At 68.2% G+C, this 100,035-nt stretch carries 94 protein-coding genes (1 of these 94 running past the window's edge); 29 read left to right on the plus strand and 65 right to left on the minus strand.

Annotation, left to right across the window (positions count from 1 at the left end; all coding sequences use genetic code 11):
* Positions 1 to 92 carry the end of an Rv1486c family protein gene (locus tag NYP18_RS07530; protein WP_259427556.1) on the plus strand. Its footprint begins 646 nt before the window's first position, so the window shows 92 of its 738 coding nt (coding positions 647-738); its start codon lies off the left edge, out of view; the stop codon is at positions 90 to 92.
* Here NYP18_RS07530 and NYP18_RS07535 read toward each other — a convergent pair.
* The 3 genes from NYP18_RS07535 to NYP18_RS07545 all read right to left on the minus strand — a co-directional run bounded on the left by NYP18_RS07535 (position 59) and on the right by NYP18_RS07545 (position 4,081).
* Positions 59 to 1,135, minus strand: coding sequence for a ferrochelatase (locus tag NYP18_RS07535; protein ID WP_259427557.1), 1,077 nt, complete (start codon positions 1,133 to 1,135; stop codon positions 59 to 61). The two genes, NYP18_RS07530 and NYP18_RS07535, sit on opposite strands and share 34 nt — an antisense overlap.
* A 47-nt stretch (positions 1,136 to 1,182) precedes the next feature.
* Positions 1,183 to 3,111 carry a DIP1281 family NlpC/P60 protein gene (locus tag NYP18_RS07540; protein ID WP_259427558.1) on the minus strand — a complete coding sequence of 643 codons (1,929 nt, stop codon included), beginning with the start codon at positions 3,109 to 3,111 and terminating at the stop codon, positions 1,183 to 1,185.
* A gap of 442 nt (positions 3,112 to 3,553) precedes the next feature.
* Positions 3,554 to 4,081, minus strand: coding sequence for an Rv1476 family membrane protein (locus NYP18_RS07545; RefSeq protein ID WP_259427559.1), 528 nt, complete (start codon positions 4,079 to 4,081; stop codon positions 3,554 to 3,556).
* A gap of 293 nt (positions 4,082 to 4,374) precedes the next feature.
* Here NYP18_RS07545 and acnA point away from each other — a divergent pair, with 293 nt between their 5' ends.
* The 3 genes from acnA (at position 4,375) to NYP18_RS07560 (ending at position 8,618) form a co-directional block, all read left to right on the plus strand.
* Complete coding sequence (gene acnA, locus NYP18_RS07550; RefSeq protein WP_259427560.1) at positions 4,375 to 7,155, plus strand: aconitate hydratase AcnA; 2,781 nt, start codon at positions 4,375 to 4,377, stop codon at positions 7,153 to 7,155.
* Positions 7,156 to 7,277: 122 nt separating this feature from the next.
* Entirely contained in the window at positions 7,278 to 7,844 is a 567-nt protein-coding gene (locus tag NYP18_RS07555) for a TetR/AcrR family transcriptional regulator (RefSeq protein WP_259427561.1), read from the plus strand.
* A gap of 33 nt (positions 7,845 to 7,877) precedes the next feature.
* On the plus strand, positions 7,878 to 8,618 hold the full coding sequence (locus tag NYP18_RS07560; protein ID WP_259427562.1) for a glutamine amidotransferase: 741 nt from the start codon (positions 7,878 to 7,880) through the stop codon (positions 8,616 to 8,618).
* 21 nt (positions 8,619 to 8,639) lie between these two features.
* On the opposite strand, the gene NYP18_RS07565 is transcribed toward NYP18_RS07560, so the two are convergent.
* Positions 8,640 to 9,233, minus strand: a complete 594-nt coding sequence (locus tag NYP18_RS07565) for a DUF3267 domain-containing protein (RefSeq protein ID WP_259427563.1) — start codon at positions 9,231 to 9,233, stop codon at positions 8,640 to 8,642.
* A 210-nt stretch (positions 9,234 to 9,443) separates the two neighbouring features.
* Between NYP18_RS07565 and NYP18_RS07570 the strand changes: the two genes are divergently transcribed.
* Positions 9,444 to 10,355, plus strand: a complete 912-nt coding sequence (locus NYP18_RS07570) for a VOC family protein (RefSeq protein ID WP_259427564.1) — start codon at positions 9,444 to 9,446, stop codon at positions 10,353 to 10,355.
* On the opposite strand, the gene NYP18_RS07575 is transcribed toward NYP18_RS07570, so the two are convergent.
* Genes NYP18_RS07575 through NYP18_RS07585 form a run of 3 tightly spaced genes read right to left on the minus strand, consistent with a single transcriptional unit; the run spans position 10,352 to position 11,823 of the window.
* Entirely contained in the window at positions 10,352 to 11,062 is a 711-nt protein-coding gene (locus tag NYP18_RS07575) for an NAD(P)H-binding protein (protein WP_259427565.1), read from the minus strand. The genes NYP18_RS07570 and NYP18_RS07575 overlap by 4 nt on opposite strands.
* Positions 11,063 to 11,071: 9 nt before the next feature.
* On the minus strand, positions 11,072 to 11,587 hold the full coding sequence (locus NYP18_RS07580) for a DUF1990 domain-containing protein (RefSeq protein WP_259427566.1): 516 nt from the start codon (positions 11,585 to 11,587) through the stop codon (positions 11,072 to 11,074).
* The gene (locus tag NYP18_RS07585) at positions 11,584 to 11,823 is read right to left on the minus strand and encodes a hypothetical protein (RefSeq protein WP_259427567.1); all 240 of its coding nucleotides are present in this window, start codon (positions 11,821 to 11,823) and stop codon (positions 11,584 to 11,586) included. Before NYP18_RS07585 ends, NYP18_RS07580 begins: the two co-directional genes overlap by 4 nt.
* 54 nt (positions 11,824 to 11,877) lie before the next feature.
* Between NYP18_RS07585 and NYP18_RS07590 the strand changes: the two genes are divergently transcribed.
* The 4 genes from NYP18_RS07590 to NYP18_RS07605 are packed head-to-tail and all read left to right on the plus strand — an operon-like array spanning position 11,878 to position 16,968.
* Positions 11,878 to 12,147 (plus strand): ACT domain-containing protein, encoded by a 270-nt coding sequence (locus tag NYP18_RS07590; protein WP_259427568.1) that lies wholly within the window; start codon positions 11,878 to 11,880, stop codon positions 12,145 to 12,147.
* 16 nt (positions 12,148 to 12,163) lie between these two features.
* Positions 12,164 to 13,531 carry a PFL family protein gene (locus NYP18_RS07595; protein ID WP_259427569.1) on the plus strand — a complete coding sequence of 456 codons (1,368 nt, stop codon included), beginning with the start codon at positions 12,164 to 12,166 and terminating at the stop codon, positions 13,529 to 13,531.
* 34 nt (positions 13,532 to 13,565) lie between these two features.
* Positions 13,566 to 16,217, plus strand: a complete 2,652-nt coding sequence (locus tag NYP18_RS07600) for a cation-transporting P-type ATPase (protein ID WP_259427570.1) — start codon at positions 13,566 to 13,568, stop codon at positions 16,215 to 16,217.
* Positions 16,218 to 16,227: 10 nt separating this feature from the next.
* Entirely contained in the window at positions 16,228 to 16,968 is a 741-nt protein-coding gene (locus NYP18_RS07605) for a glutamine amidotransferase (protein WP_259427571.1), read from the plus strand.
* Here NYP18_RS07605 and NYP18_RS07610 read toward each other — a convergent pair.
* Positions 16,965 to 18,596: an ABC-F family ATP-binding cassette domain-containing protein gene (locus NYP18_RS07610; RefSeq protein ID WP_259427572.1), complete on the minus strand. Its 1,632-nt coding sequence runs from the start codon at positions 18,594 to 18,596 to the stop codon at positions 16,965 to 16,967. The two genes, NYP18_RS07605 and NYP18_RS07610, sit on opposite strands and share 4 nt — an antisense overlap.
* Before the next feature lie 77 nt (positions 18,597 to 18,673).
* Here NYP18_RS07610 and NYP18_RS07615 point away from each other — a divergent pair, with 77 nt between their 5' ends.
* Complete coding sequence (locus tag NYP18_RS07615) at positions 18,674 to 19,249, plus strand: hypothetical protein (protein WP_259427573.1); 576 nt, start codon at positions 18,674 to 18,676, stop codon at positions 19,247 to 19,249.
* Here the strand turns inward: NYP18_RS07615 and NYP18_RS07620 are convergent.
* Genes NYP18_RS07620 through NYP18_RS07650 form a run of 7 tightly spaced genes read right to left on the minus strand, consistent with a single transcriptional unit; the run spans position 19,246 to position 25,451 of the window.
* Positions 19,246 to 19,644, minus strand: a complete 399-nt coding sequence (locus NYP18_RS07620) for a metal-sulfur cluster assembly factor (RefSeq protein ID WP_259427575.1) — start codon at positions 19,642 to 19,644, stop codon at positions 19,246 to 19,248. The genes NYP18_RS07615 and NYP18_RS07620 overlap by 4 nt on opposite strands.
* Positions 19,641 to 20,096: a Fe-S cluster assembly sulfur transfer protein SufU gene (sufU, locus tag NYP18_RS07625; RefSeq protein ID WP_259427576.1), complete on the minus strand. Its 456-nt coding sequence runs from the start codon at positions 20,094 to 20,096 to the stop codon at positions 19,641 to 19,643. The genes NYP18_RS07620 and sufU overlap by 4 nt, the downstream gene beginning before the upstream one ends.
* Entirely contained in the window at positions 20,096 to 21,361 is a 1,266-nt protein-coding gene (locus tag NYP18_RS07630; RefSeq protein ID WP_259427577.1) for a cysteine desulfurase, read from the minus strand. The genes sufU and NYP18_RS07630 overlap by 1 nt, the downstream gene beginning before the upstream one ends.
* The gene (sufC, locus tag NYP18_RS07635; RefSeq protein ID WP_259427578.1) at positions 21,361 to 22,116 is read right to left on the minus strand and encodes a Fe-S cluster assembly ATPase SufC; all 756 of its coding nucleotides are present in this window, start codon (positions 22,114 to 22,116) and stop codon (positions 21,361 to 21,363) included. Before sufC ends, NYP18_RS07630 begins: the two co-directional genes overlap by 1 nt.
* Before the next feature lie 45 nt (positions 22,117 to 22,161).
* Positions 22,162 to 23,355 (minus strand): Fe-S cluster assembly protein SufD, encoded by a 1,194-nt coding sequence (sufD, locus tag NYP18_RS07640; protein WP_259427579.1) that lies wholly within the window; start codon positions 23,353 to 23,355, stop codon positions 22,162 to 22,164.
* A 3-nt stretch (positions 23,356 to 23,358) separates the two neighbouring features.
* Positions 23,359 to 24,813 carry a Fe-S cluster assembly protein SufB gene (gene sufB / locus NYP18_RS07645; RefSeq protein ID WP_259427580.1) on the minus strand — a complete coding sequence of 485 codons (1,455 nt, stop codon included), beginning with the start codon at positions 24,811 to 24,813 and terminating at the stop codon, positions 23,359 to 23,361.
* Positions 24,810 to 25,451: a helix-turn-helix transcriptional regulator gene (locus NYP18_RS07650; protein WP_439648071.1), complete on the minus strand. Its 642-nt coding sequence runs from the start codon at positions 25,449 to 25,451 to the stop codon at positions 24,810 to 24,812. The genes sufB and NYP18_RS07650 overlap by 4 nt, the downstream gene beginning before the upstream one ends.
* A gap of 269 nt (positions 25,452 to 25,720) precedes the next feature.
* Here NYP18_RS07650 and mptB point away from each other — a divergent pair, with 269 nt between their 5' ends.
* The 5 genes from mptB to NYP18_RS07675 all read left to right on the plus strand — a co-directional run bounded on the left by mptB (position 25,721) and on the right by NYP18_RS07675 (position 31,202).
* A complete protein-coding gene (mptB, locus tag NYP18_RS07655) occupies positions 25,721 to 27,412 on the plus strand; it encodes a polyprenol phosphomannose-dependent alpha 1,6 mannosyltransferase MptB (RefSeq protein ID WP_259427582.1) in 1,692 nt (563 codons plus the stop codon).
* Positions 27,413 to 27,418: 6 nt separating this feature from the next.
* Positions 27,419 to 28,390, plus strand: coding sequence for an ABC transporter ATP-binding protein (locus NYP18_RS07660; RefSeq protein ID WP_259427583.1), 972 nt, complete (start codon positions 27,419 to 27,421; stop codon positions 28,388 to 28,390).
* Between the two features lies 1 nt (position 28,391).
* The gene (locus NYP18_RS07665; protein WP_259427584.1) at positions 28,392 to 29,177 is read left to right on the plus strand and encodes an ABC transporter permease; all 786 of its coding nucleotides are present in this window, start codon (positions 28,392 to 28,394) and stop codon (positions 29,175 to 29,177) included.
* A gap of 61 nt (positions 29,178 to 29,238) precedes the next feature.
* On the plus strand, positions 29,239 to 30,222 hold the full coding sequence (locus NYP18_RS07670) for a COX15/CtaA family protein (protein WP_439648068.1): 984 nt from the start codon (positions 29,239 to 29,241) through the stop codon (positions 30,220 to 30,222).
* A gap of 14 nt (positions 30,223 to 30,236) precedes the next feature.
* Positions 30,237 to 31,202, plus strand: coding sequence for a quinone oxidoreductase family protein (locus NYP18_RS07675; RefSeq protein ID WP_259427586.1), 966 nt, complete (start codon positions 30,237 to 30,239; stop codon positions 31,200 to 31,202).
* 29 nt (positions 31,203 to 31,231) lie between these two features.
* On the opposite strand, the gene NYP18_RS07680 is transcribed toward NYP18_RS07675, so the two are convergent.
* Complete coding sequence (locus NYP18_RS07680; RefSeq protein ID WP_126120719.1) at positions 31,232 to 32,164, minus strand: heme o synthase; 933 nt, start codon at positions 32,162 to 32,164, stop codon at positions 31,232 to 31,234.
* Positions 32,165 to 32,482: 318 nt separating this feature from the next.
* Here NYP18_RS07680 and tkt point away from each other — a divergent pair, with 318 nt between their 5' ends.
* The 6 genes from tkt to NYP18_RS07710 are packed head-to-tail and all read left to right on the plus strand — an operon-like array spanning position 32,483 to position 39,913.
* Positions 32,483 to 34,582, plus strand: coding sequence for a transketolase (gene tkt, locus NYP18_RS07685; RefSeq protein WP_259427587.1), 2,100 nt, complete (start codon positions 32,483 to 32,485; stop codon positions 34,580 to 34,582).
* A 34-nt stretch (positions 34,583 to 34,616) separates the two neighbouring features.
* Complete coding sequence (tal, locus tag NYP18_RS07690; protein WP_259427588.1) at positions 34,617 to 35,696, plus strand: transaldolase; 1,080 nt, start codon at positions 34,617 to 34,619, stop codon at positions 35,694 to 35,696.
* A 40-nt stretch (positions 35,697 to 35,736) separates the two neighbouring features.
* Positions 35,737 to 37,281, plus strand: coding sequence for a glucose-6-phosphate dehydrogenase (zwf, locus tag NYP18_RS07695; RefSeq protein WP_259427589.1), 1,545 nt, complete (start codon positions 35,737 to 35,739; stop codon positions 37,279 to 37,281).
* Between the two features lie 21 nt (positions 37,282 to 37,302).
* On the plus strand, positions 37,303 to 38,229 hold the full coding sequence (locus tag NYP18_RS07700) for a glucose-6-phosphate dehydrogenase assembly protein OpcA (RefSeq protein ID WP_259427590.1): 927 nt from the start codon (positions 37,303 to 37,305) through the stop codon (positions 38,227 to 38,229).
* A gap of 17 nt (positions 38,230 to 38,246) precedes the next feature.
* On the plus strand, positions 38,247 to 38,987 hold the full coding sequence (gene pgl / locus NYP18_RS07705; RefSeq protein ID WP_259427591.1) for a 6-phosphogluconolactonase: 741 nt from the start codon (positions 38,247 to 38,249) through the stop codon (positions 38,985 to 38,987).
* On the plus strand, positions 38,987 to 39,913 hold the full coding sequence (locus NYP18_RS07710) for an alpha/beta fold hydrolase (protein ID WP_259427592.1): 927 nt from the start codon (positions 38,987 to 38,989) through the stop codon (positions 39,911 to 39,913). The genes pgl and NYP18_RS07710 overlap by 1 nt, the downstream gene beginning before the upstream one ends.
* Here NYP18_RS07710 and secG read toward each other — a convergent pair.
* The 16 genes from secG to NYP18_RS07790 form a co-directional block, all read right to left on the minus strand.
* A complete protein-coding gene (gene secG, locus NYP18_RS07715; protein ID WP_259427593.1) occupies positions 39,901 to 40,137 on the minus strand; it encodes a preprotein translocase subunit SecG in 237 nt (78 codons plus the stop codon). The two genes, NYP18_RS07710 and secG, sit on opposite strands and share 13 nt — an antisense overlap.
* Positions 40,138 to 40,197: 60 nt before the next feature.
* Complete coding sequence (gene ppc, locus NYP18_RS07720) at positions 40,198 to 42,969, minus strand: phosphoenolpyruvate carboxylase (RefSeq protein WP_259427594.1); 2,772 nt, start codon at positions 42,967 to 42,969, stop codon at positions 40,198 to 40,200.
* A gap of 37 nt (positions 42,970 to 43,006) precedes the next feature.
* The gene (gene tpiA, locus NYP18_RS07725; RefSeq protein ID WP_259427595.1) at positions 43,007 to 43,789 is read right to left on the minus strand and encodes a triose-phosphate isomerase; all 783 of its coding nucleotides are present in this window, start codon (positions 43,787 to 43,789) and stop codon (positions 43,007 to 43,009) included.
* 33 nt (positions 43,790 to 43,822) lie between these two features.
* Positions 43,823 to 45,040 carry a phosphoglycerate kinase gene (pgk, locus tag NYP18_RS07730; RefSeq protein ID WP_259427596.1) on the minus strand — a complete coding sequence of 406 codons (1,218 nt, stop codon included), beginning with the start codon at positions 45,038 to 45,040 and terminating at the stop codon, positions 43,823 to 43,825.
* A 162-nt stretch (positions 45,041 to 45,202) separates the two neighbouring features.
* Entirely contained in the window at positions 45,203 to 46,210 is a 1,008-nt protein-coding gene (gene gap / locus NYP18_RS07735) for a type I glyceraldehyde-3-phosphate dehydrogenase (RefSeq protein ID WP_259427597.1), read from the minus strand.
* 305 nt (positions 46,211 to 46,515) lie between these two features.
* Positions 46,516 to 47,493 (minus strand): DNA-binding protein WhiA, encoded by a 978-nt coding sequence (whiA, locus tag NYP18_RS07740; RefSeq protein ID WP_259427658.1) that lies wholly within the window; start codon positions 47,491 to 47,493, stop codon positions 46,516 to 46,518.
* Between the two features lie 52 nt (positions 47,494 to 47,545).
* Complete coding sequence (locus NYP18_RS07745) at positions 47,546 to 48,517, minus strand: gluconeogenesis factor YvcK family protein (RefSeq protein ID WP_369415248.1); 972 nt, start codon at positions 48,515 to 48,517, stop codon at positions 47,546 to 47,548.
* Positions 48,518 to 48,558: 41 nt separating this feature from the next.
* Positions 48,559 to 49,452, minus strand: coding sequence for an RNase adapter RapZ (rapZ, locus tag NYP18_RS07750; protein WP_259427598.1), 894 nt, complete (start codon positions 49,450 to 49,452; stop codon positions 48,559 to 48,561).
* Positions 49,449 to 51,482 (minus strand): excinuclease ABC subunit UvrC, encoded by a 2,034-nt coding sequence (gene uvrC, locus NYP18_RS07755; protein ID WP_259427599.1) that lies wholly within the window; start codon positions 51,480 to 51,482, stop codon positions 49,449 to 49,451. The genes rapZ and uvrC overlap by 4 nt, the downstream gene beginning before the upstream one ends.
* 12 nt (positions 51,483 to 51,494) lie before the next feature.
* Positions 51,495 to 52,049: a PH domain-containing protein gene (locus tag NYP18_RS07760; RefSeq protein WP_259427600.1), complete on the minus strand. Its 555-nt coding sequence runs from the start codon at positions 52,047 to 52,049 to the stop codon at positions 51,495 to 51,497.
* Between the two features lie 4 nt (positions 52,050 to 52,053).
* Complete coding sequence (gene ribH, locus NYP18_RS07765) at positions 52,054 to 52,536, minus strand: 6,7-dimethyl-8-ribityllumazine synthase (RefSeq protein WP_259427601.1); 483 nt, start codon at positions 52,534 to 52,536, stop codon at positions 52,054 to 52,056.
* Complete coding sequence (locus NYP18_RS07770) at positions 52,533 to 53,810, minus strand: bifunctional 3,4-dihydroxy-2-butanone-4-phosphate synthase/GTP cyclohydrolase II (protein ID WP_259427602.1); 1,278 nt, start codon at positions 53,808 to 53,810, stop codon at positions 52,533 to 52,535. The genes ribH and NYP18_RS07770 overlap by 4 nt, the downstream gene beginning before the upstream one ends.
* A gap of 11 nt (positions 53,811 to 53,821) precedes the next feature.
* Positions 53,822 to 54,442 (minus strand): riboflavin synthase, encoded by a 621-nt coding sequence (locus tag NYP18_RS07775; protein ID WP_259427603.1) that lies wholly within the window; start codon positions 54,440 to 54,442, stop codon positions 53,822 to 53,824.
* A 3-nt stretch (positions 54,443 to 54,445) separates the two neighbouring features.
* On the minus strand, positions 54,446 to 55,435 hold the full coding sequence (gene ribD, locus NYP18_RS07780; RefSeq protein ID WP_259427604.1) for a bifunctional diaminohydroxyphosphoribosylaminopyrimidine deaminase/5-amino-6-(5-phosphoribosylamino)uracil reductase RibD: 990 nt from the start codon (positions 55,433 to 55,435) through the stop codon (positions 54,446 to 54,448).
* 6 nt (positions 55,436 to 55,441) lie between these two features.
* The gene (rpe, locus tag NYP18_RS07785; RefSeq protein ID WP_259427605.1) at positions 55,442 to 56,098 is read right to left on the minus strand and encodes a ribulose-phosphate 3-epimerase; all 657 of its coding nucleotides are present in this window, start codon (positions 56,096 to 56,098) and stop codon (positions 55,442 to 55,444) included.
* Between the two features lie 10 nt (positions 56,099 to 56,108).
* Positions 56,109 to 56,978 (minus strand): DUF4349 domain-containing protein, encoded by an 870-nt coding sequence (locus tag NYP18_RS07790; RefSeq protein WP_259427606.1) that lies wholly within the window; start codon positions 56,976 to 56,978, stop codon positions 56,109 to 56,111.
* A 202-nt stretch (positions 56,979 to 57,180) separates the two neighbouring features.
* Here NYP18_RS07790 and NYP18_RS07795 point away from each other — a divergent pair, with 202 nt between their 5' ends.
* Together NYP18_RS07795 and NYP18_RS07800 are read left to right on the plus strand one after the other, a co-directional pair.
* On the plus strand, positions 57,181 to 58,317 hold the full coding sequence (locus tag NYP18_RS07795; protein ID WP_259427607.1) for a hypothetical protein: 1,137 nt from the start codon (positions 57,181 to 57,183) through the stop codon (positions 58,315 to 58,317).
* Positions 58,318 to 58,389: 72 nt separating this feature from the next.
* Positions 58,390 to 59,157: an enoyl-CoA hydratase gene (locus tag NYP18_RS07800; protein ID WP_259427608.1), complete on the plus strand. Its 768-nt coding sequence runs from the start codon at positions 58,390 to 58,392 to the stop codon at positions 59,155 to 59,157.
* Here NYP18_RS07800 and NYP18_RS07805 read toward each other — a convergent pair whose 3' ends face one another.
* The 3 genes from NYP18_RS07805 to def are packed head-to-tail and all read right to left on the minus strand — an operon-like array spanning position 59,158 to position 62,111.
* Entirely contained in the window at positions 59,158 to 60,639 is a 1,482-nt protein-coding gene (locus NYP18_RS07805) for an RsmB/NOP family class I SAM-dependent RNA methyltransferase (protein ID WP_259427609.1), read from the minus strand.
* Positions 60,636 to 61,583, minus strand: coding sequence for a methionyl-tRNA formyltransferase (fmt, locus tag NYP18_RS07810; RefSeq protein WP_259427610.1), 948 nt, complete (start codon positions 61,581 to 61,583; stop codon positions 60,636 to 60,638). Before fmt ends, NYP18_RS07805 begins: the two co-directional genes overlap by 4 nt.
* Before the next feature lie 18 nt (positions 61,584 to 61,601).
* Complete coding sequence (gene def, locus NYP18_RS07815) at positions 61,602 to 62,111, minus strand: peptide deformylase (protein ID WP_259427611.1); 510 nt, start codon at positions 62,109 to 62,111, stop codon at positions 61,602 to 61,604.
* Positions 62,112 to 62,298: 187 nt separating this feature from the next.
* Between def and NYP18_RS07820 the strand changes: the two genes are divergently transcribed.
* Together NYP18_RS07820 and NYP18_RS07825 are read left to right on the plus strand one after the other, a co-directional pair.
* Positions 62,299 to 62,769, plus strand: a complete 471-nt coding sequence (locus NYP18_RS07820) for a DUF2243 domain-containing protein (RefSeq protein ID WP_259427612.1) — start codon at positions 62,299 to 62,301, stop codon at positions 62,767 to 62,769.
* A 6-nt stretch (positions 62,770 to 62,775) separates the two neighbouring features.
* Positions 62,776 to 63,579, plus strand: coding sequence for a cytochrome c oxidase assembly protein (locus tag NYP18_RS07825; protein WP_259427613.1), 804 nt, complete (start codon positions 62,776 to 62,778; stop codon positions 63,577 to 63,579).
* 17 nt (positions 63,580 to 63,596) lie between these two features.
* On the opposite strand, the gene NYP18_RS07830 is transcribed toward NYP18_RS07825, so the two are convergent.
* From NYP18_RS07830 to pyrR, 12 genes are all read right to left on the minus strand, one after another.
* The gene (locus NYP18_RS07830; RefSeq protein WP_259427614.1) at positions 63,597 to 65,621 is read right to left on the minus strand and encodes a primosomal protein N'; all 2,025 of its coding nucleotides are present in this window, start codon (positions 65,619 to 65,621) and stop codon (positions 63,597 to 63,599) included.
* 11 nt (positions 65,622 to 65,632) lie between these two features.
* Positions 65,633 to 66,859, minus strand: coding sequence for a methionine adenosyltransferase (metK, locus tag NYP18_RS07835; RefSeq protein ID WP_259427660.1), 1,227 nt, complete (start codon positions 66,857 to 66,859; stop codon positions 65,633 to 65,635).
* A gap of 126 nt (positions 66,860 to 66,985) precedes the next feature.
* Complete coding sequence (gene coaBC / locus NYP18_RS07840) at positions 66,986 to 68,230, minus strand: bifunctional phosphopantothenoylcysteine decarboxylase/phosphopantothenate--cysteine ligase CoaBC (protein WP_259427615.1); 1,245 nt, start codon at positions 68,228 to 68,230, stop codon at positions 66,986 to 66,988.
* A gap of 115 nt (positions 68,231 to 68,345) precedes the next feature.
* Complete coding sequence (rpoZ, locus tag NYP18_RS07845) at positions 68,346 to 68,636, minus strand: DNA-directed RNA polymerase subunit omega (RefSeq protein WP_259427616.1); 291 nt, start codon at positions 68,634 to 68,636, stop codon at positions 68,346 to 68,348.
* A 59-nt stretch (positions 68,637 to 68,695) separates the two neighbouring features.
* Positions 68,696 to 69,277 (minus strand): guanylate kinase, encoded by a 582-nt coding sequence (gmk, locus tag NYP18_RS07850; RefSeq protein ID WP_259427617.1) that lies wholly within the window; start codon positions 69,275 to 69,277, stop codon positions 68,696 to 68,698.
* Between the two features lie 3 nt (positions 69,278 to 69,280).
* Complete coding sequence (mihF, locus tag NYP18_RS07855; RefSeq protein WP_259427618.1) at positions 69,281 to 69,604, minus strand: integration host factor, actinobacterial type; 324 nt, start codon at positions 69,602 to 69,604, stop codon at positions 69,281 to 69,283.
* Between the two features lie 207 nt (positions 69,605 to 69,811).
* Complete coding sequence (pyrF, locus tag NYP18_RS07860; RefSeq protein ID WP_259427619.1) at positions 69,812 to 70,636, minus strand: orotidine-5'-phosphate decarboxylase; 825 nt, start codon at positions 70,634 to 70,636, stop codon at positions 69,812 to 69,814.
* A 2-nt stretch (positions 70,637 to 70,638) separates the two neighbouring features.
* Positions 70,639 to 73,980 (minus strand): carbamoyl-phosphate synthase large subunit, encoded by a 3,342-nt coding sequence (carB, locus tag NYP18_RS07865; RefSeq protein WP_259427620.1) that lies wholly within the window; start codon positions 73,978 to 73,980, stop codon positions 70,639 to 70,641.
* 29 nt (positions 73,981 to 74,009) lie between these two features.
* Positions 74,010 to 75,203 (minus strand): glutamine-hydrolyzing carbamoyl-phosphate synthase small subunit, encoded by a 1,194-nt coding sequence (gene carA, locus NYP18_RS07870; RefSeq protein WP_439648072.1) that lies wholly within the window; start codon positions 75,201 to 75,203, stop codon positions 74,010 to 74,012.
* Positions 75,204 to 75,227: 24 nt separating this feature from the next.
* Positions 75,228 to 76,589, minus strand: coding sequence for a dihydroorotase (locus tag NYP18_RS07875; RefSeq protein WP_259427622.1), 1,362 nt, complete (start codon positions 76,587 to 76,589; stop codon positions 75,228 to 75,230).
* 8 nt (positions 76,590 to 76,597) lie between these two features.
* Positions 76,598 to 77,539, minus strand: coding sequence for an aspartate carbamoyltransferase catalytic subunit (locus NYP18_RS07880; protein WP_259427623.1), 942 nt, complete (start codon positions 77,537 to 77,539; stop codon positions 76,598 to 76,600).
* Positions 77,539 to 78,123, minus strand: a complete 585-nt coding sequence (gene pyrR, locus NYP18_RS07885) for a bifunctional pyr operon transcriptional regulator/uracil phosphoribosyltransferase PyrR (protein WP_259427624.1) — start codon at positions 78,121 to 78,123, stop codon at positions 77,539 to 77,541. Before pyrR ends, NYP18_RS07880 begins: the two co-directional genes overlap by 1 nt.
* A 154-nt stretch (positions 78,124 to 78,277) precedes the next feature.
* Between pyrR and NYP18_RS07890 the strand changes: the two genes are divergently transcribed.
* The 3 genes from NYP18_RS07890 to NYP18_RS07900 are packed head-to-tail and all read left to right on the plus strand — an operon-like array spanning position 78,278 to position 80,644.
* Positions 78,278 to 79,684 carry a TIGR01777 family oxidoreductase gene (locus NYP18_RS07890; RefSeq protein WP_259427625.1) on the plus strand — a complete coding sequence of 469 codons (1,407 nt, stop codon included), beginning with the start codon at positions 78,278 to 78,280 and terminating at the stop codon, positions 79,682 to 79,684.
* Positions 79,681 to 80,184: a YbjN domain-containing protein gene (locus NYP18_RS07895; protein ID WP_259427626.1), complete on the plus strand. Its 504-nt coding sequence runs from the start codon at positions 79,681 to 79,683 to the stop codon at positions 80,182 to 80,184. The genes NYP18_RS07890 and NYP18_RS07895 overlap by 4 nt, the downstream gene beginning before the upstream one ends.
* Complete coding sequence (locus NYP18_RS07900; RefSeq protein WP_259427627.1) at positions 80,177 to 80,644, plus strand: YbjN domain-containing protein; 468 nt, start codon at positions 80,177 to 80,179, stop codon at positions 80,642 to 80,644. Before NYP18_RS07895 ends, NYP18_RS07900 begins: the two co-directional genes overlap by 8 nt.
* On the opposite strand, the gene NYP18_RS07905 is transcribed toward NYP18_RS07900, so the two are convergent.
* From NYP18_RS07905 to NYP18_RS07990, 18 genes are all read right to left on the minus strand, one after another.
* Positions 80,645 to 81,496 carry a PPK2 family polyphosphate kinase gene (locus NYP18_RS07905; RefSeq protein ID WP_259427628.1) on the minus strand — a complete coding sequence of 284 codons (852 nt, stop codon included), beginning with the start codon at positions 81,494 to 81,496 and terminating at the stop codon, positions 80,645 to 80,647.
* Between the two features lie 27 nt (positions 81,497 to 81,523).
* Positions 81,524 to 82,129: a transcription antitermination factor NusB gene (nusB, locus tag NYP18_RS07910; protein WP_259427629.1), complete on the minus strand. Its 606-nt coding sequence runs from the start codon at positions 82,127 to 82,129 to the stop codon at positions 81,524 to 81,526.
* 12 nt (positions 82,130 to 82,141) lie between these two features.
* Complete coding sequence (gene efp, locus NYP18_RS07915; RefSeq protein WP_259427630.1) at positions 82,142 to 82,705, minus strand: elongation factor P; 564 nt, start codon at positions 82,703 to 82,705, stop codon at positions 82,142 to 82,144.
* A 49-nt stretch (positions 82,706 to 82,754) separates the two neighbouring features.
* Entirely contained in the window at positions 82,755 to 83,846 is a 1,092-nt protein-coding gene (locus tag NYP18_RS07920; RefSeq protein WP_259427631.1) for an aminopeptidase P family protein, read from the minus strand.
* A gap of 40 nt (positions 83,847 to 83,886) precedes the next feature.
* A complete protein-coding gene (gene aroQ / locus NYP18_RS07925) occupies positions 83,887 to 84,318 on the minus strand; it encodes a type II 3-dehydroquinate dehydratase (RefSeq protein WP_259427632.1) in 432 nt (143 codons plus the stop codon).
* Positions 84,319 to 85,395: a 3-dehydroquinate synthase gene (aroB, locus tag NYP18_RS07930; RefSeq protein WP_259427633.1), complete on the minus strand. Its 1,077-nt coding sequence runs from the start codon at positions 85,393 to 85,395 to the stop codon at positions 84,319 to 84,321.
* Between the two features lie 24 nt (positions 85,396 to 85,419).
* On the minus strand, positions 85,420 to 85,950 hold the full coding sequence (locus tag NYP18_RS07935; protein WP_259427634.1) for a shikimate kinase: 531 nt from the start codon (positions 85,948 to 85,950) through the stop codon (positions 85,420 to 85,422).
* Complete coding sequence (aroC, locus tag NYP18_RS07940; protein WP_259427635.1) at positions 85,951 to 87,171, minus strand: chorismate synthase; 1,221 nt, start codon at positions 87,169 to 87,171, stop codon at positions 85,951 to 85,953.
* Between the two features lie 12 nt (positions 87,172 to 87,183).
* Positions 87,184 to 87,630, minus strand: a complete 447-nt coding sequence (locus NYP18_RS07945) for a prepilin peptidase (RefSeq protein WP_259427636.1) — start codon at positions 87,628 to 87,630, stop codon at positions 87,184 to 87,186.
* Positions 87,631 to 87,641: 11 nt separating this feature from the next.
* Positions 87,642 to 88,484: a shikimate dehydrogenase gene (locus NYP18_RS07950; protein ID WP_259427637.1), complete on the minus strand. Its 843-nt coding sequence runs from the start codon at positions 88,482 to 88,484 to the stop codon at positions 87,642 to 87,644.
* Positions 88,481 to 89,674, minus strand: coding sequence for an endolytic transglycosylase MltG (gene mltG, locus NYP18_RS07955; protein WP_259427638.1), 1,194 nt, complete (start codon positions 89,672 to 89,674; stop codon positions 88,481 to 88,483). The genes NYP18_RS07950 and mltG overlap by 4 nt, the downstream gene beginning before the upstream one ends.
* A complete protein-coding gene (gene ruvX / locus NYP18_RS07960; RefSeq protein WP_259427639.1) occupies positions 89,671 to 90,180 on the minus strand; it encodes a Holliday junction resolvase RuvX in 510 nt (169 codons plus the stop codon). The genes mltG and ruvX overlap by 4 nt, the downstream gene beginning before the upstream one ends.
* A 96-nt stretch (positions 90,181 to 90,276) precedes the next feature.
* Positions 90,277 to 92,943, minus strand: a complete 2,667-nt coding sequence (gene alaS, locus NYP18_RS07965) for an alanine--tRNA ligase (protein WP_259427640.1) — start codon at positions 92,941 to 92,943, stop codon at positions 90,277 to 90,279.
* A 70-nt stretch (positions 92,944 to 93,013) separates the two neighbouring features.
* A complete protein-coding gene (locus NYP18_RS07970; RefSeq protein WP_439648069.1) occupies positions 93,014 to 94,360 on the minus strand; it encodes a replication-associated recombination protein A in 1,347 nt (448 codons plus the stop codon).
* A complete protein-coding gene (locus NYP18_RS07975; RefSeq protein WP_259427641.1) occupies positions 94,357 to 95,583 on the minus strand; it encodes a phosphotransferase in 1,227 nt (408 codons plus the stop codon). Before NYP18_RS07975 ends, NYP18_RS07970 begins: the two co-directional genes overlap by 4 nt.
* 23 nt (positions 95,584 to 95,606) lie before the next feature.
* Positions 95,607 to 97,418 (minus strand): aspartate--tRNA ligase, encoded by a 1,812-nt coding sequence (aspS, locus tag NYP18_RS07980; protein ID WP_259427642.1) that lies wholly within the window; start codon positions 97,416 to 97,418, stop codon positions 95,607 to 95,609.
* Between the two features lie 98 nt (positions 97,419 to 97,516).
* Positions 97,517 to 98,128: a TetR/AcrR family transcriptional regulator gene (locus tag NYP18_RS07985; RefSeq protein ID WP_259427644.1), complete on the minus strand. Its 612-nt coding sequence runs from the start codon at positions 98,126 to 98,128 to the stop codon at positions 97,517 to 97,519.
* Positions 98,129 to 98,231: 103 nt separating this feature from the next.
* On the minus strand, positions 98,232 to 98,378 hold the full coding sequence (locus NYP18_RS07990; protein WP_259427645.1) for a hypothetical protein: 147 nt from the start codon (positions 98,376 to 98,378) through the stop codon (positions 98,232 to 98,234).
* 560 nt (positions 98,379 to 98,938) lie between these two features.
* Between NYP18_RS07990 and ypfJ the strand changes: the two genes are divergently transcribed.
* Positions 98,939 to 99,823: a KPN_02809 family neutral zinc metallopeptidase gene (gene ypfJ, locus NYP18_RS07995; protein ID WP_259427646.1), complete on the plus strand. Its 885-nt coding sequence runs from the start codon at positions 98,939 to 98,941 to the stop codon at positions 99,821 to 99,823.
* Positions 99,824 to 100,035 lie beyond the last annotated feature (212 nt).

Below are 100,035 nucleotides of genomic sequence, written 5' to 3' on the forward strand. Positions count from 1 at the left end.
ACCCGCAGCTGCTGGGCCTGTGGCGGCACATCCGTGCCGCCCGGATGGCCGGCGTGGCCTATGCGGTCCGGGAGTTCGGCCGGCTGACCTGACAGCAGCCCGGCCGGCAGGCGGCACCGTTGACGGTGCAGCCCTGCACGGTGACGGTGCCCAGGCCGGCGCGGGCGGAGTTGTCCACCAGCTCATCGATGATGTCGACGACCATGCCGGCGAATTCCTGCTCGGGGCCCGCGGTGCGGGTGCGTTCGACGAGGATGCCGGCGTCGCGGGCGGCGTCGGCAAGCTCGGTGTCGAGGTCCCAGATGACCTCCATGTGGTCGGAGATGAAGCCCACGGGGCAGACCACGACGGCCGTGACCCCCTGCTGCTCACCGATGGCGAGGGTGTGGTCGACGATGTCGGGCTCGAGCCACGGGGTGCGCGGATCACCGGAGCGGGACTGCCAGACGACGTCGTAGACGTCCACGCCGGCGGCCTGGGCGATCAGCCGGGAGGCCTCCTCGACCTGGCGGGAGTAGAGGTGCGGGTCCGTCGGGCCGCCGGCGGCCTCATCCGCGGCGGTGGGTACGGAATGGGCGGTGAACAGCAGGCGGGTGGTCTCCAGCTGCTCCGCCGGGATCTTCGCGTAGGCCTCCTCGACGGCCTCCGCCATCACGCTCACGAAGGTGGGGTGGTCGAAGAACTGGCGCAGCTTGGTGAACTCGATCGCGGCGAGCCCCTTGTCCTCCAGGTGGGTGATGACGCGGCGGATGTCCTCGTGGTACTGCAGGCAAGCGGAATAACCGCCCCAGGCGGAGGTGGCGAAGACCAGGGCGCGGCGCACCCCGTCGGCGACCATCTGCTCGGCCGTGTCCTCTGCGAAGGGGTGCCAGTTGCGGTTGCCGAAGTAGACCGGGAGTTTCCGGCCCCGGGCGGCCAGCTCCTGCTCCAGGTTGGCGATGATCTCACGGTTGAGGCGGTTCAGCGGGCTCACACCGTCGAAGTGGAAGTAGTGTTCGCCGACCTTCTCCAGTCGCTCACGCGGGATGCCGCGCCCCCGGGTGACGTTCTCCAGAAAAGGAACGACCTCCTCGTTCCCTTCGGGGCCACCGAAGGAGAGGACGAGGAGGGCGTCGAAACTCAGATCATCAGTCATACCGCTCAGACTATCAACCATTCGATTGATGTCTGAGCGGAAGGTGCCTAGATCAGGCGGACGGCATGGTCGGACATGCCCGACCAGCGCACCGGTGCCTGCTGGACCACGGAACCGGAGTTGGGGGCCTCGATCATCCTGCCGTCACCGAGGTAGATGGCCACGTGGTTGCCGCCGCCCGGACCGTAGAAGATGAGGTCACCGCGCTGCATCTGGCCCGGGTCGACCTTGGTCCCGTGGTTGTACTGGTAGCCGGTGTAGTGCGGCAGGGCGATGCCGGCGCCGGCGAAGGCGTAGAGCACCAGGCCGGAGCAGTCGAAACCGACCTTGTTGAAGTCCCCGAAGGAGTCGGCCACGCCGCCGTCCCGGATGCCCTGCGTGGGGCCGTTGGCGTTGCCGCCACCCCAGGCGTAGGGCATGCCCAGCTGGGACTCGGCACGGGCGATGACGGCCTCGATCTGTGCCGCGCGGTCACCGATCGCGGCGACCTCGCCGGCAGCCTGCTCGGTGACCTCCTCGATGGTGTCGATGACGGGGGCAGTGGTGACGTCCGCGGACGTCTCCGCGTCGGCGGTGTCACCGGCCAGCCCCTCGGGGTTCTGGACGGCGGCGATGTCCGCCGGGGCGGTCTCCTCATCCGCGACAGCAGGGTACGGGTTCTCCAGCGTCGTGTGGTCCGGCTGCGACTCTGCGATGACGGCCGCCGCGGCGGCGACGGCGGCAGCTGTTGCGGCATCGCGGAAGGCCTGTGTCTGCTCCTGCTCACGGGCGCGCTCGGCGGCCTCCTGTTCCGCCTGTTGCTGCGCCTCGGCGCGGAGGCGGGCCTCCTCCTCCGCACGTTGGGCGGCCGCGCGGGCCTCGCGGACTGCTTCCTCGGCTGCCGCCGCCTCTGCTTCGCGACGCTCGCGGTCCTCCCGCTCCTGCTGCTCTTGCCGCTCGCGCTCCGCCTGGGCGGCCTGCGCCGCAGCCTCGGCCTGCGCTGTTTCAACGGCCCGGGCGGCAGCCTCTGCCGCGGCCTCCTGCTCGCGCAGCTGCTCCTCCGCGCCACGGGCAGCCTGGGCCGCTTCCTCAGCCGCGGCGGCAACCGCGGCGGCAGCCTCCGCTTCGAGGCGGGCAGTTTCGGCGGCTGCGGTCTCCTCCTCGGCGATGCGCTGCGCCTCAGCCGCAGCCTCCGCGTCGGTGGCCGCAGTATCCTCGGCCTCCTTGCGGGCGGCCTCGGCAGCCCGGTACTCCTCCGCGTCCTGCTGTGCCGCATTACCCGCGGCAATCTCGTTGCGGGCGTCGTTGAGCTGTTCCTGCGCCGCATCACGTTCGGTAGCCAGGCGGTCGCGCTCCGCGGTGAGGACGGCGATCTGTGCGTTGTTGGTCTCGATGGCTGCCCGGGCGTCGGACTCCCGGGTCAACGCCCTGGTCTCCCGCTGTTCCGCCAGGTCGCGTGCCAGGCGCAGCTGGGATTCCCGGTTGGCCTGCTCGGTGCGCAGCTGGTCGAGCTTCTCGATCGCGGCACGCTGCTTTTCTGCGTGCGTGCGCAGGTAGGTGCGGCGGTCCAGGGAGTTCTCGGAGGCCTCCTCACCGGCGAGCGTGGCCACAGCGGTCGGGGTGGTCGTCCGGCGGTAGGCCGCGCGGGAGATTTCGTCGAGTCGGGCCTGCGCCTCCTCGATCTTCGCCTGGGTCTCATCCAGTTCCGCACGGGCGGTGATGACGGCCTGACGGGCCTGTTCGGCGGTGGCCTGCGCGTCATGCAGATCCACGAGAGCCTTGTTGACCCCCTCGTGCAGTCCGCCGATTTCGAGGGCCAGCCGGTCCATCTCGGACTCGGTCCGGGTGATGTCCCCGACCAGTCCGGTGGCCGTGGCCGCCGGGGTCTCGGGAACCGCTGTGGCCACGACCGGCTGGAAGGCGGTGAGCGTCGCCAGGCAGAGCGCGGTGGCGAGAACCGTGCGCAGACGCGCGCGGTTGAGTGTGGTCTGGGCCACGTGTCCTCCTCAAGAACCCCCATGTCAAGCTGAGAACCTTGGCAGGGTGAGTGTCAGGTCGATTGTTCACCGGTACAGACACACGGGTACCCAGACCCCGGAACAACTCCAGATGCCTCTTCGCGCTCGGCGTGCTTCCCCACATGCCCGTGCGATGACAATGAGGCCGGACCCGCAATTTTCACGTGGTCCGACCGCGACACCTGATTCTGTTGGGGTTTCCATCGACCCGTGAGCCGATAAAAGCACCATAGGACACCCCAGTCGCCCGTGACTCAATCTTTATCAGCATTCACAGAAGTAAAGGTTGGTCACATGACGAGCAGCATGGGACTGACCTGCATGATCACGTTCAAGTAACGTGCGTGTGATTTTGGTTACATCTTGCTAGCCGTAGGGCGCTGATTGGCGATAGGAGCGTAACGATATGGAAAAGAATTGATTACACCCCGTCAGTGCTGAAGGCTTGACTTTTCGGGATCCCCCGACGTCGCCGACGGGCCCCCAGTGCCGTGAAGGCTGCTGTCCCGGCAACCCCGAGCAGGATGAGTGCGGTCGCGGAGGGCCAGCTGGCTGCAGACGCATTGACGTCATCAACGAAGCGGTGAGCGGCGCCCACGACATCCGGGTTCCCCAGGAAGGGGTACTGCGCCACCTCCAGCCCGGCCCGGGAGTGCACGTCACTGACCACCGCCCCGGAGTGCGGTGCCCGCACGATGACCGTGTCCAGGTCGGTGGACATCAGCAGCTCCTGGGCCACATCGCGCATGTCAGCCGTCTGCGGGGGCGTGCGTTCGAGGATGACCAGCCCCAGGGCTCCGAAGTCCGTGTCCCGGGCGTGGGCCACGGCATCGAGGAGGCCGGGTTCCAGGTCGGCGGCCTTTCCTTCTGGGACAAAGGCCCCGAAGGCGACGGCATCCTCGCCGAGCTGGCGGTTGAGATCGTCCAGGTCGACGTCGGCGGGGATCATCTTCTGTGGCCACTTCCCATCGGGATTCTGCAGTCGGGACGACGTCCACTGCGGTCTGTCACTGTCGGTTATATCCCCCGCGGGTGTGGCGGGGGTGGCGACGCGCCGCCCTGATGTCAGGGCAAACCAAAAAACAAGACGCTTGTACTGTTAGGATGGTGAGCGGTCGTTGGTACGGAACCTTAGTCTGGTTACGGACCATCGCGTTCTACCGGTGTGTGACTGCCTTGACCGGGGCAGATCGCCCGCGGGTATCGAACATTTCAGTTCAACAAGAGGAAATGGAGCTCCCTGTGACCGAAAGCAAGAACTCCTTCAACGCCAAGCGCACCCTCGAGGTCGGCGAGAAGTCCTATGACTACTACGCCCTCGACGCCGTGCCGGGCATGGAGAAGCTGCCGTACTCCCTGAAGGTTCTCGGCGAGAACCTTCTCCGTACCGAAGACGGCGCGAACATCACCACCGAGCACATCGAGGCAATCGCCAACTGGGACCCGAAGGCTGAGCCCTCCATCGAGATCCAGTTCACCCCGGCGCGTGTCCTCATGCAGGACTTCACCGGTGTCCCCTGTGTCGTCGACCTGGCGACCATGCGTGAGGCAGTGAAGACCCTCGGCGGCAACCCGGACGAGGTCAACCCGCTGAACCCGGCCGAGATGGTCATCGACCACTCCGTCATCGTCGAGGCCTTCGGCACCTCCGATGCGATCGAGAAGAACGTCGCCATCGAGTACCAGCGCAACGAGGAGCGCTACCAGTTCCTGCGTTGGGGTGCCGAGAACTTCTCCAACTTCCGCGTCGTCCCCCCGGGAACCGGCATTGTCCACCAGGTCAACATCGAGTACCTGTCCCGCGTTGTCTTCGACAACGAGGGTGTCGCCTACCCGGACACCTGCATCGGCACCGACTCCCACACCACCATGCAGAACGGCCTGGGCATCCTGGGCTGGGGCGTCGGTGGCATCGAGGCCGAGGCAGCCATGCTGGGCCAGCCGGTGTCCATGCTCATCCCGCGCGTCGTCGGTTTCAAGCTGACCGGGGAGATCCCGGCCGGCGTCACCGCCACCGACGTCGTCCTGACCATCACCGAGATGCTGCGCAACCACGGTGTCGTCCAGAAGTTCGTCGAGTTCTACGGCAACGGCGTCAAGTCCGTCCCGCTGGCCAACCGCGCCACCATCGGCAACATGTCCCCCGAGTTCGGCTCCACCTGTGCGATGTTCCCCATCGACGAGGAGACCATCAAGTACCTCGAGCTGACCGGCCGCAGCAAGGACGACGTCGCCCGCGTCGAGGCATACGCCAAGGCCCAGGGCATGTGGCTCCACGCGGACGCCCCGGAGGCCGAGTACTCCGAGTACCTCGAGCTGGACCTGTCCACCGTCGTGCCGTCCATCGCCGGCCCGAAGCGCCCGCAGGACCGCATCCTGCTGTCCGAGGCCAAGGAGCAGTTCCGCCGCGACCTGCCCACCTACACCTCCGAGGAGACCGCTGAGCCGGTCCGCGCCACCAAGGTCGAGGGCGACGACTACAACCAGACCTTCGCCGCCGACGGCGAGTCCGCTGCCGCGAACGCAGAGGGCCGCCCCTCTAAGCCGGTCATCGTGGAGTCCCCGCAGGGTGGCGAGTTCACCCTCGACCACGGCATGGTCGCCATCGCCTCCATCACTTCCTGCACCAACACCTCCAACCCGTCCGTCCTGGTCGCCGCCGGCCTGCTGGCCCGCAAGGCCACCGAACTGGGTCTGAAGTCCAAGCCGTGGGTCAAGACCATCTGCGCACCGGGTTCCCAGGTCGTCGACGGCTACTTCAAGCGCGCCGACCTCTGGAAGGACCTGGAGGCCCTGGGCTTCTACCTCTCCGGCTTCGGCTGCACCTCGTGCATCGGCAACTCCGGTCCGCTCCCGGCCGAGGTCTCCTCCGCCATCAACGAGCACGACCTGGCCGCCACCGCGGTCCTGTCCGGTAACCGTAACTTCGAGGGTCGCATCTCCCCCGACGTCAAGATGAACTACCTGGCCTCCCCGCCGCTGGTCATCGCCTACGCCATCGCCGGCACCATGGACTTCGACTTCGAGAACGATCCGCTCGGCCAGGACCAGAACGGCAATGACGTCTTCCTGAAGGACGTCTGGCCCTCCACCGAGGAGATCGAGTCCACCATCGAGGGTGCGATCTCCCGCGAGCTCTACGAGGCCGACTACGCTGACGTCTTCAAGGGCGACAAGCAGTGGCAGGAGCTGGAGATCCCGACCGGCAAGACCTTCGAGTGGGACGATAACTCCACCTACATCCGCAAGGCGCCGTACTTCGACGGCATGCCGCTGGAGCCGGAGGACGTCACCGACATCAAGGGCGCCCGCGTCCTGGCCAAGCTGGGCGACTCGGTCACCACCGACCACATCTCCCCGGCCTCCTCCATCAAGCCGGGCACCCCGGCGGCCCAGTACCTGGACGCCAACGGTGTCGAGCGCAAGGACTACAACTCCCTGGGCTCCCGTCGTGGCAACCATGAGGTCATGGTCCGCGGCACCTTCGCCAACATCCGTCTGCAGAACCAGCTGGTTGACATCACCGGTGGCTACACCCGTGACTTCACCCAGGAGGGTGGCCCGCAGGCCTTCATCTACGACGCCGCCGAGAACTACAAGGCTGCCGGCACCCCGCTGGTCGTCCTGGGTGGCAAGGAGTACGGCACCGGTTCCTCCCGTGACTGGGCTGCGAAGGGCACCAACCTGCTCGGCGTGAAGGCCGTCATCACCGAATCCTTCGAGCGTATCCACCGCTCGAACCTCATCGGTATGGGCGTCGTCCCGCTGCAGTTCCCGGCCGGCGAGTCCCACGAGTCCCTGGGCCTGGACGGTACCGAGATCTTCGACATCGAGGGCATCACCGCGTTGAACAACGGTGAGACCCCGAAGACTGTCGCGGTCACCGCCACCAAGGAGGACGGCTCCACCGTCAAGTTCGATGCGACTGTCCGCATCGATACCCCGGGTGAGGCCGATTACTTCCGTAACGGCGGCATCCTGCAGTATGTCCTCCGCCAGATGATCGCCGCGGCCAACGCCTAAGCGCATCTCTGCCGCAGTGTGAACTGCCCTTGAGAGGGGGCTGCATCCCCGGTCAGGCATCATGCCTTACCGGGGCAGGCAGCCCCCTCTCCCCTTTTTTCTTCGCAGTAAGGAGGTCCCCCATGCCCGTGGTCAGCAACACCGAACTCTCCCGCCGCCGTCTGGAGATCCTCGAAGGCGCCCGGCGGTGTTTCGCCGAGCACGGCTACCACGGCGCCACAGTCCGGCGCCTGGAGGAGGCCACCGGCAAGTCCCGGGGGGCGATCTTCCACCATTTCGGTGATAAGGAGAACCTGTTCCTCGCGCTTGCCCGTGAGGACGCGGCCCGTCAGGCCGAGCTGGCCGCCGAGGAGGGGCTGGTCGAGGTGATGCGGGACATCCTCCATCACCCGGAGCGCCACGAGTGGCTGGGTACGCGCCTGGAGATCTCCAAGATGCTGCGTACCGACGCCGAGTTCCGCGCGCAGTGGCAGAAGCACCAGGAGGTCCTCGACCGGGCGGTACGCGATCGTCTAGCCCGCCTGGTCGTGGACGGCCGCATGCGTACCGACGTCACGCCGGAGGTCCTGCACACCTACCTGGAGACCTTCCTCGACGGTCTTATCACCCGGCTGGCCTCCGGTGGCTCCACCGAGGGCCTGGAGCAGGTGCTCGACCTCGTGGAGGGCAGCGTGCGGCACCGCCCGTAGGACCGGGAAGACGGACGTATAGAATCTCTCCCTATGCCGAACTTCCTCCTCGTCTCCCTGCGTTCCGGTGAACTGGCCGACCAGATCGCCGCCGCAGAGCTGCGTGATTTCCTGCGGGCGACCCGGCTCGACCCGGCGGAGCTGACCCATGTCAACCTCGCCGAGGTCGGCCAGACCGCGGGTGAACTCGACGGTTATGACGGGGTACTGCTCGGCGGCAGCTCCCTGAACATCACCAACCACCACTGGGACCAGTGGCAGTTGCACGTGCACGAGGAGATGGCGCGCATCAGTGGTTCCGGTGTGCCGGCCTTCCTGGTCTGCTACGGGGCCAGCTGGCTCAGCCACATGCACGGCGGGCAGATCGGCCCCGCCCACGCTGAGGGTTCCGGGCCCACCGTCGTTGAGCTGACGGAGGAGGGCATGCGCGATCCGCTGTGCGCGGGCCTGCCGGAGACCTTCACCTCCCTGACCGGGCACACCGAGAGTGTGGAGATGATCGGTGCGGACCTCACCGTGCTGGCCACCGGCCCCTCCTGCCCGGTGCAGTTCCTCCGGGCGGGCGAGCATGTCTGGGCCACCCAGTTCCACGCTGACATGGATGCGCAGGCCATGAAGGACCGGATGGACTTCTACTACGACTACGGGTATTTCTCCCCCGACGACTACCACACGATCGTGGCCTCGCTCCCCTCGATCAACACGACGTGGAGCAACCGCCTGCTCGCCAACTTCGTCGATTACTGCACCCGCCGGGCAGCCGCCAGGGCCTGACCGGCACCACCCGGCGAGGCCTCAGCCGGTGGCAGGGGCAGATTCCCTGGGCCGGTATATCCCGATCTCCGTGCCATCATCCCGGATGAGAGACTCCGGTGGCTGCCGGAGTGCCACCGCGGCCTCCACATAGTCTCCCGAAGAGCCTGCGAAGTTGAGGACCACCAGGATGTAGAGGGTGAGCCGCAGCTCAGCCGGCACCAGTAGAAGCGCGGTCAGCAGAATCGCTCCCCACAGCAGGCTGGGAGTGAGCGCGACCAGAGTCGTGGTGCCGGGGTTGAGGTAGGCGGGGCTGCCGGTGGTCACGAAGGGGAACTTCACGGCGTAGGTGGGTGTGATTCCGGTCCGCCAGCGCAGTACGAGGCCGTGGGTGAGCTCATGCGCGGCCAGATAACACAGTCCTGCCAGGATGGTCAGCACCGTGGTGGCCAGGGGGCTCCAGGTGGCGGCCGCCGGAATCTCCAGCCTGATGCCCAAGGCGATGGCGGGGGCCACCACCGCCACAGCAGTCCCCTGCACCCACAGGTTGAACCCGCGGTTCTTCTTCAGGTCGATGGTGGCGTGCCGGTGATAACCCGCCGGCAGTCTGCTCGTGTTCCTGGCTCTGATCTCCATGGTTTCCTCAATTCCGGAGATGGTGGGCGGGTACGCGGGCCCCTCTTCAGCATGGCAGAAAGTCCGGGGTTGACGGCCGGTTTGAGTGGTGGGAAGAAACACCTCCCACCGGGCCGGGAAAATGGGAACACCCACCAGGTTGATGACATGTCACCATTTATGGTATTATGAAACTCACACCAAACCAACGAGTCATCAGGAGCGCGAATAATGATCACTGACACCCAGATTCTGTCCCCCGACACCGGCATGGACGCCGTCACCCTCCGGGTCGGCGACCTGGAGAACATGACCTCCTACTACGCCAACACCCTCTCCCTGGAACCGCTGGAGGAGAAGAGCCACCGCGGCCAGGTCTACCGGGTGCTGGGCCGAGGCACGGTCCCCTTCATCAGGTTGATATCCACGCCGGGGTTGCCGGCGGTGGACCGTAGTCAAGCCGGCCTGTACCACACCGCCTGGCTCTTCCCTGACCGGGCGGCGCTGGCCGCCACCGTCTACCACAGCGCCCGGGACCCGCGCAGCCGCTTTGTCGGTTCCAGTGACCACCTGGTCAGTGAGGCCTTCTACTTCACCGACCCGGAGGGCAACGGCATCGAGCTCTACATCGACCGCCCCCGCGAGCAGTGGGTGCACCAGGATGGCGAGATCGCCATGGACACCCTCCCCCTCGACCCGCGGAAATTCCTCGCCGAGCACCTCCAGGAGGACCGGATCGCCATGACCGGTACCCTGGCCGGCAAGGTCGGCCACGTCCACCTGCAGGTCGGTGATGTCGCCCGCGCACGGGAATTCTACGTCGACACCCTCGGTTTCGAGCCGACCCAGACCGGCTACCGCGGAGCCCTGTTCGCCTCCGCCGGCGGGTACCACCACCACGTCGCCATGAACTCCTGGCACAGCCGGGGCGCCGGCCCGCGGGCCGCCAGCCTGGGGCTGGGCAGCCTGGCCATCACGGTGCCCGACCGGGAACAGCTGGACCAGGTGGGGCAGCGGCTGAAGGACCACGGTCTCTGGCTGGCAGATGACGGCCACACCCTGAGCACCCGGGACCCCTGGGACACACTGGTCACCCTCGCGCTGCCGGGCACGAGCACCGGGCAGCTCCTGCAGGAGATCTAGAGCTGACGGACCGCGGCCTCCCCGGCACCGGCGCCACCCTCCGCATCAACGAAGGGCAGGATCTGCCGGTCGGGGAGGTTTTCACGAGTGGCCATCTCCACCAGCACCTTCGCCACCAGCTCACGCGAGGTGGTCACCGAGCTGCTCTCGGGGCGATCATTATCGACGACTGCCAACCCCCCGGCCGGCTCCATCGTCAGCGCACCCGGCGCGAGGATGAGATACTCCAGCTCTGAGGCGAGGAGACGGCGATCCACGGCCTCCTTGGCATCCGCGTAGGGGAAGAAGGGGTCCTCCGGATCCACTCCGTGGTCAACGGATCCCAGGTAGGAGACCATGAGGAAGCGGGGGGCCTTCCCTTCCTCCTTCCGGAGCTGCTCGAGGGCATCGATGCAGGCGAGCGCGCCGTCGCGGTCGATGGCGTAGGTGGCCTTCGCCCCCTCCTTGCCGGCGTTGCCGGCGGTCCAGATGACGGTGTCCTGGTCCCGCAGCAGGCCGGCCCAGTCATCGATGCTCAGTCCGGTGAGGTCGCGGATCAGCGGCGTGGAACCCAGGGCCTCAATGTCCGGGGTCTGCTCCGGGTTGCGGATCAGGGAGGTCACGTCCAGACCGGCGGTGATCAGGCGTGGGGTGACCAGCTGCGCGACCTTGCCGTGTCCGCCGATGATGAGAATGTTTCCGGTTTTCCTGCTCTGTGCATCATTCATGTCCCCACCCTACGGAAAGTTTCCGGGGCGCATCCCCGAGACATAGGCGCGGTTGGCCCAGCGTTGGACTGCCCGGGCTACCGGCGCGCCGAGTTTGGCCAGCCACCAGGCGTGGCGGGAGAAGGCGATCACCCGGCCGGTGACGGTGCCGTCGGGGGCGAGGTTGATGATGAAGGCCTCCTCCCCCAGTTCCACGTGGGCGGGCAGGGTGCCGTAGACGAGGACCGTGCGGGTGGGGGTCTGCTCCTCCAGGAGCACGTAACAGGAGGAGACCCGTGGGCCCATGTGCAGGCGGACCAGCGGACCGAAGCGTTCCGCACGCACGCGGGCCCGCCGGTGTGCCTGCCAGGTCAGCAGCCGGTGACTGGCCTCGTGGAAACAGTCCTCGCCGTGGCCGAGCACCTCCTGGTGGTCGGTGATCGTCCACCGGTGCAGGCCCAGTTCCTCGGGGGTGCGGCCGGCGGCCATTTTCAGGGTGGCCAGCCGCAGGTGGGCGGGGTAGGTCAGGTCGGAGCGGGTGGTCACTTCCGGCCGATGCTCCAGTACGCCGCGGGGCCGAGTCCGTTGATCAGCTGGGCCAGGGCCCACGCCCACTTCGGGCCGCGGACCTGCTCGGCGGGGCAGTGCGAGAGGTCCACCCAGGCGGCGATCTTGGCTGAGAACTCGACGACGACGCCGACGATGAGGCTGATCCGGGAGGCCGGGGACATGGCGGTGAATTCGCTGCGCAGTGTGGCGAGGCTGGGGTTTCTGCTGCTCATGGCTCTTACTCTACCGACCGCTCCCCCAGCGGGTGACGCGATTACCATGGATGCATGTTCGCAATCATGACTGTCACCGGGGCCGACCACACCGGGATCATCGCCTCCGTCACCACCGCTCTCGCCGAGCTGGACATCAACATCCTCGACGTCTCCCAGACCATCATGGACCAGTTCTTCACCATGATCCTGCGGGTGGAGTTCGATGAGACCTCCCTTGACATCGCCCGGATCCAGCAGGCGATGGAGCCGGTGGAGAAGTCGCAGGGGCTGGTCATCCGGATCCAGTCCGAGGCACTGTTCACCGCGGTCAACGAGATTTAGGCGGAAGGACACGACCATGAGCTTCCACCTGAACTCCCGCAACATCCTCGACACCATCGAGATGATCGAGAAGTACCGCCTCGACATCCGCACCGTGACCATGGGGATCTCGCTGCTCTCCTGCACCCGGACGACCATGGCCGAGACCTGCCAGGCCGTCTACGACCGGGTGGTCACCCAGGCCGCCCGGCTCGTCGAGGTCTGCGAGGGCATCGAGGCCGAGCTGGGCATCCCCATAGTGAACAAGCGGATCTCCGTCACCCCGGTCGCCCTGGTCACCGCCGGGTTGGAGGGCAATCCGGCTGATGTGGCCCGGGCCCTGGACCGGGCGGCGAAGGAGGTCGGCGTCAACTTCCTCGGCGGTTACTCCGCCCTGGTGGCCAAGGGTGCGACCACCTCCGAGAAGATGCTCATCCGTTCCATCCCGGAGGCCCTGAGTGAGACCGACCTGGTCTGCGGCTCAGTCAACATCGCCACCTCGCGCGCAGGCATCAACATGAATGCCGCAGCTGAGATGGGCCGGGTCATCAAGGAGGCCGCCGAGCTGACGAAGGACCGTTCGGCCATCGCCTGCGCGAAGCTGGTGGTCTTCGCCAATTCCGTCGGCGACAACCCTTTCATGGCCGGCGCCTACCACGGTGTGGAGGAACCGGACTGCGTCGTCTCCGTCGGCGTCTCCGGCCCCGGTGTGGTCCACCGTGCGCTGGAGTCCCTGCCGGATACCGCCACCCTCGACCAGGTCGCAGAGGAGATCAAGAAGGCCGCCTTCAAGATCACCCGCGCCGGCCAGCTCGTCGGCGACATGGCCTCCGAACGCCTCGGCGTGCCCTTCGGTATCGTCGACCTCTCCCTGGCCCCCACCGCGGAACAGGGGGATTCCGTCGCCCACATCCTCGAGCGCATGGGCCTGGATCAGGTGGGGACCCACGGCACCACGGCGGCGCTCGCCCTGCTCAACGACGCGGTGAAGAAGGGCGGCATGATGGCCTGTTCCCGCGTGGGTGGGCTGTCGGGCTCCTTCATCCCCGTCTCCGAGGACAAGGGGATGATCGATGCCGTGCGCGCCGGGTCCATCACCCTGGACAAGTTGGAGGCGATGACCGCGATCTGTTCGGTGGGTTTCGACATGGTCGCCATCCCGGGTGACACCAGCGCGGAGACCATCGCCGGCATGATCGCCGATGAGGCCGCCATCGGGGTGATGAACCACAAGACCACCGCCGTGCGCGTCATCCCGGTGCCGGGCACGGTCCCCGGTGACGAGGTGAATTTCGGCGGGCTGCTCGGCTACGCCCCGGTGATCCCGGTCAACCAGGTCGGCAACGCCGGATTCATCGGCCGCGGCGGTTTCATCCCCGCCCCGGTGCACGGTCTGCGGAACTGATGCGCCTGCGCGGGCGTGCGTACAATCGAATCATGTGAGTACACCACCGCATGCCACCGATGTCCAAGAGGTCTTCACTGAACTCGGCAGCCGTCCGGAGGGGTTGAGCGGCGGGGCCGTGTCCTCCGCGCTTGAGAAGTACGGGCCCAACGCGCTGCCGCAGGCCCAGGAGGAGACCGCTCTCCAGCGGCTGCTGCGCCAGCTGCGCGACCCGATGATCTACGTGCTCATCGCCGCGGCTGTGGTCACCGCCTTCCTCGGTCACATCGTGGACACGGTCGTCATCGCCGCGGTGGTGATCATCAACTCACTGGTGGGTTTCTTCCAGGAGGGCAAGGCCGCGAACGCGCTGGCCGCGATCCGGGACATGCTCTCGCCCACCACAGAGGTACGCCGCGACGGTTCCTGGACCACCCTCGACTCCGGTGAGCTGGTCCCCGGGGACGTCATCCGGTTGCGGGCCGGTGACCGGATACCTGCCGACCTGCGGCTGTTCAAGACCACCAGCCTGCGGGTGGAGGAGTCGGCGCTGACCGGTGAGTCCGTGCCCGCGGACAAGAACACCCGGCCGGTGGCGGCGGACGCGGACCTCGGTGACCGTTCCTCCATGGCCTTCTCCGGCACCACGGTGGCGGCGGGCTCGGGGCAGGGCGTGGTCACCGCCACCGGTGAGGACACCGAGATCGGCCGGATCACCACCATGCTGGGCGAGGTGCAGAAGGTGGAGACCCCGCTGACCCGGTCCATGGCCCGGTTCTCCTCGATCCTGGCGGTCGGCGCGGTCGGGCTGGCGGTGCTGATGATCATCGTCTCCGTGGTCCTCTACGGCACTGACTGGGGTGAGGTCCTCATGTCGGCGATCGGCTTCGCGGTCGCAGCGATCCCGGAGGGCCTGCCGGCCGTCATGGCCATCACCCTCGCGTTGGGCGTGCAGAAGATGGCCGACCGCAACGCCATCACCCGCAGGCTCAACTCCGTGGAGACCCTGGGCTCGGTCACCACCATCTGCACCGACAAGACCGGCACCCTCACCCGCAACGAGATGACGGTGCGCGCCATCCACACCCGCGAGCACACCTACGAGGTCACCGGCACCGGCTACGCCCCCGAGGGTGAGATCCTGCTTGATGGCGCACCGGTGGCCACCGCCGACCACCCCGACCTCGCGCGGATGGCGGAGGTGGCGGTCTACGCGAATGACGCGAGCGTCGAGAAGCACGGGGATGGGTGGCAGATGACGGGCGAGCCCACGGACGGCGGCATCTGCACCTTCGCGCTCAAGGCCGGGGAGGACGGCAGCTCGCAGCGCCTGGCGGCCGTGCCCTTCGACTCCGAGTACAAGTACATGGCGACCCTCGACGACATGCCCGACGGACCCATCATCCACCTCAAAGGTGCGCCCGACCGCCTGCTGGAACGCTGCGACCGGCAGAGCGCCCCCGGGGGTGGCACCGAGGTACTGGACGTAGCCTACTGGGAGGAGCACATCGAGGACCTGGGGGCCCGGGGTATGCGGGTGCTCGCCGCGGCCTGGCGGGAGGGGGCGGACAAGAACAGCCTGGACACCGGCGATGTCGACGAGGGTGGGTTCGTCTTCCTCGGCCTCTACGGGATCATCGACCCGCCGCGCGACGAGGTCGCTGCGGCGGTGCGCACCGTCCAGGAGGCCGGCGTGCGGGTCCGGATGATCACCGGCGACCATGCCTCGACAGCGGCTGCCATCGCGAAGGAGGTCGGACTGCGCGGGGACCGGGCGATCACCGGGGCGGAGCTCGAGGCCGCCAGCGACGCGGACCTGCGCAGCATCGTCCACAACCACGACATCTACGCCCGCACCTCACCCGAGCACAAGCTACGCCTGGTGCAGGCGCTGCAGGCCAACGGCGAGGTGGTCGCCATGACCGGCGACGGCGTCAACGACGCCCCCTCCCTCAAACAGTCCGACGTGGGCGTGGCCATGGGCATCAAGGGCACCGAGGCGACCAAGGACGCCGCTGACGTGGTGCTGGCCGACGACAATTTCGCCACCATCGCCGCGGCGATGAAGATGGGGCGCACGATCTACGACAACCTGCGCAAGGCCATCGTGTTCATGCTGCCCACCAACGGTGCCCAGGGCCTGGTCATCTTCGTGGCGATGCTCGTCGGCATGACCCTGCCGATCACTCCCCTGCAGGTCCTGTGGGTCAACCTCATCACCGCCGTTACCCTGTCGCTGGCGCTGTCCTTCGAGCCGGCGGAACCGGGCATCATGAAACGCCGGCCCCGCGACCCGGAGGACTCCATCCTGGACACGGAGGCCATCCTGCGGATCCTCTACGTCTCCGTCCTCATCGGTGGGGCAACGATCGCGGTGTTCCAGTACCTGCAGATGAACGGCTCCTCCCTGGAGACCTCCCGCACCATCGCAGTGAACACACTGGTCGTCGGCCAGGTATTCTACCTGTTCACGGCCCGTTTCTCCCGTGTCAGTGCGGTGCGGAAGGAACTGTTCACCACGAACCCCGTCTCCTGGCTGTGCGTGGGCATCATGCTCGCCCTGCAGCTCGCCTTCTGCTATCTGCCCTTCATGCAGGCGGCCTTCCACACCACCTCCGTGGGCTGGTTCGGCTGGGGGGTGCCCGTGGCCGCCGGCATCATCGTGTTCCTCGCGGTGGAGGCCGATAAACTCATCCGCCGCCACTAGAATCGAGGGTGTGTCCCGCCCGCAGATCCGCCCCCGCCGACCTTTCCTCCTGCTGAGCACCCGACCGGAGGATGAGGCCGCCGCGGCCGAGCTGCTCAGCTTCCGCGCGAAGATGGGCCTGGGAGCGGACGGCCTGGTGCAGTTCCGGCTGGAGTCGCGCCCCCTGGAACACCTGGACCTGGCGGATTTCTCCGGAATCCTGCTCGGCGGCAGCCCCTTCAACTCCTCCGAACCGGTCAAGGCCCCGCTACAGCAGCGCGTGGAGGCCGACCTGGCCCGCCTCATGGCGGAGGTCCTCGATCGGGACTACCCGCTGTTCGGCGCCTGCTACGGGGTCGGCACGGTGGGTACCGCCATCGGGGCGGTCATCGACGGCACCTACAGCGAGAAACCCCGCGTCATCGAGGTCACCGTCACCGGGCAGGACCCGCTTCTCGACGGCCTGCCGGAGCAGTTCCACACGATGGTCGGCCACAAGGAGGCCATCACCGTCCTCCCCGACATCGCCGAGGTGCTGATCACCGGCGCGGACTGCCCCACCCAGATGTTCCGGGTGCGGGAGAACATCTACGCCACCCAGTTCCACCCCGAGCTGGCCCCGGCCGAATTCGAGCAGCGCCTGCGTATCTACGCCAACGCCGGCTACTACGAGCCCGGTGAACTCAGCGAGATCATCGCGGGCACCCGCGGCGTGGACCTCACCGTGGACGACGCCATCCTGCGCAACTTCGCCCTGCGCTACGCGCGTTAGGCCAGTTCCACGATCTCCATGTACTCGTCCGACCACAGGTCCTCATCGCCGTCGGGCAGCACGATGACGCGCTCGGGTTCGAGGGCCTTGACGGCACCCGGGTCGTGGGTGACCAGGACGACGGCACCGGTGTAGGTGCGCAGGGCGTCGAGGACCTGTTCGCGGGACTGCGGGTCGAGGTTGTTGGTGGGTTCGTCGAGAAGCAGCACGTTGGCACGCGAGGAGACCAGCGCGGCAAGAGCGAGGCGGGTCTTCTCACCGCCGGAGAGGGTGCCGGCGGGCTGGTCGAGCTGGTCACCGGAGAACATGAAGGCGCCGAGCAGTCCGCGCAGGTCCTGCTCACCTGCCTCGGGGCAGGCCTCGATGGTGTTCTGCCAGACGGACTTCCCCGGGTCGATGGTGTCGTGCTCCTGGGCGAAGTAGCCGATCTTCAGTCCGTGGCCGGTGACGATGCCGCCCTCGCCGTCGGTGCGCTCCACACCGGCCAGCAGCTTGAGCAGGGTGGTCTTGCCGGCGCCGTTGAAACCGAGGACGACGACGCGGCTGCCCTTGTCGATGGCCAGGTCCACGCCGGCGAAGACCTCCAGCGAGCCGTACATCTTGGTCAGGCCCTTGGCGAACAGCGGGGTCTTTCCGCAGGGGGCCGGCTCCGGGAAGGAGATGGCGGCGACACGGTCGGCGACGCGGATGTCGTCGAGTCGGCCGATCATGCGGTCGGCGCGGGCGAGCATCTGCTTCGCGGCGGCCGCCTTCGTGGCCTTGGCACCGAGCTTGGCGGCCTGCTTGTGCAGGGCGGAGGCCTTCTTCTCGGCGTTGGCACGCTCACGGCGGCGGCGGGCCTCGTCCAGGGCGCGGGCGTCCTTGTACTTGGCGAAGCCCATGTTGTAGACGTCGGCCTCGGCGCGGACAGCGTCGAGGAACCAGACCTTGTTGCACACGGCGTCGAGAAGCTCCACGTCGTGGGAGATCATGATCAGCCCGCCCTCGTGTTTTGCCAGGAAACCACGCAGCCAGTCGATGGAGTCGGCGTCGAGGTGGTTGGTGGGCTCGTCGAGAAGCAGGGTGGTCTGCGATTTTCCGGAGCCGTTGGTGGCGGCGAAGAGGATCTGGGCGAGCTCCACGCGGCGGCGCTGACCACCGGAGAGGGTGTGCAGCGGCTGATCGAGGATACGGGCCGGGAGGCCGAGGTTGTCGCAGATCTGGGCGGCCTCGGAATCCGCCTCGTAACCGCCGAGGGAGGCGTACTGTTCCTCGAAGCGGGAGTATTTGCGGATCGCGGCGTCACGCCTGCCGGTGTCCGTCGCGGTCTCCATGATCTCCTGCTGGCGTTCCATGGAGCTGCGGATGCGGTCGAGGCCACGTGCGGAGAGCACGCGGTCGAGGGCGGTCTGGTCGATGTTGCCCTCGCGGGAGTCCTGCGGCAGGTAGCCGATCTCCCCGGAGCTGGTCACGGTGCCACCGTAGGGCTGGGTCTCCCCCGCCAGGATGCGCATGGTCGTGGTCTTGCCGGCACCGTTGCGGCCCACGAGTCCGATGCGGTCGCCGGGCTGGACACGCAGCAGCGGCCCGGGTGCGGTGAGCAGGGTACGGGCGCCGACGCGGACTTCGAGGTCATTGGTGACAATCACAACGGGACAGTGTATCAACCTCGGCCGATATCCCTAAAGGACAGCAGATTCCGCACCCGGGGGCATAGATTGGGGTCATGAGCGCACAGCCCGAGAGTTCCGGCGGCCTCAGCCGCGACTACATCGTCGAGTACCGCGCGGGCCAGTTCCAGAACGGTTCGCTGGTGCTGCGTTTCGACGCCGAGCCGAACGAGCGGCAGCTCCGTGAGGCCCTCATCGCCTACGGACTGCCCGCCCGTGCCCTGGAGGAGGTCCGCGCCCGCCCACTACAGTCGTCCGGGCCCCGGCGGTCCCCCGTGGCGCAGTCATCCCAGGCCACCCTACCGACCCCACTGCCGCAGCCGGAGTTGGCGGAGAAGAAGCGCCCCGGTTGCAGCGGGGGCCGGATGTTCATGATCCTGCTGATCATCGCCTTCGGCGCCGGGGCCACGTTGGCGGATAACGCGAAAGTCGCCGGCATGTTCGCCGGCGACTTCCTGACCACCGAGACGATGGTCGTGGGTTGCGCGAATGCGCTGGGGGCCGCCCGCGCCGCCGCAGACCCCGGGGAGGGGTTCATCGGGGCGCTGCTGTCCCAGGAGCCGACCGCCTTCGCCGTGACTCCGGCGAACGCGGCCTTCTACGTCTCCTGTCTCTCGGCGGCCTCCGGTTAGACGGCGAAGCCGAGCGCGCGGAGCTGCTCGCGGCCGTCCTCGGTGATCATGTGGTGGCCCCACGGCGGGAGCCAGACCCACTCGAGATCAACCTTGTCCACGATGCCGTTGCCCACGAGGGCGGCCTGGACCTGGTCCTCGATGACGTCGGTCAGCGGGCAGGCCGGGGAGGTCAGGGTCATGTTGACCATGGCCACGTCCTCGCCCTCCCGGTCCTCGATCCACACGTCGTAGAGGAGGCCCAGATCGACGACATTGATGCCCAGTTCCGGGTCGATGACATCGTGCAGGTACTCGGTGACGTCGAAGGCGAGGGACTCCTGTTCCTCCGTCAGCGATTCGGGGCGCTGACGCTGGACGGCATCGGTGGGGTTCTGATCGGTGTTGTCGGTCATTTCTTCTCCCTTTCGTTGAGAGCGTCGGAGGTCGCGGCCTGGAAGGCCTTCCAGCCGAGCAGGGCGCACTTCACGCGGGCGGGGTACCTGGCCACACCGGTGAAGGCGATGCCGTCACCGATGAGGTCCTCGTCGCCCTGTTCAGTGCCGCGCGAGGTGATCATCTTCTCGAACTCCGCAAGCTTGGCCATGGCCTGCTCCACCGGCTGCCCGATGATCTCCTCGGCCATGACCGAGGTCGAGGCCTGCGAGATGGAGCAACCCTCGGCGTCGTAGGAGACGTCCTCGACACGCGAACCGTCCTCGGAGAGCTGGACGCGCAGCGTCAGCTCATCCCCGCAGGAGGGGTTCACGTGGTGGACCTCCGCCTCGAACGGGTCACGCAGACCCGCGTGCTGCGGGTGTTTGTAGTGGTCCAGGATCACTTCCTGGTACATGGACTCCAGATTCATCAGTTCACCCCGAAGAATTTCCGGGCGTGGTTGATGCCGTCGACCAGGGCGTCGACCTCAGCACGCGTGTTGTACAGGTAGAAACTGGCCCGCGCGGTGGACTGGACCTCCAGGCACCGGTGGGCCGGCCATGCGCAGTGGTGTCCGACGCGGATGCACACACCCTGACTGTCGAGCACCTGGCCCAGATCGTGCGGGTGCACACCGTCGAGCACGAAGGCGATGGCCGCCCCGCGGTCCTCGGCGGTGGTCGGACCGACGATGCTCAGCCCCTCGACCGTCTGCAGACGCTCGAGCGCGTAGGCGGTGAGATCCTTCTCGTGGGCGTGGACGGCGTCCATGCCGATCTCGTTGAGGAACTCCACCGCCGCACCCAGCCCGACGACCTGGCTGGTCATCTGGGTGCCCGCTTCGAAACGCTGCGGGGCGGGGGCGAAGGTGGACTCCTCCATCCGTACGACCTCGATCATGGAGCCCCCCGTGAGGAAGGGCGGCAGCTCATCGAGGAGCGGGGCCTTGGCGTAGACCACGCCGACACCGGAGGGGCCGCACATCTTGTGGCCGGAGAAGGCCGCGAAATCGACATCCAGCTCGTGGAAGTCAACGGGCATGTGCGGGACGGACTGGCAGGCATCGAGCACGGTCAGGGCACCGACGGCTTTGGCGCGACGGACGACCTCGGCCACGTCGACGACCGCACCGGTCACATTCGACTGGTGGGTGAAGGCCACCACCTTGACGGTTTCGTCGAGCTCGAGGGAATCGAGGTCGATCCGGCCGTCCGGGGTCGCCCGGTACCACTTGAGGGTGGCACCGGTCCGTCGGCACAGCTCCTGCCAGGGCACGAGGTTCGCGTGGTGCTCGAGCTCGGTGATGACGACGGTGTCGCCCTCCTTCACCTGCAGCGCACCCGCGCGGTCATCGCCCAGTACGTAGGCGACCAGATTGAGGCCCTCGGTCGCGTTCTTCACGAAAGCGATCTCATGGCCTGCCGCCCCGACGAAGTCCGCGATCTTCTCACGGGCGTTCTCGTAGGCGTCGGTCGCCTCCTCGGCCAGCTGGTAGGCACCCCGGTGGACGGGCGCGAAGGTGTTCAGCACGAACTCCTCCTCCGCCTTCCAGACCCGCAGCGGACGCTGCGAGGTGGCCCCGGAATCCAGGTAGACCAGCGGTCGGTCATCGCGCACGGTACGCGAGAGGATCGGGAACTGCGCCCTGATCTTCTCGACGTCCAGTGCGCCTGACTCCACGGTGTATCCGCCCATCACAGGAACTGATCGTAGCCGTCGGCCTCGAGCTTGTCGGCGAGTCCGGCATCTCCGGTGTGGACGATGCGGCCGTCGGCGAACACGTGGACGAAGTCCGGGTTGACGTAGTTGAGGATGCGCTTGTAGTGGGTGATCATCAGGATGCCACCGTTGGTCTCATCCTGGTAGCGGTTGATCCCGTCGGAGACGACGCGCAGGGCATCGACGTCCAGGCCGGAGTCGGTCTCATCCATCACGGCGAAACGCGGCTTGAGCAGGTCCAGCTGCAGCACCTCGTGGCGCTTCTTCTCGCCACCGGAGAAACCCTCGTTGACGGAACGCTCACCGAAGGAGCGGTCGATCTGCAGGTTCTCGCGGGCGGTGTTGAGCTCCTTGATCCACTCACGCAGCTTCGGGGCCTCGCCACGCACGGCGGTGACGGCGGAACGCATGAAGTTGGAGGAGGAGACACCCGGCACCTCGGTCGGGTACTGCATGGCCAGGAACAGGCCGGCACGGGCGCGCTCGTCGACCTCCATCTCGAGGACGTTGACGCCGTCGAGCAGGATCTCGCCCTCGGTCACCTCGTACTTCGGGTGGCCGGCGATGATGTAGGCCAGGGTGGACTTGCCGGAGCCGTTGGGGCCCATGATGGCGTGGATTTCACCGGACTTGATGGTCAGGTTGACGCCCTTGAGGATCTGCTTCGGCTCTTCGGAACCGTCCGTCGGCAGCACCTGTGCGTGGAGGTTCTTGATTTCCAGGGTGGACATGTACACGTCTCTTTCGGGTCTAGAAATTGGGTTCTTTAAGGGGGTTTAAGCGTGGATGGACTCGAGCTCGGCGGCGACGCGCTGCTCCAGTTCCTCACGGATCGACTCCACCGGGATGCGGTTGATGACCTCGGAGAAGAACCCACGGATGATCAGGCGACGGGCCTCGGCCTCGGGGATACCGCGGGCCATGAGGTAGAAGACCTGTTCGTCGTCGAAACGGCCGACGGTGGCGGCGTGGCCGGCACCGGCGATCTCACCGGTCTCGATCTCCAGGTTCGGGATCGAGTCGGCGCGGGCGCCGTCGGTGAGCAGCAGGTTGCGGTTGACCTCGTAGGTGTCGGTGCCCTGCGCGTTGGCGCGGATGAGCACGTCACCGACCCAGGTCGCGTGGGCGTCCGGGAGATCTGAGCCCGGATCGGCCTGCAGCGCGCCCTTGTACATGACGTTGGAGCGGCAGTTCGGCACGGAGTGGTCGACGAGGAGACGGTTCTCGAAGTACTGGCCGTCGTCGGCGAAGTAGACGCCGAGCAGCTCGGCGTCGCCGCCGGGACCGCTGAAGTCCACGCGCGGGACCATGCGGACGATGTCGCCGCCGAAGATCGCGGAGTTGTAGCGCAGGGTGGCGTCGCGGCCCAGCAGGATGTGCTGGCCGGAGAGGTGGACCGCACCCTTGTCCCAGTCGGCGTCGACGATGACGGTGAGACGGGCGTTGTCGCCGACGACGAACTCCAGGTTGTCGGCGTGGGTGCCGGTACCGGTGTAGCGGACGGCGACGACGGCGTCAGCGCCGGCGGCGATGTTGACCACGGTGGCGCCGAAGGAGGTGACTCCCTCGCCGCGCCCGGTGACGGTCACGACGACCGGCTCGCTGAGGACCGAGTCCTTGGCGACGTCGATGTACGTCGCCTCGGTCATCGAGGTCCAGGCCTGTGCGGCGACGCGGTCGGTCGGGGCGCCGGCGCTGCCGAGCCGCTCATCGTCCTTGCCCACGGTCTCGACGGTGACGGAACCGGTGGCGGACGACGGGACGTCGACACGCACATCCTGTTCGACGGCCTCGGCGAACTTGCCGTTGTGCAGGCCGCGGATGCGGCGCAGGGAAATGAAGCGCCAGACCTCGTCCCGCCCGGCCGGAACCGGGAAGTCCTCCACGTTGAAGGAGGCGAAGACGTCACCCTTGTTGTTGTGCGGGGTGGCGGCGTCGACAGTTGCCTGTCCGGTTGTAGCTGTGGTCATCGGTTAGCCCACCGATCCTTCCATCTGCAGTTCAATGAGTCGGTTGAGCTCAAGCGCGTACTCCATCGGCAGTTCCTTGGCGACGGGCTCAACGAAGCCACGGACGATCATCGCCATGGCCTCCTCCTCCTTGAGTCCACGGGACATCAGGTAGAAGAGCTGGTCCTCCGACACCTTCGACACGGTCGCCTCGTGGCCGAGGGTGACATGGTCATTACGGATGTCGTTGTAGGGGTAGGTGTCCGAGCGGGAGATGTTGTCCACCAGCAGCGCGTCACACTCGACGTTGGAGTACGAGTGGTGCGCGTTGGCGTTGACCTGCACCAGACCACGGTAGGCGGAACGGCCGCCACCACGGGCCACGGACTTGGAGACGATGTTCGAGGAGGTGTACGGCGCCATGTGGGTCATCTTCGCGCCGGTGTCCTGGAACTGACCCTCGCCGGCGAAGGCGACGGACAGGACCTCACCCCTGGCGTGCGGACCGGTCATCCACACGGCCGGGTACTTCATGGTCACCTTGGAGCCGATGTTGCCGTCGACCCACTCCATGGTCGCGCCTTCTTCCGCCTTGGCGCGCTTGGTCACCAGGTTGTAGACGTTGTTCGACCAGTTCTGGATGGTGGTGTAGCGGCAGCGGCCGCCCTTCTTCACGATGATCTCGACCACGGCGGAGTGCAGCGAATCGGACTTGTAGATCGGGGCGGTGCAACCCTCGACGTAGTGCACGTAGGCGTCCTCGTCGACGATGATCAGGGTGCGCTCGAACTGGCCCATGTTCTCCGTGTTGATGCGGAAGTAGGCCTGCAGCGGGATGTCCACGTGGACTCCCGGCGGGACGTAGATGAAGGAGCCGCCGGACCAGGTCGCGGTGTTGAGCGCGGAGAACTTGTTGTCGCCGGCCGGGATGACCGAACCGAAGTACTCCTTGAACAGCTCCGGCTGCTCCTTGAGGGCGGTGTCGGTGTCGAGGAAGATGACGCCCTGCTCCTCCAGGTCCTCACGGATCTGGTGGTAGACGACCTCGGACTCGTACTGCGCGGCGACGCCGGCGACGAGGCGCTGCTTCTCGGCCTCCGGGATACCCAGACGGTCGTAGGTGTTCTTGATGTCCTCGGGCAGGTCCTCCCAGGACTGGGCCTGGCCCTCCGTGGAGCGGACGAAGTACTTGATCGTGTCGAAGTCGATGCCCGACAGATCCGCACCCCAGGTCGGCATGGGCTTGCGGTCGAAGATGTTCAGGGCCTTGAGGCGCTCCTCGAGCATCCACTCGGGCTCGTCCTTCTTGGCGGAGATGTCGCGGACGACCTCCTCGCTCAGGCCGCGGCGCGCGGATGCGCCGGCCTCGTCGGAGTCGTGCCAGCCGTAGTTGTACGGACCGATCGACTCGATGATCTGGTCATCGCTCATCGGGGTCTCCGGCTTGGTCGAGCCGGGATTCTGCGTTGCCTGGGTCATGATCCGCTCCTTTCCTCTGGAAGATTCTCAATGGGTGTCAACGGGATGTTGGTCGTGCAGATGCCGTGGCCGCCGGTGATGGTGGCCAGCGGCTGGACGTGGAGGCCGACCAGGTTCGAGATGATCTCGTGCTCGGCCTCGCACAGTTCCGGGTGTTCAGCGGCCACATTGGCCACCGGGCAGTGGTGCTGGCAGATCTGGATGCCCGCACCCGCCCGGGTCACGGTTGCGGCGTACCCGTGGCGGTCGAAGGCGTCGGCCAGCTCACCGGCCGTGCGCTGGATGGAATTCTCGTCCCCGTCCGCCGGGGTCACCCCCTCGACGATGCGCTGGATGCGCTTGCGTGCCAGCTTACGGACAGCCTCTTCGCCGCCCGTCTCCCGGAGGGTCTCCAGCGCGTCCACGGCCAGCTGATCGTAGGAGTGGCCGAAGATGGAACGCCCCCGGGGGGTGAGCCGGAAGACCTTGGCGGGACGTCCGCGGGTGGCGGCGGCCGACCGTGGTCTGCGGTCGACCGCCTCCCCCAGGCCCTCTGCCACCAGGATGTCCAGGTGCCGCCGGACTCCGGCGGCGGACATGTCGAGGCGGCCGGCGAGCTCGGAGGCCGTGGACGGTCCGTGCTTGAGCAGCATGAGCATGATCTGACGACGGGTGTCTCCTTCCACCGATCGGGTTTCCGGAACGGTCGGGTTTCCATGCTCCTGGGATTCTCCGGACACTGTCGTCTCCTCCTCACACTGACTCGGGGTGATGCCTGATACTCGAATTCGTGGGGGCCACCTGCGGGGATCAGGAAAATCCCCGAGACGGTCCTACTATTCGACAACACTAGTGTTCCCTAATTCATTCCCACTGTCCAACCTTGCGAATCCCCGGCGTGTCTGCCGTCGCTGCCCGGGTGGCTAGGATGACCCGTGTGCACATCAGACGACCGGGGGTCCTCAGCTCCCTGAGCGCCAGCCTGCCCCGGCTGGGATACGCCGGCTCCCGGTCCGCGCTGCTCCACATCGACCCGGGCGCCGATGACCAGCCCCGCTCCGGGCGCCTGGGCGTCCGCGAACTCAACCGTTTCCAGGTGCTGCGCTGGATCGGCACCATCGGCGCCCTGCTCATCGGACTCGGTGCCCTGGGGGCCGGGGCCCTGCCCGTGGTGGGCAACCCCTATTCCTCTTTCCCCGGTGGCACCTTCATGTCCCGGATGCTGCAGACCTCCTCGATCATGGTGCTCGTCGGCGTCGGCCTGCTCGTGCTGGCCTGGGTGTGCATGGGGCCGTTCGTCGGCGCACCCTACCGCGGCACGGCGCCCGGCCAGGCGACCGTCACCTCCTCCCTGATCAAACGGACCTTCGCCGCCTGGGTGCTGCCCATCCTGTTCACCGCCCCGCTGTTCACCCAGGACATCTACTCTTATCTGGCGCAGGGCGCGATCGTCGCCCGCGGAATGGACCCCTATGCCGCGGGGCCGGTGGACCTGCTCGGCCCGGAGGACCCGCTGGCCCGCTCCGTGCCGTTCATCTGGTCCCACTCCCCCTCCCCGTACGGACCCGTGGCCCTGGGCCTGGCCTCGGTGATCAGTCGCGTCACCGCAGACTCCATCATCATGGGTGTCATCGGCCACCGGCTGATCTCCCTGCTGGGGCTCATCGCCGCCGGCTGGGCCATCAGCCGCCTGGCGCGGCGCTGCCGGGTCAACCCCGTCACGGCGCTGTGGCTGGGCATGCTCAACCCGTTGACGATCCTCCATCTGATCGGCGGCATCCACAACGAGTCCATCCTGCTCGGCCTCATGCTCGTGGGCATGGAGCTGGGTCTGCGCGGTGTGGACAAGCTCGGGGGGCGCAACGGCCAGCCGGTGGACACCTCGGCCGGAGCCGGACTGGTCGTGGCTTCGGCGGTGCTCATCGCCTGTGCGGGCATGGTCAAGGTGACCGGTTTCCTGGCGCTGGGCTTCGTGGGCATGAACCTCGCCCGCCACCTCGTACGGGTCGGGCGTGGCCCGGTCAGCGCCATCGCCACCGCCATCGCCGTACAGGTGGTGCTGCTGGTGGCCACCATCGCGGCGGTGACCGCAGCGACGGGCATCGGCCTGGGCTGGGTGACGGGCCAGGGCGGGGCGGCGTCGATACGCAGCTGGCTGTCGATGACCACCGACATCGGCGTGGTCACCGGCTTCATCGGCATGCTGCTGGGCCTGGGCGACCACACCGACGCCATGCTCAGCGTCACGCGCACTGTCGGTGTACTCATCGCCGCCGGCTTCCTCGTGCGCATGCTCTTCGCCACCTTCCGGGGCACGATCCACCCGGTCGGTGGCCTGGGTGTGGCCACCTTCGTGCTCGTCATCCTCTTCCCCGTCGTCCACCCCTGGTACATGCTGTGGGCCATCGTGCCGCTGGCGGCGTGGGCGAACCGCTTCCTGTTCCGCGTCGCCGTGGTCGCCTACTCCACCTTCTTCTCCTTCACCGTCCTGCCGCGGGGGCTGTCCCTGCCACCGGCGACGGTCGGGACGATCTACCTCGGTTCAACACTCGCCCTCAGCGTCGTGATTGCGCTGGGCTGGTGGCTGATGCGGCGCCGCGCGGCCCGTGGCCTACACTGAATAACCGTGTCTGCAACTTTCGGTGGAGCGTCGGACCCTCTGGTCGGGCCCGCTCTGGAACTCAGGGACGTGGTCAGGAACTTCGGTGCCACCACCGCCGTCAACGGGATTTCGTTGAGCGCCCGGCGGGGCGAGGTCCTCGCCCTGCTCGGGCCCAACGGTGCCGGCAAGACGACCACGATCGAAATGTGCGAGGGTTTCATCCGCCCCACCTCCGGTGAGATCCGGGTGCTCGGCCTTGACCCGGTCACCCATCCGGAGGAGGTCCGCCGCCGCATCGGCATCATGCTGCAGGGCGGCGGCTCCTACTCCGGCATCCGGGTGGGCGAGATGCTGCGCCTCGCCGCCGCCTACAACGATGATCCGCATGACCCCGGATGGCTCATCGACGTCCTCGGCCTCGACGGGGTGCGCAACACCACCTGGCGGCGCCTGTCGGGCGGCCAGCAGCAGCGCCTGTCCCTGGCCCTGGCCATCATCGGCCGGCCGGAGCTGATCTTCCTCGACGAGCCGACCGCCGGCATGGACGCCCAGTCCCGCCTCGCGGTGTGGGAGCTTGTCGAGGCGCTGCGCGCCGACGGCGTCACCGTCATCCTCACCACCCACCTCATGGACGAGGCGGAGGCCCTGGCCGACCACATCGTCATCATGGACAAGGGCGAGATCGTCGCGCAGGGCACACCCGCGGAACTGACCACCAACGGCGAGACCGGTGCCCGGGTGACCTTCGCCACCGACAGCCCCCTCGACACCGCCCGGGCCGGCCGGGAGGTCACCCGCCGCTGCCCCGGCGCCACCCCCATTGAGGCCATCCGCCCCCTGCACTACTGCCTGAACACCGTCGCCACCCCGGCGCTCATCGCCGCCCTCACCGACGCCGCCGCCCAACAGGGCGTGCTCGTGCGCAGGCTCGACGTCGACCACCGGAACCTGGAGGAGGTCTTCCTCGACATCACCGGACGGAGTCTGAGGAGCTGACATGTCCAACGAAACCATGACCACCACCCGCTTCACCCCCGGTACCTTCACCCCCGCCCCGAAGCGTGCCTCCGCGGCCCGCATGTTCGCCGCGCAGGGCCGCATGGAGACGATCCTCTTCCTGCGCCACGGCGAACAACTGCTGCTCAGCGTGATCATCCCCCTGATCATGCTCGTGGCCACCGCGCGGATGCCCCTGCTGGGTGAGGAGACCACCATCCAGCAGATCCTGCCCATGGTCCTGGCCATCGCCACCACCAGCTCCGGATTCACCGGACAGGCCATCGCCCTGGCCTTCGACCGGCGCTACGGCGCCCTCAAACGCACCGGTGCCTCCGGGGTGCCGGCCTCCACGATCATCGCGGGCAAGGTCATCGCGGTCACGGTCATGGCCGCCCTGCAGACCCTCCTGCTGGGTGCTGTCGCGCTCCTGCTCGGTTGGCGGGCCGAACCCCTGGGCGTGGTGCTGGCCCTGGTGGTGCTGTTCATCGGCGTCGCCGCCTTCAGTGCCCTCGGCCTGCTCATGGGCGGAACGATGAGCTCGGAACTGGTGCTGGCCCTGGGCAACCTCATCTGGGTCGTCCTCGTCGGCATCGTCGGCTGGGTGCTGTGGTCCCAGGGCCTGGATGCCACCGGCTGGTGGTCCCTGGTGCCCTCCGTGGCGCTGGCCTCCGGTCTCACGCTCGCCTTCGATGGTTCGCTGCCCTGGCTGCAGATCATCATCCTGCTGGCCTGGGCGGGTGCCGCGTCGGCTGCGGCGGCGAAATGGTTCCGCTTCGAGGCGTAGACATTCCCCACACCCCACACACCCGGCAACGTCTGTCGACCTGCCGGAACACACAGATAGGATGGGCACCGTGACTGACACCGTGACCGCCACTGACAATCAACGAACCTCCCGCGGGCCCTCGGTCCGCCTCCAGCGCATCCTGGCCTTCCTCCTGCTGCTGGCCCAGGGTGGCATCACCGTCACCGGCTCGGTCGTGCGGGTGACCGGATCCGGCCTCGGCTGCGACACCTGGCCCAACTGCCACGAAGGCTCGCTGGTGCCCGTCGCCGGTGCCGCCCCGGCGATCCACCAGGCAATCGAGTTCGGCAACCGCCTGCTCACGTTCGTCCTCGCCGCTATCGCCCTGGCCGTGTTCATCGCGGTGATCCGGGCGGGCCGTCGCCGGGAAATCAAGGTTTATGCCTTGATTTCCGGCATCGGCATCATCCTGCAGGCCGTCATCGGCGGCGTATCTGTTCTCCTTGACCTCAAGTGGTGGGCCGTGGCCATCCACTTCTTGCCCTCGATGATCCTGGTGTGGATCGCCGCCCTGCTCTACATGCGCCTGGCCGAGCCGGACAATGCCGAGCCGGTGCGGATGTTCCCGCAGCTGATCCGCTCCCTGGCCGCCGTGGCCGCCGTGGCCCTGGCCCTGGTGCTCATCACCGGCACCATGACCACCGGTGCGGGCGTGCACTCCGGTGACGCCGGGGTAGGCATGGAAGGCCGCCTGGAGGTGGACATCAAGCTGATGGCCTACATCCACGCCGCCTGCATGTACCTCTACCTGGCCGCCACCCTCGTGGTCACCTGGCTGCTGCACCGCCACAAGGCCCACACCGCGGCGAAACAGACCGCCTACGTCCTCATCGCCATGATCCTCGTCCAGTGGGGCATCGGCCTGATCCAGTTCTACCTGGGCATCCCCCGCTGGACCGTCCCGGCCCACATCGCGATGTCCTCGGTCGTGGTGGCGTTCTCCGCCTTCCTCTGGGCCCACGGCCTGCGCCGCACCGGTTACACCCCACTGCGCCCAAACGCTGACGCAACCGCGGTGAGGTAACTAGCCTGGAGGCCATGAAGGCAATCCAGATCACCGAAACCGGAGGACCAGAGGTCCTCGTCCTGCGCGACGTCGAGGCGCCGGTCCCGGGCGAAGACGAGGTACTCGTCGACGTCCTGGTGGCCGGCGTCAACTACATCGACACCTACTACCGCGAGGGCGTCTACCACGCCGGACTCCCCTTCATCCCGGGCCTGGAGGGCACCGGACGGGTCGTCCACGACCCCCTGGGCGAGATCGCCGAGGGCACCGTCGTCGCCTGGTCCGAGGCCTTCGGCTCCTACGCCGAGCAGGTGTGCGTCGCCCGTGACCGCCTGGTCGCCGTCCCCGAGGGAGTGGAACCCGAGGTGGCGGCCTCCATGCTGCTGCAGGGCATCACCGCCCACTACCTCACCCACGGCGTCTATGACCTGAACGAGGGCGATTCCTGCCTCATCACCGCCGGTGCTGGCGGCGTGGGCCTGCTGGTCACCCAGATGGCCGCGGCGAAGGGCGCGCGGGTGTTCTCCGTGGTCTCCTCCGATGAGAAGGCGGAGCTGGCCCGCGAGGCCGGCGCCACGGAGGTCTTCCACTACTCCGAGAACCTCGCGGAGGTCGTGCGCCGCCGCAACGGCGGGGTGGGTGTGGACGTGGTCTACGACGGCGTGGGCAGGGACACCTTCAGTGAATCCCTGGAGGCCGTGCGCCCCCGCGGCACCGTCGCGCTCTTCGGCGCGGCCTCCGGGCCCGTGGAGCCCTTCGACCCGCAGCTGCTGAACACCCACGGCTCAATCTTCCTCACGCGCCCCTCCATCGGCGCCTGGACCGCCCGGGAGGGCGAGTTTCGCATGCGCGCCCAGGCGGTCACCCAGGCCATCGTGGACGGGACGCTGCAGTTCCGGATCTCCGGTTCCTATGAGCTTGCCGATGCCGCGCAGGCCCACCGCGACCTCCAGGCACGAAAAACGACCGGGTCTATTGTCCTGCACGTGCAGGACTGACCGCGGTCGCGTCGATAAGCTCGGGGAGACTAGAAGAACGTGGTGGTCCACCCCAGCATGGAGCCGATGGTCTCCCAGCCCAGGACGGCGTCGATGGACAGGGCCACGAAGACCAGCGCCAGGTAGTTGTTCGAGAGGATGAACAGCTTGAGGGGCTTGACCTTCGTGCCCTTCTTCACGCCGTTGTGCAGCAGGATCGCCGAGATGAGGAAGTAGGCGCCACCGGCCACGGCACCGGCCAGGTAGATCCAGGAGGCGGCCGGGACGAGCAGCAGGGTGGTCAGCACGGTCGCCCAGGTGTACCAGACGATCTGGCGGGTGACCTCGACGGGCTCACGGACGACCGGGAGCATCGGCACGCCGGCGTTCTTGTAGTCGTCGCGGTATTTCATGGCCAGGGCCCAGGTGTGCGGCGGGGTCCAGAAGAAGATGATGAGGAACAGCACGATCGCCTGCCACCACTGGGCGGGCACGCCCTCAGGCAGGTTGTCGGTGATGACGGCCCAGCCGACCATGACGGGCATGCAGCCGGCGGCCCCGCCCCAGATGACGTTCTGCCAGGTCCGGCGCTTGAGCCACTTGGTGTAGACGTAGACGTAGAACCAGTTCGTCAGCACGATGAAGAAGGCCGCGAGCCAGGAACCGCACAGCAGCCCCAGCCACAGCACCGACAGAACCAGCAGCGTCCACGCGAAGATGGTGGCGTTGCGGTTGGACACCGTGTGGCGGACCAGCGGACGGGCGCGGGTGCGGCCCATCTTGTGGTCGATGTCCGAGTCGGCGACCATGTTGAAGGTGTTCGCGGCGGCGGCGCCCATCCAACCACCCACCAGGGTGAGCAGGATGAGGACGATGTTGTTCTCGCCGCGGTCGGCCTGCAGCATCGCGGGGATGGTGGCTACGAGGAGCAGCTCAATGACCCTCGGCTTCGTCAGCGCAATATAGGCCTTGATTGTCTCCAAGGGAAAGTTCCTCCAACGGCAGGTGTGTGAAAAGACGGGGGCGCATCTCAAGGTGCGCCTACCTGGACTGGTCGGGTGGGGCGGCGGAAAAGTTCCCGGCCGCGATAAACCTCGGGGATCCAGCCCTGCCATCCTAACGTCCACCTCCCTCAGCCTGATAATCCCCCACCAGGTCCGGGATTCTTGTGTGGGCCGCAGCACCCCGGGAGACGTTGAGTCACTAAGGTGGTGGGTGCTGTGGCTGCCCGGCGCCTGCGTGCCGGATCGCACCCCACCAGAACCCCCTTGACGATCAACTTTGAAGTGAGGAATCCGATCGTGACCCTGTCGCCCGAACTGCAGGCCCTGACGGAGCGCCGTTACCCCACCGACTGGACCGAGACTGACACCCGTGCGGTGGACACCGTCCGCGTCCTGGCCGCCGACGCGGTCCAGAACTGCGGCTCCGGCCACCCGGGTACCGCGATGTCCCTGGCGCCGTTGGCCTACACCCTGTACCAGCGGGTTCTGGACCATGACCCCAATGACACCGACTGGATCGGCCGTGACCATTTCGTCCTGTCCTGCGGTCACACCTCGTTGACCCAGTACATCCAGCTCTACCTCGGCGGCTTCGGCCTCGAGATGGATGACCTGAAGGCACTGCGCTCCTGGGACTCCCAGACCCCGGGCCACCCGGAGGTCCACCACACCCGTGGCGTGGAGATCACCACCGGGCCGCTGGGTCAGGGCCTGGCCTCCGCCGTCGGCATGGCCATGGCCGCCCGCCGCGAGCGCGGTCTCTTCGACCCGGATACCCCGGCCGGGGAGTCCCCCTTCGACCACTTCATCTACGTCATCGCCTCCGACGGTGACCTCCAGGAGGGTGTCACCGCCGAGGCCTCCTCCCTGGCGGGCACCCAGCAGCTGGGCAACCTCATCGTCTTCTGGGACGACAACCGCATCTCCATCGAGGATGACACACAGATCGCCTTCACCGAGGACGTCGTCGCCCGCTACGCCGCCTACGGCTGGCAGACCATCGAGATCGAGGGCGGCGAGGACGTCGCGGCCATCGAGGCCGCCGTGGTCGCCGCCAAGGCCGAGACGGAGCGCCCGACCTTCATCCGTCTGCGCACCGTCATCGCCCACCCGGCCCCCACTGCCCAGAACACCGGTGCCTCCCACGGCGCAGCCCTCGGTGCGGAGGAGGTCGCCGCGACCAAGAAGATCCTGGGTTTCGACCCGGAAGCCCACTTCCACATCGACGATGAGGTCCTCGCCCACACCCGCAAGCTGGGTGAGCGCGGTGCGCAGAAGCGCGCCGAGTGGCAGCCGAAGTTCGACGCCTGGGCCGAGGCCAACCCGGAGGCCAAGGCACTGCTCGACCGCGCCACCGCCCGCGAGCTGCCCGAGGGCCTGGCCGAGGCCATGCCGAGCTGGGACGCCGACGCCAAGGGCGTGGCCACCCGCAAGGCCTCCGAGGCCGCACTGCAGATCCTGGGTGAGCAGATGCCGGAGCTGTGGGGTGGTTCCGCCGACCTGGCCGGCTCCAACAACACCGTGATCAAGGGTTCGCCCTCCTTCGGCCCGGAGCACATCTCCACCGACACCTGGTCCGCCGAGCCCTACGGTCGCAACCTGCACTTCGGTATCCGTGAGCACGCCATGGGCTCCATCCTCAACGGCATGGCCCTGCACGGCCCGACCCGCCCCTACGGCGGCACCTTCCTCATCTTCTCCGACTACATGCGCCCGGCTGTCCGCCTGGGTGCCCTGATGAAGTCCGATGTCTACTACGTGTGGACCCACGACTCCATCGGCCTCGGCGAGGACGGCCCGACCCACCAGCCGGTGGAGACCCTGGCCGCCCTGCGCGCCATCCCGGGCCTGTCCATCATCCGCCCGGCCGACGCCAACGAGACCGCCCAGGCCTGGGCCGCCGCGCTCGAGTACCGTGAGTCCCCCAAGGGCCTGGCCCTGACCCGCCAGAACGTGCCGGTGCTCGAGGGCACGAAGGAGAAGGCCGCCGAGGGTGTCCGCCGCGGCGGCTACGTCCTGGTGGAGGGTTCCAGGGAGACCCCGGACGTCATCCTCATGGGCACCGGTTCCGAGGTCCAGCTGGCCGTCGAGGCCGCGCAGACCCTGGAGGCCGAGGGTGTCGCCGCCCGCGTCGTCTCCATGCCGTGTGTCGAGTGGTTCCTGGAGCAGGACGCCGCCTACATCGAGTCGGTCCTGCCGGCCGCCGTCACTGCGCGTGTCTCCGTCGAGGCCGGCATCGCGATGCCGTGGCACCGTTTCACCGGCACCGCCGGCCGCAACGTCTCCCTCGAGCACTTCGGTGCCTCCGCCCCCTTCCAGAAGCTCTTCGAGGAGTTCGGCATCACCGCCGAGGCTGTGGTCGAGGCCGCCCGCGAGTCCATCACCGCCGCCCAGTAGCGGCACACCTGACCTTCAAGTAAAGGACACAACCATGACCCACATTGACGAGCTCGCCTCGCTGGGTACGTCCACCTGGCTGGACGACCTCTCGCGCGAGCGCATCACCTCCGGCAACCTGCAGGAGGTCATCGACAACAAGTCCATCGTCGGCGTGACCACCAACCCGTCGATCTTCGCCGCGGCCATGAGCTCCGGCGACGCCTACGACCAGCAGATCACCGCCCTCCGCGAGGCCGGTGCCGCCGTCGACGAGGCCGTCTACGCCATGACCGTCGACGACGTCCGCGACGCCTGCGACATCTTCCTGCCCATCCACGAGGCCACCGGCGGCCGGGACGGCCGCGTCTCCATCGAGGTGGACCCGCGTATCTCCGCCGATCACGATGCCACCATCGCGCAGGCCCGCCAGCTGTGGAAGCGCGTCGACCGCCCGAACGTCATGATCAAGATCCCGGCGACCTCCGAGTCGATCCCGGCGATCACCGACGCCCTGGCCGAGGGCATCTCCGTCAACGTCACCCTCATCTTCTCCGTGGCCCGCTACCGCGAGGTCATCGCCGCCTACCGCACCGGTGTGCAGCGCGCCGCCGAAGCCGGCCATGACGTGTCGCAGATCCGCTCCGTGGCCTCCTTCTTCGTCTCGCGTCTCGACGTCGAGATCGACCGCCGCCTCGAGGAGATCGGCTCCGAGGAGGCCCTCGCCCTGCGCGGTAAGGCCGGCATCGCCAACGCCCGCCGCGCCTACGCCGTCTTCCAGGAGATCGGTGAGAAGGATCTCCCCGAGGGTGCCCATGTCCAGCGCCCCCTGTGGGCCTCGACCGGCGTGAAGAACCCTGACTACCCGGCCACCCTCTATGTCACCGAGCTGGCCGGCCCGGAGACCGTCAACACCATGCCGGAGCCCACCATCGACGCCGTCCTCGAGCAGGGCGGACTCCACGGTGACACCCTCAGCGGTACCGCCGAGGAGGCGCAGGCCGTCTTCGAGCAGCTCGTCGCCGTGGGCATCGACCTGGATGACGTGTTCGAGGTGCTGGAGCGGGAGGGCGTCGAGAAGTTCGTGGCCTCCTGGTCCGAGCTCCTGGATTCGATGGCCACCCAGCTGCAGTAACACCCGGCACCCTCCCCCACCGAAAAGGAAGAGAACGCGCATGCCCCTGCCCGTGACCGACACTGATGCCTGGGTCAACCCGCTCCGCAGCACCGAGGACAAACGGCTGCCCCGGATCGCCGGCCCCTCCGGCATGGTGATCTTCGGCGTCACCGGTGACCTGGCCCGCAAGAAACTGCTCCCGGCCATCTATGACCTGGCCGGCCGTGGTCTCCTGCCCGCCGGATTCACCCTCATCGGTTTCGGGCGGCGCTCCTGGACGAAGGCCGAGTTCGAGGCCTACGTCCGTGAGGCCGTCGAGGCGGGTGCGCGCACCCGTTTCCGCGAGCACGTCTGGGAACGGCTGGCGGAGGGCATGCACTTCGTCGAGGGTAATTTCGACGACGACGGTTTCGACCGGTTGGCGGCCATGCTCGCCGAGATGGACGCCACCCGCGGTACCGCCGGCAACTGGGCGTTCTACCTGTCGGTACCGCCGGACTACTTCTCCGATGTCTGCCACCAGCTGCAGCGCTCCGGACTCGCGGAAGCCGGGGAGCAGTCCTGGCGGCGGGTGATCATCGAGAAACCCTTCGGCCACAACCAGGCCACCGCACGCGAGCTCAACCAGGTGGTCAACTCCGTCTTCCCGGAGAAGTCGGTGTTCCGCATCGACCACTACCTGGGCAAGGAGACGGTGCAGAACATACTGGCGCTGCGTTTCGCCAACCAGCTCTTTGACCCGTTGTGGAACGCCCACTACGTCGACCACGTGCAGATCACCATGGCCGAGGACATCGGCCTCGGTGGGCGCGCCGGCTACTACGACGGCATCGGCGCCGCCCGTGACGTCATGCAGAACCACCTCCTCCAGCTGCTGGCCCTCGTGGCCATGGAGGAGCCGGTCTCCTTCGACCCGACGGAGCTGCAGGACGAGAAGGTCAAGGTGCTGCGCGCCACGAAACCCGCCTACCCGCTGAACCGGACCACGGCGCGTGGCCAGTACGCCGCCGGCTGGCAGGGCTCCCACAAGGTCCGCGGCCTGCGTGAGGAGGAGGGTTTCGATCCCGAATCCATCACCGAGACCTACGCGGCCTGCACCCTGGAGATCAACTCCCGCCGCTGGGCGGGGGTGCCCTTCTACCTGCGGACCGGAAAGCGTCTGGGCCGCCGCGTCACGGAGATCGCCCTGGTGTTCAAGGAGGCCCCGCACCAGCCCTTCCTCGAGGGGCAGACCTCCTCGCTGGGCAAGAACGCCATCGTCATCCGTGTCCAGCCGGACGAGGGTGTACTCATGCGCTTCGGCTCCAAGGTGCCCGGCTCCGCGATGGAGGTGCGTGACGTGAACATGGACTTCTCCTATGCGGAGGCCTTCACCGAGGAATCCCCCGAGGCCTACGAACGCCTCATCCTGGATGCACTGCTCGACGAGTCCAGCCTCTTCCCCACCAACGAGGAGGTCGAACTGTCCTGGGCGATCCTCGACCCGATCCTGGATTACTGGGCGGAGAGCGGGCAGCCGGAGGAGTACGAGTCCGGTACCTGGGGTCCGGTCAGCGCCGACCGGGTCCTCGAACGTACCGGCCGTGCCTGGCGCCGTCCCTGACAGACCCGAGAAAGGCCGTACATGATCATCACCCTGCCGGACACCGACACCCGCAACATCGCCACCAGCCTGCTCGAGGCCCGGGAGAACTACTCCCAGACCACCGGGCGGGTGCTCACCCTCATCGTCGTCGCCGCGCTCGACGACGACGTCGACCACATCATCTCCGTCACCCGTGACGCCTCCCACGAACACCCCGCCCGCGTGCTGGTGCTGCTCACCGGCAGTGGTGAGGGGAAGCCGCATCTCGACGCCGAGGTGCGCGTCGGCGGGCACGCCGGCGCCTCGGAAATGGTCATCATGCGCATCAACGGCGAGATGGTCGACCATCTCGCCGCGGTGGTCACCCCCCTGCTGCTGCCCGACACCCCCGTCGTGGCGTGGTGGCCGACCACCGCGCCCGACACCCCCTCGGCCCACCCGGTGGGCCGGCTGGCCCAGCGCCGGATCACCAACGCCGACTACTGCGCCACCGATGACATCCTCTCGCAGATGAGCGCCTCCTACGCTCCCGGTGACTCGGACGTGGTGTGGTCGAAGATCACCGGCTGGCGCGGCATCGTCGTCTCTGCCCTCGACCGCCATCCGCAGGAGGCCGTCAAATCCGCCACCCTCATCGGCCCGGCCCACGAACCCTCCATCGACATCGCGGCCGGCTGGCTCGCCGACCGCCTCGGGGTGCCCGTCGCCCGCGTGGTGTGCGCCCCCGGCGACGACCACCGTCTCTTCCCCATCCGCTCCCTGCGCTTCGACCGGGCCTCAGGTCCGCTCACCGTCGAAGTTGTCGACCACCGCACCGTCCGTGTGCAGCTGCCAGGCACCCCTGAGTCCCTCGTCGCGATGAACGCACGTTCCGACGCCGACTGCATCGCCGAGGAGCTGCGCCACCTCGACCCCGATCTCGCCTACGCCAATGCCCTGCGCGGCCTCAGCCGCGTCGCGCACTGACCCAGTGAAGGAAAACCATGGTCTCCCTCCGCCGTCCCGACACCCTGTCCACCCTCATCGACCAGGCCGCGACCTCGTTCATCGACGTCATCACCTCCCTGCAGGCCACCGGTCGCAGCCGCCACCGTGACGGCATCGCCCGGATCGTGCTCACCGGCGGCGGCGCCGGCATCGGCCTGCTGGAACGCGTCCGGGTCCTGGAGGCCGAGGACCCCAGGATCGACTGGTCGCATGTCCACGTCTTCTTCGGTGACGAACGCAATGTTCCCGTCACCCACGCCGACTCCAACGAGGGGCAGGCCCGGCAGGCGCTACTCGACCACGTGGACATCCCCGAGGAGAACATCCACGGTTACGGGCTGGGGCAGGTCGCCATGTGGGAGGCGGCCGACAGCTACCAGGCGAGGATCAACGAGGTCGCCCCGCAGGGTTTCGATCTCCACCTGCTGGGGATGGGCCATGAGGGCCACATCAACTCCCTGTTCCCCCACACCGAGGCCGTCCGGGAATCGGAACGGCTGGTCATCGCGGTCACGGACTCCCCCAAGCCGCCGGCTGAGCGGGTCACCCTGACGCTACCGGCGATCCACCGCGCCGACCAGGTCTGGCTGCTGGTCGCCGGGGCGGAGAAGGCGGAGGCTGCGGCACATGTCCTCGCCGGTTCGGATCCGGCGGACTGGCCGGCCGCCGGGGCACGCGGCAACGAGGACACCGTCCTCTACCTCACCGACGACGCCGCGACCGACCTGGAGCAGTAGTGTCCGGCGGGCTGCCCTCCTGGCGTGACTACGCAGCCTTCCTCCCGGCGGGCAGGCGGGGGCAGGTCCGCCCGCCGACCGCCACCCGCTGGGCGTGGCGCGGCCATGATGTCCGCATCCTGCGGCGCGGTGACGGGCAGGCACCGGTCCGGGTGCTGCTGGTACACGGGGGCGGCGGGCACGCCGAGGCGCTGTGGCCGTTGGCCTCCCTCATCCGGGCCGACGTGGCCGACCTGGCCGCGGTGGATCTGCCGCTCTACGGCTCCACACTCCCGGCGGATCTGTCCGCCGTGCGCTACGACGACTGGGTGGAGCTGCTGGTCGATCTCATCGCGGCGGAGGATGACAACCGCCCGCTGGTGCTGCTCGGCGCCAGCATGGGCGGGCTGCTGTCCGTGGAGGCCGCGGAGCTCTCCGGCCGGGTCGCCACTGCGGTGGTCACCTGTCTGCTGGACCCCGCGGACTGGCGGGCCCGTCGGGCCATGACCCGGTTCGGGCCCCTGGGTGTGCTGGGCGCTGCGCTGCCGCGCCGGCTCCCCCACCGCCTGGCCCGGCAACTGATCCCCATGAGCTGGGTGGCCGACCTCGGTGCCATGAGCCGCGACCCCGGGCTCACCCGGTTGTGTGCGACGGATCCCCGCGGCGGCGGCGTGCAGGTGCCGGCGGATTTCCTCGCCTCATACCTGCGCTACCCCCACACCCGCCCCGAACAGGTGGAGACCCCGGTCCTGCTGGCGCATCCGGCCAGGGACGGCTGGACACCGGCGGAGATCAGCGTCCGGTGGCTGCGGCGCAGCCCCGCGCAGGCCGGGATCCGGCTGCTGGCGGAATGCGGCCACTTCCCGGTGGAGGAACCGGGCCTGGGCCACCTCATCGAGGAAGTAGAGAAGACCTGCCTCGGGCTCGTGGCTGATCAGCCGCCGTAGGCCTGGATGAGGTTGAGGGCGATGATGCACACGATCCAGATGACCGCCATGAAGATGGTGTAACGGTCGAGGTTCTTCTCGACGATCGTCGAACCCGAGAGATTCGACTGCACGCCACCACCGAAGAGGCTGGACAGGCCGCCGCCCTTGCCCTTGTGCAGCAGCACGAACACCGTGACGAGCACGGCGGAGAGCACGAGGATGATCTGGAGCGCAAGGGTCATGGTGCTTGGTGGTCCTTTGAGAGGTCGGCGGGTGAAACTCCTGGACAGTCTACATCAGGACTAACCCGAGTTGCGGAGGGCGGTGGCGAGTCCGTTCATCGTCAGCTGGATGCCCCGGGAGACAGCCTCACGGCTGTCACCGGCACGGTGCCGGCGCAGCAGCTCCACCTGGATGATGTTCAGGGGCAGCAGGTAGGGGAAGCGGCGCCGCACGGAGCGGGCCAGGGCCGGGTTGTCGGCCAACAGCTCCCCGCTGCCGGTGACGGTGCTGAACATCTCCCTGGTCAGTTCAAATTCCGCGGCGATGATGCCGTGGATGCGTCCGGCGATCTCGCGGTCGTCGACAAGCCGGGCGTACAGGGCGGCCAGCTCCATGCCGGCCTTGGACATGACCTGGGCCATGTTGGAGACGACCGAGGAGAAGAAGGGCCACGTCTCGTAGAGAGCGCGCAGCTCGGCGATGCGCGCCTCGCGGTCCTCCCCCGACTCGATCCACTCCTGCAGGGCCGTGCCCACCCCGAACCAGCCGGGCAGCAGCACGCGCGCCTGCGACCAGGCGAGCACCCACGGGATGGCCCGCAGATCCTCCACGCCCTTCGTCTGCTTCCGCGAGGTCGGACGGGAACCGATGTTGAGGGCACCGATCTCCCCCAGCGGGGTCGACTGGGTGAAATAAGGGATGAAGCCGGGATCCTCGTGCACGAGGGCAGAGTACTTCCGGCGGCTGATGGCAGCTAGTTCACGCATGATGTCCACGGCGCGTGCCCGGTCGGCCAGTTCGTCGACCGGCAGGAGGCTGGCCTCCAGCGTCGCGGCGACCAGGGCCTCGAGGTTGCGGCGGGCGGTGCGCGGCGAGCCGTATTTGGCGGAGATGATCTCGCCCTGCTCGGTGATGCGCACGGAACCGTCGACCGCGCCCTGGGGTTGGGCAAGCAGCGCCTCATAGGAGGGGCCGCCGCCCCGGCCGACGGTGCCGCCCCGGCCATGGAACAGACGCAGACGTACCCCGTGCTCCCGTCCGGCTGCCACCAGCTGGGTCTCCGCGTCGTAGAGCGCCCAGTTCGCGGCGAAGTAACCGCCGTCCTTGTTGGAGTCGGAGTAGCCCAGCATGACCTCCTGGACGTTGCCGCGCTGGGCGAGATACGCCCGGTACAGCGGCAGCTCCCACAGCCTGCGGAGGATGCCGGCGCCGGCCTCGAGGTCGTCGATGGTCTCGAACAGGGGGATGATGTCGACGCTGCCGCTGGGCCCCTCCCCGTTTGCCCGGATGAGACCGACCTCCTTGAGCAGCACCATCGGCTCGAGGATGTCACTGACCGACTGGGCCATGGAGATGATCTGGTGCGGGATCATGTCCGCACCGAAGCGGGCGACGCTGTCGGCCGCCTGCTGGATGAGGTCGAGTTCCCGCTGGGTGGCCTCGCTGAAGCGGCGGTAGCCGCGCGGGACGAGCGGGCGTGGGGTGCGCAGTTCCCGGGTGAGCAGCTCGATCTTCTCCTCCTCCCCCAGCGAGTGGTACGCGGGGTGGACGTGCGCGGTGGCGAAGACCTCGGAGAGGACATTCTCGAAGCTCTCGGAGTTCTGGCGCAGGTCGATCGAGTGGAGGTGGAAACCGAAGCTGGCGACCGCCGCCCGGATGGTGGCCAGGCAGTCGTCGGCGATGATGGCGTCGTTGGACATCCGCAGGGAGTCGTCGACGATCTTCAGGTCGGCGTCGAATTCCGCCGGGGAGGTGTAGGGCTCGTGCGCGCGGTGCCAGGTGCCTTCGACGGCATCCTCACCGATGAGGACGGCGGTGGTCGCCAGGATGCGTCCCCGGATGCCGTGGACGGCACGGCGGTAGGGTTCGTCGACGCGCGAGGCGACATCGTTGTGGCCGCGGCCGGCGAGTTCGACCAGCTCGACGGTCACGGCGGTCATCCGGTCGGAGAGACTGAGTTCGTTCTCGAGGTCGTGGAGCTGGTCGGCGTAGTGGCGCAGAACGGTCTGCGCGGCCCGCCGGGAAGCGTAGTCGAGGGTCTCGGCGGTGACGAAGGGGTTGCCGTCGTGGTCGCCGCCGATCCAGGAGCCGGGGCGGACGATGGCCCGGGCCGCGTTACCCTGCAGTTCAGCCTGGAAGCGGCCGGTGAGGGTGTCGTGGACGTCCCGGTTCAGCGCCGGGATCTCCCGCAGCAGGGAGAGCAGGTAGTAGCGCAGGCCGACCTCGATCTCGTCCTCGATGCGGGGACGGGCCTGGCGGATCAGCGCGGTCTGCCACAGGATGGTCATGCGCCGGCGGATGCGGTGCTCGATGTCCGCCAGCCGTGATTCGGTGCGCACCGTCGGATCGGCGTCCTGGACGCGGTGCCGGTCCAGCATGAGCCGGGTGATGTTCTTCTGGGCGTCGAAGACCGTGCGGCGGCGCGTCTCCGTGGGATGCGCGGTGAACACCGGGGCCACCAGGGCCTCCGACAGGATCTTCCCGACGTCCGCGGCCCCCACCCCGGCGGCCTCGTACTTCTCCCAGGTCGCCTCGAGCGTGGAGTCAGGGACCCCGCCGCCGTCGAGGACAGCCTCGCGGTTGAAGTCGTCGTGGATGTCCTCCGCCAGGTTCGCCATGAGGGCGAAGTGGCTGAAGGCCCGGATGACGGGGGTCGCGCGGTGCGGGTCGATGTTGCGGAACAGATCGACGAGCACCTCCAGGGAGGCGTTGCCCTTGGCCACCTCGAAGGCCTGGCGGCGGGCGTGTTCGACCAGGTCAAAGACCTCCTGCCCCTCCTGTTCCGCGATCACCTGGCCGAGGATCCGGCCCAGATAGCGGATGTCTTCCTGCAGATGATCACGGTCGGCCATGAGGTGGGTTCTCCTGGTGTTCGGTGGCGGGGTCGGGTCAGGCGACGGCGCCTGCGGCGGCAGCCGCGAGACGGGCGAATTCCTCGCCGTCCAGCGAGGCACCGCCGACGAGACCGCCGTCGACGTCCGTCTGGCTGATGATCTCGGCGATGGAGTCGGTCTTGACGGAACCGCCGTAGAGGATGCGGATGCCTGCGGCGACCTCCTCGCCGGCGAGCTCACGGATGAGGCCACGGATGGCGGCGCACACCTCCTGCGCGTCGGCGGCGGAGGCGACCTTGCCGGTGCCGATGGCCCAGACCGGTTCGTAGGCGATGACGGTCTTCGCCAGGTCCCCGGCGGACAGGCCGGCAAGCGACGCGCGGGTCTGGTTGACCACGTGCTCGACGTGGGTGCCGGCCTCGCGGATCTCCAGCGGCTCGCCGACGCACACGATCGGGCTGATGCCGTGCTTGAGGGCGGCGGCGGCCTTGGCGGCGACCAGCTCATCGGATTCGTTGTGGTATTCGCGGCGCTCGGAGTGGCCGACGACAACCCAGGTGCAGCCGAGCTTGGCCAGCATCTGGGCGGAGACCTCACCGGTGTAGGCGCCGGACTCGTGCTGCGAGACGTCCTGGGCACCGTAGGTGATCTGCAGCTTGTCACCGTCGACGAGGGTCTGCACGGAGCGGATGTCGGTGAAGGGGACGGTGACGGCGACGTCGACCTTCTCGTAGTGGTCCTTCGGCAGGGCGAAGTCCAGCTTCTGGACGGTCGCGATCGCCTGGTGGTGGTCCAGGTTCATCTTCCAGTTACCGGCGATGAGGGGGGTGCGTGCCATGGTGGCACTCCTTTCAGGTGGGGGAACCGGGTGCTAGCGGTTGAGGACGGAGACGCCCGGCAGTTCCTTGCCCTCGAGGAATTCGAGGGAGGCGCCGCCACCGGTGGAGATGTGGGAGAAACCGGCCTCGTCCAGGCCGAGGACGCGGACGGAGGCGGCGGAGTCACCGCCGCCGACGACGGAGAAGGAGCCGTTGTCGGCGGTCGCGTCGATGATGGCCTGGGCGACGCCCTTGGTGCCCTGGGAGAACGGCGCCATCTCGAAGACGCCCATCGGACCGTTCCAGAAGACGGTCTTCGAGGTGGCGAGCACCTCGGCGAACTTCTCCACGGACTCCGGGCCGATGTCCGGGGACAGCCAGCCCTCCGGGATGCCGTCGAGGGCGACGACCTTGTGCTCGGCGTCGGCGGAGAACTCGGAGGCGGCGATGAGGTCGACGGGCAGGACGATCTTGTCGCCGAAGCGGGCGAGGAGGTCCCTGCAGGTGTCGATCATCTCCTCCTGGAGGAGGGACTTCTGGGTGTTGTAGCCCTGGGCGGCGAGGAAGGTGTAGCACATGCCGCCGCCGATGATGATCTTGTCGGCCTTGCCGGCCAGGGCCTCGATGACGCCCAGCTTGTCGGAGACCTTGGAGCCGCCGAGGATGACCACGTAGGGGGACTCGGGGTTGGTGGCCGTCTTCTCCAGGACGGAGATCTCCTTCTCCACCAGCTTGCCGGCGTAGGCCGGGAGACGCCTGGCCACGTCGTAGACGGAGGCCTGCGCACGGTGGACGACGCCGAAGCCGTCGGAGACGAAGGCGCCGTTGTCGGCGGCGAGCTCGGCGAGCTGCTCGGCGAAGGCGCCGCGCTCGGTCTCATCCTTGGACGTCTCGCGGGCGTCGAAACGCACGTTCTCCAGCAGGAGGACATCGCCCCCGGTCAGGCCGTTGGCGCGCTCGTGGGCGTCCTCACCGACGACATCGCCGGCCAGGGCCACGTACTGGCCCAGGGCATCGGACAGGGCCTCGGCGACCGGGGCCAGGGAGTACTTGGCGTTGACCTCGCCCTTGGGGCGTCCGAGGTGGGCCATGACGATGACCTTGGCGCCGCCCTCGACGAGCGCCTGCAGGGTGGGCAGGGAGGCGGTGATGCGGCCCGCGTCGGTGATCTCACCGGCGTCGTTGAGCGGGACGTTGAAATCCGAGCGGACGAGGATGTGGCGGTCTTCGACACCCTCGTCGAGCAGGTCCTGCAGGGTCTTGACGGTCATGGCTGGCTCCTTGACTCTATGCGTTGATAAGTGAAAATGGCGGCTGGAGATAGTGGTTCCGGCTGGACAGCCGAAGGGCCCGGCGTGTGCCGAGGCACACCCCGGGCCGCAGGGCCGCACCTCCCCGGACTCAGCCGTGGGCCGGGAAGATGCCGGGTGTTTCTACTGGAGCTTGGCGGCGACCAGCTCGGTCAGACGCAGCAGCTGGCAGGTGTAGCCCCACTCGTTGTCGTACCAGGCGACGACCTTGACCTGGTCGCCGATGACCTTGGTCAGGCCGGAGTCGAAGATGGAGCCGTGGGGGTCGGAGATGATGTCGGTGGAGACGATCGGGTCCTCGGTGTAGGCGAGGGTCTCACCGAACTCACCCTGCGCGGCCTCCTTGATGATGGCGTTGACCTCCTCGACGGAGGTCTCGCGGGAGGCGGTGAAGGTCAGGTCGGTGGCGGAGCCGGTGATGGTCGGGACGCGCAGGGCGTAGCCGTCCAGCTTGCCCTTCAGCTGCGGCAGGACCAGGGCGACGGCCTTGGCGGCACCGGTGGAGGTCGGGACGATGTTCACGGCCGCTGCGCGGGCGCGGCGCAGGTCCTTGTGCGGGGCGTCGTGGAGACGCTGGTCACCGGTGTAGGCGTGGATGGTGGTCATCAGACCACGCTCGATGCCGAGCTTCTCGTCCAGGACCTGGGCGACGGGCGCCAGGCAGTTGGTGGTGCAGGATGCGGCGGAGATGACGTTGTGGTTCTCAGCGTCGTAGTCCTGGTGGTTGACTCCGTAGACGAAGGTGGCGTCCTCGTTCTTCGCCGGGGCGGAGATGATGACCTTCTTGGCGCCGGCCTCGATGTGTGCCTTGGCTGCCTCGGCGTCGGTGAAGAAGCCGGTGGACTCGATGACGATGTCGACGTTGTGGGCGGCCCAGTCGAGGTTCTTCGGGTCACGCTCAGCGGAGACGGCGATGCGCTTGCCGTCGTAGGTGATGGAGTCATCGTCGAACTCGACCGCGCCCGGCAGGCGACCCAGGATGGAGTCGTACTTCAGCAGGGTCGACAGGGTCTTGTTGTCGGTGAGGTCATTGACCGCGACAACCTCGATGGCCTCGCTGCGCTCCAGGACTGCACGGAAGAAGTTACGGCCGATGCGGCCGAAGCCGTTGATGCCTACGCGGATGGTCACAATAATCTCCTCGGGTTTGTGAATAGTCATGTCCGGATGTGACCGCGCTATCCGTCGCGTTGACTATGTGTCACGGCCCATCGGGTCACAGTTTAGCGACAGTTCCCCACCCCCGCAGCGGTCAAACAGACGGGCCCGGACCTGTGGACACGTCACATCCCCACCACCCGGCCCTCCGACCCCGGAGAATGGACGAATCTCGCTGTCAACGGCGCCTCAAGCCCCTGGCCAGACGCAGGCGGGGGAGAAATTAAATCCGCCCCCGCAGGTCCGTTCCACCCCCGAATGGAACAGAACTGCCGCTCTCAGGCCCCTTCGAGGAGGTCGTCGGTGACAGCCTCGTTGGTGTCCGACAGCCCCAGCTCCTCCGCGCGCTTGTCGGCCATGGACAGCAGGCGGCGGATGCGGCCGGCGACGGCATCCTTGGTCATCTGCGGATCCGCGAGTCGGCCCAGCTCCTCCAGGGATGCCTGGCGGTGGGCGACGCGCAGCTGCCCGGCCTCAGCCAGGTGCTCGGGCACGTCATCCCCGAGGATCTGCATGGCGCGCTCCACGCGGGCGGCGGCGGCAACAGCTGCTCGGGCCGAACGGCGCAGGTTCGCGTCATCGAAATTGGCCAGCCGGTTGGCGGTGGAACGGCTCTCCCGCCGCAGACGCTTGTCCTCCCACTCCAGGCGGACCTGCTGCGCACCCATCCGGGTCAGCAGCGCGCCGATGGCGTCCCCGTCGCGGATGACCACCCGGTCGGTGCCGCGGGTCTCCTTCGTCCGGGCGGCGATACCCAGCCGCCGGGCCGCGCCGACCAGCGCCAGCGCCGCCTCCTGGCAGGGACAGGTCACCTCGAGGGCGGAGGAACGCCCCGGCTCGGTGAGGGAGCCCTGAGCGAGGAAGGCCCCGCGCCAGGCCGCCTCGTTGTCGGCGACCGTGCCGGAGATCACCTGCGGCGGCAGACCGACCACGGGATGCCCGGAACGGGTGACCAGGCCCAGCCGCCGGGAGAGGTCCCGGGTGCCTTCCGTCACGCGCAGCAGGTGGCGGGAGTTTTTCGAGGCCCCGCCCGGGCTGATCGTGTGCTCGTGCACCTCGACGCCGTACATCTCCGTCAGGGCCTCCGCCAGCCGCCGGGCGACGTCACCGGAATCGAGTTCGGCCTCCAGCACCAGCCGCCCGGCGATGACCTGTATCTGGCCGGCGAAACGCAGCAGCGCCGCGGTCTCGGCGACCCGGGCCGACTGCCGGGGGACCACCACCTTTGCGAGTTCGTCCTTGACTCTTGCCGTCAACGCCACGGGTGCGACCGCCTTTCTCTCGAGCTGCCCTGTGATCCGGACCAGTCTAGTCGGAGGCTCCCCCACCCCGGGCCTCCCGGTACAGGCCCGTGAGCGCGGCAGCCAGTTTGGAGGGGTCGTGTTTGTTGATGCGTTGGCCGTTGCCGTCCTCCGTGCGCAGATCCTCGTAGACGATCGTCGCGCCCAGCCCGGCGGCGGCCCGCTCCAGGTAGGAACGCTCCGCGGCGGTGGGGATGGTGTCCGCGTCGACGAGGATCCGGTCGATGCGCAGGGCGGGTGCGTGCTGGCTGAGCATGTGGATGTGCCGTTCCGAGGAGAAGCCGTGGGTCTCCCCCGGTTCCGCCGAGAGGTTGAGCACGACCACCTTGAGTGCACCGGTGGCGTTGAGGGCGTCGACGATGCCCGGGATCAGCAGGTGCGGGATGACCGAGGAGAACCACGAGCCGGGGCCGAGGGTGACCAGGTCGGCTGCCTCGATCGCCTGGACTGCCGCGCCGCAGGCCTCGGGACGTTCCGGGATCAGCCGCACCCGGCGGACCGTGCCGGGGGTGGTGGCCACGGCAACCTGGCCGCGGACGGGGCGGATGACCCGGGGGTCGTCGTCAAGCCCGGCGACGTCGGCCTCGATCTCCAGCGGCTGGTTGCACATGGGCAGGACCCGGCCGTGGGAGCCGGTGAGCTCGGCGACCTTGTCCAGGGCCGCCTGCTCGCTGCCCAGGATCCCGGTCAGCCCGGCGATGAGCAGGTTGCCGACTGCATGACCCGCGAGTGCCCCGGTGCCGCCGAAGCGGTGCTGCAGGGTCTGGGCCCAGAGGCTGCCCTCTTCGTCGTCACTGGCCAGGGCGGCGAGTGCCATGCGCAGATCCCCGGGCGGGATGATGCCGAGCTCGCGGCGCAACCGGCCGGAGGAACCGCCGTCATCCGCGACGGTGACCACCGCGGTGATCGATTCCGGTGCGCTCAGCCGGGCGGCGACGAGCGTCTGGTAGAGGCCGTGACCGCCTCCCATCGAGGTGATGTGCAAGATTTCCTCCCGGGAAGTCAGTTACGGTTGCAGGATCAGTGTCGGTTGATGTCGCGGTGGATGACGTTGATGTCGATGTCACCGCGCTCCCGAAGCCGACGTCCGAGCTCCTCGGACACCGCGACGGAACGGTGGTGGCCGCCGGTGCAGCCGACGGCGACGGTGATGAAGTTCTTGCCCTCATGGCGGTAGCCACCGAGCATTGAGTCAAACATATCGACGAAATTATCGATGAATTCCCCCGCCCTCTCCCTGCTCAGGACGTAGTCGCTCACCGGTTCATCAACGCCACGGAAGCCACGCAGCTCGGGGATCCAGTAGGGGTTGGGCAGGAAACGCACGTCCACCATGAGGTCCGCGTCATTGGGGGCACCGTGTTTGAAACCGAAGGACTCGAAGGTGACGTGCTGGCGGTTGTGCGCCATCGTGCCGAAGGAGGCCTCGATGGTGCGGCGCAGGTCATGCACCGACAGGCTCGAGGTGTCGATGATGATGTCCGCGAGTTCCTTGATCCCGTTGGTGATCTCCCGTTCGCGCTCGATACCCAGGTGCAGGGTGTCCTCCCCCTGCAGGGGGTGGGTGCGGCGCACACTGTCGAAACGGCGGATGAGCACGTCGTCGCGGGCGTCCATGAACAGCAGCGTGGGGTTGAGCCCCTTGTCCGCCAGGTCCCGGAGGGTGGCGCGCAGGTCGCCGCCGAACTGGCGGGTGCGCACGTCGAGGAGGAAGGAGACCTTCTCCACCGGGGGATCCTGCGCCAGGCACAGCTCCAGGAAGTCGACGATGAGCTGCGGCGGCAGGTTCTGCACCACGAAGAAACCCTTGTCCTCCAGTACCTTCGCCGCGGAGCTGAGTCCTCCGCCGGACATGCCGGTGATGAGGACGGGGGGTGTCGAGAAGCGGGACGGCACACCGGAGGTTGAGGTCATGGGGACATCCTATCGTGGGTCTCGGGATGGAGGTGGTCGTAGACGGCGGCCGCCAGGCGGGGGCCGAAACCCCGCACCTCGGTGATCTCCGCCTGGCTGGCAGCCTTGAGCTTCTTCACCGAACCGAAGTGTTTGACCAGCTCGGTGCGGCGGGTCGCGCCCAGGCCCGGTACGCCGTCGAGTTCGGAGACCCGCATCCGCTTCGAACGTTGCTGGCGGTGGTAGGTGATGGCGAAACGGTGCGCCTCGTCACGGATCTGCTGCAGCAGATACAGCCCCTGGGAGGCGCGCGGCAGGATGACGGGGTCGGACTCCCCCGGCAGCCAGATCTCCTCGAGGCGTTTGGCCAGGCCGATGAGGGTGACATCCACGATACCGAGTTCGTCGAAGACCTTCTGCGCGGCGTTGACCTGGGGCAGACCACCGTCGACGATGAACAGGTTCGGCGGGTAGGCGAAACGCCGCTGGTCGGTGCTCATCTCCTCGACGCGTTCGTCCGCGAAGGTCTGCGCCTCCGTCTCCTCGTCGGGCACGGCGAGTTTGTCCTGGTGGTGGCGCAGGAAACGGCGCCGGGTGACTTCCGCGATGGAGGCCACGTCGTCGGAGTGCCCGCCGCCGGCGGCCTCCCTGATGCGGTAGCGGCGGTAGTCCGATTTCCGCGGCAGGCCGTCCTCGAAGACGACGAGCGAGGCGACGACGTCGGTGCCCTGGATGTGGGAGATGTCGGTGCATTCGATGCGCAGGGGTGCCTCCTCCAGGCCGAGGGCCTCCTGGATGTCCTGCAGCGCCGCGGAACGGGCGGTGAGGTCGCCGACGCGTCTGAGCTTGTGCTGGCGCAGCGCCTCCTTCGCGTTGCGCTCGACGGTCTCCATGAGGGCACGTTTGTCGCCGCGCTGCGGCACCCGCAGGTCCACGGCTGCGCCCTTGAGCTCGGCGAGCAGGGTGGCCACCTCCCCGGCTTCCGCGGGCAGGTGCTGCACGAGGATCTCACGCGGCACCACCGCACCGGGTTTCGGCGGGTCATGGGAGAACCTGTCCACACCGCGGCGTTCGATCTGCTTCTGCTCGTCCTGGGCCTCCACCTGCGCGCGTTCCACCGCGTCCGAGTAGAACTGGATGAGGAAGTTCTGGATGAGCACCTCGATGGGTTCTCCGGTGCGTTCGACCACCCAGCCGCGCTGGCCGCGGATCCGGCCGCCGCGGACGTGGAAGATCTGGACGCCGGCCTCCAGCTCGTCGGAGTCGACGGCGATGAGGTCGGCGTCGGTGCCGTCACCGAGGACGACGGCCTGCTGTTCCATCACCTTGTTGATGGCCCCCAGGTCATCGCGCAGCCGGGCGGCACGCTCGAATTCCAGCTCCTCGGCGGCCTGCTCCATCTCGCGGGTGAGCTGGCGGACCACCTGGTCGGTGTGCCCGGCCATGAAGGAGACGAAACCGTCGACGATCCCCCGGTGCTCCTCCGGGCTGACTCGGCCCACACAGGGGGCGGAGCATTTGTCGATGTAACCCAGCAGGCAGGGCCGGCCGAGCTTCTCATGCCGGTTGTACACGCCCTTCGAGCAGGTGCGCACCGGGAATACCCGGGTGAGCAGGTCGAGGGTCTCGCGCACCGCCCAGGCGTGGGAGTAGGGGCCGAAATAGCGCACCCCGCGGCGGCGGGGGCCGCGGTAGAAGAAGGCCCGCGGGATGTCCTCACCGGTGGAGACCGCCAGCAGCGGGTAGGTCTTGTCGTCGCGGTATTTGACGTTGAAACGCGGGTCGTAGCGCTTGATCCAGGTGTACTCCAGTTGGAGGGCCTCGACCTCGCTGGCGACGACGGTCCACTCCACCGAGGCGGCGGCGAAGACCATCTGCCGCGTGCGCGGATGGAGGGTGGTCACATCCTGGAAGTAGTTGGCCAACCTGGCCCGCAGGCTGTTGGCCTTGCCGACGTAGATGACGCGGCGGTTCTCGTCCCGGAATCGGTAGACGCCCGGCTCCGTGGGGATGGTCCCCGGCGCCGGGCGGTAGGTACTCGGATCAGCCATAAACCGACGATACTAGTCCTGCGGCATGTAGCGGGCCTCGAGCTCGCGGAACTGCGAGACGGCCCTGACCACGGAGGCGCCGTCGGAGGCCTGCATCGCCCACATGGGGACGTACTCGAACTCCGGCAGCTCCAGGCGGGCCATGCGGGCGCCCTCCGGGAAGTGCAGGCCGTAGATCACGGCCCAGGGGTAGAACCGGGTGCCGATGATGTTGCGGATCTCCACGCCGTCGGCGTTGGCGCGGACCCGCGGGCGGGTGAAGGAGAGGTAGGCCAGCACGGAGATGACCACGCCGACGCCCGGGAAGGCCAGCTTGTCGATGAACGTGACGGTGGCGCCCGTGAACTCCAGGTCAAGGAAGTATCCCATGAAAATGTGCACCGCCATGACGATGACCACTGCGATCCAGGCGAAGCGCTTCAGCGACGTCGACCGGACCTCCATTTCCCAGGGTTTGGTGGTCGTCCGCGCGTGCGGGTCGAGGGCGGCGTAGAAGGCGCGCTCCTCATCCGTCAGCGGGCGGCGACCGGTGTGCTCGGCTCCCACGTTCTTCTCACTCACATCCATCAGTCTATCCCCGGTTCCCGCGGAGCCGACGCAGGGTGACCGCGGCGTCGAGGGCCGCGGCCATCGCCTCGCCACCCTTGTCCTCGACAGAATCCGGGAAACCGGCGCGGTCGACGGCCTGTTCCTGGTCGTTGGTGGTGAGCACGCCATTGCCGATCGGGGTGGACTCGTCGAGCGCGATGCGCGTGAGGCCCTCCGTCACGGAATCGCAGACGTAGTCGAAGTGGGGGGTGCCACCGCGGATGACGCAGCCCAGCGCCACGACGGCGTCATGGGTGCGGGCGAGTTCCTGGACGATGACGGGCAGCTCGAGTGCACCCATGACGTGGGCCTCCGTGAGCTTGTCGACGCCCGCCTCCCGCGCCGTCTCCACAGCGCGGCGGCGCATCTGCTCGCAGATCTCGGTGTTCCAGCGGGCGGTGACCACCGCGACGCTCAGGCCCGCGGCGTCGATACGCTCGACGGCGGGGAGTCCTTCCTTGCTCAACTGTCTGCTCCTTCGTGCTCTGCCTCCCAGCGTGCGACGGCCGGCAGGTCATGGCCCATGCGGTCACGCTTGGTCCGCAGGTAACGGATGTTGTCCTCGTTGGGCGCCACCGGCACGGAGGTCCGGCCGGTGATCTCCACGCCGTAGCCCTGCATCGCGGCGGATTTGGTGGGGTTGTTGGTCATCAGGGAGATGGAGGTCACGCCCAGGTCCCGGAGGATCTGGCCGGCGGCCGAGTACTCGCGGGCGTCGGCCGGCAGGCCCTGCTCCAGGTTGGCGTCGACGGTGTCCAGACCGAGGTCCTGCAGGCGGTAGGCCTCCAGCTTGGACATCAGTCCGATGCCGCGGCCCTCGTGGCCGCGCAGGTAGATGATCGCCCCGCGGCCGGCCTCCTGCACCATGCGCATCGAGGCGTGCAGCTGCGGGCCGCAGTCGCAGCGGCGGGAGGCGAAGACATCCCCGGTCATGCACTCCGAGTGCACGCGGACCAGCAGGTCCTCCGCGCCGTCGAGCTCGCCGGCGACCAGGGCGAGAAACTCGGTGCCGTCGATGAGGTGGCGGTAGCCGACGACGCGGAACTCGCCGAACTCGGTGGGCATGCGGGTCTCCACGAGGCGCTCGACCTGGGACTCGTGGCGGCGGCGGTAATCGATGAGCTGCTCGATGGAGATCATCGCCAGGTCATGGGTGTCGGCGAAGCGGCGCAGCTCGGGGCCACGCGCCATGTCGGTCGGGTCATCCTCGGAGACGATCTCGCACAGCACGCCGGCGGGGCGCAGGCCGGCGAGCACCGACAGGTCGACGGCTGCCTCGGTGTGGCCGTCGCGGGCCAGCACACCGCCCTTCACCGCGCGCAGCGGCACGACGTGGCCGGGGCGGGTGAAGTCGTGGCGGGTGGTGGCCGGGTCCGCCAGGCGCAGGATGGTCTCCGCTCGGGAGGAGGCGGAGATGCCGGTGGTGTCTGTCGCCGCGTCGACGGTGACGGTGTAGGCGGTGTGCCGGGCATCCTCGTTGCGGGCCACCATGGGCGGCAGGGCGAGGCGGTCACAGTCCTCGTTGGTCAGGGCGGTGCAGATGTAGCCGGAGCTGTACCTGACCATGAAGGCCACCAGTTCCGGGGTTGCCAGCTCCGCCGCGAAGATGAGGTCGCCCTCATTCTCACGGTCCTCGTCGTCCACGACGACGACCGCCTTCCCTGCCCTGATGTCGGCGATGGCGCGCTCGACGGTGTCCAGGCGCAGGCGGCCGTTCGGGTCCACAGATTCGTCACTCACGAGCGTCAACCTTAGCCCTCGTCGTCCCCGGCCCGGCCTTCGGCCCGGGCACCGAGCATCTTCTCCACGTACTTGGCCAGGACGTCGACCTCGATATTGACGACATCACCCTTCGCGAGCTGGCCGTGGGTGGTCTCCGCGAGGGTGGTCGGGATGAGGGAGACCTCGAACCAGTCCTCCCCCACCGCCGAGACGGTCAAGGAGGTGCCATTGACCGCAATGGAGCCCTTCTCCACGACATAGCGGGCCAGGTCCGCCCCCAGTGAGAAGCGCAGCACGTCCCAGTGCTCCGAGGAGGTGCGGCTGAGCAGGTGGGAGGTGCCGTCCACGTGGCCCTGCATGATGTGCCCGCCGAGTCGCGCGCCGGCAGCCAGGGCACGTTCCAGGTTGACGGGCGAACCCACCGCGAGCTGCCCCAGGCCGGTGCGGTCCAGGGACTCCTGCATGACGTCGGCGGTGAAGCGCTGACCGTCAAAATCGGCAACAGTCAGGCACACACCATTGACTGCGATGGAATCTCCGAAGGCGGCGTCGGAAAGCACCTTCGGGGCCTCGATGGTCAGTCGGAGGGCATCCCCCTGCGGCTCCAGGGCGGCGACGGTGCCGACCTCCTCGACGAGTCCGGTGAACATGGGTCAGTCCTTTCGGGTGAGTTCGAGCAGGACATCATCCCCGAGACGGGTGATGCCCTGCAGCTGGAAGGTCGCGGCATCGGCCAGGCTCAGGCCGAGCGCCTCGCTGAGGACGGAACGGCCCTGCCCCAGCAGCGTGGGGGCGATGTAGGCCTGAATGGCGTCCACCATCCCGGACTCCACGAAACCGGAGGCCAGGTGTGCCCCGCCCTCCACGAGGACGTCGCGGGCACCTGTGTCCCACAACTGCCACAGCGCCTCGGGAATTCCGCGGTACTGCTCGAAACCGAGCCGGTGGAGATTGCGGGCGTGCCCGGTCAGGGAACGTCCGCCGATGACCACCCGGCGCGGCTGGTCGGGCAGCTCCACCCGGCCGTCACGCGCGGTGAGCGAGGGGTCATCGGCGATGGCGGTGCCGGTGCCGACGATGATGGCGTCGCGTCTGCGGCGATCCCGGTGGACGTGGCGGCGGGCGGGCTCGCCGGTGATCCACTGGCTCGAGCCGTCCAGGGCGGCGGTGAAGCCGTCGAGGGTCTGGGCGAATTTGAGTGTCACGTGGGGGCGGTTGTTGCGCACTGCGGTCAGCCAGGGTCGCAACGTGTCGACGTCGTGGTCGATCCGCTCGACGCCCACGCCCTGCTGCCGCAGGTGGGCCGCCCCACCCTCGGCGTTCCGGTCGGGGTCGGGGTGGCAGTAGTAGACGAATTCGATGCCGGCGTCGACGAGTGCCTGCGAGCAGGGACCGGTGCGGCCGGTGTGGTTGCAGGGTTCGAGCGTGACGACGGCCGTGCCCCCCTCCGCCTTGTCCCCCGCCTCACGCAGGGCCATGACCTCGGCGTGGGGCCCCCCGGCCGGTTCGGTGGCTCCGGTGCCGACGAGCCTGCCCTCCCGGTCGAGGATGGCCGCCCCGACGGGCGGGTTCGGGCTGGTGGTCCCGCGCACGGCTTCGCCGGCTGCGATGGCCGCCTGGAGTGCTTCCCGGAGATTCTCCATGTCGGCCTAGACGGTGGCCAGGCGGCGCAGATTGTCGACGGCTGCGGCCGGGTCGTCCTTGCCGTAGACCGCGGAGCCGGCGACGTAGGCGTCGCAGCCGGCCTCCGCGGCCTCGGCGATGGTCTTCTCGGAGATGCCGCCGTCGATCTCGATGAGGGTCTTCAGGCGGTTGTTGTCGATGGCCTCGCGCAGGGTGCGGACCTTCTCCAGCTGATCAGGCATGAAGGACTGGCCGCCGAAACCCGGCTCGACGCTCATGACCAGGACGAGGTCGAAGAAGCGCAGGTCCGCCAGGTAGGGCTCGATCGGGGTGCCGGGCTTGAGGGAGAAGCCGGCGCGCACCCCCTTGGCGCGGATGTGCTTGGCCAGGGCGACATGGTCGTCGGTGGCCTCGACGTGGAAGATGACGCAGTCAGCGCCGGCGTCGATGTAGCTGTCGACCCACTTCTCGGGGTTCTCGATCATGAGGTGCACGTCGAGGTGCTGGTCCGTGATCTTGTCGACGGTCTTCGTAATCTCCGGGCCGAAGGAGAGGTTGGGGACAAAGTGGCCGTCCATGATGTCCACGTGGATCCAGTCCGCGTTGGCGACGGCGCGCACCTCCTCGCCCAGTTTCGAGAAGTCAGCGGCGAGGATGCTGGGGGCGATGATCGGTTTAGCCATGCCTATGAGTCTACGCTGCCGGGTCGGCCGGCCCGCCCTCCTGTGGTGGGCGGTTCCGGTTCCGTCGGCGGCGGCGCACCAGCACGAACACTACGGCGATGAGTACTGCGAGGATCACCAGCCACGGCAACGCCGCCATGGACACGATGAGCACCGACGCCACGGAGGCCACGAACGCGGCCCAGGCCCGCTCGAAGGCGTTGGGTGGGCGGTAACCCTCATCGTCGACGGTGAAGGTCACGGTCAGAGTCGACAGGGCCACCTGATCCGCCAGGTAATCCAGCTGGGCGGTGAGGGAATCCAGATCGGCCTGCCGCTGCGTGAGGGTGTTCTCGGCGGCCAGCAGGTCCTCCACGGAGCCGGCGGTGGACATCAGCTCGGTCAGGCGGTCGATGGAGGCCTGCAGTGCCGCCCGGCGCGCCTCCAGGTCAACGCGTTCCTGGCCGACGTCGGTTGACTGGGTGGACTGGGCCACCACCTCCCCGTGGTCGGCCAGGGAATCGACGACCGTCTGGTAGTTGTCCGCCGGTACGCGGGCGGTGACCGTGGCCCGCAGCTGTTCGGACCAGGTGCTGGTCTCTGAGCTGGCGATGCGTCCGCCCCGGTCCCGGACCAGGGTGATGAAGTCCGCGGCGGCTATCTCGGGATCCTGGGTCTGCACTGTGGCGGAGCCGGTGGTGATGACGTCTTCCCGCACGTCCTCGGTCGCCGCTCTCTCTGTTTGGGCGGGGGCGGGTTCAGCGGCCCTGTCCACGGGGAAGTTGTCCTGGATCTGCTGCTGCTCCCAGGATTCTGTGCCGCAGGCGGTGCCCGCCAGCCCCAGCACCACGGCACATGCCAGGGCGGCACTGAACCGGCGGGTGATCCCTGTCCTCTTCATGGGGTCCAGCCTAGCGAAACAGACGTGATATCGGTCACCTACCACAGTGGGGGTGAGGGGTGCCGAGAAGCAGCGGAGTTCTCCACAGCCGACGGCGACTGTCCGGGTTGTCCACAGCTCTGCGGAGTGCCCCTGGCGGGGTGTGGGCTGGCGTGGTGGGCTGGGCCCGACACCAGAAGAGGAAGAGGGGGAATCCACCACCATGAACAGCCACGAACTGCGGACCATGACGCTCACCTTGCGCGGTGCACGCCGACCTTTCAGGAGAAACCTGGCCTTCGCCGCCGACATGCCGGTCGAGGAACTGCTCGACCGGACATGCATCGCGCTCGGCCGTTATCCCACCCCGGATGCCGTGTTCCGGATGAGCGGGACCTTCATCGGCCGCGGGGCATACCACTTCAGCCATCCCAACCTGCGGGCCGAACTCATGCAGGAACCGCTGGCGGTGGAGCCCGGGAGGATGCAGTTGATCCTCGACCGGCTCGGGGGGTGGATCTTCGACATCACCGTCGACGAGAACCCTGCCTGGTCCCTGGAGCCGATCCGGATGGAACTGACCGATACCGTTCCGCTGCTGCCCGGCCCGCAGATCCGGCTGCCGGAGTTCAACGCGGTGATGATGGTCAACGCAGGCGATCCCCTGCCCCCGGACCTGGAACGGGCCATCATCGTCGACGCCCTGCTGGAGCACATGGCCGCCGAGGTCCCCGACCCTGCCTCCGCCATGGAGCTCTACACCGTCCTGTCGGAGGCCGGGCGGCCTTTCGCACTGCCGGAGATTGAGCCTCTGGTGCGCACCACCCCGGACGTGGCGGTGCTCTTCGAGCTGCTCCGCCTGGCCACCGGGGAGAGCCCGCCGCGCCTGACCAAACCGGGTTTCCTGCCCGTGAAATACACCCGCCAGCTGGTGGAGCAGTTCCCGGTGCTGCGCCCGGTGCAGCGCAGTTCCTACCATGGCGGTCATTTCCGCTACTCCTACTCGTCCAGGGATGCGGAGCTGCTCACCAGCATCATCGAACTCGGCCGTCGGGTCGGGGTGCTCGCCGCGGGGCCGGGTGAGCAGCTCACGGCGACGGACTTCGGCCGGGAGGTCCTCACCGGCGAAGAAGGGGTGCTGGCCAGGCTGAAGGCGGAGATCCTCCGCGCCCGAATTGGCGCAGTGCCCTATCCTCCTGTGGCTACCCCAGAGAGCCCGGGGTTGACCTTCGCCCAGTTTCTGGAGAAACAGGACCCGCCGGTCAGATATGAGCGGGGCTACGAGGACGAGCACCTGTACAGGCAGTTCCTCAACGAGGGGCTCCCCCGGGATGGGTGGCGTGAGCCCCTCCCCTTCTGACCCGGAGCCGGTGGTGTGTGAGAATCAGGGCACTGCCCGTAGAAACCTCCGCACCGGAAGGACCGTCCCGCCGTGACTCCCCAGAACAAGCCGCTCGTCCTCAGCACCGACCACGAGCCGGAGGAGGGTGTGCTCATCCGGGAGATCAGGCTGAACAACCACGCCAAGCGCAACAGCCTCAACATCCCCATGGTCGAGGCGATTGAGGAGGCCATGCTCGCCGCGGTTGCGGACGGCGCCCGGGTGGTCCTCCTCCACGGCGAGGGCACGGTATTCTCCGCCGGGGCCGACCTGTCCGGCGACGTCTACGCCGGTGGCTTCTACCCGCGGCTGCTGCACATGCTGGGCACCATCCAGACCCTGCCCATCCCCGTGGTGGCATGGGTCAACGGCCCGGCGATCGGGGCGGGCACCCAGCTGGCGATGGCCTCCGACCTGCGGGTGGTCTCCGACACGGCACTGTTCCGCGTCCCCATAGCCGACGTGGCGATCGCACTGGACGAGGTCACCATCGCCACCCTGGAGAACCTCGTCGGCGGCGCGGTCGCCCGCACGATGCTGTTCACCAACGCGCCCCTGTCCCACGAGCAGGCGGTCTCCTCCGGCTTCGCGGTCTCCCAGGGCGGATTCGCCGACGCCATGGCACTGGCCGAGCTGGTCGCCTCGAAGGCCCCGCTGACAATGCGCCACCTCAAGCACGAGTTCGCCCGTACCTCCCACCGCCCCTATGAGGAGGCAGAGCGGTACGAGGCCGCCGCAGCAGCCTGGCACTCGGAGGATGTCGGGGAGTCCCGCAGGGCACGCGCGGAGAAGCGCGCCCCGCGGTTCCGGGGGCGCTAACTAAGCCCCACGGCGCAGCACGGCGAAAAACATCGCGTCCGTGCCATGGCGGTGCGGCCACATCTGGACACTCTTCTCCGAACCGACGTCCTGCATGGGGGCGACCAGCTCGTGCGCATCCACCTCGACCGCGCCCAGTTCGGCTACGGCGCGGTTCACGATCTGGCGGGTCTCCCGCAGATCCGGTGAGCACGTCGAATACACGACAACGCCACCGGGACGCACCAGCTTCAGCGCGGAGGACAGCAGGTCGTACTGCAGGGGGCTGAGCTCGGCGATGTCATCCTCCGACTTGCGCCAGCGCGCCTCGGGGCGGCGACGCAGGGAGCCGAGGCCGGAGCAGGGGGCGTCGACAAGCACGCGGTCATAACCCGGCTCCAGACCGGGATCGCGGCCGTCGGCGACATGGACCGTCACCGGCAGGCCACGGGTGGTCTTCTCCACCAGCTTCGCGCGGTGCGGGGAGACCTCGACGGCATCGACGTGGGCGGCATCGATACGCGCCAGCGCACCCATGAGTGCGGCCTTGCCGCCGGGTCCGGCACACAGGTCCAGCCAGCGACCGGTGTCCGTCCCCTCGACGGGGGCCTCGACCACCGCGCGGGCGATGAGCTGCGACCCCTCGTCCTGCACGGCCGCCAGGCCCTCCCGGACCGGTTCCAGATCACCCGGGTCACCGGAACCGAGGTGGACGGCGTAGGGCGAGTACTCCCCCTCCTCACCACCCGTCATCAGGGCGAGCTCCTCCGCGGTGATCTCACCCGGGCGGGCCACCAGATGGACGGTAGGACGCTCGGAGTCCGCACTGAGGGCGGCGTCGAGATCCCCCAGCCCCAGCACCCGGGAGAAGGACTCCGCGATCCAGGTCGGATGGGCGTGGCGGAAGGCCACCGCGGCGATCTCACCGTCAGGGGTGAGCTTCCTGATCCACTTCTCCGCAGGTGTGCGCGAGATGGTGCGCATGACGGCGTTGGCGAAGCCCTTGGCCTTCTCGTTGCCGCTCGCCTCCACCAGGCGCACGGTCGTGTCGACGGCCGCGTGCGGCTCCACCCGCGTGTACAGCAGCTGGTAGGCGCCCAGACGCAGCGCATCAAGCACCTCGGGGGCGATCTGGTTGAGGGGACGGGTGGAACTCTCCGCGATCACGGCATCGAGGACCCCCATGGTGCGCAGCGTGCCGTAGGTGATCTCAGTGGTGAAGGCGGCGTCACGTTCGACGATCCGCCGTTCGCTGAGCAGGCGCGGCAGGATCAGGTTGGCGTAGGCATCGTCCGCACGTACCCGGCCGAGCACCTCGTGCGCCAGCAGACGCGGGGCATCCAGGCCGGGGAAGGTCCGCGGGGCGCGGTCCTGCTTCGGCCGGGGCCGGCCACCCTGCTTTCCACCTTGTGGCCGCGAACGCTGCTGCCTGCCCTGCGCCGGGGCCTCGTCCTGCTTCTTCGGCTGGCCGCCCCTGGACCGGGACCGGAATCCTCCGCTCATGCGAAGTTCACCTGCTCCCCTGCCTGGAGGGCCGCGTTGCCGCGGGCCCAGTCGGCGGCGTTCATCATCTTCTTGCCCGGCGGCTGCGCCTGGCCGAGGGTCACCGCCCCGCTGCCGGTGCCGACGGTGACGGTGTTTTTGTCCACGCGGACCTCGCCGGGGACCAGGTCGGTGACCTCGGTGTCCGGGGTGACCGGGCCGAGCTTGATGCGGTCCTCGCCGAGCATGGTCCACGCGCCGGGACCGGGGGTGTGGGCCCGGATGTGGCGGTCGACGGCGAAGGCGGGACGGTGCCAGTCAACGCGGGCGTCCCCGGTGGTGATCTTCGGGGCGTAGGTCGGCTCGCCGGTCTGCGGCTGCGGCACGATCGCGCCGGCAGCCAGCCCGTCCATGGTGGCGGCGAGGAGATCGCTGCCCGAGTGGGCGAGGCGGGTCAGCAGGTCATCGGCGGTGTCGGTGGGCCGGATCGTCTCGGTGACGGTGCCCAGGACGGGGCCGGTGTCCAGTCCCTTCTCGATGCGGAAGGTCACGGCGCCGGTGATGTCGTCACCCGCGCGGATGGCGGCCTGCACCGGCGCGGCACCCCGCCAGGCGGGCAGCAGGGAGAAGTGGAGGTTGACCCAGCCGTGGGTCGGCAGACCGAGCAGGTCCTCCGGGACGAGGTTGCCGTAGGCGACGACCGGGATGGCCTCGGGGGCCAGCTCGGTGAGGCGGGCACGGATGGCCTCGCCGTCTCCGGTGCCGGCCTTCAGTGTCGTGGGGGTCAGCACCTCGATGCCGTGTTCCTGCGCGAGGGCGGACACCGGGGAGGGATGGAGGGTGCGGCCGCGGCCGCGGCGCGCGTCGGGTCGGGTGAGGATAGCGACGACCTCGTGGTCGGTCTGCAGCAGCCGTTCCAGGGCGACGACCGCTGGTTCCGGGGTGCCGGCGAAGATGAGACGCATGTGGTGGGGGTGCTCCTTCTAAGAGTTGAACCAGTCGGCGGTACGGATGGTGGCCATGGTTTCCTTGCGGTGCTCGGGGCTGAGACGTCTGAGGAAGAGCACCCCGTCCAGGTGGTCGGTCTCGTGCTGGATGCAGCGGGCCATCAGGCCGGAGGCGACCAGGGCGATGGGGTTGCCGTTGATGTCCTGGCCTGAGACGCGGACGGTCTGGAACCGTTCGGTCTCCACCGAGATGTCGGGGATGGACAGGCAGCCCTCTTCGCCGGTCTGGGTGTCCCCGCCGATGGCCTCCCAGACGGGGTTGATGATGTGTCCGCGCAGGCCGTTCTCGACGTGGGTGGTGTCGTAGACGAAGATCCGCCGGGTGAGACCGATCTGGTTGGCTGCCAGGCCGACTCCCCCGGCGTCGTCCATCGTCTCGAGCATGTCGTCGACGATGCCCCGCAGGGCGTCGTCGAACTCGGTGACCTCGTCGGACCGGGTGGTCAGGACGGGGTCACCGAACAGGCGGATGTCACGGATAGTCATGGGTTGCGCGGGCTCCTTAACGCTGATGTCTGTGGTGTAGACAGTCTACGTCTCCCCTGCTGCAGGCAGAATTCACCGGTTTCAGGCGGAGGCGGCGTGGAGCTCGGCCAGACCCGGCAGTCCACGGCAACCCCAGCTGTCGATTAGCATGGAACCCAGTCAGCACCCCGCCGAGGAGTTGCCCGCCATGCCGTCCACCGCTTCCCCGCCCCGCCCAGACCGCCACCTGGTGCTCTCGGGAGTCCTGTTCGGCTGCGGCATCGCCGGATCGGTGATTGACCTGTTCATCTTTCACCTGGGTCTGCAGTGGCACCATTTCTACGATCTGTCGACCACCCGGGTGGCGCTGACCTCCGACGGTTTCTTCCATGCCTTCACCTGGCTGATCACCGTGTGGGGCCTGTTCCTGCTGGTGGACACCCGCCGCCGGGGCCCGGTGCGGTGGGGGCACTGGACCGGTGCCGTCCTGATGGGTGTGGGATTCTTCCAGCTCTTCGACGGCGTGGTCAACCACAAGATCCTGGGGATCCACCAGATCCGCTACGGGGTGGACCTGTTCGTCTATGACCTGGTGTGGATCGGTTCGGCGGTGGTGGTCCTGTTGGCCGGTCTGGCCGTCCTGTGGTGGACCCGGGACACCGTCGCACCACAGAGGTGAGCGGTCGTGCACCACGGCGATGTGACCGGCAGTCCCGGCGACTCCTGGCTGCTGTTCGACCTGGTGTGTCTCCTGCTGCTTCTGGCATCCGCCTCCGCGTACGGGATCGGGGTGCGGCGCACCCGCGGCGGCTGGCCCTGGTGGCGTAGCGCATTGTGGTTGACGGGCCTGGCCGGCGTTGCCGTGGCCCTGGTGGGTCCCCTGGGCCAGGCTGCCCGCACAGGTTTCACCGCGCACATGGCCGGCCATCTCCTGCTGGGGATGATCGGCCCGCTGCTGCTGGTGCTCGCCGCGCCCATCAGCCTCGCTCTGCGCACCCTGCCGGTGGCGGGGGCCCGCCGGCTTTCCCGGGTGCTGCGCAGCCGACCTGTACGGGTGGTGTCCCACCCGGTGGTCGCCGCGCTGTTCAATGCCGGGGGCCTGTGGCTGCTCTACACCACCGATCTGTTCCACCTGATGCACTCCTCGGTGTGGATCCATGCCCTGATCCACGTCCACGTGTTGGTCGTCGGGGTCGTGTTCACCGCCTCCATCATCAGCCCTGACCCGCTGGCACACCGGGCCTCGCTGAGAATGCGGGCCGGCGTGCTGGTGGTGTTCATCGCGGCGCACTCCATCCTGGGCAAGTGGCTGTATGCTCATCCTCCCCACGGGGTGGCGGCCGGTGACGCTCAACTGGGTGCCCAGCTGATGTACTACGGCGGTGACGTCGTCGACGTCCTCCTGCTGGTGCTGCTTTTCCTGGGTTGGTACCCGGTCGGATCCACCCCCGCCCGACCGGTCCTGCTGCGGGCCTTCCCCCGCTCCTGAGCTTCCGGTGCCCACCACTATCCGATGTGGATCGGATCCACCTGGATGCGCAGCGGCAGGTCGTCCTTGCGCCCGGCCTTGGCCACCGCGGCCGCCTTCAGCGCCCTGCCCAGCACCGACCGTGGGCCCAACGGCGTCCGGAGCAGGATGCGCTGCGCGGGTCCGAAGCGTTCCTCGTCGTATTCTCCGGGCAGGTGCACCCCGGGCGGGAGGTCCACCGGGCCGAGCACCTCAGCGTGCTCGGGGAGCTGGAGAATCTCCAGGAAGGTGTCCAGGGCGGCGTTGGCGCCGTCGACGGCGGCCATGTGCACGGCCGGGGGGAAGCGGACGTCGTGACGCTGCGCGAGCTCGCGGACGGCGGCCCCGACCATGTCCCACCGGATCAGCGACTGCACCACCGCCAGGCCGGGATCAGCGACGATGACCACTTCCCCGCCCCTCCACGCCGGTGCCACGAGGGAGACGGCGGCCGCCCAGCGGGACAGCGCGTCCTCGGTGGCGCGCAGGTCCTGGCGGCCGAGCAGCGCCCACGTGTCCAGCAGCAGCGCGGCACCATAGGCGCCCTCCGTCACGAAGGGCTCCGCGCCCGGGGTCGCCACCACCAGCGCCGGCCCGGATGACACCTCGGGCACCACCTTGTTGCCGCCGGAGGTGATCACCCGGGTCGAGGGGAAGGCCCGGCCCAGTTCCTCGGCGGTGCGGTCTGCGCCCAGCACCACCGCGCGCAGACGGACGGAACCGCACTCGCCGCAGCGGTGGCGGGCGTCGGGGCGTCCGCACCAGCGGCAGGTGGGTACCCCGCCCTGCTGCCCGGAGCCGGTGGGCAGCCCCAGCGGCCCGTTGCACTGGCGGCAGCGGGCGGGGGCGCGGCAGGAGCCGCAGGCCAGGGTCGGGACGTAGCCCTTGCGGGGCACCTGGATGAGCGCCGGCTCACCCCGGTCCAACGCCCCGCGCAGGGCCTCGAAGGCCTGCTTCGGCAGGCGGGCGCTCGCCGCCAACGGGTCGCGGACCAGTTCGAATTCGGTGTCGGCTGCCGCGCGGATCAGGGGTGAGCGCTGCCGGATCACTTCCCGCGGTGCCACCAGGTCGTGGGCCCAGCCCGACTGCACGAGCAGCTGCGCTTCGGCGGTGCGGGAATGGCCGCCGAGGATGAGCGAGCAGCCTTCGAGCGCACTGCGGGTGGTCAGCACCTCCCGGGCGTGGACGTAGGGGGCGCGGGGGTCGACGAGGTTCTCGTCGCCGTCGTGGAGGATGACCGCCAGGCGCAGGTCCTGCACGGGCGCGAAGGCCGCGGAGCGGGTGCCCACCACCAGGCGGGCCTGCCCGTGCAGCACCGCGAGAAAACGTCGGTAGCGGGCCTGCGGACCCAGGCCGGCGGTCAGCGTGGTCACCTGCTTCGCGGAGACCAGCTCCCGCAGGGCGGCCTCGAGCCTGTCGACGTCGCGCTGGTCCGGCACCACCAGCAGCGCTCCCCCGCCGTCCTTGACCACCTTGACCGCCAGGGCGGCCAGCGCCTCGGCCCAGTCGTCGCCGGGGGCGATCTGCCAGGCCGCCCGGGCCGTCTGTCCGGCCAGCACGGCGTCGACGAAGGACTCGCCGTACTGGTACGCGGACCAGGACGACAGGTCCGGTTCGGTCACCGGCCCCAGTTCGGGCCAGGGCGCGGAGGTGTCCGTCTCCTCGGCGCGGGCGTGCCGGGAGGGGACGGCTGAGCGGATGAGGTCGGAGCGGATGCCGGCGTAGCGGTCGCAGAGGGCGTCGATAAGCGCGGCTGTGCGGTGCGGGTAGACGACGTCGGCTGAGATGACCCGCTCGATGTAGCGCAGCGTGCCCTCGTGCTCGGATGCGGTGGCGCGTTCCAGCAAGATGGCGTCGACCAGGCGGCCGGCAAAGCGGATGCGCACGCGCACGCCGGGCTGGGCGGTCTCGTCGTCCTCAGCCGCGATGCGGTAGTCGAAGAGCCGGTCCAGGTGCGCCAGGCCCAGGAGGGGCAGAACCCGCGCCACCGACCTGTGTGCTGCGGGGACGCGGGGTGTGGCCATGGACAACCACTCTAGCGGCCCAGGGCCGCCTTGAGCTCGGACACCCGGTTGGTGTGCTCCCACGGCAGATCCAGGTCGAGGCGGCCGAAGTGGCCGTAGGCGGCGGTCTGGCTGTAGATCGGTGCCAGCAGCTCCAGCTCGCGGATGATGGCGGCCGGCCGGAGGTCGAAGACCTTCTCCACCGCACCCTGGATGTCCTCGTCGTTCAGGCCCTCGGCGGCGGTGCCGAAGGTCTCCACGTAGAGACCGACCGGGGCGGCGCGGCCGATGGCGTAGGCGACCTGGACCTCGACGCGCTCAGCCAGCTCAGCGGCGACAATGTTCTTGGCCACCCAGCGCATGGCGTAGGCGGCGGAGCGGTCGACCTTGCTCGGGTCCTTGCCGGAGAAGGCGCCGCCGCCGTGGCGGGCCATGCCACCGTAGGTGTCCACGATGATCTTGCGGCCGGTCAGGCCGGCATCGCCCATGGGGCCGCCGAGGATGAAGGAACCGGAGGGGTTGACCAACAGGGCCAGTTCCTCGTCGACCATGTGCTCCAGGTTCGCGTCAGCGAGGACCCAGTCGAGGACGTGTTCACGCAGCTGCGCGGCGAGCCACTCCTGGGTCGCCTCCGGGGCGTGCTGGGTGGAGATGACCACGGTGTCCAGGCGGACGGGCCGGTCATTCTCGTCGTAGGCGAAGGTGACCTGGGTCTTGCCGTCGGGGCGCAGGTCGGGCACGATGCCCTCCTTGCGTACCTGGGTCAGGCGGCGGGACAGCCGGTGCGCCAGGGCGATGGGCAGCGGCATGAACTCCGGGGTCTCGTTGGTGGCGTAACCGAACATCAGCCCCTGGTCGCCGGCACCGGCCCGGTCATCGTCCTCGACCTCCGCACCGGAACGCGCCTCGTGGGAACGGGTGACACCGTCGCCGATCTCCTTCGACTGCTCGCCGATGGCGATGTTGACGCCGCAGGTCCGGCCGTCGAAACCGACGTCGGAGGAGGTGAAGCCGATGTCCACCAGCGTCTTACGTACCAGGTTCGCGATATCCACGTAGGACTCGGTGGTGACCTCGCCGACCACGTGGACCTGCCCGGTGGTCACGAGGGTCTCCACGGCGACGCGCGAGTGCGGGTCCTCACGCAGCATGGCGTCGAGGATGGCGTCGGAGATGGCGTCGCAGATCTTGTCAGGGTGCCCCTCGGTCACCGATTCGCTGGTGAACAGACGGATCGGTGCGGGCTTGTCGAAGGCCACGGTGGTGGTGGCGGGGTTGTCTGACACGTGGGTGGTCCTTTTCGAAAGACAGATAGAAGACTAGGCGAGGCACTCGAAAGCGCCCCGCCCAATATAGACCAAGCTGTCTAAACCAGTCAATTGGTCTCATCCCCGCAGGGTGTCCACCGCCTCGAGGATCTGCGCCGCCACCGCATGCTTGGACCCGTCGGCCACCTCCCGCACCGCTCCGTCCGCCGTGAGCAGCCAGCCCCGGTTACGCGCCTCGCCGAAGACCTTCCCCTCCCCCACCTCATTGCACATCAGCAGGTCACAGCCCTTGCGCTCCAGCTTGGCGCGGGCGAAATCCAGTGCCGAGGTTGTCTCGTCACCGGTTTCTGCCGCGAAACCGACGATGGTGGCGGCGGCGGGCACCCCACCATCGCTGCGCCGCTGGACCGTGGTCGCCAGGATGTCGGGGTTCTCCACGAGTTCCACCGTGCGCAGCGCCTCGTCGTCGCCGCCCTTCTTCATCTTCGCCCCGGCCTCGGTCACGGGCCGGAAATCCGCCACCGCCGCAGCCATGATGATCACGTCCGCCTCCGGCGCATGCTTCTCGACGACCGCAGCCATCTCCCGCGCACTGCCCACCTTCTCGATGACCGCCCCCGAGGGGGTCGGCAGCTGGTCGGTGTCGCCGGCGACGATGGTCACCTGCGCGCCCCGGTGGGCGGCGATCTCCGCCAGGGCGAAACCCTGCCGCCCGGAGGAACGGTTACCCAGGAAACGCACCGGGTCCAGGTTCTCCTGCGTGCCGCCGGCGGTGATGAGCACCTTCCGGCCCCGCCAGTCGGGGCGCAGGTTCGCGCCGTCGAGGACCGCACGCACCAGATCCGCGATCTGGTCGGGCTCCGGGAGGCGCCCCGGGCCGGTGTCCTTGCCGGTGAGCCGCCCGTGGGCGGGCTCGAGGACGATGACACCGCGTTCCCGCAGGGTCGCGACGTTCGACTGCGTCGCCGCGTTCCACCACATCTCCGTGTGCATCGCCGGTACGACGATGACCGGGCAGGTGGCCACCAGCACCGTCGCGGTGAGCAGGTCATCGGCCCGGCCCGCCACCAGCCGGGCGAGGAGGTCGGCGGTCGCCGGTGCGATGACCACCGCATCGGCCTCCTGGCCGACGCGCACGTGCTGGACCTCGTCGACGGCGTCGAAGACGGTCGTGGACACCGGATGCCCGCTCAGTGCCTCGAAGGTCGCTGCACCGACGAAGTTGAGGGCACTCGGGGTGGGCACCACCCGGACATCATCACCCGCCTCCTTCAGGTCCCTCACCAGGTGGCAGGCCTTGTAGGCGGCGATGCCCCCGGAGACTCCCACGACTATGCGGCGTGGCCGGTGCTGATCGGTCATGCAGTTGCTCCCCACGGATCCCTAGGAATACTTCAGGTACTCTCCCGACTCTACCGACGTCGAATCGACGAAGCGCCCCCTGACACATGTCAGGGGGCGCTCGCAGCGGAGTGGGCTAGTTGCCTTCCTCGTGCTCCAGCAGGCCGGCGTCGATCTCGCGCAGGGCGATGGACAGCGGCTTCTCGCCGGGCTCCGGGGTCACCAGCGGGCCGACGAACTCGAAGACGCCCTCGTCGTGCTGCTGGTAGTAGCTGTTGATCTGGCGGGCACGCTTGGCCGCGAAGATCACCAGCGCATACTTGGAGGACACCTTCTCCAGCAGTCCATCGATCGGCGGGGAGGTGATGCCCTCCGGCGGATCGTAGACGGCGGTGGAGTGGGACGTCTCGTTGTTCACGTTGGTCACGTACACCTTTTTCTGATTGAAATTATTCGTTACCTGCGCTTTCCCGCGAACGGGACAGGTCAGCGCGTAAGTCTGCCCTGCAGGATACCACTGATGGCCGAAACGGCGTCATCCACCTGATCGTTGACCACCACGTGGTCGAACCAGTCCTGGCAGGTCAGCTCCTCGCGGGCGGTCTCCAGGCGGCGGGTGATGACGTCCTCCGGCTCGGTTCCACGGCCGGTGAGGCGCTCGACGAGCACTTCCCAGGACGGCGGTGCCAGGAAGACGGTCTCCGCCTCCGGCATCATCGACTTGACGTTGCGGGCACCCTCCATGTCGACCTCGATCAGCACGGGGCGACCCTCCGAGAGGGCCTCCTGCACCGGGGCGGCCGGGGTGCCGGAACGCTGGATGCCACCGTGGATATCGGCCCATTCGAGCATCAGACCGCGGTCGATGTTCTCCTGGAACTGATCCGGGGTGACGAAGAAGTAGTCGACGCCGTCAACCTCCCCGGGCCGTGGGGCCCGGGTGGTCATCGACACACTGAAGTACAGACGGTCAACGTCACTGCGCAGGCGATGAACCACGGTGGACTTCCCCACCGCGGAGGGGCCGGCCAGAACAACCAGCCGACTCGCTAGGTTATCGCCGGACATCCCCTAGTCCTCGGAGAAGCCGAAGCGCTCCAGCAGGGCACGACGCTGGCGGTCGCCGAGACCGCGCAGACGGCGGGTCTGGGCGATCTCCAGCTGCTCCATGATTTCCTTGGCCTTGACCTTGCCCACCTTCGGGAGAGCCTCGAGCAGGGCGGAGACCTTGGTCTTGCCGATGATCTCGTTGCTCTGGGCCTGGTCCAGAACCTCCTTGAGGTTGGTTTCGCCGCGCTTGAGCTTCTCCTTGAGCTCAGCACGGGCCTTACGGGCCTCAGCGGCCTTGGCGAGAGCCTGCTTACGCTGCTCGTCAGTCAACTGGGGAAGGGCCACGGGATTCCTCCGATTCGAAAGTGAATGTGTCGGTTGTTCGGGTACATGAGTACCAGATCTCAGTGGCCTCCGCGCAAATGCCACGCGTGCAACTCACTGACTCCGGACCAGTTTAGCACCGGCCAGGGTGCGCCCCGGTCGATGTGCCGTGTTCCAGCACGTCAACGGGTTGCGTTTCCTAAAGTACCAGGTCGGGTCCCGCGGGACTCAATTCTGTTGACCTGGGAATTCACTGGCAGCCTCGACCGTGGCCGCACGCAGGGCCTCCACGGCAGGGCCGGCCCCGAGAACAGCCCGCGAGATGTTGGGGAACGCGAGCTTCCCGACACCCGCCGCAATCCGTGCGACATCCTCCGCCGACCCACCCTGCGCGCCCACGCCGGGCATGAGGACAGGGCCGTTGAGCTGCGAGAGGTCGGGTGCCTGCGCCAGGGTGGCGCCGACGACGACACCGATGTTGCCCGGGCCGTCGTGGACCGCATTGCGGCGGGCGCACTCGTCCACCACCTGCTGGGCGATGGTCCGACCGTCTGCGCCGCGGTGGTTCTGCAGCACGACGGCCTCCGGGTTGGAGGTCGCCGCGAGCACGAAGACACCACGGCCGGTCTCCTCCGCCAGGTCGAGCACCGGGGCCAGTGCCCCGACACCCAGGTAGGGGGAGACGGTGACGGCGTCGGCACGCAGCGGGGAGTCCTCCCCCAGCCAGGCATCGGCGTAACCGGCCATGGTGGAGCCGATGTCGCCGCGCTTGGCGTCCGCGACCGTCAGACAGCCCGCCTCGCGCAGGGCGGCCAGGGTGTCCTCCAGGACGCGGAAACCGGCGGAGCCGTGGCGCTCGTAGAAGGCCACCTGGGGCTTGACCAGCGCCGCGGTGTCGGCGAAGGCCTCGACGCAGCGGCGGCTGAACTCGGCGAGGCCGGCGACGTCATCAGCCAGCCCCCAGGCCGCCAGCAGGGCGGCGTGGGGGTCGATGCCGACGCACAGGCGTCCGCGGGTGGCGGCGGCGTCGAGCAGCCGGGAACCGAAGGTCACCGCTACCGTCCCGCCGTGTGGTCGAGTTCCTGCAGCGCGAGGACGCTGAGCTCATCGTTGCGCAGCGCCTCGATGCCCTGGACCGCCGCAGTGATGCCCTGGACGGTGGTCACCAGCGGAACACCGGCGCTGACAGCGGCGCCACGGATGTCGTAACCGTCGTGGCGGGCACCCGCGGAACCGGCCGGGGTGTTGAGGATGAGGTTGATCTCCCCGTTGAGGATCAGGTCCACGATGGACTGGCCCCCGGCCCCGCCACGCACGTCGGAGGCCTTGAGCACGGTCTCGCACTCGATGCCGTTGCGGCGCAGCATGGAGGCGGTGCCGGCGGTGGCCAGCAGGGTGAAGCCGAGGGAGGACAGGCGCTGGATCGGCAGGATCAGGGTGCGCTTGTCGCGGTTGGCCACGGACACGAAGATCCGGCCCCCGGTCGGCAGGGCGCCGAAGGCGGCGGCCTCGGCCTTGGCGTAGGCGGCGCCGAAGTTGTCGGCCAGGCCCATGACCTCGCCGGTGGACTTCATCTCCGGGCTGAGCAGCGTGTCGAGCATGGTGCCGTCCTCGCGGCGGAAGCGGTTGAAGGGCAGCACGGCCTCCTTCACGGCGATCGGGTGGTCCAGCGGGAGGGAGCCACCGTCGTAGTCGGTGGGGATCATGCCCTCGGCCTTCAGCTCGGCCAGGGTCGCACCCATCATGATGCGGGAGGCGGCCTTGGCCAGGTGGACACCGGTGGCCTTGGACACGAACGGCACGGTGCGGGAGGCACGCGGGTTGGCCTCGATGACGTAGAGGATGTCGTCCTTGAGGGCGAACTGGACGTTCATCAGGCCCTTGACTCCGATGCCGTGAGCCAGTGCCTTCGTGGATTCGCGGACCTTCTCGATGTCCTCCGCACCCAGGGTCATGGGCGGCAGTGCGCAGGCGGAGTCACCGGAGTGGATGCCGGCCTCCTCGATGTGCTCCATGACGCCGGCGAGATAGACGTCCTCCCCGTCGCACAGGGCGTCGACGTCGATCTCGATGGCGGAGTCCAGGAAACGGTCGACCAGGACCGGGTGGTCCGGGGACAGCTCGGTGGCGCGCTCGATGTAGTCGGACAGGGAAGCCTCGTCGTAGACGATCTCCATGCCGCGGCCGCCCAGCACGTAGGAGGGACGGACCAGGACCGGGTAACCGATCTCGTCGGCGACCTCGCGGGCCTCCGGGAAGGAGGTGGCGGTGCCGAAGGCCGGGGCCGGCAGGTCCGCGATGCGCAGCACCTCACCGAATTCGCCGCGGTCCTCGGCCAGGTCGATGGCCTCCGGGGTGGTGCCGACGACCGGGACGCCTGCATCGGCGAGCTTCTGTGCCAGGCCCAGCGGGGTCTGGCCGCCGAGCTGGACGATGACGCCGGCGACGGTGCCGGACTGCGTCTCCGCGTGGTAGACCTCCATGAAGTCCTCGAAGGTCAGGGGCTCGAAGTAGAGGCGGTCCGCGGTGTCGTAGTCGGTGGAGACGGTCTCCGGGTTGCAGTTGACCATGACGGTCTCGTAGCCGATGCGGGAGAGCTCCAGGGCTGCGTGGACGCAGGAGTAGTCGAACTCGATGCCCTGGCCGATGCGGTTCGGGCCGGAGCCGAGGATGATGACCTTCTCCTTCTCCGTCTGCGGCTCGACCTCGGATTCGGCGGAGGGGTCCAGCTCATAGGCTGAGTAGTGGTACGGGGTCTGGGCCTCGAATTCGGCGGCGCAGGTGTCCACGGTCTTGAACACCGGGCGGATACCCAGGGACCAGCGGAGGCGGCGCACGCCGTCCTCGCCGGCGAGCTCGGGCCGCAGGGCCGCGATCTGGGCGTCGGAGAGGCCGAAGAACTTGGCCTCGCGGAGGAGATCGGCGTCGAGCACGGGGGCGTCGATAAGCACCTGGCGGAAGTCGACGAGGGCCTTGAGCTCTGCGAGGAACCACGGGTCGACGGAGGAGGCCTCGTGGAGCTCATCGACGCTGGCGCCGAGGCGCAGGGCGAGTTCCATGTCGTAGAGGCGGCCGTCGGTCGGGCGCTTGAGATCCTCGAGCACGGCGGCGAGGTCGGTGGCGCGCTCGCCGGCGAAGGACTCGTCGGAGGTGGTCCAGAAGCCGGACTGCTTCTGCTCCAGGGAACGCATGACCTTGTTCAGGCCGCTGATGTAGTTGCGGCCGATACCCATGGCCTCACCGACGGACTTCATGGTGGTGGTCAGGGTGTCCTCGGCGCCCGGGAACTTCTCGAAGGCGAACCGCGGGGCCTTGACGATGACGTAGTCCAGGGTCGGTTCGAAGGCCGCCGGGGTGACACCGGTGATGTCGTTGGTGACCTCGTCGAGGGTGTAGCCGATGGCCAGCTTGGCGGCCAGCTTCGCGATGGGGAAACCGGTGGCCTTCGAGGCCAGCGCGGAGGAACGCGAGACGCGCGGGTTCATCTCGATGACGATGACGCGACCGTCGGCCGGGTTGATGGCGAACTGGATGTTGCAGCCGCCGGTGTCCACGCCGACGGCGCGGATGATGGCGATGCCCAGGTCACGCAGCTCCTGGTATTCGCGGTCGGTCAGGGTCAGTGCCGGGGCGACGGTGACCGAGTCACCGGTGTGCACGCCCATGGCGTCGACGTTCTCGATGGAGGCGATGGCCACGACGTTGTCGTCCGAGTCGCGCATGAGCTCGAGCTCGAATTCCTTCCAGCCGAGGATGGACTCCTCGATGAGGACGTTGGCCTCAGGCGACGCGGCCAGGCCGTCGCCGGCGATGCGCTTGAGGTCAGCGTCGTTGTACGCCATACCGGAGCCCAGGCCACCCATGGTGAAGGAGGGACGGACGACGACCGGCAGGCCCAGCTCAGCGACGGTCTCATAGACCTCGTCCATGCTGTGGCACACGCGCGAACGGGCGGATTCACCGCCGACGGAGGCGACGATGTCCTTGAACATCTGGCGGTCCTCGCCGCGCTGGATGGCGGGGATATCGGCGCCGATGAGCTCGACGCCGTACTTCTCCAGGATGCCGCGGCGGTCCAGCTGGATGGCGGCATTGAGTGCGGTCTGACCACCCAGGGTCGCCAGGACGGCGTCGATCGGGTGTCCCTGCTCGATCTCCTTCTCGAAGATCTTCTCGATGTACTCGGGCTCGATCGGCTCGACGTAGGTGTGGTCGGCGAACTCCGGGTCGGTCATGATGGTGGCCGGGTTGGAGTTGATGAGAGTGACCCGCAGGCCCTCCTCCTTGAGGACACGGCAGGCCTGGGTGCCGGAGTAGTCGAATTCGCAGGCCTGTCCGATGACGATGGGTCCGGAGCCGATGACCAGGACGTGCTTGAGGTCGGTGCGCTTGGGCATGTGTTTTCCTTCTTTTCCTTCCTGGTGCTTTACTTCTCGACGCCCGCGGTGCCGCCCATCAGACCGGTGAACTGGTCGAAGAGCGGGTTGGCGTCACGGGGTCCGGCGGCGGACTCCGGGTGGTACTGGACGGAGAAGGCACGGCCGTTGGCCAGGGCAACCCCCTCGACCGTCTGGTCGTTGAGGCAGACGTGGGTGACCCGTGCCGGGCCGAAGTCGGTGTCGAAGCTCTCCCCCGCCGGCGCCTCGAGGGCGAAGCCGTGGTTCTGGGAGGTGATGTCGATCTTGCCGGTGACGATGTTCTGGACGGGCACGTTGATGCCGCGGTGGCCGAACTTCAGCTTGTAGGTGTCCAGGCCGAGGGCGCGGCCGAGGATCTGGTTGCCGAAGCAGATGCCGAACAGCGGGATACCGGCCTCGATGATCTTGCGGGTGGTGGCGACGATGTCGTCGGCCGCGGCCGGGTCACCGGGGCCGTTGGACAGGAAGATCCCGTCCGGGCTGTACTGCGCCAGCTCCTCGAAGGGGGTGTCGGCGGGCACGACGACGGTGCGGATGCCGCGGGCGGCGAACTGCGCCGGGGTGGCGGACTTGATGCCCAGGTCGTAGGCGACGACGGTGTACTTCGTCTCCCCCTCGGCCGGGATCTCGTAGACCTCGGGGGTGGTGACCTGGGAGGTGAGGTCGGCTCCGGCCATGGCCGGCTGGGCGTTGACCTCGGCGACGAGCTCCTCGACGGGGCGCAGCGCGTCATCGCCGGTGAAGATACCGGCGGGCTGTGCGCCGTTGTCGCGCAGGTGGCGGACGATGGCGCGCGTGTCGACGCCGCGGATGCCCACCAGGCCCTGGGTCTCCATCTCCTCGGGCAGGCTGCGCCCGGCACGCCAGTTGGACACCCTGTGGGCCAGGTCGCGGATGACCAGGCCGGCGGCCCAGATGCGGCCGTCGCGGGACTCGTTGTCCTCGTCGTTCCAGCCGGTGTTGCCGATCTGCGGGGCGGTGGCCACGACGATCTGGCGGTGGTAGGAGGGGTCGGTCAGTGTCTCCTGGTAGCCGGTCATGGCGGTGGTGAACACCGCCTCGCCGAGGGTCCTGCCGGCGGCACCGAAGCTGAAGCCCCGGAAGGTGCGGCCGTCGCCGAGGACGAGCACGGCGGGGATGCGGTTGGTGGTGGAGGGCGTCAAGGCGTCACCTTTCGCGGAAGGGTCGGGGTTACTTTGCATGTTATTCAATCAAATGTATCTTATTCAGTCACGCGTCGCTGTCGCGGCCTCGGCGGGCACGCCGTCGACGCAGGTCAGGCGGCCGCGCAGTACGGTGGTGGTCACCTTCGCGGAGAACTCCATCCCTTCATAGGGGGTGTTCTCCGCCTTGGAGGCCATCTCCTCACCACGGGCGACCCAGGCGCTGCCCGGATCGACGATGGCCAGGTTCGCCGGCTCACCGACCGCGATGGGACGGCCGTGGCCCGGCAGCTGCACAATCTCCGCCGGACGCTCGCTCATCACCTTCGCCACCCAGCGCCAGTCGGCCTTCCCGGTGGCGACGAAAAGCTCCGCGATCACAGCCAGCGAGGTCTCCAGACCCAGCATGCCGGGCTTGGCGTGCTCGAACTCCACGCACTTGTCCTCGGAGCCGTGCGGGGCATGGTCGGTGGCCACGCAGTCGATGGTCCCGTCCAGCAGCGCCTCCCGCAGCGCGAGGGTGTCGTGCTCCTCGCGCAGCGGCGGGTTGACCCGGAAATTGCCGTCGTAGGTGTTGAGCTTCTCGTCGGTGAGCAGCAAGTGGTGCGGGGTGACCTCGGCGGACATGGGGATGTCCTGGCCCTTGGCCCACTTGAGCAGCTCCACGGTGCCGGTGGTGGAGGCGTGGCAGACGTGGATGCGGTTGCCGTAGTCCCGGGCCAGCAGCGCGTCACGGGCCACGATGGACTCCTCGGCGGCGCGCGGCCAGCCGCGCAGGCCGAGCTTCGCGGCGGTCTCACCCTCGTGGGCGACCGCACCCTCGGTCAGGCGGGGCTCCTCGGCGTGCTGGGACAGCAGCACCCCCTGTCCCTTGGCGTACTCCAGGGCCCGGCGCATCAGCTGCGGGTTGGCGACACACTTGCCGTCGTCGGAGAACATCCGCACCTTCGCCTGGGAGGTGGCCATCATGCCGAACTCGGTGAGCTCCTTCCCCTCCAGGCCCTTGGTGATGGAACCGACCGGGTGCACATCGCAGATCGCGGCGTGCTGGCCCTTGAGCCACACGGACTCGGCGATGACCGGCTGGTCGGTGACGGGGTTGGTGTTGGCCATGGTGAACACGGCGGTGAACCCGCCCTTGGCGGCGGCCTGGGAACCGGTGATGATGGTCTCGGTGTCCTCGCGGCCCGGCTCGCGCAGGTGGACGTGGATGTCCACCAGGCCCGGAAGCAGGACGTTGCCGCCGCCGTCGACGGTGCGGTCGGCCTCTGCGTCACGGTCGGCGTCGAGGTCGGTGATGACGCCGTCCTCGATGAGGACGGTGACGGGCTCGCCCTCGCCGTAGGGGCGGACGTCGACAAGCTTGAGCGTGCCTGCCTCAGCGGCGGCCAGCGGACCCGTGGCGGGGTAGTCAGGGATGGTCATGAAAACTCCTAGATTCCGGGCGCGCCGTCGGCGGCGAGCAGGGTGAACAGGACGGCCATGCGCAGGTGGACACCGTTGTTGACCTGCTGGAGGACGGCCGCGTTGCTGTAGTCGGCGACGGCGTGGTTGATCTCCATGCCGCGCAGCATCGGGCCGGGGTGCATGATGATCGCCCCCTCCTTCATCTTCGCGGCACGCGCCTTCGACAAGCCGTAGAAGGTGGCGTACTCGCGGTGGGAGGGGAAGAAACCGCCCAGCATGCGCTCGGCCTGCACGCGCAGCATCATGACGACGTCGGCGTCCGGGATCTCGGCGTCGAAATCATCGGCCACCCGTACCGGCCAGTGCTCCACACCCGTGGGCAGGAGGGTCTGCGGGGCGACGAGCACGACCTCGGCACCGAGGGTGGACAGCAGGTCCACGTTGGAGCGCACTACCCGTGAGTGCAGGATGTCACCGACGATGAGGACCTTGCGGCCCTCGACTTCGCCGATGCGCTGGCGCATGGTCACCGCGTCCAGCAGTGCCTGGGTCGGGTGCTGGTGGAAGCCGTCGCCGGCGTTGATCACCGAGGGGCCGACTCCGTCCGGTGCCACCCAGTCGGCGACCAGCTGCGCGGCACCCGAGGAGGGGTGGCGCATGATGATGGCGTCCGCGCCCACGGCGGCCAGGGTCAGGGCGGTGTCCTTGAGGGACTCGCCCTTCTTCACCGAGGAGGTCGAGGCCGAGAGGTTGATCACGTCGGCGCTCATCCACTTGCCGGCGGTCTCGAAGGAGGACCGGGTGCGGGTGGAGTTCTCGTAGAACAGTGAGTAGATGGTGCGGCCGCGCAGGGTCGGCAGTTTCTTGATCTCCCGGCCCTCGAGCGCCTCGCGGAAGCGATCGGCCTCGTCCATGAGTCCCAGGATCTCGTCGCGGTCCAGATCAGTGATGGACAGCAGGTGCTTCATCAGTCGTTCTCCCGGTTGTCTGTTCGGGTGAGGATGACGGCGTCCCGCCCGTCGATCGCCTCGAGGAGCACGTCCACACCCTCGCTGCGGGAGGTGGGCAGGTTCTTGCCCACGTAATCGGCGCGGATGGGCAGCTGCCGGTGGCCACGGTCGACCAGGACGGCCAGCTGGATGTTCTCGGGGCGGCCGATGTCGCGCAGCGCGTCGAGGGCGGCGCGGATGGTGCGGCCGGAGAAGAGCACGTCATCGACGAGGATGACCGTCGTGCCGTCGATGCCGCCGGCCGGGATGGTGGTGGGCTGGAGCGCGCGGTGCGGCTTATTGCGCAGGTCGTCCCGGTAGAGGGTGATGTCGAGGGCGCCGACGGGAACCGTCACGCCCGCGAACTCCCCGATCTTGGCTGCCAGGCGCTCGGCCAGGGGCACTCCCCCCGACGGGATGCCCAGCAGCATGACTGTTCCGGCGTCCGGTGAATCCAGTGCCGTTTTCTCGATGATCTGGTGCGCGATGCGTGCGACAGTGCGCGCGACGTCGTCGGAGCCGAGCAGCTCCACGGTCGTCGCAGCGTCCATGCGTTCACTCATCGGGACCTCCTTCCCCGCCTCTCTGTGCGGTCTTTAAAGGATGTCGGACAAAGACGAGCAGTGCCCTGATGGTGTCTATGCTTGAAGACTGGTGCTGATAGTAGCACCCGCCACCCCAGGGGTGCGCACCCCGATGATGAGAGGGACAAAGCCCGTGAGCCTGACCACAAGTCACGTCGTACCGGCACCGCGTGAGCAGGTGTGGGACTGGCACACCCGGCAGGGTGCGCTCGCCCGCCTGACACCCCCGTTCCTGCCCTTCACACCGATCCGGCAGGCGGAGAAACTCTCCGACGGCACGACCGTCCTCGGCCTGCCCGCCGGCCTGAAGTGGGTCTCGCGCCACGACCTGTCCAATTACCGCCGCGGCCACCGCTTCACCGACGTGTGCATCAACGCCCCCATCAAGGTCCTGGCGAACTGGCGCCACGTCCACGAGTTCGCCGACCACCCCGAGGGCACGCTGATCACCGACACGATCACCACCCGACTGCCCGGCTCCGCGCTGACCCCCTTCTTCGCCTACCGCCAGCAGCAGCTGATCAACGACATCGCCTTCCTCGGACGTATCGCCCATCTGCAACCGGCCGAACCGCTGACGGTGGCGGTCACCGGTTCCCGCGGCCTGGTCGGCCGGGCGCTGACCGCCCAGCTGAGCACCGCCGGGCACAAGGTGATCCAGCTGGTGCGGAAGAACCCGAAGGAGGGCCAGCGCCTCTGGGAGCCCTGGCACCCGGCCGAGGATCTGCTCGAGGGTGTCGACGTCCTCGTCCACCTGGCGGGTGAGCCCATCTACGGCCGGTTCAACGGCAGCCACAAGCAGGCCGTGCGCGATTCCCGCGTCGCCCCCACCGAACGTCTCGCGCAGCTGGTCGCCGACTCGGATTCGGTCCAGGCGATGGTCTCCGCCTCCGCGGTCGGCATCTACGGCCCCGACCGGGGCGATGAGGTTCTCACCGAGGCCTCCGAGCGCGGCGAAGGCTTCCTCGCCGACGTGGTCACTGACTGGGAGGCCGCCACCGATCCGGCCCGCCAGGCCGGCAAGCGGGTGCTGCTCGTGCGCTTCGGCACTGTCCTGTCGGGGCGTTCCGGCATGCTGCCCGTGCTCAAGGCACTGTTCTCGACCGGCCTGGGCGGCAACTTCGGCGACGGCAATTTCTGGTTCCCCTGGATCTCATTGGACGACGCCACCGACATCGTCACCCGCGGTGTCCTCGACCCCGCCTGGTCGGGGCCCGTCAACGCCGTCTCCCCCACCGAGGCACTCAACCGCGACTTCACCGCCGCCCTGTCCAAGGAGGTGCGCCGCCCCGCCTTCATCCCCATCCCGTCGATCGGCCCGGCGCTGATCCTCGGCCGCGAGGGCGCGCAGGAGCTCGCCCTGGCCAACCAGCGCGTCTCACCGCAGCTGCTCATCGACGCCGCGCACACCTTCCGCCACCCCACCCTCGACCGCGCACTCGCCCACGAACTCGGCGGCGAGGCACTCTACGACCGCTCCCCCGAGCTGGAGGCGGCTGACACGGAGGAGGAACCCGGGCAGCTAGGGTGGGACGGGTGACGACAGCACCCCGATCCCCCATCCCAGACACTGCTGTGTCCCCGGCCACCCCGCAGCGAATCGCAGAGCTGCTGGACGCCGAGGGACTGCAGCACCGCCTCGAATCCGCTCCCGTGGGCTCCGGCGATGAACCGGCCACCGTCGTGCGCACCGGTTTCATCAACGCCGCCATCGCCCTGAGCATCGACAACGACCACCTCATCTGCGACTCCATGTGGCGCGGCGAGGTGCCCACCACCGAGGCCCCGCGCGTCCTCGGCGTGGTCAACGAGTGGAACCAGACCCAGTACATGCCCACCCTGCGGTTCTTCGAGAACTCCGTCGGCGAGGGGCACCTGACCATCAGCGCCCTGCGCCAGATCAACGTGGAGCACGGCCTGAGCCGCAACCAGATCGGCGCATTCGTCATGTCCAGCCTCGACGGCGTTCTGCGCGCCTTCGAGTGGGTCGAGGGTCAGTTCCCCGACCTGGTCACCTGGGAGGAGCACGACCATGAGTAGCAGCGAACTGTCCACCGTCAGCATCGACCGCGTCATCGACACGATGCAGGGCTTCGACGTCGAGCTGGAGCGCATGGGCGACAACGATGTCGCCACCGCCAACCTCAACGACCTGCCGGTCACCTTCGCGGTGCTCGGCTCCGTGTTCATCGTCCGCGCCGACACCGTCACCGAGCAGACCCTCAACGATGCCGACCCGACGCTCTACCTCGCCGCGAACCAGATCAACTCCGTCGGTCTCGGGGCACGCGCCACCATCGTCGACCGCGCCGAGCAACTCATCGTGCGCACCGAGCGTGACGTCGCCATCGCCGCCGGCATGAACGACGATCAGCTGTCGGCCTCCCTGCGTTCCGCGGTCGACGCCGTGCTGGCCACCCAGGACGCCATGACCGCCGCCGCCGGGGAACTTGCCGAGCTGCGCGCGAAGATGGAGCAGGAACTGGGCGATCAGGCCTGATCAGGCTTTACGTGCCCGCTCTAGTTCGGCCTTGACGTCGAAGTCGGCGGCGGGCCACTCCAGGTCCATCGAACGCAGCGCGTCGAGCACCAGGTACTTCACCGCCATGCGGGCGTATTTCTTCCGGTCACCCGGGATGCAGTACCAGGGGGCGGCGTCGGTGGAGGTGCGCCGCAGGGCGATCTCGTAGGCCTCCATGTACTCGTCCCACAGCTCACGGTCGTCGAGATCCCCCGGGTTGTACTTCCAGTGCTTGGCGGGCTCCTCGAGCCGCTCGATGAGGTTCTCCTTCTGGAAATCCTTCGAGATGTGCAGCATCACCTTGATGATGCGGATGTTGCGTTCCGCCAGTTCCTGCTCATATTCGACGATGCGCCCGTAACGGCGTTCGATCTCCGGCTCCGGGGCCATCTTCCGCACCCGCTGGACGAGCACGTCCTCGTAATGGGAGCGGTCGAAGATGGCGATCTGGCCGACCGCCGGTTCCTGGGGGCGCACCCGCCACAGGAAATCATGTCGGCGTTCCTCCGCGGTGGGCGGGCCGAAGGTCGAGATCTTCAGCGACTGCGGATCGAAGGCACGGAACACGTGGCGGACCACGCCACCCTTGCCGGAGGTGTCCATGCCCTGCAGCACCAGCAGGAGGCCACCGGTTCCCGGCACCTCCGCCCGGCCGTTGGCGAACAGTTTCTCCTGGAGTTCATCGAGTTCCTCGTCATGCTCGTGGAACTCGCGTTCCCAGTCCTCCTTGTCCCACTCGAAACCGGGGGTCGACGTGGGATCGACGTCAGCGATCCGGAAATCGGGGCCGACCCGGTGGGACAGGGCCTCTTCCATCGTGAACTTGTCCATGTCCCCGATGGTAGTGAAAGAGGGGTCCTACACGTCGGGGTGATCGTGCTTGCGCACCGGCCCGGGGCCCGGGTCCGCCGCACTGGCGTGGCGGGGTTCCGCGTCGAGGCCCGGCTCGTGCGGGGTGAACTGCGGGTCCGAGTCCGCATCCGAGACCGGCTCCACGAAGGGGTTGTCGTCGGCGCCGGCCTGCACGACGTCGTCAAGCACGGCGTGGATGTAGGGAGCGGCGACGTCGTTGCCGTACTGGCTGGCCAACTCCACGCCCTCGACGACGGCGACGGGGCCGTCGACCTCGGGGTTGAACAGGATCTCCCACACGCCGACGCGCAGGATGGCACGGTCGACGGCGGGCAACCGGTTCAGTTCCCAGGTCTCGGCGAGGTAGCGCTCGATGGTCTCGTCAATGATGTCGAGCTGTTCTGCGGCGCCGTTGATGATCTGCCGGGTGTAGTCGGCGACGGGGGCCACGGAATTATCGGGGTCGCGGGAGAGTACGACCCGGTCCTCGACGACGGCGACGGGATCGATGTCGCGTGCCTCCGCCTCGAACAGGATGTCAACGGCGCGGCGGCGCGCACGGTAACGGGCGCCGTGACGGCGCCAGTTGGTCTCCTCAGGTGTGTCGGTCACGTGTGCTGGGTCCTAGTTGGTGACGCGGGAGAGGTACTCGCCGGTGCGGGTGTCCACCTTGACCACGTTGCCGGTCTCCAGGAACAGCGGAACCTGGATCTCAGCGCCGGTCTCGACGGTGGCGGGCTTGGAACCACCGGTGGAGCGGTCGCCCTGCAGGCCCGGCTCGGTGTGGGTGATCTCCAGGTCGACGGAGACGGGCAGCTCTCCGAAGAGGGCCTCGCCCTCGTGGAAGGAGACCTGGATGTGCATGTTCTCCTTGAGGAAGCGGGCGGCGTCGCCGAACTTGTCCTCGGAGAGTTCGTACTGCTCGTAGGTCTTCTCGTCCATGACGACGTAGGAGGTGCCGTCGTTGTACAGGTAGGTCATGTCACGGCGGTCGACGGTGGCGGTCTCCACCTTCACGCCGGCGTTCCAGGTCTTGTCCACGAGCTTGCCGCTGAGGACGTCCTTGAGCTTGGTGCGGACGAAGGCGGGGCCCTTGCCCGGCTTGACATGCTGGAACTCGACGATCTGCTGCAGCTTGCCATCAACCTTGAGCACAAGGCCGTTCTTGAAATCGGCGGTAGAAGCCACGAAGTCTCTCCCTCGTTGTGGGTGGTCCTGGATATTAGACCTAACCAGACTACACCACGCGCAGTTCCTTACCGGCAGGCGTGATGATGCGGGCCGGGCCCTGCGTGATCAGCACCGTGTCCTCGATCCGGACCCCGCCCCGTCCCGGCACGTAGATGCCCGGTTCGATGGTCAGCGACATGTGCTCCTCCAGGGTTCCCTCCGCAATCTGGGAGGCCGCGGGACGCTCGTGGAGCTCCAGTCCGACACCGTGGCCGGTGGAGTGGACGAAGAACTCCCCGTAACCGGCCTCCTCGATGACGGAGCGGGCGGCGGCGTCGACGTCGACGAGGTGCCGGCCCGGGGTGGCGGCCTCGATGCCGGCGAGCTGGGCACGCAGGACAATGTCGTATATCTCCCGGGTGAAGTCATCGGCCTCACCCATGGCGACGGTCCGGGTCATGTCCGAGTTGAAGCCGCGGGCGTGCGCGCCGAAGTCGATGAGGACGATGTCCCCGCGGTGGATGATACGGTCGCCGGCAGTGTGGTGCGGCTTCGCGGAATTGGGTCCGGAGGCGACGATGGTGTCGAAGCTGGGGCGCTCCGCCCCCAGGCGGCGCATGCGGTACTCGAGGTCGGCCGCGATCTCACGCTCGCTGCGGCCGACCGCCAGTTCCCCGGCGGCGAGCAGTTCCTCGAAGGCCGTGGAAGCCAGTTCCGCGACCTCCGCCAGGCGGATGCGCTCAGTGTTGTCCTTGGTCAGGCGCAGATCTTCGATGGCGCCGCTGACGGGCACGAGGGTGACGTCCTCGTTGCAGGCCTCCTGCAGGCGTTCGAGCTGGGCGACGGTGACGTGGTCGGCCTCGAAGCCCACGCGGCGCGGTCCCTCGATGCGGCGCAGCAGGGCGAGTGCCGACTGCCGTTCGATGACCACCGGGATGTCCGGGACCTCTTCGGTGATCTGGGTGCTGTAGCGGCCGTCGGTGGCGACCTCGGCGGTGAGGTCCTTCGACAGGACGAGCGCGCCCTGGGAGCCGGAGAACCCGGAGAGGTAACGGACGTGGATGAGGTTGGTCACCAGCATCTCATCGATGCGCATGCCCGCCAACCGCGCCGAAAGTGCGCGTCGTCGGGTGAGGAATCGGGTGTCCGCGTATGCCATGTGGCCCTCCAGCCTGCTCGTTGTGTGATTCCCCACAACCCTAGCGGTTCGCGAGCGCCTCCAGTGCCAGGACGTACCCCCGCACACCGAGCCCGGCGATGACGCCCACCGCAATGGCGGAGAGGTAGGAGTGCTGGCGGAAGTCCTCACGGGCGTGGACGTTGGAGATGTGCACCTCGATGAAACCGGCGCCGTCGGCGACCTCCGCCAGCGCATCGCGCAGGGCCACGGAGGTGTGGGTGAATCCGCCGGGGTTGATGATCACGGGCCAGCCCTCGTCGGCCGCCTCGTGCACCCAGTCGATGAGTTCCCCCTCGTGGTTGGACTGGCGGCACTCCACCTCGACGCCGAGCTGTGCTGCCCGCTCGCCGATGAGCTTCTCGACGTCCGCGAGTGTCGCCGCGCCGTAGACCTCCGGCTGGCGCTTACCCAACCGGTTGAGGTTGGGGCCGTTGAGGACCAGCACCTTCATCTACTTCTCCCCCGAGATGGCCTCGTAGGCGGCGCGCAGCTCATCGGTCGAGGGGCCCTCCAGGCGGGTGGTCTCCCCCACCCCGGTCAACGCCACGAAACGGATGTTGCCGTCGCGGTTCTTCTTGTCGCGGGTCATGGCCGCGTACAGCTCCTCGAAATGGCCGGCCGGGTAGGTGGTGCTCAGTCCGACGGACTCGAGGATCCGGCGGTGTCGCTCCACCAGCCCGGCGTCGATGAGACCACGGTTGGCTGCCAGGTGGGCGATGAACATCATGCCCACGCCGACGGCGTGGCCGTGGCGCCAGCGGTAGTTCTCCCGCAGCTCCACGGCGTGGCCGAAGGTGTGGCCGTAGTTGAGGATCTCCCGCAGCCCGGACTCCTTGAGGTCCTGGCCGACGACATCGGCCTTGACGGTCACGGAACGGGCGATGAGCTCGGGCAGGTGGCCGTCGCCACGCAGGCAGGCCGCCGGGTCCTCCTCGTAGCGCTCGAGGATGACCGGGTCGGCGATGAAACCGGTCTTGATGATCTCCGCGGAACCCGCGACGATCTCCGCCTCCGGGAGGGTTTCCAGACGGTCGAGGTCGATGAAGACGGCCGTCGGCTCATGGAATGCACCGACGAGGTTCTTCCCGGCGGCGGTGTTGATGCCGGTCTTGCCGCCTACGGCAGCATCCACCATGGCCAGCAGCGTGGTGGGCACCTGGATGACTTTGATGCCGCGCATCCAGGCCGCGGCGACGAAACCGGCGAGGTCGGTGACAGCACCGCCACCCAGGCCGACGATCGCGTCGCGGCGGCCGAAGGTCTCCGCACCCAGGCGGTCCCACAGTGCTCCGGCAACATCGAGGGTCTTGCCCTCCTCCGCGTCAGGCACCGGGGCGAGGACGACCTCCAGACCGCGGGCGGCCAGCGCCGCACCGAGCTTCTCGGCCGGGGCCACCAGCGTCGGCTGATGGATGACCATCACCTTGGCGGCACCGGTGGCGGCGGCGCAGTCGGCGACTGCGGCATCGAGGTCGTGGTCGATGGTGACCTGGTACGGGGCGGGTCCGTTGACCGGAATCGTCGTCACGGGAGGGTTCCTTTGCGCGGTTGACTAGAGGGTGTCCAGGAAGCCGAGGATGCCGGCCACGGACTGCTGGGGGGTGCGACCGTCGGTGCGCACCCGGAAGCTGGCCACCTCATGGTAGAGCGGGGCGCGCTGCTCCATGAGGTTGCGGTAGTGGGCGGCCGGGTCCTCGGCGGCGAGGACAGGCCGGGTGGATTCCCCGGCGGTGCGGCGCACACCCTCCTCGACGGAGACGTCGATCCACACGACGGTGTGCTGGGTGAGCAGCTGGCGGGTCGAGTCGGTGAGCACCGCTCCCCCGCCGAGACTGACCACGCCACCGCTGGTGAGGGCCGTTGCGACGTGGCGGGCCTCGACCTCCCGGAAGGTGGGCTCACCGAGCTCGCTGAACACCTCGCCGCAGGATTTTCCGTAGGTCTCCTCGATGAGCTGGTCGGAATCGACCAACGGGAGGGACAGTGCGCGGGCCAGGCGGCGGCCGATGGTGGATTTGCCGGCCCCGGGCGGGCCGACGAGGACGACCTTCGGCCGGGTGTGGCAGACCTCCGGGCTGGTCATCTACGCCTCCCCAGAATCCTGGAACCGCAGTCGCTGGGCGACATACTCGTTGTAGGCGTCGATGTTGCGGCGGGTCTCCGCGACGGAGTCACCACCGAACTTCTTCAGCGCCGCACGCGCCAGGACAAGTGCCACCATCGCCTCGGCGACGACGCCGGCGGCCGGGACGGCGCAGACATCGGAACGCTGGTGGATGCCGGTGGCGGCGGAACCGTCGGCCATGTCGACGGTCTTCAGTGCGCGCGGCACGGTGGAGATCGGCTTCATCGCGGCACGGACACGCAGGGTCTGACCGTTGGTCATGCCGCCCTCGACGCCGCCGGCGCGGTTGCTCAGGCGGTCGACGCCGTCCTCGGAGCGGACCATCTCGTCGTGGGCTTCGCTGCCGCGGCGGCGGGCCTCCTCGAAGCCGTCACCGACCTCGACACCCTTGATGGCCTGGATGCCCATGAGGGCGCCGGCGAGCTGGGCGTCGAGACGCTCCTCGCCGGAGACGTGCGAACCCAGCCCGATGGGCAGGCCCTCGACGACGACCTCGACGACACCGCCGAGGGTGTCACCGGCCTTCTTGGCGGCCTCAATCTCGGCGATCATGGCGGCCTCGGCGTCCTTGTCGAAGGCGCGCACCGGGGACTCGTCCACGGCCGGCAGGTCCGCGAAGGTCGGCTCGGGGCCAGTGTAGGGCTCGGAACGGCCGATGGAGACGACGTGGGAGAGCACCTCGACACCGAGGGTCTCCCGCAGGAAACTGCGGGCGACGGTGGCGGCGGCGACACGGGCAGCGGTCTCGCGTGCGGAGGAACGCTCCAGGATCGGGCGTGCCTCGTCGACGTCGTATTTGATCATCCCGGAGAAATCGGCGTGGCCCGGGCGTGGGCGGGTGAGCTTGGCGCCGCGGCCGGAACTCATCGCGGCGGCGACCTCCTCATCGCCCATGTCGACCGGATCGGCGGACATGATGGTGGTCCACTTCGGCCACTCGGTGTTGCCGATCATGATGGCGACCGGGCTGCCGAGGGTCTTCCCGTGCCGGATGCCGGTGAGCAGGGTGAGCTCATCGGCCTCGAACTTCATCCGGGCGCCGCGGCCGTAGCCGAGTCGGCGGCGGGCGAGCTGCTCAGAGATTTCTTCCCGGGTCACGGAGACACCGGCGGGCATGTTTTCGAGCAGGGCAATCAGCGCCTGACCGTGGGATTCCCCTGCTGTGGTCCATCGAAGCATGCGGTCATTGTCTCATGAGGCGCCGCCCAAGTGCGATAAGGCTCCCTGCCAGGTGTCGTGGAAAACCACAATGAACGTCCCCACCAGCATGGATGGCCCGTGCGGCACCGCTTTCCCCCGCCTGACCACCGACCGCACCACCGTCACCGCGCTCGCTGCCACCACCGCCGCCAGCACCCCGGTGACCCCGCCCGCGGCGGCGGCGAGCACCCCGAGGCTCAGCGCCAGTTTCACGTCCCCGCCCCCGATGCCCCGGCCGAGAAGATAGGCCCCGGCCCAGGCCAGGCCGCCGAGGATGAGCACCGGCTCGGTGAGCAGGGCACCGGTCACCGCCCCGAGGGCGGCGGGCAGGGTGAGGTGGTCCGGGAGGCGGCGCTGCGTCTCGTCGACAAGCACGAGCCGGACCGCCCACCAGACGGTGATGATGGCTGCTCCCCCGAGCAGCAGGATCCCCCACACACCGGGGCAGACTACCCCAGCGAGGCCTCCAGCGCGCGGCGCATGGCCTCCCGCGGGGCCGGTCGGCCGGTGAACTGCTCGAACTGGCCGTAGGCCTGATGGGCGAGCATGACGTGGCCCCCGACGGTGAGGTAGCCGTTGGCGGCCGCGGCGACGGTCAGGGGGGTCGGCCAGGGCTCGTAGATGACGTCGAGGATCGGCGCGTGCGCCAGGGCCTGTTCGTGGCCGAGGACGGCCGCGGACGGCACCGTCGAGACGATGACCTCGGCAGCCCGGGAGGCGGCCAGCAGGTCGGAGTCGAAGCCCGCGAAGCGGAACTCGACCCCGAAAGGCTCGAGCAGGGGGGCCAGCTCGGCGCTGCGGTCGGAGCGGTTGATCACGGTGATGTCGGTGACCCCGGCCTGCCCCAGCGCCCACAGGGCGGGACGGGCGGTGCCACCGCCGCCGATGACCAGGGCGCGGCGGGCCGCGGCGAGCTGGTCGCCGAGCAGCTCGCCCAGGGCGCCGGTGATGCCGTCGCAGTCGGTGTTGTCGGCCCGCCAGCCGGCGTCCGTGCGCACGAGGGTGTTGGCGGAACCGATCTGCCGGGCCCGGTCGGTGACCTCACCGGCGAATTCGAGGGCGGCGAATTTGGCGGGCATGGTCACCGAGAAACCGGCGAACTCCGCCCCAGCCCCGTCGACGACCCCGGGCAGCTGTTCGGCGGTGCACTCGATGCGGGAGTACTCCCAGTCGTCCATGCCGAGTGCCTCATAACCGGAGTTGTGCAGGATGGGTGAGCGGGAGTGGTCGATCGGGGAGCCGAGCACCGCCGCGCGGTGCCGGATGTCGGGGATCTCCAGGGGATGGCTCATCTGTTGGTGTCCAGCACTCCGGCGTCGAGGGACTGCTGCACGTCGGCGAGATGCTCCTCGAAGGTGTCGTTGAAGACGGTGGTGCCGTCCCTGTCGATGGTGACGAAGAACAGCCAGTCACCCTCGGCCGGGTTCTCCATCGCCTCGATCGCCTCGATGGAGGCCGCCGCGATGGGGGTCTCCGGCAGGCCATCCGAGGCGTAGGTGTTCCATGGGGTGACCTGGGCGCGGTCTTCGTCGGTGGTGGCGATCTCGACGTCGGGGAGGCCGTAGTTGACGGTGGAGTCGAACTCCAGGCGCATCGGCTCCTCCAGGCGGTTGAGGATCACGCGTGCGACCTTGTCGAAGTCCCCGGCCGGGGCCTCGCGCTCCACCAGGGAGGCGGCGGTGAGCAGCTCATAGGGGCTGAGTCCCAGGGCGTCGGCACGGTCGACGATGCCGGTGTCGGCGTACTGCTGGGCGGAGCGGGTCACCAGGTCGGTGATGATGCCGGTGGCGTCTAGCTCGGGGTTGACCACGTAGCGGCCGGGCGCGATGAGTCCCTCCAGTCGCTTGGGGTCCTCTCCCCGGTTGATGACGGCCTCCTGCGCCCACTCGGGCACGCCGAGGGCCGCGGGGTCGGCGGTGGCGCCGACCCGCTGCAGCTCCTCAGAGCTGATGCAGTTCGATGAACCCTCCGTGCAGGTGACCTGCGAGATCTGGGAGTAGACGCCGGGACGGTTACTGCCGCCGACGACCTGGACGTCCATGAGGGTGGAACCGCCGTGGATGTCGAGGAGCTCCACCCGGTTGGCCGGATCGAGCAGGGCCTGCACCGCGGAGGCGGCGCTCATCTCACCCTGGAGGCGGTAGAAACCGGGCTGGATGCTGGCGGCCTCGGGGTTGTTGGCTGCGGCGGTCTGGAAGGCGGAGTCGGTCCTGACGATGCCGCGCTCCTCCAGTTCGGGGCCCAGCTGGGAAACCGAGGAGCCCTCGGGGACCTCGACGAGCTGGTAGACGCTGTTGCCGCTGCCCTGGAAATCACGTTCGTTCACGGTGGGTGCCTGCCCGGAGATCTGGACGCCGATGTAGACGACTGCGCCGATGATGAGGATCAGCGAGGCAGCGAAGACGGCGAGTCCCCGCTGACGCCGCTTCACATACTTCGGTTCCATATTCCGGCCGTTTCTCGTCCGGGTCTGTGTGCTCATGGATGCAGCTCCTGGTTGTAGGCGGCCCGGGCGTCGAGCCAGGACTGGAGGATCTCCACTGCGGCGGCCTGGTCGATGACCTTCCGGCCGGCCTTCTCGGAGACCCCGGAGGCGCGCAGCGCGGTGGTCGCGGCCACAGTGGTCAGCCGCTCATCGCCCATGCGCACCGGGATGGTCTTCCCCGCCCCGGTCAACCGCCGGTTGAGGCGGAAGGCGATCTCCTTCGCGTGCTTGACGCTGACGGAGCCGTGCCCTTTCAGGTCCCGCGGCAGGCCGACGACGATCTCGACGGCGTCGTATTCCTCGATGATCTCCAGCAGGCGGTCGATGTCGCCCTTGTCGCGGTCCCGCAGACCGGTCTCCCGCGCGACGGTCTCCACGGGGGTGGCGAGTGTCGCGTTCCGGTCGGAGACGGCCACGCCGATGCGCACCGTCCCCACGTCGAGGCCGATGCGTCTGCCCGTTCCCGGGTCATCGGCTCCTGGAGTATCCGGGGTCACCTTCATCGTCGTCGGTTCCCTTTCGTCACGTAGGTCGATGTACACGGTAGCGGGGAGGCACGCCGGTCGATGACATGTCCCCCGGCGTGTCTCCGCCCCGGCTCAGCGGCCGGCCAGCTCCTCGCGCAGGGCGTGGAAGCCGGCGTCGAGCCCTGCGGGCTTGGAACCGGAGCCCTGGGCCATGTCGGGCTTGCCACCGCCGCGGCCGTCGACGTAGCCGGAGAGCAGTTTGACCAGCTCGCCGGACTTCACCCCCAACTCAACGGCCTCCTTCGTGGCGCCGACGATGAAGGGCAGCTTCTCCCCCTCGGCGGAGGCGAGCACCACCACGCCGGGCCTGCCGGCCAGACGGCCGCGCAGGTCGGTGGCGACGGTGCGGAGGTCTCCACCGGTCACACCGTCGGGCAGACGGTGGGTGAGCACGGTGAATTTGCCCACCTCCGTGGCCTGTTCGACCAGGGCGCCGGTCTGGGCCGCCAGCTGCTGACGGTGCAGGTTGGCGATCTCCTTCTCGGCGGCGCGCAGCTTCTCGGTGAGCTGGGCGACGCGGTCCGGCAGTTCCTCGGTCGGGGCCTTGAGGGAGGCGGCCAGGCCGGTGGCCAGGGCGGTCTCCTTCGACAGGTATTTGAAGGAGTCCATACCGGAGTAGGCCTCGATGCGCCGCGCTCCGGAACCGACGGAGGACTCACCCAGGACGGCGACGGGGCCGATCTGGGCGGAGGAGTCGACGTGGGTGCCGCCGCACAGCTCGATGGAGAAGGGTCCGCCGATCTCGACGACGCGGACGTCATCGCCGTAGTTCTCGCCGAACAGGGCCATCGCACCCATCTTCTTCGCCTCCTCCAGGGAGGTCTCGATGGTGTTGACCGCCAGGTTGGAGTCCACGGCCTGGTTGGTGATCAGGGCGATCTCCTCCAGCTGCGCCGGGCTGAGCTGCTCGGTGTAGTTGAAGTCGAACCGCAGGTAGCCGGGACGGTTGAGGGAACCGGCCTGCACGGCGGTGGGGCCGAGCACCTGCCGCAGCGCGGCGTGGATGAGGTGGGTGGCGGTGTGGGCCTGGGTGGCACCGTGGCGCCAGTCGGCGTCGACCTCGGCGCGGACGGACTGCCCCAGGTCGAGGCCGCCGGAGACGACGGTCGCCTTGTGCACCCACAGGCGCTTGCCGATCTTCTGCACGTCCGTGACGTCCAGGACCGTGCCGTCGGTGACGAGGCGACCGCGGTCGCCGAGCTGCCCGCCGGATTCTGCGTACATCGGGGAGACGTCGAGGATGACCTCGACCTCATCGCCCGCGGCGGCATGTGTGACGGAGACACCGTCGGCGACCAGGCCGAGGATCTTCGCGTCGGCGGTCAGCCCGGAGAAACCGACGAACTCGGTCGGGTTGTTGTCCACCCACTCGCGGTAGACGGACTCATCGGCGTGGCCGTGCTTCTTGGCCAGGTTGTCGGCCTTGGCACGTGCCCGCTGCTCGCTCATGGCGGCCTCGAAGCCGGCGACGTCGACCTCGAGTCCGGCCTCGGCGGCCATCTCGAGGGTCAGGTCGATCGGGAAGCCGTAGGTGTCGTGGAGGGTGAAGGCCTCCTCGCCGGAGAAGACCTTCGCCCCGGTCCCGCGGGTCTTGGTGGCGGCCTCGTCGAAACGGTGGGTGCCGGACTCCAGGGTCTTGAGGAAGGCGCGCTCCTCCGCGACGGCGACGCGGGTGATGCGTTCGCGGTTGTCGGCGATCTCCGGGTAGGAGGGGGTCATGGTGTCCATGATCACGGTCATGAACTGCTCGAGGGTCTCACCGGTGGCGCCCAGCAGACGGGCGGAACGCACGATGCGGCGCAGCAGACGGCGCAGGATGTAGCCGCGGCCCTCGTTGGCGGGGGTCACGCCGTCGAGAATGAGCATCATGCCGGTGCGCGAGTGGTCGGCGATGACGCGGAAACGCACGTCAGCGGTGTCGTCGGTGCCGTACTCCGCGCCGGTGATCTCCTGGGCGGCGTCAATGACCGGGCGCAGGAGGTCGGTCTCGTAGACGTTGTCCACGCCCTGGAGGAGGGCGGCGACACGCTCCACACCCATGCCGGTGTCGATGTTCTTCTTCGGCAGGTCGCCGAGGATCTCGAAGGAGTCCGGGCCGGTGCTCTGCCCGCGCTCCTTCTCCATGAAGACCAGGTTCCAGATCTCCAGGTAGCGGGTGTCGTCCACGGCGGGGCCACCCTCCTGGCCGTGCTCGGGACCGCGGTCGTAGTAGATCTCCGAGCAGGGGCCGCAGGGGCCGGGCACGCCCATGTGCCAGTAGTTGTCGGCCATGCCCAGTCGCTGGATGCGCTCGGCGGGCAGACCGATCTTCTTCTCCCAGATCTCGGCGGCCTCATCATCATCGAGGTAGACGGTGGCCCACAGCCGCTCCGGGTCGAGGCCGTAGCCGCCGTCCTCGACCGGGCTGGTCAGCAGCTCCCAGGCATGGGTGATGGCCCCTTCCTTGAAGTACTGGCCGAAGGAGAAGTTGCCGGCCATCTGGAAGAAGGTGTTGTGGCGGGTGGTGATGCCCACCTCGTCGATGTCGAGGGTGCGCACGCACTTCTGGATGGAGGTGGCGGTGCCGTTGGGGTACGGCGGGTTCTGCTGGCCGAGGAAGTAGGGCTTGAACGGCACCATGCCGGCGTTGACGAAGAGCAGGTCCGGGTCCTCGAGGATGAGGGAAGCACTCGGCACGGCGGTGTGGCCGGCCTTGACGAAGTGCTGGGTGAAACGCTCCCGGATCTCATGGGTCTGCACGGCAGTGGTCCTCGCTTCTGACAGATTGTTGTCTGGGTCGGCTCACCACTCTACTCCCACGGGCGGGAGACTACTGCTTCCCCCGTACAATCCGGCGCAGCCGGCCGATGTAGTCCCGGATCCGTTTCTCCGCACCGTGGTCGGTGGGTTCGTAGTAGACGGCGTCGCCGAGCTGCCCGGGCAGGTACTGCTGGCTGACCACCCCGCGCGGGTCATCGTGCGGGTAGACATAACCCACCGCGTTGCCGAGCTTCTTCGCTCCTTCATAATGGCCGTCGCGCAGGTGGGCGGGCACATGGCCGATCTTCCCCTCGCGCACGTCCTGCTGGGCGCGGTTGATCGCCTCGTAGACGGCATTCGACTTCGGCGCGGTGGCCAGGTGCACCGTCGCCTGCGCCAGGGTCAGCCGCGCCTCGGGCATTCCGATCAGCGCGACAGCCTGCGCGGCGGCCACCGCCGACTGCAGGGCCGAGGGGTCGGCCATGCCGATGTCCTCGCTGGCGTGGATGACCAGCCGACGGGCGATGAACCGCGGGTCCTCCCCCGCCTCGATCATCCGCGCGAGGTAGTGCAGGGCGGCGTCGACATCCGAGCCACGGATCGACTTGATGAAGGCGCTGACCACGTCGTAGTGCTGGTCGCCGTCGCGGTCATAGCGCACGACAGCCCGGTTGACGTTCTCGCGGATCACCGCCACGCTTATCGACGCCCCGTCCGCCACCGCCTCGGCGGCCGCCTCCAGGTAGGTCAACGCGCGGCGCGCATCGCCCCCCGCGAGCAGCACCAGCTGGTCGAGGGCCTCCTCATCGGCGGTGACGCGCCCACCCAGGCCACGCTCATCGACCAGGGCGCGGGTGATGACCTCGCGGACGGCGGCGTCGTCAAGCGGCTGAAGCTGGAGCAGCAGCGAGCGGGAGAGCAGTGGCGCAACCACGGAGAAGGAGGGGTTCTCCGTCGTTGCCGCGACGAGCAGCACCGTACGGTTCTCCACCGCGGCGAGCAGCGCATCCTGCTGCGTCTTGGAGAACCGGTGCACCTCATCGATGAACAGGACGGTGCGCTGCCCCTGGATGAGGTCCCGGCGGGCACGGTCGATGACCTCCCGGACCTGCTTGACCCCGGAGTCGAGGGCGGAGAGCCCGACGAAGTGCTGGTTTGTCGCCGTGGAGATCAGCGAGGCAATCGTCGTCTTGCCGGTACCCGGCGGACCATAGAGGATGACCGAGGCCTCCCCCGAACCCTCCACCAGCCGGCGTAACGGCCGGCCGGGGCCGAGCAGGTGCTCCTGACCGGCGATCTCATCGAGCGTGCGCGGCCGCATGCGTGCCGCCAGTGGGGCATGGTCGCCGGCCCGGAAGAAATCGGACCCGTGCGGGCGTTCGGGCTCCGGCGCCCCGAACAACGAGTCCTGGGTCACCGGCCTGAGCCGGGCTCCGCCACCCGGTCCGCGATGCCCTGGCTGAAGGCCGCGATGACCCCGAAGGAGGGGTCGGTACCGCGGGCGGCGTAACGGGCCAGCGCCTCGAAGGTCTCGAAGAGATCCCGGCGCACCACAACCTCCTCCGCGGTGAAAGGCCCGTGGGAGGCCGGCCGCAGCAGATCGCTGACTCCCTCGACGAGGTTCGGGTCAAGCTGTTCCTCCCCCTCGTGGAGCATCCCGATCGCCGCAGACACGGAACCGAAGTGTAGCAGCGCCACACTCGACAACGCCCAGCCCAGCAACGCCGCCATGATCCGCGAATGCAGGTGGGCCTCGTTGTTCACGTTCGGCCACAGCGAGTTGACCTCGTGGACCCACGCCTCGACGAAGACGTCCGCCTCGTCATCCGAGATGGGGTGACTGAACAGGAACTGGGGGAAACCGGCGATGACGCACGCCAGGTCGAAACTGACGTCACGGAAACCCGCCCACTCGTAGTCGAGGAAGTGGGTCTCCTCGGCGACGATGATGTTGTCCGGCGAGAGATCGAAGGGGGTGAAGGCCCGGTGGTGGGCCCCCAGCAGCCGGTTGCGCCCCTCGGCGGCGAACTCGCTGACCAGCTCCGGGAGCTCGATGTCGGCCTGGCGCAGCAGCTCCTCACCCACCTGGATGGACTGGATCAGCGCCGTGTCACGCAGTTCCTGGATCTCGGCGGAGCCCGGGTGCTGGCGCAGCATGCGGGAGAGCAGGGTGTTGAAGTCCTGCTCCCGCTGCGCCGTACCGGCGTGCATGCGGCCCAGGGAGGTGCCCAGGTTGCGCAGGATCGCCACCCGTCGCTCCGGGTCCTCCAGCTGCAGGAGATCCGCGAAGGTGTCGCCGTCACCGGAGTCGCTGAGCACCATGATGCGCTTTTTCACGTCATGGGCCAGCAGTACCGGGCCCGGGCGGACCTCCTCGCTGAGGGAGGTGGTGAACTGGTAGGAGACGATCTCCCGGACCAGCGCCGCATCATCGATGGGGTCGCCGGCCTCGGGGACGTATTTGAGGATGACGGAACGCTGCTGCAGGAACGGCGATGTCGCCACACGGGCGCGGAGTACCACCGCAGTGCCGGAGCCGCTGAGCTGGGTTACCTCGCTGAGCTCCTGCGCTCCTCCGAAACGCTTCGAGAGGAGATCCTCAGCGGTGTCGACGATGTCGGCGTGCTTGAGCTTGGTCATGATGTGTTCCGTCAGACCGGGGATTATTCGGTCTTCTCGCCCTTCTTCTCGTTCTTCTTCTCCGGCTTGGCGTCGATGCCCGCCTCCTTGCGCTGTTGCGCCGTGATCGGCGCCGGGGCCTCGGTCAGCGGGTCCACGCCGCCACCGGACTTCGGGAAGGCGATGACGTCGCGGATCGAGTCGAAACCGCCCAGCAGGGACACGATGCGGTCCCAGCCGAAGGCGATGCCACCGTGCGGCGGGGCGCCGTAGGCGAAGGCGTCGAGCAGGAAGCCGAACTTGTCCTGCGCCTCCTCCCCGGAGATGCCCATGACCTTGAAGACCCGCTCCTGCACGTCACGCTGGTGGATACGGATGGAACCGCCACCGATCTCGTTGCCGTTGCAGACGATGTCGTAGGCGTAGGCGTTGGCCTCACCCGGGTTCTCGTCGAAGGTGTCGAGGAACTCCGGTTTCGGGGAGGTGAAGGCGTGGTGGACGGCGGTCCAGGCGGAGCTGCCCAGAGCCACGTCACCGGAGGCGGTCGCATCGGCGGCCGGTTCGAACAGCGGGGCGTCGACAACCCAGGTGAAGGCCCAGTCGCCCTCCTTGATCAGGCCCAGCTTCTCGGCGATCTCACCGCGGGCCGCACCCAGCAGGGCGCGGGAGGACTTGGTTTCACCTGCGGCGAAGAAGATGCAGTCGCCCGGCTCCGCGCCGACGTGGGCGGCGATGCCGGCACGCTCTGCGTCGGTGATGTTCTTGGCCACCGGGCCACCGAGCTCCCCGTCCTCACCGACGAGGATGTAGGCCAGGCCCTTCGCACCGCGCTGCTTGGCCCACTCCTGCCAGGCGTCGAGCTGACGGCGCGGCTGGGAGGCCCCGCCCTTCATGACCACGGCGCCCACGTATTCATTCTTGAACACCCGGAAGGTGGTGTCGGCGAAGAAGTCGGTGCACTCGGTGATCTCGATGTCGAAACGCAGGTCCGGCTTGTCGGAACCGAAACGGCGCATGGCCTCGGCGTAGGTGATGCGCGGGATCGGGGTGGTGATCTCGTAGCCGATCAGCTTCCACAGCTCGGCCAGGACCTCCTCGGCCAGGGCGATGACGTCATCCTGGTCGACGAAACTCATCTCGATATCCAGCTGCGTGAACTCCGGCTGACGGTCCGCGCGGAAATCCTCGTCGCGGTAGCAGCGGGCGATCTGGTAGTAGCGCTCCATGCCGGCGACCATGAGCAGCTGCTTGAACAGCTGCGGGGACTGCGGCAGGGCGTAGAAGGAGCCCGGCTTCAGGCGTGCCGGAACCAGGAAGTCACGAGCACCCTCCGGGGTGGAACGCGTCAGCGTCGGGGTCTCGATCTCGGTGAAATCGTGGTTGTCCAGTACCCGGCGGGCGGCCTGGTTCGCGCGGGAACGCAGACGCAGGGCCTCGGCCTGGCGGTCGCGGCGCAGGTCCAGGTAGCGGTACTTCAGGCGGGTCTCCTCACCGACCTCGCCACCACCCTGGGCGGAGTCGCCGATCTGGAACGGCAGCGCCGCGGAGGTGTTGAGGACGTTGAGCTCGGTGACGTTGAGCTCGATGTCACCGGAGGACAGGTTCGGGTTCTCCGAACCCTCCGGACGCGGCTCCACCACACCGGTGACCTGCAGCACGAACTCGCTGCGCAGGTCATGGGCGCGCTCGGCGACGTCGGATTCACGGAAGACGACCTGGGCCAGACCGGAGCGGTCGCGCAGGTCGATGAAGATCACGCCGCCGTGGTCACGGCGCCGTGAGACCCATCCGGTGAGGGTGACGGTCTGTCCGGCGTGTTCTTTACGCAGTTCGCCTGCAAGATGAGTGCGGAGCACGTGCTGGTGGTCCTTCCGTGTGGGGTGGGGGTGGGTTCTCGGCACGACAAACCCGTGACGAGGCAACACGGGTATTCTACCTGGTCCTGCCACCATGCTTATCGACGCCCCTCCAACCCCCGGATGATCACCTCCACCTCCGCCTCCACGTCCACAGGCGCCCCGGCCATCCAGTTCCATGGCGGCACGATGCCATCAACCGCCGGCCACGCCGGCCGGACGAGCCCCTCGGCTGCCTTGCGCATCCCTTCCTCGCGCAGATGCGCGGTGACGACGGCTGCGGACACCAGGTTGATACCCAGGGCCGACTGCTCCTTCGTCCTCCCCAGTGCCACGAGAGCGTCCAGATACTGGACCTTCTTCTCCCTGAAGCTGGGCAGGATGGCGTCCAGCTCATAGATGAGATGGACGAAACCGGGATACCGCCCGAACAACCGGTCACACTCCCCGACCCAGCAACGGAGCACCTCCTGCCACGTGCCACCACGTGGTGCGCCGAACCGTCCCGCGATGACCGCCACCGCGGCTTCCACAATCATCCCCCGGGAGGGGAACAGCCGGTAGATCGCGGGCGGCCGTACTCCCAGCTCCTCCGCGATTCCGGAGAGGGTGAAGCGGTCGACCCCCAGCCGCAGCGCCGCGGTCACCACATCGTCCGAGGTGAACCGCGGGCGCCGTCCGACTCCCGCCGCGGTGGATTTCTGATGCATACGTACGACGCTAGGCCGCAGGCCCCCGGGAGACCATGACTGGCACACGGGGTACCCAATAAAAGTGAGTGCCCAAAGATCACGCTTGTAGGCGCTCCCTCTGCTACTGGACCTGAGGCGCATCCCCGGTGATCTCGCACACCCAGATGGACGACGAATCACTGTAGATGTAGTGGCCGGGGGCCCCGCTCTGGTCGGTGCAGGGATGCCCACCCGGATCACCATCAGTGATGGTGTGGGCCTCAGTCACGAGGGGGACGCTTCCGGACGCCTGGCAGACCCAGGCAGAGTTGGCGTCGTTCCACGCATAGTGGCCGGGAGCCCCACCCTGGTCAGTGCAGGGATGCCCACCCGGATCGTCATCCCGTGGTGTGGGTGTCGTCTGGGCTGCCCCGCCGGTGTTCCCGGCGTTGCCCCCTCCCGTGCCGGCAGCCTCTCCGTCGCCGGTGTCCCCGCCACCACCTTCGGCGGGCGCAGTGGGTGATGCAGTGGTCACGGCGGTGGAGGTGGCACCGGTTTCATCAGGGCCCGTTTCCACAACGCACCCCGCCGCGAGAATGGGGACAGCGGCTGCCGCTGCAAAAGTGAGAAGTCGTCTGAGCATGTCTGCTACCTTTCTTAAACTTCCAGGATGGACGAGATATGTTTCGACGTACTGAGATCAGGGTCACATCTGACACCAGGTTATTTCTCCCCCAATAGGATTTCCACATGCACCCGATAAGTTAATGCCCCTTCCCCACTCCCGGGGGTGAGGAGGACACCTGAAAACCCTGCTTCGCGCACCCCTGAATGTGGCATGATCAGAACATGACGTTCCGTGAAGACGCTGATATCAGCGGCCGCCGGAAAGCAACCACCGGCGGTCGAGGCGGCAGGATCGCGGCAGGTGGCGGCATCGGTTCCCTGCTGCTCATCGGGTTATTCCTCCTCATGGGCGGAAACCCAGGCGACATCGGCCAAATGATCGGTGGTGGCGGACAGGCCCAACTACCGGGCGGGCAGACCAGCGAGCTGGACCACTGCAACACGCCCGAGGACGGCAACATCCACGCAGACTGTCGCGTCGACTACACCGCCGGCGCCGTCGACCAGATGTGGGAGACCATGCTTCCCGAACAGGCGGGCATCGAGTACGTCGCGCCGGGCCGGGTCGTATTCCAGGGCGCCACCCAGTCGGGCTGCGGTCAAGCCTCCGCTGCGACCGGCCCCTTCTACTGCCCCGCTGACCAGTCGGCCTACTTCGACGTCTCCTTCTTCGACCAGCTTGATCGGCTGGGCGGCACCAACTCCCCCCTGGCACAGATGTACATCGTCGCCCACGAATTCGGCCACCACATCCAGCAGCTCGAAGGAACGCTGTCCCTGTCGAACTACAACGACCCCGGTGCCGACTCCAATGCCGTGAAGATCGAGCTCCAGGCCGACTGCTACGCCGGCATCTGGGTCTCCCACGCCGACAAGGGCGAGGGTGCCTGGCTCGAGCCGGTCACCCGCGAACAGGTTGCCTCCGCCATCGACACCGCCCGCGCGGTCGGCGACGACAACATCCAGCAGCGTTCCGGAGGCCAGGTCCGCCCCGACATGTGGACCCACGGTTCTTCCGAGCAGCGCCAGAACGCCTTCATCACCGGATACAACGAAGGCACGATGGCGGCCTGTGACACCCTGGAGCGCGGCGTCTACCGCAGTTAATTTTTCCCTGAGCTGATGTCTGACAGCCAGCTGCATCACCCTGGCGGCGGCAGCCGCTCCCCCACCCTGACCCCCTCACTGAAGGGGATCAGGGTGGTTTTTATATCTGCAGTTGATCAGGAGGGTGGCTGGTCCTCGGGTGGGGCCCGGCCTGGATCGGTGTCGGTCTGTGCCATGGCCTCCTCCAGCCGGGCATGGGCCTCGGCCCGCTG

This window comes from Corynebacterium lemuris, assembly GCF_024919295.1.
GTDB classification, from domain to species: Bacteria; Actinomycetota; Actinomycetes; order Mycobacteriales; family Mycobacteriaceae; genus Corynebacterium; species Corynebacterium lemuris.

Coding starts and splice junctions, on each gene's coding strand:
- NYP18_RS07535 (WP_259427557.1), bottom strand. CDS start 1,135: ATGACTGATGATCTGAGTTTCGACGCCCTCCTCGTCCTCTCCTTCGGT.
- NYP18_RS07545 (WP_259427559.1), bottom strand. CDS start 4,081: ATGATCCCCGCCGACGTCGACCTGGACGATCTCAACCGCCAGCTCGGC.
- NYP18_RS07555 (WP_259427561.1), top strand. CDS start 7,278: ATGCCCGTGGTCAGCAACACCGAACTCTCCCGCCGCCGTCTGGAGATC.
- NYP18_RS07560 (WP_259427562.1), top strand. CDS start 7,878: ATGCCGAACTTCCTCCTCGTCTCCCTGCGTTCCGGTGAACTGGCCGAC.
- NYP18_RS07565 (WP_259427563.1), bottom strand. CDS start 9,233: ATGGAGATCAGAGCCAGGAACACGAGCAGACTGCCGGCGGGTTATCAC.
- NYP18_RS07570 (WP_259427564.1), top strand. CDS start 9,444: ATGATCACTGACACCCAGATTCTGTCCCCCGACACCGGCATGGACGCC.
- NYP18_RS07575 (WP_259427565.1), bottom strand. CDS start 11,062: ATGAATGATGCACAGAGCAGGAAAACCGGAAACATTCTCATCATCGGC.
- NYP18_RS07585 (WP_259427567.1), bottom strand. CDS start 11,823: ATGAGCAGCAGAAACCCCAGCCTCGCCACACTGCGCAGCGAATTCACC.
- NYP18_RS07590 (WP_259427568.1), top strand. CDS start 11,878: ATGTTCGCAATCATGACTGTCACCGGGGCCGACCACACCGGGATCATC.
- NYP18_RS07595 (WP_259427569.1), top strand. CDS start 12,164: ATGAGCTTCCACCTGAACTCCCGCAACATCCTCGACACCATCGAGATG.
- NYP18_RS07615 (WP_259427573.1), top strand. CDS start 18,674: ATGAGCGCACAGCCCGAGAGTTCCGGCGGCCTCAGCCGCGACTACATC.
- NYP18_RS07620 (WP_259427575.1), bottom strand. CDS start 19,644: ATGACCGACAACACCGATCAGAACCCCACCGATGCCGTCCAGCGTCAG.
- sufU (WP_259427576.1), bottom strand. CDS start 20,096: ATGAATCTGGAGTCCATGTACCAGGAAGTGATCCTGGACCACTACAAA.
- NYP18_RS07630 (WP_259427577.1), bottom strand. CDS start 21,361: ATGGGCGGATACACCGTGGAGTCAGGCGCACTGGACGTCGAGAAGATC.
- sufC (WP_259427578.1), bottom strand. CDS start 22,116: ATGTCCACCCTGGAAATCAAGAACCTCCACGCACAGGTGCTGCCGACG.
- sufD (WP_259427579.1), bottom strand. CDS start 23,355: ATGACCACAGCTACAACCGGACAGGCAACTGTCGACGCCGCCACCCCG.
- sufB (WP_259427580.1), bottom strand. CDS start 24,813: ATGACCCAGGCAACGCAGAATCCCGGCTCGACCAAGCCGGAGACCCCG.
- NYP18_RS07650 (WP_439648071.1), bottom strand. CDS start 25,451: ATGCTCATGCTGCTCAAGCACGGACCGTCCACGGCCTCCGAGCTCGCC.
- mptB (WP_259427582.1), top strand. CDS start 25,721: ATGACCCGTGTGCACATCAGACGACCGGGGGTCCTCAGCTCCCTGAGC.
- NYP18_RS07665 (WP_259427584.1), top strand. CDS start 28,392: ATGTCCAACGAAACCATGACCACCACCCGCTTCACCCCCGGTACCTTC.
- NYP18_RS07670 (WP_439648068.1), top strand. CDS start 29,239: ATGGGCACCGTGACTGACACCGTGACCGCCACTGACAATCAACGAACC.
- NYP18_RS07675 (WP_259427586.1), top strand. CDS start 30,237: ATGAAGGCAATCCAGATCACCGAAACCGGAGGACCAGAGGTCCTCGTC.
- tal (WP_259427588.1), top strand. CDS start 34,617: ATGACCCACATTGACGAGCTCGCCTCGCTGGGTACGTCCACCTGGCTG.
- zwf (WP_259427589.1), top strand. CDS start 35,737: ATGCCCCTGCCCGTGACCGACACTGATGCCTGGGTCAACCCGCTCCGC.
- NYP18_RS07700 (WP_259427590.1), top strand. CDS start 37,303: ATGATCATCACCCTGCCGGACACCGACACCCGCAACATCGCCACCAGC.
- pgl (WP_259427591.1), top strand. CDS start 38,247: ATGGTCTCCCTCCGCCGTCCCGACACCCTGTCCACCCTCATCGACCAG.
- secG (WP_259427593.1), bottom strand. CDS start 40,137: ATGACCCTTGCGCTCCAGATCATCCTCGTGCTCTCCGCCGTGCTCGTC.
- ppc (WP_259427594.1), bottom strand. CDS start 42,969: ATGGCCGACCGTGATCATCTGCAGGAAGACATCCGCTATCTGGGCCGG.
- tpiA (WP_259427595.1), bottom strand. CDS start 43,789: ATGGCACGCACCCCCCTCATCGCCGGTAACTGGAAGATGAACCTGGAC.
- pgk (WP_259427596.1), bottom strand. CDS start 45,040: ATGACCGTCAAGACCCTGCAGGACCTGCTCGACGAGGGTGTCGAAGAC.
- rapZ (WP_259427598.1), bottom strand. CDS start 49,452: ATGACCTCAACCTCCGGTGTGCCGTCCCGCTTCTCGACACCCCCCGTC.
- uvrC (WP_259427599.1), bottom strand. CDS start 51,482: ATGGCTGATCCGAGTACCTACCGCCCGGCGCCGGGGACCATCCCCACG.
- NYP18_RS07760 (WP_259427600.1), bottom strand. CDS start 52,049: ATGGATGTGAGTGAGAAGAACGTGGGAGCCGAGCACACCGGTCGCCGC.
- NYP18_RS07775 (WP_259427603.1), bottom strand. CDS start 54,442: ATGTTCACCGGACTCGTCGAGGAGGTCGGCACCGTCGCCGCCCTGGAG.
- ribD (WP_259427604.1), bottom strand. CDS start 55,435: ATGGAGAATCTCCGGGAAGCACTCCAGGCGGCCATCGCAGCCGGCGAA.
- rpe (WP_259427605.1), bottom strand. CDS start 56,098: ATGGCTAAACCGATCATCGCCCCCAGCATCCTCGCCGCTGACTTCTCG.
- NYP18_RS07790 (WP_259427606.1), bottom strand. CDS start 56,978: ATGAAGAGGACAGGGATCACCCGCCGGTTCAGTGCCGCCCTGGCATGT.
- NYP18_RS07795 (WP_259427607.1), top strand. CDS start 57,181: ATGAACAGCCACGAACTGCGGACCATGACGCTCACCTTGCGCGGTGCA.
- NYP18_RS07805 (WP_259427609.1), bottom strand. CDS start 60,639: ATGAGCGGAGGATTCCGGTCCCGGTCCAGGGGCGGCCAGCCGAAGAAG.
- fmt (WP_259427610.1), bottom strand. CDS start 61,583: ATGCGTCTCATCTTCGCCGGCACCCCGGAACCAGCGGTCGTCGCCCTG.
- def (WP_259427611.1), bottom strand. CDS start 62,111: ATGACTATCCGTGACATCCGCCTGTTCGGTGACCCCGTCCTGACCACC.
- NYP18_RS07820 (WP_259427612.1), top strand. CDS start 62,299: ATGCCGTCCACCGCTTCCCCGCCCCGCCCAGACCGCCACCTGGTGCTC.
- NYP18_RS07830 (WP_259427614.1), bottom strand. CDS start 65,621: ATGGCCACACCCCGCGTCCCCGCAGCACACAGGTCGGTGGCGCGGGTT.
- coaBC (WP_259427615.1), bottom strand. CDS start 68,230: ATGACCGATCAGCACCGGCCACGCCGCATAGTCGTGGGAGTCTCCGGG.
- gmk (WP_259427617.1), bottom strand. CDS start 69,277: ATGTCCGGCGATAACCTAGCGAGTCGGCTGGTTGTTCTGGCCGGCCCC.
- carB (WP_259427620.1), bottom strand. CDS start 73,980: ATGCCCAAGCGCACCGACCTCAAGCACGTCCTGGTCATCGGCTCCGGA.
- carA (WP_439648072.1), bottom strand. CDS start 75,203: ATGCAAAGTAACCCCGACCCTTCCGCGAAAGGTGACGCCTTGACGCCC.
- NYP18_RS07875 (WP_259427622.1), bottom strand. CDS start 76,589: ATGACCATCCCTGACTACCCCGCCACGGGTCCGCTGGCCGCCGCTGAG.
- NYP18_RS07880 (WP_259427623.1), bottom strand. CDS start 77,539: ATGAAGCACCTGCTGTCCATCACTGATCTGGACCGCGACGAGATCCTG.
- pyrR (WP_259427624.1), bottom strand. CDS start 78,123: ATGAGTGAACGCATGGACGCTGCGACGACCGTGGAGCTGCTCGGCTCC.
- NYP18_RS07900 (WP_259427627.1), top strand. CDS start 80,177: ATGAGTAGCAGCGAACTGTCCACCGTCAGCATCGACCGCGTCATCGAC.
- NYP18_RS07905 (WP_259427628.1), bottom strand. CDS start 81,496: ATGGACAAGTTCACGATGGAAGAGGCCCTGTCCCACCGGGTCGGCCCC.
- NYP18_RS07920 (WP_259427631.1), bottom strand. CDS start 83,846: ATGGCATACGCGGACACCCGATTCCTCACCCGACGACGCGCACTTTCG.
- aroQ (WP_259427632.1), bottom strand. CDS start 84,318: ATGAAGGTGCTGGTCCTCAACGGCCCCAACCTCAACCGGTTGGGTAAG.
- NYP18_RS07935 (WP_259427634.1), bottom strand. CDS start 85,950: ATGACCAGCCCGGAGGTCTGCCACACCCGGCCGAAGGTCGTCCTCGTC.
- aroC (WP_259427635.1), bottom strand. CDS start 87,171: ATGCTTCGATGGACCACAGCAGGGGAATCCCACGGTCAGGCGCTGATT.
- NYP18_RS07950 (WP_259427637.1), bottom strand. CDS start 88,484: ATGAGCCATCCCCTGGAGATCCCCGACATCCGGCACCGCGCGGCGGTG.
- mltG (WP_259427638.1), bottom strand. CDS start 89,674: ATGAGCACACAGACCCGGACGAGAAACGGCCGGAATATGGAACCGAAG.
- ruvX (WP_259427639.1), bottom strand. CDS start 90,180: ATGAAGGTGACCCCGGATACTCCAGGAGCCGATGACCCGGGAACGGGC.
- NYP18_RS07975 (WP_259427641.1), bottom strand. CDS start 95,583: ATGACCAAGCTCAAGCACGCCGACATCGTCGACACCGCTGAGGATCTC.
- NYP18_RS07985 (WP_259427644.1), bottom strand. CDS start 98,128: ATGCATCAGAAATCCACCGCGGCGGGAGTCGGACGGCGCCCGCGGTTC.
- ypfJ (WP_259427646.1), top strand. CDS start 98,939: ATGACGTTCCGTGAAGACGCTGATATCAGCGGCCGCCGGAAAGCAACC.